The sequence below is a fragment of the Lysinibacillus sp. NPDC093210 genome, from assembly GCF_044753985.1.
GTDB lineage: Bacteria > Bacillota > Bacilli > Bacillales_A > Planococcaceae > Lysinibacillus.
Window position 1 is genome coordinate 56,688 of record NZ_JBIVOE010000008.1, and the last position, 113,046, is coordinate 169,733.

Sequence of the window (113,046 nt, forward strand, 5' to 3'; positions counted from 1 at the left end):
TTCTTCATGCGTTTCTCCTAAGCCAATCATTAATGAAGACTTTGTTGGAATGTCTGGTTGCATCTCTTTTGCCAAACGAAGAAAATCTAATGAACGTTCGTATTTTGCACGTGCACGTACTCTTGGAGTTAAACGACGTACTGTTTCAATATTATGATTTAAAATATCTGGTTTAGAGTCCATTAAAAGTTGAAGATTTTCCTTCAAACCACCAAGGTCAGAAGGTAATACTTCTACAGATGTGAAAGGACTTTTACGGCGAATAGCACGAACTGTTTCGGCTAATACTTCTGCGCCGCCATCTTTTAAATCGTCACGTGCTACCATTGTGATAACAACGTGCTTTAAATTCATAATGGCTACTGAGTCCGCAACACGTTCTGGTTCCGCAAGATCTAACTCGTTTGGTAAACCAGTTTTTACAGCGCAGAAACGACAAGCACGTGTACAAACTGATCCTAAAATCATCATAGTTGCTGTACGGCGTTCACCCCAGCACTCATGAATATTTGGACAGCGCGCTTCTTCACATACTGTATGAAGATTTTTTTCACGCATAAGCTTTTTAAGACCTTTATATTCATCGTTCGTGTTTAGTTTAATTTTAAGCCAATCAGGTTTTCTTACATGTTCTTCTTTTTCATGGCTAGTAGGTTTACAGGATGTCATACAAATTCGCCCCTATCAAAGTTATCTTTTGTTGAATATTATCTACCATCACTGTTGTCAATGTATCATATTACACGAACGGCAACAACTAACATTTACTCTCAACTTAAACTTTTCTATTGGTACGGAACTGGTACTTCTATGGATGGCTGTACTGCATCTCCACCATTTGTATAAATGTTTGGTACTGGTCCTCTCGTTAACCCCATCGCTACCGGAATGTCCTGAGATACCGTCGTTGATTTACTAGCAAATGGAACTATTATTTGTACATTAACTTCTATATGAATACCTACTTCTACATAAGCACTATTAATGCCAAATTCCCTTATATCTGAAGTAACATTACTATGAACATTACCTATTACATGAAAACGGATTGGTATTTTCGGCCCTAAGTTACCTAGTAAAGGAAGATCAGCCGCCTGTGCAAGTGGGACGAAAAAAACAATCCCATCACCTTCTTGAATTTTATTCATATCATATTCGACATTATCTAAATCTGGTAGATGGGCCAATTCTCCATGCTCAGCCTGCTCTAAATACATTTTTACAAGTTCGAGTGTTTCTGCACGTACTCTATTGATAATTTCTGTATTAAATTTTGTTGTTACAGAAGTGCCAGATGGTACATCTTCGATTATATCATTAACGTCTAATACGTTAGAAGTACGTGAGTTAATGGCTTTACTGACAACATACGACGCTATTTTATTCGTCTGAACTTCGGCATATTCCAAATATGTGGGTTTAAGACGTTCATTTAAAAAATACAGAAAAAATACTATACAAATGATACTCGCAACAATTAATAAGGTTAAACGATTGAGCTGTATTCCTCTTTTATGATTCGTTCGCAATTTCATCCTTTTTCGAGGGAAAAACAAAAAAATCTCCTCCTGTTCTACAACTTATGAACAGGAGGAGCAAATTATACGACTCTCGATGGTACTACATAATCGGTTTCAATACTATCAATTGTTACAGTTGGATAGTCCACTAAATTAATTTCGTATGTCGCTGTAAGTAATTCATTTTGTTCTTCAAAAATTCGAATCCACGGCAAGGATGAATCCAAATTATTTTGTTTAGAAACAATTCCTCGACGACCGTCAGATAATTTTAAAATCAGTCCATTCGGATAATGTACAACTGATTTTTTCAATGCATTGACAATACGCGCATCGTAAAGTGTACCTGAGCCAGCTTCTACAATGGCAAGCCCTTGTGAAGGAAGCATTTTTTCACGATATACGCGATTCGTAGTCACCGCATCGAAAACATCAGCTACACCAATAATTTTAGCGAATGGATGAATTTCAAAATCAACTAAACCACGTGGATAGCCACTTCCATCAATGCGTTCATGATGTTGAAAAGCACAATGTGCAACCAGTAAGGAAATGGAATGTAAATTACGTAATAAATCAAATCCAAAACGCGTGTGCATTTTCATCATTTCAAATTCCTCATGCGTTAAGCGACCTGGTTTTTTGAGTATCTCTTTCGGCACCATAAGCTTTCCAACATCATGCAATAAGGCACCAATACCAATTAAACGAAGATCTTCGGCTGAATGTCCCAATTCTTTAGCAATAGCAATCGAATATAGGGTTACATGAAAAGAATGCTGATATAAGTATTCATCGAATAAATAAGCATCTGTTAAAACCGTTAAAATTTCATTATTACCTGTAACAGCTGAGAGTAGTTCATCGACAATCGTGACAATCGCTTTTGATTGCTGATCAAGTATATAAGAGGCATTAATAGTACTTAAACCATTTATTGATTGAAAAGAATCTTTTATGGTCGAAATGGTTTTGTTTCGGACATCAGTAGGAACCGTCTCCTTCACTTCAATGCCTTCAGAAAGTTTGTCGTCTATATATAAATAATGAGTATTCAACTGTTGAAGTCTTTCAATAATACGTTCATTAATAACAACGTCTTTCTTTAAAAGTGGATGACCTGCCTCATTCCAAATGGTTCTTCCTAATACCATACCTTCTTTTAATACATCGATTGAAATTAATCGCATGACTTCTTCCCCAATCCATTCTTAAAGCTTTGTTTATCTATCGCTTAAAGAAACTTTGCCCATAATCTAACATAATGTTTCGTAAAAAATCAGGTAAAATATATTTTTTCTTTGCATATTTAAAGCTTGGATAAAAATAACCGAACGTAAACAAATCTAGTGTCACTAATTTATAAGTGCGATCATTATCTGCAATCTTACCATTTATGAGCAATTGACGATCCTCATTCATAGCAAAGCCATATGTCAGCATCTTACCAAAAATTACGCCCCTAAAACCTAACCCTTTAAGTTCCATATTGGGCCATTCTTCATTTTTTGACTGCTGAAAAATTTCTTTCATTTCCGAAACTGACAATTCAATTGTACATAAATTAATAGGATGTGGAAAAATTTTATGCAAATCAAGCGCTGTTACCGTGCCTTTTGGAAGGCCGTCTAAAAAAATCCCTGCATTAAATAACGCACAGTCCGCACCACTTCTTTCTAAGATTGCTTGCGCAAATAGATGTGATAATTGTGAGTAATGGAACCATTCTTTATTGTACGTCTTTTGGGTTGTAAATACAGGCTTGTCTAATAAGCTTTTACCTTCTTCTTCTAAAGATAGCAGAAACTCTTTTTCATTTTCAACAATTGGCAAGTCCTTATTATGAATTAAAGTCTCCTTTTTTTCAACAATTCCCCTCGTTTTTTTATCGTATTCTAGCACGAGATGTCCCGTATATTGACCAAATTTTCCTCCGCCTGTAAGCAAGACACCGTTGATAAACTTGCCATTTGGCAGGGTATGATGGGTGTGTGAACCGAAAATAACATCGATTCCTGGACATTCCTCCGCTAATAGTTCATCTTCAGTAATTCCTAAATGTGACAGACAAACAACAATATCAACTTCTTTACGAAGTTTGTGAGTTAAACGAATAAGAGTGCTTCGAGCATCATCTATTTGCCAGTTCAATTCCTTATAATAGATTTCGAACATTGCTGTTGCAGCAATAACTGCAATTTTTGTACCGTATTTCGTTGTTAATATAACGTAAGGCTTCAACCACGTTGGATTTTCCCCTTTGGATGCATTAACATTCCCCACTACAACTTCAAATAGCGCGTCATCGTATAAATGAAAGAGCTCTTCATGCGACAATGTAATACCTTCATTATTGCCTATCGTTACAACATCATAACCGGCGTTGTTTAATAATTGGACATTGCCCTTGCCAATTGTGGCATCTGTATAAATATTCGACCTATCTAAATGATCCCCAACATCCACTAAAAAGCTCGTTTCACCTAAAGCCTCATACTGAGCACGTTGCGTAGTCACATAGTTTTGCATGCGTGGCCAATACTTAAAATGACTATGCAAATCATTTGTGTGAAAAATATGAATTTTTTCCAGCATTCAAGCCACCTCTTCTTTACAATAAGCCCTCTATAATGGAACGAATTCCTAATAATAATAAAATAATTCGTAGTGCTAGGACAAGTGTATCGGATTTAATTTTTTTATTTAGTGCTGCTCCTAGTTTAGCCCCGATATAAGCTCCAGGAATAACAGGAATCGTATATAGCCACGGTACATGTCCTAAATAAATATGACTCGCTGAGTTCACAATCGAAGTTAGGAATACCATAAACATCGAAGTTGCCACTGCAACATGTGGCGGAAATAAAAACAAAATAATCATTGCAGGCACAATCATTGAGCCGCCACCAATTCCAAATAATCCTGAGGCAAAGCCAACTGCAAAGCAGAATAATAACGCAAACCAAATAGGATATCCGTAGACAGACGTTTGTCCTGCTTCATCAATAAACTGATGTTGCGTACCATTTTTCACAAACCATTGTACAGGTTTCAATTTATCGCGTACAAGTAAAATTATCGAAATAACAATTAATAATATCCCAAAATATAAGTTAAATGAGGGTAAATCCAATCCTTTATTTACCCATGCACCTAATATCGTCCCTGGAATACTACCTAAAAAGAATATAAACCCACTTTTATAATCCACTGTTTTGGATTTCATATAGCTTAAAGTGGACGCTAGCCCAGTGAAAATCATCATTACTACCGATAGCCCCACTACTTTTTGCGGTGTAATATCTGGGAGCATACCGAGGTTTAACCCAACAAATAAAGTTGCAGGTACTAAAATAATCCCTCCACCGAGCCCTACAAGCGAACCAATGAGCCCCGAGACTAGTGCAATTACTACTAAAAGAATAAACTCCATTATACTTCTCCCTCAAACATATTTAATTGTTTTGGTGCTAAACCAACATCTCGAATAGCTAACATCTCCTGAAGTTCTTTCGCATTTTTTGCAGCATGTTGACCAGAATTATTATTAAATAAAACAAATAGCTCCTGCACATTAGGCTCTATGCTTTGAAGATGCTGTCCGAGTTGTTGTAGTTCTTCTTTATTGTAATCATATAAAAAACGAACTTTTCGCCAGTTTTCCGAATTGCCCGTATTACGCCAACCATGAATATTACGTCCATGAATACGGACGAGTGCATTATTTGCCGTTACTGCAGGATAAAATGGGACAGAACCAATACCTGCTTGCGGTTCATCACAAATTGTATGAATAAATTGATGTTCCTTTAAAAAATCCATTGTTTGCTTAACAACCTTCTCTGCATACCATGTCTGATTTCGAAACTCAATCGCCACATCGAACGCTTTTAATTGTTGCCTAATATACAATAAGTATTGTACATTTTTTGATTGACAATCAAACCATGGCGGAAATTGTGCCAATATTATTGCTAACTTCCCGTGACGTTTAAATTCATTAGCACATTCGATAAAAGCATTGAACATATCGTTTTTGGATTCATAAGGAATTTCCCCCCGCAAATGTCCAGTCATTCCCTGGTAGGCCTTTATTACAAAACGAAATGAATCTGGTGTTAGCTCACACCATTTTCGAACATTATCAACTGACGGAATGGCATAAAAAGATGTATCTAATTCTACCGTTAAAAAATGGCCTGCGTAATCGAATAATTTGTCCTTTGAGGCAGTCACTCCACTATATAACGAAGGATGATCGCCCCAACCTGTTAACCCAACTCGAATCAAGTGACTCCCTCCCTATGTACATAATGATAGCACACACTTTCTAAGTGCAAATACTTACAAAAATAAAAAGCGACTAAAGCTAAAATAGCTCTAGTCGCATGTATTTTTACAAAATTAGTCCATTGAACTTTTCCTCATATAAAGTTGAATAGAAAGAAATACAACATAACAAGCAACTATACTATAACTATTCATACACTTTACCATAAATCATTTGAAATCGCTCGAATACGTTTTTTGAGCAAATCTGCAAAAATTCTATCAGACGACGACGTCTACAGAGAGAAACTTCTTTCAGGAAGAACATTATCATAACATACACTTTTCGAAAGATACCGTAATTGGAAGGAACATAAAACTTTAATATCCCTATTTCTACTATATAATACATTCACAACTAATAGTCTGTCATTCTCCATTTTAGCAAATGTTCGCTTTACATCAGCTTCTAATAATATAATTGTCGGATGTTCATGGTGAAAAGAGCTATTCCTATGAAGTATATAGACTTTGCTTCGATATAAACATACATTGTAAATCTCCACTTCTGTAAGCTTGATTATAGTCGATAAGGTAGAATTGCCTAAAATATTGAAAATATTACTAACTCACATCATCAATATCTTATTTTTTGAAATATTCAAACTTATAAGATATAATATATTCGATTTTTATAAAACATACTAAAAAATAAAGGGAAGGAGAAAGGGAAGTGCAAAAAAAAACCATTTATTTCATAGTAGTTTTGGTTTTGGTTGTTTCATTTGGTTCAATTGTAATTCAGCCACAAGCGGTGACTAAAGATGAGGTAAATGAAGATAATACAAAAGAAATGGTTGGTGATATGAGTGGTAATTTATACGAAATAAATAAAGATAATGTTTCAACTTATGGATGGCCTTGGACTGCAATAACTAAAACTGTAAAAAAAGAGTATACTTCCGCCGCTACAGTCCCGGATTCAATTTATTACGAAGAGTATATTGATGGTAAGTGGTATCATGGCAAACTAAAAAGAACTGGAGATGTAGAAAAGCTTCAATATACTTGGAGAGCAACTTTCACAGGTAAAATTAATTATTAAAAAAGGCGTGTTCCATATATGAATTACTTTTTTAATAAAGGTTTATTGATGGTAGGTGTTGCTTCATTTATTTTACCATTTTCTAGTCTAACTGTTCAGGCAAGAGAAACAACTATAGCCTTGATACAAGAAACACAAACTGATGTATCGCCATTTTGGGTTTATGATCATGTTCAAACAATCACTTTGACTTTTCCCACAGCTTCATTGATTCCTAAGGAAGTACCCTATGAGTATTATCATGAAGTTTATGGGGTAATGAGAGGTCTTTTAAAATATGTAAAACATGAGTATATTAAAGGAGAATATAAAGCAACATTTACTGGCAAGATGTATAGTAATCCTCTATAAGTGATTTTCAGTTAGAAGCATTAATTTTGGGATGAGATAGCCTCTCTCAAATATAAAAAAGAAGTGTGTCTTAGGGAAATACAAACCTACGATAATAAGATTTCGTATTTTATACAGAAGTAGTACAAGATTGAAATTGTTTCTATAATAAGGTTTTGACGAAAATGTATAAAACTACGCATAAACAACGTTCACAGACTATCTTGCACTGTCTAAGTAGAGACAAACTGAAACGATTCGATTGTGGCATTATCAGCGGGCCTACCTTTACGGGACATGCCCATGGTAATGCCCTTTGCTTTCACAGCTTGTTGAAAGTGATAATAGGTGTAAATCGAGCCTTTGCTATGCAACTTACACCCTTCTGTAATTGATTGAGTAAGTTACAGTCATTACTTTTCTACATATAAAGAAAAGATCGAGCGCAGTGCACTCGACCTTTATAAAAAGCATATAGTAGATAATTTGTGGGTGTTTCACACATTTCACCTTAATCAAACCATATAGAAATATTGATGAAGCAAGGTTTATCAGACAATTACCCAATACTGCCTTCCATTTCAAACTTGATGAGACGGTTCATTTCTACTGCGTATTCCATTGGTAATTCTTTCGTAAATGGTTCGATAAAGCCCATTACGATCATTTCCGTTGCTTCTTCTTCAGAAATACCACGAGACATTAAGTAGAATAACTGCTCTTCTGATACTTTAGAAACTTTCGCTTCATGCTCTAAAGAAACATTATCATTTAAAATTTCGTTGTATGGAATTGTATCCGAAGTAGATTGGTTATCCATGATTAACGTATCACATTCAATGTTAGCACGTGCACCACTTGCTTTAGGACCGAAACGTACTTGACCCATATATGTTACTTTACCACCTTGTTTAGCAATCGATTTTGAAACGATTGTAGAAGATGTATTAGGTGCCATATGAATCATTTTTGCTCCAGCATGTTGGTGTTGTCCTTTACCAGCTAATGCAATTGATAATGTCATACCACGAGCGCCTTCACCTTTAAGGATACAAGCTGGGTATTTCATCGTTAATTTAGAACCGATATTACCATCGATCCATTCCATTGTACCGTTTTCTTCAACAACTGTACGTTTTGTTACTAAGTTGTAAACATTGTTCGCCCAGTTTTGAATCGTTGTATAACGGCAGTATGCATCCTTTTGCACAATAATCTCTACAACTGCTGAGTGTAAAGAGTTTGTAGTATAAACAGGAGCTGTACATCCTTCAACATAGTGTACATGTGCACCTTCATCAACAATAATTAGCGTACGTTCAAATTGACCCATATTTTCAGAGTTAATACGGAAGTATGCTTGTAAAGGCGTTTCAACTTTAACACCTGGTGGCACATAGATAAATGAACCACCTGACCAAACTGCTGAATTTAGTGCAGCAAATTTGTTATCAGTGTAAGGGATTACTTTGCCCCAATATTTTTTGAAAATATCTTCGTTTTCACGTAAAGCCGAATCAGTATCTTTAAACACAATACCAAGGTCTTCAAGATCTTGTTTCATGTTGTGGTATACTACCTCAGATTCGTACTGAGCGGATACACCCGCAAGATACTTTTGCTCTGCCTCAGGAATACCTAATTTATCAAATGTTGCTTTAATTTCTTCAGGTACTTCATCCCAAGATTTTTGCGTAGCTTCAGATGGTTTTACGTAGTACGTGATTTCATCAAAATCTAAATCTCCAAGGTCGCCACCCCATTGTGGCATTGGTTTTGTATAGAAAGTTTCAAGCGCTTTTAAGCGGTATTCAAGCATCCACTCAGGCTCTTGCTTCATATTTGAAATTTCACGGACGATTTCTTCAGTTAAACCACGTTTTGAACGGAAAATTGATACGTCCTTGTCATGGAATCCGTATTTGTAATCGCCAATATCCGGCATTTTTTTAGCCATTATTTCTCCTCCGTTCACGAATTATTATTCTTTTACGCCTTTTTCCATTGCTTTCCAAGCCAATGTCGCACATTTAATTCGTGCAGGGAATTGAGAAACACCTTGCAGTGCCTCAACATCCTCAAGGTCGTATTTATCGCTATATTCTTCACCCATCATCATTTTTGAGAAAATTTCAGCAAGCTCTAATGCTTCTTCTACTTTTTTCCCTTTGACAATTTGTGTCATCATTGAAGCAGAAGACATCGAAATAGAACAGCCTTCACCATCAAATTTTGCATCTTCTACAACACCATCATTCACTTTAAGCGTTAAGTGAATGCGGTCGCCACAAGTCGGATTGTTCATATCAATTGTTACAGCATCTGTATCTAAAGATCCTTTATTTCGAGGATTTTTATAATGATCCATGATAACTGAACGGTATAGTTGATCTAAATTATTAAAAGACATCGCCAAAATACTCCTTCGCAGAACGCAACCCGGCAACTAAGCGGTCAATATCTTCCTCCGTGTTATACAGATAAAAGCTTGCACGCGCTGTCGCTACTTGTTGGAGACATTTCATTAGTGGCTGAGCGCAATGATGTCCTGCACGAACAGCGATACCGTTCATGTCTAGAACTGTTGCAACATCATGTGGATGCACATCATCTAAGTTAAACGTAACAAGACCACAACGTTTCATTGGATCGCGCGGACCAAAAATTTTAAGTCCCTCAATTGTTTCAAGTTGATCCATTGCATAGCCTACAAGCTTATGCTCATGCTGTGCAATATTCTCTAACCCTACTTCAGTTAAGAAATCGATAGCAGCACCTAAACCGATTGCACCTGCAATGATAGGCGTACCACCTTCAAATTTCCACGGTAATTCCTTCCACGTTGAATCATGTAGTCCAACAAAATCGATCATTTCGCCACCAAATTCAATTGGCTCCATCTTTTCAAGGTGCTCTTTTTTACCATATAGTACACCTATTCCAGTCGGACCGCACATTTTATGACCTGAAAAACCTAAGAAATCTACATCTAGATCTTGCACATCAATTTTCATATGCGGTGCAGCTTGCGCACCATCTGCTACCATTACAGCACCATTAGCATGTGCAATTTTTGCAATTTCTTTAATCGGATTAATTGTACCGAGAACATTTGATGCCATTGATACTGACACGATTTTCGTTTTCGGTGTTATCGTTGTTCGAACCTTTTCAAGATCAATTGTGCCATCTGCCTCAAGGTCAATGTACTTTAATATTGCGTTTTTTTCTTTTGCAAGCTGTTGCCAAGGAATGATGTTGGAGTGATGCTCCATATGCGTGATGACAATTTCATCACCTTGCTCAACATTTGCACGACCATAACTAGAAGCTACTGTATTTAACGCAGTCGTCGTACCACGAGTAAAAATAATTTCTTCTGTTGATTTCGCATTAATGAAATTGCGCACCTTTTCACGAGCACCCTCGTATTTGTCAGTCGCACGATTTCCCAATGTATGCACACCTCGGTGAACATTCGAGTTATCAAATTCATAATAATGCTTAATTGCTTCAATTACTTGAGTAGGCTTTTGAGATGTTGCCGCGCTATCAAGGTAAACAAGTGGATGACCATTTACTTGTTGATTTAATATTGGGAAATAGCTTTTAATGTCTTTATTGATCATTAGCGAACTTTCCTTTCGATAACCTCCGTCAGTTGCTTTTGAACGCCTTCTATAGGTAATTGCTTAACAACTGGCGCAAGGAATCCATGGATAACAAGGCGCTCTGCTTCTGCTTTCGAGATACCACGACTCATTAAGTAATAAAGTTGTAGTGGATCTACTCGTCCTACAGATGCTGCGTGTCCTGCTGTTACATCATCTTCGTCAATTAAAAGAATTGGGTTAGCATCGCCACGTGCTTTTTCAGAAAGCATTAACACACGTGATTCTTGTTGTGCATCTGCTTTTGTAGCACCGTGTTCAATATAGCCAATACCGTTGAAAATTGACTGTGCTGCATCTTTCATCACACCGTGTTTTAAGATGTGACCATTTGAGTTTTTACCCCAGTGACGAACTTCTGTTGTGAAGTTTAGTTTTTGCTCTCCGCGACCAACAACAACTGTTTTTGTATCAGCATGTGAACCGTCACCGACAAGGTGTGTAATGTTTTCAGAAATTGTATCTGAATCGTTCATTAAACCAAGAGCCCAGTCAACTTTTGCATCACGCGCTAAACGAGCACGACGATTTACATAAGTAGTATAACCTTTAGCAAGTACATCAACCGCACCGTAAATTACTTGTGCATTATCTTGTACAATTACTTCAGAAATAATGTTAGCTTGAGCTTTTGCTTCTTCAACTGTAGAAATATATGTTTCCACATATGTGACAGCTGCATTTGCTTCAGCTACTACTAATACGTGGTTATAAAGTGAAGCTTCTGCATTATCATTTAAGAAAACAACTTGTAACGGTTGCTCAATAACGACATTTTTCGGTACGTAAACAAATACGCCACCATTCACAAGTGCTGCGTGAAGTGCTGTTAATTTATGTTCATCAACTTTTACCGCTTCAGTCATGAAGTACTTTTGAACAAGCTCACCGTGATCACGTACAGCTGTTAACATATCTGTAAAAATAACACCTTTGTCAGCAAGCTCCTGTGATGTTTTAATAAACGCTGGTGTGTTGTTTCGTTGAATATATAAGTTTTCTTGTGACTCAAGATCAATTAAGCCTCGTGCCTCTTCTGGAAGTGCATCAAGTGAAGCAAATTCTTCACTGACAACTGTATGAGTTGGGAAGTTCATAAAGTCCCATTTTGAAATATTTGTTCTATCTGGTTTTGGCATATCTAAACCAGCTGCTTTGTCTAGTGCTGCCGTACGAAGCTCTGCAAACCAAGTTGGTTCACCATTAGCCTCTGAGAACGAGCGCACGTCCTGTAATGTTACAGGCAAGTTAAGTTCCACTGTCATGCTAGTTCGTCCTCCTTCTTATGCTTCTTGTTCTTCTGTTTCTTCTTCGATACCTAGTTCTTTTTTAATCCAGTCATAACCTTCTGCTTCTAATCGGTGTGCTAATTCTTCGCCACCTGATTTTACAACGCGACCTTGCATCATTACGTGAACATGGTCTGGTGTGATGTAGTTAAGTAGACGTTGGTAGTGAGTGATCATTAAGCATCCGAAACCTTCGCCACGCATTGCATTAATACCTTTAGAAACTACTTTAAGTGCATCGATATCAAGACCAGAGTCAATCTCATCTAAAATAGCGAAAGTTGGCTTAATCATCATTAATTGTAGAATTTCGTTACGTTTTTTCTCACCGCCAGAGAAACCTTCGTTTAAATAGCGTTGTGCCATGTCTTCGTTCATTTCAAGGAATTCCATATTTTTATCTAATTCACGAATGAATTTCATTAGTGAAATTTCGTCGCCCTCTTCACGGCGTGCATTAATAGCTGAACGTAAGAAATCAGCGTTTGTTACACCAGCGATTTCTGATGGGTATTGCATAGCTAGGAACAAGCCAGCTTGTGCACGCTCATCAACTTCCATTTCAAGTACGTTTTCACCATCAAGTTCAACTGTACCAGAAGTAACTTCGTATTTTGGGTGTCCCATAATTGCAGAAGCTAGTGTTGATTTACCGGTTCCGTTAGGTCCCATAATTGCATGGATTTCATTTGTATTAATTGTAAGGTTTACGCCTTTTAAAATCTCTTTCCCGTCGATTTCAACGTGAAGATCTTTAATTACTAAAGTTGACATGAAAATACCTCCATAGTGTGTTCTGTGAATGGGCAACCATTCCTTAATTATCATCATTCTAATCTTAACTGAAAATCGTTCTCTATGCAAACCATTTTGACCACTTTCATTTTTCAATGATAAGATCTTGAATTATAAAGACTTTTTAAGCATTTTCAGATTTTTTAGAATCGAAACTGCTAATGAGAATAGACAAAGTCTATTTTCAATGAAATATCCCTAAATGAGAATGGATTTCATCTAGCTACATAGTGGAAACCTCGCATAAAGCGTTAATTGTAGCGGTTTTGTGACAAAAATGCACAAACAACCATATCTATACTATATCCTATTTCATTAGAATGGAATCACTATAAGAAAATAAAATTATAGAGTACTAGTGCTATTAATTACTATTGTTTTAAAAAAACTATCTTATCATCCGTTCAAACATTCATAAACTTTTTTCTGTATGTTAAAAATTTACTTTGCTTTCAGAGAAGTCATCGCAAAATTTTACATGTACATATAAAAGAAGCTAGGACAAAAGTGAAAAAGCGTTAGATTGATTGCAGTCAACCTAACACTTTTTCATAAAAAATGTTTGAAGGCTAAATATTGTTATAGTGCCTGGCACTTTGCATAAAGATATACAGATATTGGTCATCTACATTAAATGGTTTAAAATGCATTTGAGTTGATTGTAATCTTTTATTCATTTTTTAGCACCATGATATTTTTTCAGTCTTTTTATATCTTAAATATTATATAATTAAAATATAATTAATCGGATTTTTCGATTAGATAGAGGTGAATATCCAGTGGAGTTACGTCAATTACGTTATTTTGTGGAGGTTGCAGAGCGTGAGCATATTTCTGAAGCTGCTGAACACCTTCATGTTGCCCAATCAGCAATAAGTCGTCAAATTGCTAATTTAGAAGACGAATTAGGTACACCACTTTTTGAACGTGTCGGCAGAAATGTAAAATTAACACCGATAGGAAAAACTTTTCTTGAACATACAATCACTGCTTTAAAAGCAATTGATTTTGCAGCCAAGCAGGTTGAGGAATATTTAGATCCCGCAAAAGGAACCATTAAAATCGGTTTTCCTACGAGCTTAGCAAGTTATGTACTGCCAACCGTTATTTCTGCTTTTAAGCGTGAATACCCAGATTTGCAATTCCAATTGCGCCAAGGCTCTTATCGCTTTTTAATTGATGCCGTTAAAAATCGTGAGCTTAACTTAGCATTTTTAGGACCGCTGCCACCAAAGGACGAAGCAATTCAATCTAACATCTTATTCACCGAAAATATTGCAGCCCTATTGCCAGCAAACCATCCTTTAGCGAAACGAGAAAGTATTCAGCTAGCAGATTTACGTAATGATCTTTTCGTTCTTTTTCCAGATGGCTATATATTACATAAAGTTGCGATGGATGCATGCCGTGCTGCCGGCTTCTTACCAAATGTAATATCTGAAGGTGAAGACTTAGATGCATTAAAAGGTTTAGTGGCCGCAGGAATTGGTGTCAGCCTACTACCTGAGAGCTCACTATACGATTCTGCAGCCCGATTCACTATCAAAGTGCCAATTGAATCGCCCACAATACCAAGAACAGTTGGTATTATTTCACCTGTAAATCGAGAAATCGCACCATCTGAAAAAATATTTTTAGACTTCGTAACGAATTTCTTTTCCCGTCTTTCGCAGTTTCAATAACACCTAAACTAACAGAAAAAGACTCAGTGAAATTCACTGAGTCTCAAATTGTCGACAACAGGCATCAAGAAATTCAACTTGATGCCTTTTATTCTATTGCTACTGATGCTGAAATTCTACTCTTCTTCTTCCTCAACCAGTAGATTTTTTCTTCTTCTACGTAAAATCAAATATAGTATAAGCCCAATCACTATTATCAATACGGCAAATTCTGCAATAAGCACAAATGAAATAGAATTGTTCTGCTCTGAGGTAGATTTTTCAATGTCTGCCGCACTACTAGCCGCAACTACAAATTTCCCCTCTTTTGTTTCAATAGCAGAGCTTACCTTTTCATTTGTCCCCTTCAATTGGGCTAAAAAGTCCTTTTGATTCGCTGCTTCATCCATCATTTGGATGATTAATAGCGGTTGCTTATCATCCCAAAAGCTTTTGGTAATAAATGTATATTGAGCAATTGTTTCTGGAAGAAATCCTTGCTTTAGTAAATCCTCTACAGATTGAGGGATATTGTTTTTGTTTCCTATGAGCGTTGTGAAATCGGAAGAAGCTCCAGCAAAAATAATCGCACTTCGTTTCAATTCCTCTTCCTTAACGTCTCGTTCTTTCCTCAATATTGTTTGAGCCATTTCACCATTCGTCATTAACGACTTATATAGCAAGAGCATTTGTGTATCGTTTATCACTGTATTATTCGGAACAATAATCAAAGATTGTTCTTGGAAAGCATTTGGAAAATCCCTTAATGTAAATGTTGGTGGTGTTGCTTCTTTTGTAATAGATAATGTACTACTACCATCAATATAAAGCCAATAACGTTCATTCGTCGTTTCACAAGGATCCTCTAATTGAAAACCAGTTACTTCAAATTGGATATCTGTCATCGATTGTTTATTTAACACATTTGTTTGAATGGGCACATTCACTTCATATAAATCAGAAGAAGTTGACTCTAGCTTCTGAAGGTCAACTGCATGCGGTACATCATTAACCCATACAATCAATTCTACTTCACGTTCATTACTTTTACCCTTTTCAGGTAATAGAGCTGATTTCTTTAAGACTAATCGCATGTTTGCTTCTTTATCAGCCTCAACCTGTGGTAAAGACACATAATAGTGTGGAGTCATCGTTTCTTGACTCGATAATATTTGATGGTCAAAACCTAGCTGTGAAAAGAGAAGTGTTGAATTAGAAGAATTGTTCACTGTTGGTAACTCATCCACTGTTAACTCACTTCCGGCAAATTGACTATACAATTTAGTATCCGTCAATAACGAAATTTGCTCTTGAAGTGCATTTGGAGAAGCGGCTGACACAAACAAAATAGGCACACTTTGATTGCTTTCCTCATTTTTTAGACTATGAACACTAAGTGAAAGACCATCTTCATATTGACTATTGGCAGTCCCGAGCATTTTAATCATATAATTTGTACTAAATTCCTCTTTTGCTCCTACCACAATAACCGGTCCAGCAACACGTGCAACAGCAGATTCTCTTTTAACATCAACGTCATTCTCACCTTGCTCTGACAAATAAGCAGCAAGTTGATAACTAGCATTCAATGTTTGTTCTGAAGCTTCATCAGGTACTATAAGTGTTGTTCTATAATCTTCATAGCCTACAAACCCTTCAGGATAGTTGCTCAATGTCCATTGTTGTGTACTTTCATTAAATGATGAAATAGACGATAAAATATCGATACGTAACCAATTTCCCTCATTACCTGGTGCCACACAGACACCTTCTTTCAAAATACCATAGAAACTTGCTGTTATTTTATGCGTTCCTTTCATTAAGGCACTTTCCGGTAAAGTAACAGTCACAGTTTGCTTCAATAAATCTGAAGTTAATGCAGTCGATTTTAATGCAATATCATCCACTTTTATCGTAAAAGAGGACGGAGCTATTAACAGTTCTGACTGCTGTATTTGAAATGAAACAGTTTGTCCCTTTGCCTCTACATCTTGACTGAGCGTGTAATAGAAATCTCTTGAAGAGGAAGGCCCTTGTAATTCAATTGCCTGAGACAACAATGGTTTTTTTGCTAAGCTGTTTGCCTCAATAGCTATTGTCTGTTTTTCTACTGTGATTGGCGCAGCTAGGGCATGCGCAGCTAAGAACGGCAAACTAATTAAGACTGTAAAAATATAAAGTAAGACTCTCATTATTGTTCTCCTTATTTTGTTTTCTTTGCAAAGCGCTCAGTTTTATACCACTGCACTTCTTGGCCAGTAAAAACTCTTTTTATCTCTAAAAATAGAGACCAAATAACTAATACAATCCACATTTGTGAATATGTAAAATACATTAAAATAACATAGAAAAAATTTTTACGATTCATTTCTGTTTTTTCAATGCTTAAGGTAATCATCACTTCACCTAAAAATAACAAGAAAGCCAATACCCATAAAACAATTGCGATATCTCCTACAGTTAGTCCAATATCGTAAAAAAGATTGGTGATAAATAAAATGTTGGACAAAATGACGCCGAAGAAAAATAAAAAGTAAGTAAAAAAGAAATAAAACAAATCAAAAATAATACTTTTTCTTTTCAATGTGAAAAATTGGCTTAAAAACTTTAGCACAACATACTGATTTCCCCTTGCCCAGCGTGTTCGTTGTTTCCACCATACTTTCAACGTCTCTGGTTCTTGTTCCCATGTAATAGCCTTAGGGAAAAAGCGGATATGATAGCCTAAATTATAGACACGAATTGTTAATTCAGTATCCTCCGCTAACGCCTTTACATCCCAACCACCTAATTGTTCTAAAATACTACGACGAATGGCGAAATTTGTACCTGGAATTGTTGCAATGTTAAACCACTTCCAACGACCACCTTGTGCCATCCACTGAAAACAAATTGTTTCAATATTAATAAATCGCGTTAACCATGTTTCAGTCGCATTTACCACTCGAAATTTCCCCACGGTAGCTGCCGCTTTAGGGTCATTTACAAGCCCCATAACTAAATACCAAATTGCCATACGCTCTGGTGTATTGTCTGCATCGTAAACAATAACAACTTCCCCAGTAGAATCGGCTAATGCAGCATTTAATGCAGAAGATTTGCCCTTACCTTTATAAGGCTCTACTGTTTCAATCACTCGTATAAATGGATATTTTTCTGTAAACTTTCTTGCAATCTCTCCTGTCCTATCCGATGAATTATCGTTAATAACGATTACTTCCAACTTATCTTTCGGATAAAACAATCGAGACATTGCCCGTAAAGTTTGTTCAATTACAACTTCTTCATTATGTGCAGGAATAAAGATACTCACTGTTGGAACATCTATCATTTTCTTTGACCATTCATCGATAACCTTTTCATAAGATCGAAAATGCAAATAGCCCCCTTGCATTAAAAACATATGGTATAACAGCATAATCCATATGAGGAACAATGAAATATAAAATAAAATATCAGCCATTACTTTTCCTCTCCTCAAATAGTCGCTTACGTAGCGTTATACGTAGTCGCAAAGTATTCATAAAAAATACAATAACAAATAACGATACTATGATTACTAACAGCCATAAAACTACTTCAAATGGCCGCTCATCAAACATTTTTTTTAAGCGATCCAGTTTGGTAAAAGAAAGCTGTATCTTTTGCTCTCCGTTTGCGGATTGCATTATTGAAACCTTAGAAGTCTGTACAAACTGTTCTGTTTTTCTAAAATCAAGCCATTCTAGCTGTACTTGTTTGTTTAAGAGTTCAACAAGCTCTTGTACATGATGAGCCCCTAAGTAACTAGGAAATTGAATTCCAATAGTTGAACCTGGCGCATTATTGACTTTACGAATCGACTGCTGTGCGGAATACAGCGGATATAAATTCACATCATTTATTGCTGCTATCGTATAGGGATAAATTTTTTGTGAATCTCTTTCGGTTATATAAAAATGATTTTCTTGTTGTCGCAATACTCCACTGAAAAATGCGCTATCATCTAGAATTAACGTAGGATAAATTTTTCGCAATACTAAATAATCTAGACTTTTTTCAATGTTAGCTTGTGAAGAAGATAAAATAAAAGCTACCCCCTCCTGCTGTAATTGTTGTAAATATTTCAGCAATGCCTTATTGTCCTGTAAATAATAAATTGCACCATCTTCCTCATATAGCGGGCTAATCTGTAAGTTTATAGGAACATTAACTTGCTTTAACTGTTCAACTACTTTCTTTAACTTCAAAACATCCGTTTCCACATTAATGTCTGTTAACACAATAAATGCAGGATGTATGGTTGGAATTGATAGTTTCAATAAATCACCAAATATTGAAGGCCAGTCATATACTAAAGGGGGTGATTGAATCACTTTACCTATATATGACCAATTGCTGTTTTTTTCTTTCATAATAAAAGGGAAGTCTTCATTAAATGAAGATGCCATTTGTATAACTTCAGCATCGTTAGGTGGGGTCATGACCGTCCAGGCAATCGAACTCTGCAATTCATGTTCCTCAATTTTTCGAAGCTCCACTTTTTTTCCCTTTTGCCAATGTGCGAATGAGGAAATCTGCTCAATATTCTCCCCTATAGCAACAGCGGGACCTTGGAAATTGTTCATAGCTTGTAATGCTTGGAAAGGTATATGCATCTTATAGGAATTTAAAATGACAATACGTTTATAACCATCCAATGTATCTTCTTTAATATTTTCCACCGGTATGACATCAACATCTGTATAAGCATTTAGCATTTCACGTAGAATTTGCACATCTTCATCTACTTGTTGATTGCTAGTAACATAAATAAGTGCAATGTCTTTATCATCGGCACCTGCTTGATAATGCTGAGGCATACTAACTAAATAAAAAAGAACAATGAAGACGAGCAAGCCAAATCTAAAGCGCACTTGTTTTCATCTCTCTTTCCATTTCTGCTAATAAATCATCAAAACTTTGATCCATCTGTGGCGTGTAAGTAAAATAACTTGTTTTGTAGCTTAATGTCACCCATCGCTTATTTAATAATTGATGGTTTTTTAATGCTTGATCCAACTTTTCGTAAATAATATCAATGTATTGATCGGATGTATCGATTAATAAAATGGCAAGATAATTTTCACGATACCGGAATTTTTTATCTGTTTGTCTAACGGATTGTTGTATTTTTTCCGCAAGTTTCTTCCATAAATATTGTGCTTCTTTGAAACCATATAGCTTTTTAAATTTTTCATAGTTTTCAAGCTTTAGCATAATAAAAACAAAAGAATGTTGATGACGATCCGCTCTTCGCATTTCTTCATTAACAATTACACGCATACGGGATTCATTATCAAAACCTGTTTCTACATCAATTGCTACAAAGTTTTTGACATCCTGCTGTAAGTTTTTCATATATTTTTCTTGTGCTAACAGTAATTCATGAATCTTTCCTGCGCATAATACTAGGAGTAGTAGTACAACACCATATGCCAAAAACTGTTGCATTGAAAATGCATTACTTAACAATGCTACAGAACCAGTCATACCGATATAAAGTAATGTTGAACCACTGATAAAAATAAATAACAGACTACTTATTAACCCAGTAACCGTACCTCTCCAAAGTGTGAAGATTACTATAAGTACTAAAAAGATATATAATAATAAGCTTTCAATATCTTGATGTAGTAAAAAATAAGCAGGTAATTGTAGAAGCAAAATAAGTAAAATTCCATAAAGAAATATAGCTTTATTCCATTTTATTGCTGTTCGCATCGTCGACCTCTCTTTCCGCTAGAAGTGGTAATAAATTATCAAATATATGTGTCGCATTTGTTTGCACGTCTACATACCCCGTATTTGCATTCGCTTTGAGCGACTCCATTTTACGGAAAAATTCTTCAGCCATCCTATCATTATGGATTTCCAACATATAACGAGTAGCCATCGCGTAAACAGCAGGGGATTCAAATGTGACAGCTGGTTCACCTGTACTAGCATCATAGCGACCGTACAATTTATGATCTCTACTATATAAAGACAGCAACCAATTGGTAAATTGCTTCGTTTCCAAACCTAAAGTTGCACTATGGTAAGCAGTATACAATTGATCTATCATATGTAACTCTGTATCATACTCATAGTTTTTTGATACGACATCATAATATTTTGGAAAAAAACCTGCTTGAGCTTTTGGAGCTTTTGATAAAATAGATAATTGATGCTCTAGTTGCGCTTTAGATAAAACATGATATTGTCGCATCTTTAAAAGTGCAGAAGGCATAATGTAACTTAATGTAATAGTGTTAGCCTTTTTATGTGTATGAACATCAACAAAATCTACAAACGTATCTTCTTGCATTCCATACTTTACAATGTTTTTGCCAATAGACTTCCCTAACGTAATATAACGTTCATCATGCCATTTCTCCCCAGCGTCAAATAGTGCTCGCATAATTCTAAAATCATCAATCAGTGCGTTGACAGTAGCTTGTTTTTTACCGTCAATTCGCCAGACAATAAATTTCTTCTCTAAAAAATAATTATTAATCACTTCAAGCTGCTCATCAAAACGAGCTTGATCATCTTTTTCTAGTAAATAGGTCAACCATAAACCGACAGATTCAGATAAAAACACATCTTTTTGTTGCGTTAAATCAGTACGTAATAAGTTATCTTCTGTCATTAGTTCCTCAATAACAAACTTCTCTGTTGATGAAATGGGTTTTTTGGTTATTTTCTCTTTCCCTTGTGAGCAGCTCATTAAAACAAACAACAGGCAAAATATAACTAAAATACCACCCTTAAAAAATTTCGTTATAGGATTTCACCTCCATCAGGACTAAATACCAAATTTTCTCAGTATTATTGGCGAATAATATTATATCAGTAATCATATTAAATGAATCTAAACAAATTCTAAACAATTTAAAAAAAATAAAATAATTTAATTATTGGATTTCAAACCATTATTTATCTTTTCCCATAAAAAAAATAGTACAAACCATTTTCATGGCTTGTACTATAGTGTTAGAAAAATCTATTTTACTGGTACTACTGCGCCTTTCCATTCCTTCAGGATGAAGTCTTGGATTTCTTTAGATTTTAATACTTCTAATAATTTTTTAATTTCCGGCTTATTTTCATCTCCAGCACGTACCGCAATAATATTAACATATGGAGATTCTTTATCTTCTAATGCAATTGCATCTTCAATTGGGTTTAGGCCGTTATCAATTGCATAGTTAGAGTTGATAAGAACCGCATCGCCTTCTTCATTTTCAAACATTTGAACAAGTAATTCTGGTGCAGTATTTGCATCGAATTTAAAGTCTTTCGGATTATCGACGATATCTTTAATTTCTGCTGCTGTTTTGTCGATACCATCTTTTAATTTAATTAAGCCTTTTGCTTCTAACAATGACAACATACGGCCATGGTCTGAAACTGAGTTCGATAATAAGATTGTTGCACCTTTAGGAAGGTCTTCTAGAGTTTTATATTTTTTAGAGTAAATACCGATTGGCTCGATGTGTACGCCTCCAGCATTTACGAAATCATAGCCATTATCTTTAATTTGCAATTCTAAATAAGGGATATGTTGGAAATAATTCGCGTCAATAGTTTTTGAATCTAAATCTTGGTTAGGTAGTACGTAATCTTGGTACGTTTCAATTTCTAAATCAATACCTTCTTTAGCTAAAATCGGTTTTGCTTGTTCCAAAATAACTGCGTGAGGTGTGTTAGAAGCACCTATTTTTAATGTTACTTTTTCTTCAGTTTTTGCACTGTCGTCTGTCTTGTCTCCAGATGTTGAACCTGCTTCGTCTTTGTTACCAGCACCACAAGCTGCTAAAGCTAGTACAAGTACTGATAAAAATAATCCTGCTAATAACTTCTTCATTTGTATACACTCCCTTTATTTGTTCAAACAATATGTTAGCGGTAAAAACCGGGTTAACCTTTTTAACGTTTGTCAGTTTTCGTTGTAATCATATCGCCAATCCATTGAATGATAAATACGACTACTAAGATCAAAATAGTTGCCATTAATGTCACATCTTGGCGATTACGTTGGAAGCCATCTAAAAAGGCTAAGTTTCCTAGGCCGCCAGCACCAATAATTCCAGCCATTGCCGTATACCCAACGAGTGCTACAGCCGTTACGGTAACTCCAGAAATAAGTGCTGGTAATGATTCTGGAATTAGTACTTTCCAAATAATTGTGGACGTTTTAGCACCCATCGAGCGTGCTGCTTCAATAACGCCTTTATCAATTTCTCGTAATGCAATTAATACCATTCGTGCATAGAATGGTGCAGCACCGATAATAAGTGCTGGTAGGGCTGCATTTGCTCCTCGAATTGTCCCAAGTAAAAACTTCGTAAATGGTATTAGTAAAATAATTAACACGATAAATGGAATCGAACGGAATATATTAACGACCGATCCTGTTAAAAAGTTAACGATTTTATTAGCCCATAATTGGTTTGGACTCGTTAAAAAGAGGATTATGCCAATGGCTAAACCAAGTATAAATGTTACGACTGTTGAAAGTGTGGTCATATAAAGTGTTTCATATGTGGCTGTCCACATTTTTTCCCAGTCGACATTCGGAAAGAGACTAGTTAGCATTTGCAATCACCTCCGTTTGTACTTCAACTGTATTTAAATAATTTAGTGCAGCTGCTACATTTGTATCCGTGCCGTCAATTTGCACAATAAGAGTACCGTATGCGCCATTTTTAGTTTGCGAGATATTGCCATGGACAATACTAATTTCCACATCAAACTGTTTTACTAAATGCGATATAACAGGCTGCTCTGTTTTTTCACCAACAAAGACAAGCTTAACAAGGTGGCCCGTTGGATAATTTACTCTAAGCTGTGCAACTGTCTCCTGGGTTTCCTTCGTATCGGTAATTTGAGAAACGAATTTTTTAGTAATCGCCGCTTGTGGTGCTTGGAACACTTGTAATACTTCCCCACGCTCTACAATTTCTCCAGCTTCCATTACCGCTACACGATGACAGATTTTGCGGATTACATGCATTTCATGGGTAATTAATACAATTGTTAAGCCTAATCGTTCGTTAATGTCGACAAGCAAATCAAGAATTGCATCTGTTGTTTCTGGATCGAGTGCCGATGTAGCCTCATCACATAACAACACTTCAGGATTATTGGCAAGCGCTCGTGCTATACCAACACGTTGCTTTTGACCGCCTGATAGCTGTGATGGATACGCCTTGTCACGTCCTTCTAATCCAACAAGCGCAATAAGTTCTTTCACACGTGCGTCTCGCTCACTCTTAGCTATACCTGCAATTTCAAGTGGAAAAGCGATATTTTCAGCAACTGTTCTTGACCAAAGTAAGTTAAAATGTTGGAAAATCATACTTACCTTTTGTCTAGCATCACGCAACTTTTGACCCTTAATAGATGAAAATTCTTGATTGTTCACCTTCACCGTACCTGTTGTCGGCTTTTCTAAACCGTTTAATAAACGAATCATCGTACTTTTACCAGCGCCACTATAGCCGATAATGCCAAAAATCTCACCTTTGTTAATCGTAAGATTGACATCTTTAACAGCAGTTAATTCGCCATTTGCGGTTTTGTATTTCTTCGTAATATTTTGAAGCTGTATCATAGCGAATACTCCTTTTCTCATATAGAAAACCCCTTCACTCATAGACAAGTAGAAGGGGTCACGTACTTTATACGCTAAACCGTTCTCTCATCTTTCAAAGAAAAATCTTTGAGTGATTTGGCACCTTTTCACATATGTGATGGTTGCCGGGCTTCATAGGGCACTTCCCTCCGCCGCTCTTTATAAGAGTTCGATATATTTAATAGTTTTTAATATAGTTGTTACTTTACCATGCTAGCAAAGTTCAGTCAATTGGTTTTTTTAACAATTCGTATAAAAACGGTACGGATTGAAATGCATAAACCTTCTCTATAACTTTTCCACCATCGCTAACGAGTAAACAAGGTACACTTTCGATTTGAAAATCATAAGCTATTTGCTCTAAAAAATTTATATTTGCCTTACCTAATTTTAACTGCGGCAGTAACTGTTCTATGATATCCATCATTTTAGATGCAACTGCACATGTTCCACACATCGGTGTATATAAATAAAAGGCAGTTTTTTCACCTGATTTTACAGCCATTTCCCACTGCTCTTTTGACCATTCTTCCATTTTTCACGCAACCTTACAAAATATATTCATTATGAATGGAAAAATGCGCGCGTAATAAAATCATCGCAAGCACTTTCCTCGGTGTAGTTTCTACTTCTTTATAAGTAGGCATTGTCCGCAAATGCTCCGCCTCAGGATAATGTCTGTCCATTAATGCTCGTAGTTTATCTCCTGATGCATCTGCATCAAAAAATGTATATAGCTCACAGCCCTCATATGGGTCGAGTAATTCTTCTAATTGATGCACACCAATTGTACCATTTGTACAAAGTATTGTAACATCTTCACTCAAAATAGGTTCTATTTGAAGCTTATCCGAACGGCCTTCCACGATTAAACATTTCCCTTCGAACATCACGCCACCCCCATTTAGACAGTTATCTACTACAACAATTCATTGCAATTACCGGATTCAAAACGATGCATAGATCTGCATGTTAACAATCATTTCCACATGTCTCTTCGCAATTTGGACAACATTTTGGTGAGTCACTGTACTATCGTTTACTCTTGCAGAGTTAAGCTTTGTACACATCAAATTAACAACTAATAACTGGTGTTATATAATAAAAAACGCCGGTATGTATGCCGACGTTTTTCTATTATAGGCTTGTTTATTCTGCAATCATTTCTTCGTATTGTTCTGCAGTCATAAGGCTTTCAATCTCTGAAGCATCAGCAGGCTCTACAACGATCATCCATGCTTTTTCATATGGTGATACGTTTACGAATTCAGGGCTATCTTCTAAATCTGCATTTACTTCAACTACAGTACCTGAAATTGGTGCGTATAATTCAGAAACAGTTTTTACTGATTCTACGCTTCCAAATGGATCATCTGTTTTAATTTCGTCGCCAACTTGTGGAAGCTCAACGAAAACGATATCTCCTAATTCAGATTGTGCGAAATGTGAAATACCGATACGTACTTTACCATCTTCTAATTTTACCCATTCGTGTTCTTCAGAGTAACGTAAGTCTTTAGGTGTGCTCATGCCAAAAACCCCTCCATAAATATGTAATATATTCACTTTCAGTGTGCCATACTTCTTTCATAAAAACAAGGATTAAAGCTGTTATTTCCACGTTTGTTCAAAATCTGATTCCTTAAAACCTAACGTTACTTTTTTTCCATCAGTAACAATCGGTCGCTTAATTAGCATACCGTCAGAAGCAAGTAGTGTGAGCTGTTCATCTTCCGGCATTTCCGCCAGTTTATCCTTCAACCCAAGTTCACGATATTTCATGCCAGATGTATTGAAAAACTTCTTCAGTGGCTGCCCGCTAGCTTGCCAATAACTCTTTATTTGCTCTTTCGTAGGTGGTTGTTCAACAATGTGTACCTCTTCGTATGAAACGCCATTGTCGTTTAACCACTTCTGTGCTTTTTTACAAGTTGTACATTTAGGGTAATGGATAAATTGAATCATATTTATAGGCTCCTCTGCTATCATTTCCTGTAGTATACCATCATAACTAGTATGAGCCAAAATGAAACATTTATTGGCTAGTTACGCAAGATAAATTAGTAATGTCGAATGCGCCTATTGCCATAGATTTTCACTATGGACGGACGGTCTGACCAGCATAGAAATTGTTTGTGTGCCTGGCACCTCGTATATGACACTTAGCAAAGATTCCATACAAAGGCACCGACATGATAAAAGACAACAAGAATGATCTTCTCGTTGCCTTTTGTCGATATTCTGATCCTAGCTACCCTATAGCAAGTAGCTAGGTCAAAGATTATATTATACGATGAATTTTTCTGCTTCGATTAGTTTAACTGAAGCTTCACGCTTTTTAGCAATAAGGTTATAGGGATTGTTACGAGTCAGTTTACGTAATGCTGACAATGTCATACGTGCAGCATCTCCATCTGCTGAAGCAAGAATTGTATCCTTTGCCTCTTTCTCAATTTCTGCAAATGCTTCTTGGCAGAAGATTTGTGTGTAAAGTAGTTTTTGATTTGATTTTTCTGCACCTTCACGCGCTATTGCCTTTTCTGTACGTAAAACAGCAGACTCCATAGCGAATAATTGGTTGGCGATATTGGCAATGTTCACTAATACCTCTTGTTCTTGGTCAAGCTTCGCTCCATAACGTTGTGCTGCCATACCAGCTGCTAACACAGCAATTTTCTTCGCATTTTTCACAAGGTATTTTTCTTGTGCTAGTGGCTCTGTGCCTACATCTTCAGGCATTAGCATAAGAAGTTCTTGTTGTAAGTTTTGTGCGACCTGTAATAATGGCAATTCACCTTTTAATGCTTTTTTCATAAAGGTACCTGGTACAATCATGCGGTTAATTTCATTTGTACCTTCGAAAATACGGTTAATTCGGGAATCGCGATAAATACGCTCCACTTCATACTCTGCCATAAAGCCATAGCCACCATGTAATTGTACCGCTTCATCTGCAATATAATTCAATGTTTCCGAACCAAAAACTTTTGCAATCGAACACTCAATCGCATATTCAGCAATTGCATTTGCAATAACTTTACCTTGTTTTTGTTCTTCAGGGCTTAACTGGCTTAAACGATCTTCAAATAAACCGACCGTACGATAATTTAATGACTCAGAAGCATATAATTGAGACGCCATTGTCGATAGTTTTTCTTTCGTTAAGTTGAAATCCGAAAGCTTCGTTTTAAATTGTTGACGTTGGTTTGTATATTGAATAGCTAGCTCTAAAGCACGTTTTGAGCCACCGATTGTTCCTACACCTAATTTATAACGACCGATATTTAAAATGTTAAACGCAATTACGTGTCCACGCCCTACTTCACCTAGTAGATTTTCTACAGGGACTTCTGCATCTTCAAGCACTAATGTACGAGTTGAAGAAGATTTAATACCCATTTTCTTTTCTTCTGGACCTACAGAAACACCATTATAGGCACGTTCCACGATGAATGCTGAGAATTTATCGCCATCGATTTTTGCGTACACAACAAAGACATCAGCAAATCCAGCGTTAGTAATCCATTGTTTTTCACCGTTTAATACATAATGAGTACCAGCAGCATTTAGCTTTGCAGTCGTTTTGGCACCTAAAGCATCCGAACCTGAACCTGGCTCTGTTAATGCGTAAGCTGCAATTAATTCACCAGAAGCAAGCTTCGGTAAATACTTTTGCTTTTGATCTTCGTTCCCGAATAACACGATAGGCAATGAACCAATTCCTACATGTGCACCATGTGTAATCGAGAAGCCTCCAGCTACTGACATTTTTTCAGCGATTAATGCCGAAGATACTTTATCTAAGCCAAGACCTTCGTATTCTTCTGGTACATCTGCAGCTAATAAACCAAGTTCACCAGCACTTTTCAGTAGACGTACTGAATGCTCGAACTCATGATGCTCTAAGTTTTCAACTACAGGTAATACCTCATTAGCAACATACTCTTCAGTTGTTTTAGCAATCATTTTATGCTCATCTGAAAAATCTTCTGGTGTAAATACGCGGTCTAATGCCACGTCCTCAATGATAAATCCGCCGCCTTTAATGATATCTGTTGTTTTTTCTGTCATGTTAAATTCCTCCTTATTTTTAGGTGCCAGGCACTCACACAATTCGCAATTCTCAAATAATTTCACATAACTTATAAAATTTCAAATACTCCAGCAGCGCCCATACCACCGCCGATACACATTGTAACTACACCATATTTTTTGCCTTGACGTTTCAGCTCGTGAATTAGCTTCAATGTTAAAATTGCACCTGTTGCACCAAGTGGATGTCCTAATGCAATTGCACCACCATTTACGTTTACTTTCTCTTGGTCGATGCCTAAATGACGAACAACTTGTAATGATTGTGAAGCAAATGCTTCGTTAATTTCCCACAAATCAATATCTTGAATTGATAAACCTGCAATTTCAAGCGCTTTGGGAACTGCTACGATTGGGCCGATACCCATTACTTCTGGTGGAACTCCGCCAACCGCAAAGCCTAAAAACTTAGCCATCGGTGTCATTCCTTGCTTTTCTGCTTCCTCACGATCCATTACTAGAACTGCAGCTGCGCCATCAGAAGTTTGAGAAGCGTTACCTGCTGTAACACTTCCTTTTACATGGAATGCAGGACGAAGTTTAGCTAAACCTTCAACGGATGTGCCCGGACGAACGCCCTCATCAACACTGAAGGTAAATTTTTTTACCTGTAGTTTATTATTGTTATCCACATAATGTTGTTCCACCTCAATCGGAACAATCTCATCATTGAATTTACCTTCTTTAATTGCTTTTTCTGCAAGCATATGTGATCGTACAGCAAATGCATCTTGATCTTCACGACTAACATTGTACTGACGTGCTACTTCCTCTGCTGTATGCCCCATCCCCATATAGTATTGTGGTGCAGTTTCAGCTAATGTTGGATTTAAGCGTGGTGTATTTCCTACCATTGGCACCATACTCATCGATTCAACACCGCCAGCAAGAATAGCCTTTGAATGTCCAAGCATAATACGTTCAGCTGCATATGCTATTGCCTGTAAACCTGATGAACAAAATCGATTAATTGTCAGTGCAGGTGTAGTATCTGGCAGCCCTGCAAGCGCTCCGATACTACGAGCTACATTCATCCCTTGCTCTGCTTCTGGCATTGCGCAGCCCAAAATTAAGTCATCGACAGGACCTTCATAGCCCGCTCTTTTTAATGTTTCTTTGACAACTGCTGCCCCAAAATCATCCGGTCTTACTGTTGCTAATGAACCTTTTTTCGCTTTTCCAATAGGAGTTCGTGCTCCTGCTACAATAACGGCTTCACGCATCGTCTAAATCCCCCTTTGTTTCATGTGCAAACATTTTAGTCTAGTTAGTTACGAAGTGGTTTTCCTTTTAATAACATGTGTTGCATTCTTTGTTGAGATAGCGGGTCTGCAACTAAGCTTAGGAATGCTTCACGCTCTAAGTTTAATAGGTATTGCTCATCTACTAATGTGCCATATGGAACTTTTCCACCTGCAATTACATACGCTAACTTTTTAGCAATTTTTAAATCATGTTCACTTATGAAACCTGATTCAAACATGCCTTGAGCACCGATTAGTAACGTACCGTAGCCCGATGCACCGACAACAGGAACCTTTGTTGGCACTGGTGGTTGGTAACCTGCATCATAAAGTGCCAAAGCAGCTTGCTTTGCATCATAAATTTGGTGATCTGCATTGACTGAAATACCATCTGCAAAATCTAGGAAGTTATTATCGCGCGCTTCCTCACCTGAAGTTGAAACTTTAGCCATCGCAATTGTTTCGAATACTTTATTAGCAATATTTTGATAGTCTACCTCAACGCCATTTGGTAAACCTTTCAAAAACTTTTGGTAAAGCGCTTTATTACCGCCACCACCTGGAATTAAACCAACACCGACTTCTACTAAGCCCATATAAGTTTCCATCGTCGCTTGGATATGTGCAGCAGGTAAGCATACTTCTGCACCCCCACCTAACGTCATCGAAAACGGTGCTGCCACAACAGGTTTGTTAGAATATTTTATTTTTTGCATAGCATCTTGGAATGCTTTAATGACAAAGTCTAGTTCGAAAATGTTATCATCCTGTGCTTCTACTAAAATCATTCCTAAGTTAGCACCGACACAGAAGTTTTTACCTTGGTTTCCGATTACCAAGCCTTTATAATTTGCTTCCACTTCATCTACTGCGTAGTTAATCATTTGAATAATATCTAAACCGATAGCATTTGATTGGGAATGGAACTCAAGTAGTGCAATTCCGTCACCTAAATCTATTAAGCTAGCACCTGTATTAGACTTAATAACGCCATGTTTCTTTTTATAGCGCTTTAAGTTAATTTCTTTTTCATTCACAGGAACTTTTACGTATTGCGACCCATTATAATACGCTACGTCACCTTCAAGTTCTGAATAGAATGTTGTAAAGCCCTTCTCTAACATGTTTTTGACAAATACAGGGACCTCGCGACCTTCCGCTTCCATTTTGGCAACGGATTCTGCAACACCGATGGCATCCCATATTTCAAATGGACCTTGTTGCCAGCCGAAGCCCCATTTCATTGCATTATCTATTGCCACAATATCATCAGCAATTTCACCGTGTAGCTGTGCAGAGTAAATTAATGTAGGTGCAAAAATCCCCCATAACAGCTCACCTGTACGATCTTTAGCATACGTTAATGCCTTAACTTTATTAGCTAATCCTCGCGTTTGTTTCGCCATTTCAATTGAAGGTGTTTGTAATTTTTTCACAGGGCTATAAGCAAATGTATTTGGATCAATTTCTAAAATTTCCTTCCCTTGCTTCTGGAAGAAACCTTGACCAGACTTAGCACCTAGCCAGCCGTTTGTAACCATTTTTTGCAAAAATTCCGGTACTGCAAATACTTGCTGTTCATCTCCTGACGTTTGGTCATATACGTTTTTTGCCACATGGATAAAAGTATCTAAGCCAACGACATCTAACGTACGGAAAGTAGCAGATTTTGGACGACCGATAAGTGGCCCTGTCACTGAATCTACTTCGCCAACTGAATAGCCGCCTTTCATCATTTCCTGTAAAGTAACGAGCAGACCATATGTGCCTATGCGATTGGCAATGAAGTTCGGTGTATCTTTTGCTAGTACGACCCCTTTGCCAAGAATGTCCTCACCAAATTTTTTCATAAAGTCTACAACTTCCGGTGCAGTTGTCGTTGCAGGAATTACTTCAAGTAATTTTAAATAGCGCGGCGGATTGAAGAAATGAGTCCCTAAAAAATGTTTTTGGAAATCTTCTGAACGCCCTTCCGCCATTGCATTAATACTAATGCCTGATGTATTAGAACTAATGATTGTACCTGCTGCACGTACAGCATCAATTTTTTCATATAAGCTTTGTTTAATCGCTAGATTTTCAACAACAACTTCAATAATCCAATCTACATCTTTTAGTTTGTCTAAATCGTCTTCAAAGTTCCCCACCGTTAGTAGCGATAAATTTTTCTTAGAAGTAAGTGGTGCTGGCTTTTGCTTTACTAACTTTTGAAGAGCACTATTCACAAAGCGATTTCTTACAGCTGGATGCTCTAAAGTTAAACCCTTTGCTTCCTCCTCTTTCGTTAGTTCTTTCGGTGCAATGTCTAATAATAATGTTGGAATACCGATGTTTGCTAAATGTGCTGCAATTCCAGAACCCATTACTCCAGAACCTAGAACAGCCGCTTTTTTAATGTTATAAGTCACAAGCAATTCCCCCTTATTCTCCCATTGAATGAATAGCCATTCATTTTTTGGCCAAAAAAAATCAAAATTTCGCTTTGGCATTTTTTGCTTAGATTTTGACATTCACGTTGACCTTTTACAATGTATGCCAGCTAGTCGCAATCACTTACATTGTCTTGGATTTTTAGCTAAAAGATTTTAACTGATGTCATTTCATAATCTGTGACAAGCGCCAGAGACTTATCTTCAGTCAGTTGATATGCAACTCGAATACATCGCGTGAAAAGTCTTCCACTGAATGAAAATAAAACTACTTTTTCTGTTTTTAGTGTAGATTATTTTGTCTAAATTAGCAATCTTTTTTCTTCATTTATTTTTGCAATATACAACTTTTTTTGTTTTTTACGAGCGAAAATAGGACAATAAGTAGAGTCTGCATATCACAAACAGATAACTTTCAGGATGAAGAGAAAATGTGTAAAATGGTTAGCAAGGAGAGTGAAATACTAATGAAAACAATTACTACTGCAGAACAATTTAATGAGCTTATCTCTGGTGAGCAAAAAGTGCTTGTGAAATTTTATGCTGGATGGTGCCCTGATTGCACACGCATGAATATGTTTATCGATCCAATTATTGAAGAGTACAACCAATTTGATTGGTACGAGCTTAACCGCGACGAGCTTCCTGAAATCGCTGATAAATACGATGTAATGGGTATTCCAAGCTTATTAATTTTCCAAAATGGTGAAAAATTAGCACACTTACATAGTGCTAACGCTAAAACACCTCAACAAGTTACTGAGTTTTTAGCAGCTCAACAATAAAAAAAGTAATGATGCTGGGACATAACTCTTAAATTTACAAAATGGGCAATGGTTTTCGTAAATTGTTGCAATAGGTAGTACTAGTTGATAGTAGCAAAGGCAGTGACTCCAGTGGAAACAGCACAAAATGTAAGATGCAACAAACAACGCGATAGCGAGGTTTGCGGCCTTGCGGTGTGTCCGCGGACAGCGCCTGCTGTTGCGAACACCAACTGTCTCAGCAAAAAAGTGTTAGATTGTTTGCAAACAATCTAACACTTTTTCTCTTTTGTCCTAGCCTATTTATAATATAAAGAAGGATTCCATGTAATTTTATGTGAAAGCGCATAAAACTTACATTTAAACAGTTCTTTTCGAAGGGAGATTTTTATGAAACAGTATTTGCCGATACACGGAATATCACAATACGAAGCATTCATTGCACCTAAATATCGTAATTCTGCCTGTGGGCCAACAACAATCCATGTCATTCTGCACTACTATAATCCGACAGCTCCATCGGTTAACGAACTTTATGAACTACTCGGCGGCACAAAAATTGGCTTGTTTAAATGGCGTTTAATTCATAACCTTCGGAAACTGTTACCGACATGGGAAATACGCAACTGTACGTTAAAAGAGGCGCTGCAGGAGATAGATGCAGGACGTCCCGTTGCAATGCGCTTTGACCGTTATTTTAGCTTGCAATGGTTTAACAAAAAATCTACCTTTGTCTATCATTGGGTACCACTCATTGGCTATGAGGTGCAAGACGGTGAGCTATTGTTAATTTTCCATGATAATGGTGGCAAAAATCGCGCCAGCCAAATCCGTACTGCTCTATTTCAAAATAATGAAAAAGTGTTAAGCTTCGTTAAAATAGCACCTAAATAAGGGAATACAATGAACGTGCCTGCTTTGCAATAAGTGTAAAGCCACGTTCTTCTATCGCTTTAAATGTCTGTTGCTCATAGTTTGGCACTACTAATTGAGCAATATCTGCTTCTATCGGTACATTTGTTTGAATTGTTGCTAGTTCATGTGATAACTTCAGCATGTCAAGATTGTCTTTGATTTTCGTACGTTGACCAGGCTTTAATTCCTCTAAGGAAGAAATAACATTGTCGATAGAGCCGTACATTTGAATAAGGTTCAGCGCCTGTTTTGGACCAATCCCTTTAACGCCTGGATAGCCATCACTTGTATCACCCATAAAAGCCTTTACTTGTGCAAATTGAATCGGTTCTATCCCATATTCTTCTTTAAAACGAGAATGTGTATACAGATCATACTCTGTATAACCTTTTTTCGTAAACGCTATTTGCGTTGTAGGTGTTAATAGTTGCAATAAATCCTTATCCCCACTAATAACCGTAATATCGGCTTCGTCTTGCCATTTGGTAATCATTGAGCCGATTAAATCATCAGCCTCCATACCGACAACGCCGAAATTTTGCCATCCAATATGTTGAGATAAGTTTTTAGCCATATCAAATTGAGGAAGCATTTCCTCTGGCGGTGCTGGGCGATTTGCCTTATAGCCATCATATAATTCATTGCGGAATGTTTGCGAACCCATATCCCAGCAAATAGCTAAATGTGTTGGTTGCATAATTGATTGTGCCGTCAACACATGGCGGACAAATCCTTGCGCACCATTAGAAGGGGTGCCATCCTCTAAACGTATAAAATGCCCCATTGCAGCTGACGCAAAAAAGGAACGAAATAACAATGCCATACCATCTACAATTAGCAATTTTGGTTTTGTAGTCATGATGAAAAATCCTCTCTATTCTCTTATTCTAGCGTTTAGACATTATCTAAAGAATAATAAGCATTTTTCTATTATAGCAAACTATCGCATTAATTTAAGTGCCAGGCACTCAAACAATTTACCATGCCGGTCATGCATTTTTTCTCTTACAAACAGAAAAAACCCGGGCACTCCTGAGGGAACTGCATAAGTTGAAAGTGCCAGGCACTCAAACAATTAAGGTCCGTTCATAGCGGAAATCAACGTCAATATTTTTCTTCATGCAAATAACAGACTATGGAATAGCCCCATAGCCTGCTTTTTCTTTCCTTGATATACGATTGCGGTGATCCAATTGAATGCCAGTTAGCCATTGTAAAAATGCTGTAACGCCCGTTTTTACTGTTTCTATACGAAGTTCATTTTGTTTTGGATCAGCGTAAATAAAATCAATATGACGTACGCCCTCATTTTCACCAATAAGTTTTAAAATATCAAATAATTCATAGGCTGTTAACCCACCAGGTGTGGCCGCTGGTACATCAGGTGCAAATGTAATATCCAGTGCATCTAAATCAACAGACACATAAATTCTGTCTACTTCATGCATAAGCTGACGCAGCATTTCACGGATAGTCAACTGTATACCGTCGCGTCGCATCTGCTTTAACGTAATCATATGCATTCCTTGCTCACGTGCATAATAAATCATTTCGGGCGAATTAAAAAAGCCATGCAAGCCGACATTATAAATATGCTTTCCCTCTACAACGCCTGATGCAATGAGTTGATGAATTGGCGAATTCATCGCTAATCCAATTTCTTCTTGATTTCTTGCATCTAAATGTGTATCAAGCTGAATAATGCCAATGCGATCTTTCGGAAAAGCATTTTTAATCCCTCTTAAAGAACAAGCAGTAATCGCATGATCTCCACCAATAAGGCATGTGAAGCTCTTTTGATAGGCAATACTTAAGCTTTCCGCTGCCGCCTCTATTGCCGATTCCGAAAGCATTCGATTTTTCGAATCTATCGCTACGTCACCAATATCAACAATTGCTAATGAACGTAAATCAACTTGTTCGTCTAAATTATAAGATTGAAAACTGGACCATGCCTTACGAAAAGCATTAGGATACTGAGCTTTTTTTGATGGATCACTTGCATACGATAGTAATGCTCCATACACAATAATATCCACATCGTTTGCATGTGGATTTTGTTTTTGCTTAATCCACTGATGCATACCTGAGCCATTTTCTTGTTTCCATTGCCATTCAGGTTGAATAAACATCTTAACCTACCACCTTCACGCCTTTTTTCCAAACTTTTTTCACATGATTCACACCAAATATATAATGTAGCTTTTGATGATTATGAACATCCCATAGAACTAAATCAGCTTGCTTTCCTACTTCGATGGAGCCAACACGATCTTCAATTTGCAATGCACAAGCAGCATTATACGTAGCAGCACATAAGCTTTCTGCCGGTGTCATTTTCATTGTGATACATGCTAGGTTCATTACAAGAGGAAGCGAAATTGTTGGAGAGGATCCAGGATTACAATCAGTCGAAATGGCTACAGGCACACCTGCATCAATTATGTCTCTAGCACGTGCAGGTTTTTCTCCTAAATACAATGCGGTCGCTGGTAATAAACATGCAATAACACCCGATTTAGCAAGCTCTTCTATACCTTCATCCGAAACTTTTAATAAATGCTCGGCAGAGATGGCTCCAACTTTTGCCGCAATATGTCCACCTTTATTTTCTTCAATTTCATCAGCATGTATTTTAGGGATGAGCCCTTGTGCCTTGCCAGCCAATAATATACGTTCGGATTGCTCCGGTGTAAAGACATCGACCTCACAAAATACATCAATAAATTTTGCCAGGTTTTCTTGAACAACTGCAGGAATCATTTCATCAATTACTAAATCAACAAACTGCTCTGGATTCTCTCGATATTCTTCTGGTACTGCATGTGCTCCCATAAAGGTTGGTACGATGTCCATCGGGTGCTTTTTTTGCAAGCGCTGCATGACACGTAGTTGCTTTAGCTCATTTTCTAAATCTAACCCGTAGCCACTTTTACTTTCTAATGTTGTGACACCATGCTGTAAAAATAAGTCCAAGCGTCTCGTCGTTTGATTGAAAATATGTTCTTCTGTCAATGTGCGCATTTTTCGAGTTGTTGCATGAATGCCTCCACCAGCATTCATAATGTCCATATAGCTCGCACCTTCTAAACGCATCTCAAATTCATGCTCGCGGCTACCACCAAAAACAACATGTGTATGAGGATCAATCAATCCTGGTGTCACAATTTTTCCTGTTGCATCGACAATCTCCGCTTCCTCTGCACGGGGTAAATATTTAAGTATCATGTCTCGCGTCGTACCAAGATCTTGAATAGTACCATCTTCAATCCAGACGCTTCCACCTTCAATAATCCCGAGCTCTCGCATTTCTTCACGTACACGAGGTCCCTTCTTGTCACTTGCAACTGTCACTAATTGAGAAATATTTTGAATCCAAATTGGCCTTTGTTGCTTTTCCATCATCCCTAACTCCCCTTTGTTATGTAGAAAGCTACTTCTTTCCTTCTGCTTGTTCTATATAGGACAAACACCCTTAAACACTAATTTAACATTAAGTAACTTACATCTTCGTCACGCTCAGGTAATTTCCCTCTTATTCTCTTAAAAATTCTACAAAAGCAGAACTACCATTAAGTAGAAGACGAATTCTAACAACCAAAATAAAAAGCAATAACACTCTATTCAGAAATGTTATTGCTTACTTTACATAGCCTAGCTACCTCATGCATGGAATAGCTCTGGAACTTATAATCCTTCTGTAATTCTTGATAATATTGCAAAAGCTCCTCAAGCATTGCCAAATTTTTATCAATATGTTTTCCAAAGTTATGCGGATGCCACCACAAATGATAAAAAGCCCCTTCCTTTGCAGCAGCAAGCATTCCTTCTTTAATTCGTTTTATCTTGAGGTGCTCAAATGCGCGCAACAAGCTACTATATGGTCTTAAAAATGCACTTGCTCGAACATTAATAAATGCATCCCCTTGCATCTCTTCCAGTCGTACCATATGATTGCCAGTTACATTAACATAGCTATCCAGCCATTTCATTACACCAAATGATAGTCGATTTTTTTTAGTGAACTTTTTAGGATTGTATAAATCATGTAGTTCATTTCCTCTATAGCAAACAAATCCTGCTTGCTGACAAATAGTAAAATAATTGTCATTCACTTGATTACGCGGAAAAACAATGGACTTCATCGGTTCAATATACCCATCACATATCATGTTCATTGCTTGTAAATCCGCAAGAAAGTCCGTTTCTGTTTGTCCACTTTCTAAACAATAAAAATGGGAAAATGTATGACTAGCAATTTCCTGATGTGGTGTTTGAATAATTTCTTCAATTAATGATTTGCCAAAGTGTAAAGGATCTTCTTGCTCATTTTCCCCTACTTTCGCAAGCTGGGAATGTGCTGCATACCGCATTTGTTTATATTTCACTGGAATGCCTCTTAAGTAATGAGCCATCTCACCTTTAGATTCTGCAAATAATAAGCCAACAGTAGCCCATGTCGCATGGATTTCATATTGCTTAAACAGCATCAGAATTTTAGGTAATGCCTGACGAACACCATATAAATTTTTATTATATTGTCCATGCCGAAATACATCATGGACACCCCAATTTAACTCAAAGTCCAGTGAAATCACTAAACCACCATGTTTTACATTGATTGCTATTTTCTCCACTTTTGCACGCCCAATAACAACGCACTAATTTTCGATTGTGCGATGTAGCCTGAATATACGTTAACAACTTGTCCACCGAAGCTCAATTTAAATTGACGAATCGTTTCGACATCTGTTAGCTCGCCCATATCGTATAGTACACATCCCTGTTGCTTTAAATACATTAAATTGTGCCATAACAAGAAACGATTCGCATAACGTAGTGGACGCTTTAAATGGGCAGGCAATGAGAAAGCATCACTTGTCGCTACATAATAGGACATCGCTTTTTGTGCATGTACAATATCCAATCGATAGCACAATGTTTGTCCACACATACTACGTACTTCTGACAAAAACAAAGCGTTTTTTTGATTTAAAAGCATAATGGATTCCATCTGCGACTTAGTAATTTGTTCAATTTTTTTCCTTTTTGCAAAATCATTATAAAACTGTTGAAAAGCTCGTAAGTTCTCTTCAGAAGGCTCTTTATATAAGAATACTTGATAGGGCTCTTCCTGTGCGCGACGTAGCAGTTTTCGATTGTTTTTCGAAAGTGCTGTATACATCGAGCAATCATGATTAGTTAATGGAATATGAACCGCTTCACGTTTAACAAGCTTACGGCTCGGAACAAGTGAATGTGTGTGACAAACTAACTTCATTGACTTTCTAGTATTTGCTAGCTTTTCTGCAAAGTAAATATGCTGCATCGCGATATTCCATCGCTTACTTCTAATGGATAGAATGAACATCGCCCCCACTCTCTGTGTAATTTTCTACATGATTGCGCTCATAACGAGCACATTTAAAATGCTTCATTCGAGAAATACGTTTATAGCCTAATTGCTGCAATCGTTTTCGCTTACGCCATTGCCAAAAGCTTGCCGTCACCCAAAGTGTTTCGTTTGGCTTTATTTTTTGAATAAATGCTGTAACAACACCTATCTCTTTATAGAGATCATAGCTCAAAAAGTAGGTTTGTTTAGGCAACGATTCAACGATTTGCAATGCATCCACACGTAAGTTTTTCGTATGTAATGCAAATGCTGGCTTCGTCGTCTGTGCAAAGGAATCTTTATAAATCGTATACCCCTTATAAAATAATGAAATAATCTCTTCCTGATCGAGTGACATTGCCTCTTGAATCGGCATTACCTCAAACAACTCCCCTACTGGTTGTTGGGGAACGACTCGATCAGATGGGGATAACTCATACAAGTCCACTTGCTTAAAACGAACAAACTTTTCAACGAATTGTTGTCCATATTCTAGCCAATCTTTCACTTTTCCATACTTTACTAAATAGCGCATTTCACCAAGAGTATGACGTTTCCATCCAACGAAAAGCTGACTACTTTTCAGCATTTCCTTTAAACGTTCCTTCAGTACAATCCAACCAAGCAATACCTTTGCGCGTTTTGTCTTACTACTTGCAACGATATGTCTCGTAAAGTCGATGCCAGAGCGCCAATCAAATTTATAAGCCTCATAACCAATACTCATATCGAACATACGATAATTTTCAGAAAAAGTGCGCTTTATCGTAGTTTGATTAAGTAAACGGCCAAGACCAAAAATATTAAAGTTCGGCTCATGTCCGAGTGCGTAAGTGACATAGCGTCCTCGACAGCAAATACCATAGTTAAAGGCAAGCCATTGATCTTCAAAAACAAGTGTATCTACTTCTACTTTCATCGCTTCCCCTTTAAGGTGGAAAATGCGTTCAAAAAATTCCTTTTTCTTTCCTTTTGTAAAACCACTCGTATCCTTCTTTTTTGCCCAACGTCGATCAAATAATCTAAACATTTGCCAAATATCTTCTTGTTCTGGTGTTTTTGTACGTAAAGATCCTAAATTACGTAGCTTTTTTTCCCTTCGATCTATACCATGCATTTTTCTACGGTTATTGAAATGACTATTGAAGTCGACGTCTTGAAAGGCAAGATATGGTGTTACTACTCGAAAAATATGTGGCGCTAATTGCCTTTCAACGAAATACTGCTCAATTGCTTTCGAGGACTCTTTACTTTCAAGTAATCCATGAAATGAAAATAGTACATGACGATGCTTTTTCATAAGCTCATCAAATACAAATGTTATAGCAGGTAATTGCCATTTTTTTCTTGCGATAATGCCCGAATAATTCGCGATATTTTCACCTGTAAAGGCATATAGACGAACACCCCAAAGCATTCGTACCGTAAATGGCAGAAATGCAATAATATCCTCATCCTTTTGCACAGCATATAGCTCAATACGCTCTTTTCTTCCAATAGTAATCCACCAGTTATAAAACCATGCATATTCAATAAACGGATTATCATTGTGTTCATTCGCTAATATCTCATCCCAAATCCCCTTATAATACACAAGTTCATCTTCTGTTCTAATGCGAATTAATTGCAATTTAATCACCCTTTTTAGCAAACTTTGAAATTGCCTGTTCATAGATTGATAATGTTTTTTGATACATAGGAATAAACGTAAAATCACGTAAAAAACGTCGTTCACTTATATCGCCCATTTTTTCGCATAGCGTTTCATCCATTAAAAGCTGTCTAAGCCTTTTTTTCAGTAGGCTTGAATCGTCACGAGCGATTAAAAATCCATTTTCTTTATCAGTCACTAACTCATTGACTCCTCCAACATTCGTGGCAATGATAGGAAGTCCTGCCCTCATCGCTTCAATAATTGAAATGGGTAAACCCTCCCAGTCTGATAGCAAAGCAAAGATACGACTCTGGGCAAGCCATTTTGTGACATCTAATTGATTGCCTAAAAACGTAACTCGCTCTGAAAAACCTTTGTCTTTAACATAACTTTCTAATTGGGGACGCAAAGAACCATCACCAATAAATTGAAGGTGCCAAGGTATATCCGATAACTCCATCAAAGCCTCCAACAGTAAATCTTGCCTTTTTGGCACCTCAAAGCGAGCAACCATAACAATTTGCGGATGCTCATTTTTTGCTCTATTTGGTGCTATTTTCTTTTCTAATTGTTCAATGCCATTATGAACCGTCTGCAATTTATGAGCAGGTGCAATGCCTTTTGTTAATGCCAACTTACGATCATAATCAGAAACCGTGATGATTTTAGTTGTTAGTGGCTGGACCGTTTTTTCAAGTTGGCGATACATTAGTTGCTTTTTTTGTGGCACCCCTTCTGTAAAACTCCAGCTATGTGCGGTAAAAATCGTCGGGATGCGCAAAAGGCCACCGATAATACGTCCAATTGCCCCTGCCTTAGAAGAGTGTGTAGCAATGACATCAGGCTGTATTTTTTTAAAAGCAGCTCGTAATTGCCAAAGTGCTTGGATATCTTTTGTTAAATGTATTGCCCGCTGCATGGCAGGGATACTGATTACATCAATTTGCTCATCTTGTAAACGCCATAATGAAGCATCATAATAACCTGTCACAATCGTAACTTTATGGGCATCTTGCTTTAACTTTATAGCAAGTGCCTCCACATGTTTTTGAGCGCCTCCTACTTTATCCATACGTGTTATTAGTTGTACAATCTTCAGCATCCTTCACCTCTTGCTCTTTTAGTAAGCACCTGTTCTAGCTAGAACGACGAAAAAGGTTTTCATAACAATTTTTAAATCCATCCAAAACGTTATATTTTCTACATAATGAATGTCATAGGAGATTTTTTGACCATGCGAAATATTAGATCGTCCGTTAATTTGTGCAAGCCCTGTTAAACCTGGTTTTACTTCCAAACGGCGTGCCTGTAATGCACTGTAACTATTTGTAATTGTCGGTACTTCAGGCCTTGGTCCAACAATACTCATTTCTCCCTTTAATACGTTTAAAAGCTGCGGAATTTCATCGATGCTTAACTTACGTAGTATTGCTCCTATCTTTGTAATGCGCGTATCTTGGTCAGTTTTGAAATAGTAATCATCTGGAATGCCTTCTGTACATATTGCAGGCATGTTGACAGGTGTTGCCTGAATAGCCATTGTTCTTAATTTCCAAATGATAAAACGTTGATGTTCGTAACCAGTTCGAATTTGTTTGAAAAAGATGGGGCGTCCTGTAGTAATAAATAATAGGAGGAGTACACCTAACATAAGAGGAATTGTAATAAGTATTAAAATAAATGCCCCAACTATATCAAAAATCCGTTTACCATACTGACCGTAAAATGTGATTGTCTCAGCTGTCTGTACGTGCAATACATCATCCTTTACATTTTTTTAGTGCTTAACTTTATATATTCATTTCGCCCATTTATAGAACTATTTCAGACAAAGCAAATACTCTGTAAATATGACAAAAGGAATTACACCAGAAAAACTTTTGGCATAATTCCTTTACTAATCAAGCGATTAAGTTAATTACTGACAATCAGACGCCTGCTCAATTTGAAGGTGACATTCGATTTGAACATTTCCCTTTAATGCTTTACTAATCATACACGTTTGTTCTGCTTTTTGAGCTAGCCGATTAATGAGATTCTCTTCATGTTCGGGTAGAGGCGGTACTTTTACATTTGGTTTATGGACAATTCTTTCATATGTAAAAACACCCTCCGTTACATCTACAATCCCTTCTGACTCCATCGACAATGCCTCTACTGGTATTTTGGCGTTTTCCAGTAAAGCTGCAAATGTAATTAAATAACAAGTTGCTGAAGCACCTAATAACATTTCATCTGGATTTGTTCCGATTCCTGGTCCATTCATTTCCCGAGGAATAGATACGATTGTATTCAAATTAGTTGACGTTAAGTTCCCTGTACCATTTCTTCCTTGCGACCATGATAAATTCATACCAAACTTGTGCTGCATTTAAAATGCTCCTCTTAATTTTATTTTCCATTACTTGGAATTAATATTTTAAATTATAATAAACGGTCGAAAATGCCCATCCAGCCATATGAATTAGTAATAGGATGCCTAAAGCTTGAGCAGTAGATAACTGAACACCAGCTATTAACAACAGAAATAGAACATAAATGGAGATAACCGTTATTTTCCACCCATTCGCTAGTGAGCTTACTGTAATTTTTTCATATCTTTCATCGAGCCCATTTTTACGTGCTGCCATCCTACGTCCCCACCAAAGTCCAAAAAGACCTCCTGAAATGCCAAGCACTATACCAAGAAATCCTAACATTTGTTCCAAACTCATATTCAATCACTACCTTTCTCAAAAATAAATACTTCTTCAATACTTAGTTGAAATGATTTTGCGATTTTATACGCAAGCTCTAAAGATGGATTATAACGACCATTCTCTATAGAAATAATTGTTTGCCTTGAAACTCCTAGTTTTTCGGATAGCTGTTCTTGTGTCCAACCAAATGATGCTCTTAGTTCTTTAATACGTTGTTCCATTTGTCACCACCCCATGTAAAGCAACCTTTACGTAAAGTGTACTTTACTATTCATTATTTGTAAAGTATACTTTACATTTTTCTTGAATTTTCAGAAAATAATATGATAACTTCCTCGCTTTGTATAACAACAACCATCGAAAAACAGTGAGACTTATTTTATGGTAAAATAGAAAAAACAATTATTTAGGAGATTTAGTAATGACTTTAACTAAACAACAAGCACTACAAGCACTTAATAAAAACAAATTTATCGGTTTTACGATTTCAACAGGAAATATTATTATGAAAAAGATTAATAAAACCGACTATAATATTTTCGTATATGAAGAAGGCAATGATAAACCAATGCATTATGTAGGTTCCATTATGAACGTAATGGTGACAATGAGTGATAAAGCTTCAAATAAGGATTTTATTATTGTCGAGCAACTTCCTGAAGAAAATAAAACTGAAACTCCTGTTAATGGGGCTAATGAACAAAAGTCTGTTAAAAAAGATGTTATAAAAACGACTAGTTTGGATGAACAAAGCCGTGCAATCGCAGGCTATGAAGAACTCTATGAAATAACTGAAAGCGGACGCATTATTACTGTGCGCGAAAATCGTGCATTAGCTCGTTGCAATGATGAATATGGTTTTCATATTGTCCGTTTAACAAAAGATGGCACAGCATCAAACCATAATGTATTCGAACTATGGAAGCAGGCATTCCCAGAGCTTGAACAAACAAACTTTAAAGGTGCCTTAAAAGCGAAATATGGCACTGGCTGTAAGCTAATTGACAAGCCAGGCATTCACTTTTAACAAGAGCATATACAGCTCTGATACAAGCAAGTAAAAAATCCTCAGCGCCTATAAAAAGACGCTAAGGATTTTTTGTTATATTAGGAAAGAAAGTAGTGCTAGGTGCCAGCTATGTTCTGATTGCTGTCCTTGTTTTGAAAAAAATTTCTCCCATTTCTTTTCTTGACGATGTACTTTTTTCCACTTTAACAGTTGATTTACCCATACACGTTCTACCCTTCGAAAACCTAATGCATTCAACGTCCTACGTTTTCGCCACTCAAACCAATTAGCCGAGGTACAAATTGCACGCCCTTCTCGTTGCACTTCATTTACAATAATTTGGAGTTTAGGTAGTGCATAATTTTTAATATATGTAGTATTTGGTGGCAATTCCTGCATAAACCCATTCATTTCCTCGTGGATTAATTTATCATGTCGCAAAAATGAAATTTCCCGATTCTGTCCATAGAGCTTATAGCCTTTAAAATAATGAGCAAGGAGCTCCGTTCGCTGATCGTGGTCGAGCACCGATTGTATAGATATTTCCTGAAAGTTAGGTTTATTGTCGCACATTTTTTCATCTAAATAATAAATATTAAATACATGTCCATTAAAAACCTTACATTTTAGCATCGAATACCACTCATTTATATTGGCTTTTGTGAACAAGTATCGTAATTCTCCTAATGTATTACGTTTCCACTCTACAATCCTGCGATTTGTTTTCACCATGGCTAACATCGATTCTTGCAGCACCATTACATTACGAAGCGCTCGCTCTCTCATCCCTGTAGTACTCATAATAAATTTTCTTGTAAAATCTAAATGTGTATACCAGTCAAACTTATAAGGCTCATACCCAATACCAAAATCATATTGATGATAGTTCATACTATGTGCTTTTAGCATATTTTCCTTTTCAATTAAACGTCCAGGTCCAAACATATTAAAATCAGGTTCATGCCCCATAGCATGACAAAAATTTCTCCCTCGACAACAAATATCTAAAGTAAAGCCAATCCAAGTATTCTCAAATTGCAAACTGTGAACTTTTAAACATAATGCTCCATTTTGCTGCTTTGCAAGTTGTTCAAAAAATGCCTTTGTTCGTTCGTCCGTAAACCCACTCGTATCCATTTTCTTTTGCCATCTTCTTTCAAACAATCGAAACATGTTATCTAAACTTCCCACATGTGCTTTTTGATAAGTTATATTTCCAAGTTCCTTCAATCGCTTTTCTCGACGATTAATACTCTTAAATCTTCGCTTATGCTTCGCTAAAAAATCGGGTAATTCAATCGACTTAAAATCTATATAAGGTGTGACAACACGAAAAATCGAAGAGGGCAATTGATGTGCTAGCGTATATTTTTCTAATATTTGAGATGTATCTTTACTTTCGAGTATGCCATGTAATACGAAGAGAACTCGCGAAAATTTATTTGTAAGTTCCTTTAATAAATAATGCACAGCTTGCTCTTTCCATCTTTTTTCGGCAATTACCTCCATATAAGAAGCAAGTCCTTGTCCTAAAAAGCTAAATTGGTGAATACCTCCAAATCTACTCGTATGAACTAACGGGAAAAACGCTATTGCTTCCCCATTATGCTCAACAATGTAAATTTCCACATTCACATCGTGCCCAACTATCATCCACCACGTCGAAATCCATTCATATTCTATAAATGGATTATCGTTTTTTTCACGTTCAAGTATTTCAGACCAAGTATCCTTATATGTCTCTAGCTCGTTAATCGTTGTCACGAGTCTATACTCTAGCACGTGTGTAGTCACTCCTTTTTCACTTTCAATAACAAAGCATTGCCTTCCTTATAAAACCCAGTTATTGTTGTTAGCCTTTCATTGTGCAGTCCTATTTCTTCACCCAGTAGCCACTATATTCAAAAACGAACAAAATTAGAACAATTGCACTTACCAATAGCCTGATTCCATTAATAAAAAGACATTCTACATGTACATTTCTCAAGTTTTTAATCAAACAAAAAACCTGCTTATCAAAAGAATAAGAAGGTTTTTTGTATAGTATAAATTAAGCTTCAATAAGAGCTGCTACTTCTTGTTTACTACTTTTCGCCATATGCGCCGTTGCGATATAGCTCATCGTCATTCCTGGTCCAAGTGTAGCACCCGGTCCTGGATATGTTTCCCCCATTATCGAAGCGGAGCAATTACCAGATGCATACAATCCTTCAATTGGTGTTCCGTCCTTCTTTACAACCCTAGCATGTTCATCTATAACGAGCCCCCCTTTCGTGCCAATATCACCTGGGTATAACCGTAATGCATAATAAGGGGCATCCTTCAATTCAGCTAAATTCGGGTTTTTTAAAGTAGGATCACCATAATAGTTATCGTAAGCACTTTCCCCTCGATTGAAATCACCATCGTGTCCATTACGTGCAAATGTATTAAAACGCGCGATCGTTTCAACTAAATTTTCTGATGGAACACCCATTTGACCTGCCAATTCCTCTATTGTTTTCCCACTTTTCACAATATCATTGTCAAACCAGCTTTTTGGGAAAGCTTGTCCAGGGAACAAACCTGTAAATATATATCGACTCTTCGCAGTCGCATCAATAAGAATCCAAGAAGGTATTCCAGTATTCGTTTTTTTATGATGTGCAAACATATTATCTACAAACTCATGATAAGGGGCAGCTTCATTTAAAAAACGATTGCCTAAATTGTCTACCACCATCATATTTGGTACGCCACGGTCTGCCACTAAGAAAAAAGGATGTCCTTCTGGATCTAATACTGAAGGCGCCCCCCATACTTTATCCATTAAATCTAACGTTCCCCCAATTTGAACGCTTGGTTCAATACAATCACCTGTTTGTCCTTCTGGAGTCGATGTCCATTTAGCATTGGTTGGGGAAGGCAAATATTTCTCTCGGTACGCTTGATTGTGTGAAAAGCCCCCAGATGAAAGCACTACACCTTGTTTGGCTTCAATTCGCATTTCTTGTCCATCCCGTTCTACGATCAATCCAATCACGCGATTATTTTTTACAATAAAATCTTTAAATGCCGTCGATACCCATAACTCCCCATTCGCTTCGGCAAGTGACATACGTAAGCGTGCAATTAAAGATTGTCCTAATGCTACGGGCTCACTACCTGTTATTTTAGACTTCACTAAGCGCATCCCTAATTTTAGTGCTGTTGTTTTTCCTTTCATTGTACGTCTTATCATATTTACCTTATGGAATTCGTAGCTATTCATCGTGAAGCCTTTAGTCGACATAGTAGACCGGCGCATCGTATTAGCTAAAGTTCCCATTTTCTGCAAATCAAAAATAAGTGGCTCAATAGAGCGCCCTTGTGATAGGCCACCTGGTTTTTCAGGATAATAATCCGAATAGCCTGTAGCATATTGGAAACGCATGTGATTAGTATGATGATTTAAAAACATTAACATTTCAGGTCCTTGCGTTATATAAGCCTCTTTTAATGCGGCTGGCACACGATCACCAATAGTTGAATCTAAGTACAAACGTGCTAGTTCATGCGTGTCAGGAACACCTGCACCTTTAATGACATGATTATTTGGAATCCATAGTGCTCCACCCGATAGGGCAGATGCTCCACCGTAACGATCAGTTTTTTCAATGACTAATGATTTCATCCCTTGCAACTTTGCTGTTAGTCCTGCTGTCAAACCTGCAGCGCCTGATCCTACTACTACTACATCATAACTCGCATCCCATTTCATACTTACATTCCTCACCTTCATTAGTAGTTGACTAAATCAATGAATCTAGTATTGCTATTCAAAAGTATAGAATTAAAGTAATATTCAGTCAATTGAATGTACCCTCTTTTTTCCAAATAATACTTTACGTATAAAGTGACGCTTCATTATCTTCGCTTACCGATAAAAATCCATATAACAAGCACTGCATTATACAGTAAAGGCATATAAAATAAGGTTCCAGCATCTACCCCATTTTTCACAGAAATACCGATAAATGCCCAAATAATAACTATTGGAAACAAAAAATCTACTTCAACATAGCGAATATATATAGCAAGACATGTGGCAACGAAGAGCAACAAATTTGCCCACCATACATCAGATATACCAAAGCCATCCCACTGATAGTACGTCAGAACATAACTAATATTCGCCATTAAGGCAACACTAATCCAGCCCAAGTAAATCGAAAAAGGTAATCTCCCTGCAAAACGGGTATCCCCTTTCGGATAACTTCTATAAATAAAAATTAAACTGACTAGAAGACCAATCATCATGACGATCGATAACGAAAAGTATTCATAATGCCAACATAAAAGCCAAGCAATATTATACAGACAAGTTGACGTAACAAGACTTATTATGGCAGTCTCTTGAACGGCTTTCTTACGGAATAAATGAATAACAAGCCATATTCCTAAAACTATATATATAACAAGCCATATAGAAAAAACATAGCCAGCTGGCATAAACAGCACCTGTAGTTGGTTAGATACTTCTCCTGTTGTTTTGCCATTAATACCTATTGTACTTGCTATTACATTAACAGTAATCATTAATAAAAAGCTCAAAAGTGCAGCCCATTTCATAGCAATCCCCCTTATAATCATAATTAAGCTACTATATAATTTATCAATTAATAAATATAACTACCCTATTTAAAAAAAATGAAATCTTTTTAGGAAAGCTTAGTATTCTGCTTCATTTCTTTTGTACGTGCTGTTTCATTTTGTGTGTATAGTTTTCATTGTTTAAACGCAAACATGGTCATTTAATTTAACTGTGCTCCATCATATAACCCTTTACGTTGCATATATTTTGTAAAACGGACTTCAGTTTATTATAGGGCGGAGGAATTTCGCAGTTGAGTGCAATGATACTTGGTGGATTTCTTTTTTTCAGCGTTAGTATAGGTGGAACAATCGCTTGGGTTTTCTCTAAGCTGTTTCAACATACAACCCAAGGTTTATCATTATTATGTGGTGGTTTTTTAGTAGGATTGCTCGTACTAGACATCATTCCATCATCTTTTAAAATGTACAAGTCTTTTGGCATTATATTAGGCATACTTATTGGCTATTTAATATTTCAATTACTTAGTAGTTTATTTCATCCTACAAATCATCAAAACCCCTCCGTTTCTTTGCTTGCAATAGCGATGGTCATCCATACAATTCCTATTAGTCTTACTATCGGAAACTTACTTGGTAATTCCGCCCTTAGTATTACAATGACAGCATCAATCATTCTTCATCATCTTCCGGAGGGGTTTGCACTTACAACAGCATTTCTTTCACAAAGCGGAAGACTATGGAAACTATTTATTTATTTCATCGGATTTTCGATGTTCTTTGTATTTTTCATTTTTATAGGTCAATATTGGAATTTAACAATTAAAGCACAAGGATTGTTAATGGGCCTATCAATAGGGTTAATCGGCACAGCTAGTATTTCAGAATTTATTTTGCACCATGTACGAACAGTAACCTTAAAATCCTTTATGACATATATTTTATTGGGCTATTTTTTAAGCTATATGTTTCATACATTTGTAGGATAAGCACATATATATGTTGTTATAATTTCCAGAATTGTTTGGGTGACTGGCACTTAGAAAATATGCAAAAATCCACTTCGCCTAACAAAGCACTGCGAAGTGGATTTTTGCATTTTAAAATTTAGCTTAGTCTACGGGATGTATTACTCTTCACTCACTGTCATCAACGTAAGTGATAAAATTTTAGAAAACTGCGCACGCGTCAGATTGCCTTTTGGATTAAACTTGCCACTTGTACCTTCAATAATTCCTAATTGCTGTAATAAACCAATAGATTCTACAGCTTCCTTACGCATTTGATTCTTATCCGTAAACGTATTATTTTTGTTAGCCTTTGCGATATCGAATTCCATTGCTTCTAAGTAACTCGCCGTAACATGAGCCATCTCTTCACGTGTAGCAGGTTTGTTTGGCTCAAAATAATTACCATCGAAAATTTCAAGTAACCCGTACTCTTGTAAAATCGCTACTTCCTTAGCTCCCCAGAAACCTTGCATATCTTTGTAAGAAGCAGGTCCTTCATAATCTTCATTTACATCTAATCCTGAAGCACGGAAAATCATTGCTGCTAATTGACCACGTGTTACTTGGCCATTCGGATTGAATGTTGTATCAGTAGTACCAGTTACGATTCCAGCCTGATAAAGCAATTGGATATAGCTTTCAGCCCAATGGCCAATCGCATCGGTAAAATACCCTCCTGGTTTTAAATCAAGGTCAGCACGGTTAAATACTGTAATCAAATCATTCATATCTGCCGTACTTGCTGCTTCCCATTTCCCTGCTGTATAAACTTCAGCCGTGAAGCCATTGCCAGATTGAGTTATGCGCATTTGAATTGCATCACCAAACATCTTTTTAAACTCTTCTAAGTTTTCTTGTAATGCCTTCTCCCCTTCTGGGAATAAGTTTGTCCCATCTGAGTAGGATGCCATTATTGCTTTCAGGGACATTTTTATAGTAATGCTATTTTTAGTTGTAACTAAAGTTAAATCATCATTTTCAAAACCTAGCTTAGAAAGTAAAAACATTTTGTAAACATCTTGATAGGACATCGATTGTACTTGATTTGTCGATGCAACGACTTGTTTAGGATGGATAATGTTTGCAACATCGACTTTTTCTTGTGCATATGCTTGTAAGCCAAAACCTCCTGTAAAACATGCAATACTTAAGGCTCCAGCTAAGATTGTTTTCTTCATTCCTCTTACCCCTTTCAATTCATAATTTCAGTGTACTAAAACACCTATTAACAAATCTATAAATATATGTAAATTATTGAAAATTATAAAATAGCCCTATTTTTGAAAATCAATTTACTCCGACTAAATCTTTATACCTCTAAGTCTAAATACTTGAAGATATTAGTTAAAAAATATAAAAATACCCACTAAATCCAAGTAATCAATAATAATACATTTGCACTAAACCGTATATTTTCCTAAAGTCTTCTTTTAAAAATTATAGTGCTAACGTTTATTTTCATCCTCTATAAGCAAATACTTGAGGCATAAAAATTTCAGTAGAAATCGGAAAAAATTTTATATCATTATAATAATTGAGTTTTTAATTTGATTTTCGTTCAACGAAAGAAGTAGTATGGAATTGTAATAAGAAAGTTATTCTACAACGTAAATATTATACTAACGTAACAATATCAGAGGAGGAATTCAGATGAACTATCAAAACATTACTGTAGCAGGAAGTGGCGTATTAGGTAGTCAGATTGCTTATCAGTCTGCTTTTAAAGGATTTAACGTTACTGTGTACGATATTAATGACGATGCTTTAAAAAATGCGCAGGATCGCATTACAAAGTTAAAACCATTATACCAACATGATTTGGGTGCGACACAGGAAGAAGTAGATGCTGCTTATGCACGTCTTTCATTTAAAAGCGACTTAGCAGAGGCTGTAGCAAATGCAGATCTTGTTATCGAAGCTATTCCTGAGGTTGTAAAAATCAAAACAGAATTTTATACAAACCTAGGCAAAGTTGCCCCAGCAAAAACAATTTTCGCAACAAACTCATCTACTTTATTACCAAGCCAATTTGCTGAAGCCACAGGTCGCCCTGAGAAATTTTTAGCATTACATTTTGCTAATACAATTTGGGTAAACAATACAGCTGAAATTATGAAACATCCAGGTACAGATATGAAAGTGTTTGATGAAGTTGTTGAATTTGCTCGTGCTATCGGAATGGTGCCACTTACATTATATAAAGAACAACCTGGCTATATTTTAAACTCTCTACTAGTGCCATTGTTAGATGCAGCTGAAATGCTATTAGTAAAAGAAGTATCTGATCCTGAAACAATCGACAAAACTTGGATGATTGGGACAGGTGCTCCTCTTGGACCATTCGCTATTTTAGACGTTGTAGGTATCAATACAGCTCATAACATTGTAGAGGCAAAAGCTGCTGCAACTGGTGATGAAAACATGAAAAAACTATCCAACTTGTTAAAAACAGAGTATATCGACAAAGGCAAATTAGGACGAGCAACAGGAGAAGGCTTCTACAAATATCCAAACCCAAGCTTCTCAAAACCTGATTTCCTTAAAGGATAAGTGCCTGCCACTCAAACAATTTACTACGCTAGTCATACGTTTGATGACTAGCATAATAAAAATCCACTGCGTCCCCAGAAACGCAGTGGATTTTTACGATTTCAGGAACTAAGTGTCAGGCACCCAAACAATTTTCAATTCAAATTAAACTGCCAGAAGGATAGCTTAGTAAAAATCTACGGAGACTCCTGCGGGAACGCACGTAACGTAAGACACAACAAGCCGCGCCACAGCGAGGGTTGCGGCTTACGTCGTGCCCGCGGAAAGTGCAGTAGATTTTTACGATTTCAGGAGCTAAGTGTCAGGCACCCAAACAATTTTCAATTCAAATAACACTGCCAGAAGGATAGCTGAGTAAAAATCTACGGAGACTCCTGCGGGAACGCACGTAACGTAAGACGCAACAAGCCGCGCCACAGCGAGGGTTGCGGCTTACGTCGTGCCCGCGGAAAGCGCAGTAGATTTTTACGATTTCAGGAGCTAAGTGTCAGGCACCCAAACAATTCTATCTTCTACTCATTTAATACTTCTCCTTGTGAATTCACTACTTTAACCTTATATTCATTTTTCGGAGTTACTTCATTTCTCTCTTGTGAACGTAAAATTTCATATATGATTTCTTCCATTTCTAATGCTACCTTTTGTGCATTTTTCTCCGAACCAATAATAGAAGTTTGAACAGTGATAAATGTGTCACGATCCGTCGTTATATTTTTAAATACATCAAATTCTTTAAGACCTTCTACAATAGCTTTTAAAAAATAGGATAAATCTTTATCTATTAGCTTTTGTCCATCATTTTCTGTTGTAAATTCCCACCTTTCAAAAATAACTGTATAGTCCTTAAATGGGGAAGTTTCCATAATACTTTTGGCAATCGGCTCCATATCTTTTTTTACAAAATTAAAATAATCTTCATCCGCTACAACTTGTAACACCAATTCTTTCTTTGACGTCGTTTTCACATCAACTCCAACATATATTTCATGCAGTTTTTCTTTCAATTTAGCAATACTTGACTCTTCTTTAGTAACGAAAGATTGCTGCGCATCTTTATTTTCAGAACGATCATCCTCAAAAAGTCTAGCGACTAGGCTAAATATAACTATTGCCAAAGTAAGTGTTCCTACAAGAATCAATTTCCTTTTGAACATGTTATCCCTCCTACTTAAGAAGGTATGTCATCAAAGACATAAAAAATGCCCTAACCGAAAGTCTCTTTTATTACCACTAGCGTAAGTTCCGCAAAAAATTCTTTTAATAAGCACTTGAGAAACATTTTTAATCATATTACCTTTACTTAGGAAGGGGGATAAAATGATGAAAATAACTATTGAAGAATTAGCAGAATCAAGAATTGCCTTTTTTAGAAACGTCGGTGAATATGGTGAAAAGCAAAACAAAAAGCTAATGGAATCCTTTAAGCAATGGGCACAGGTAAATGGGGTATTTGATGATTCACCAATTTTAGCTATACCACAAGATAATCCTGAAGTTACACCTAAAGAAGAATGTCGTTATGATGTTTGCGTCATTATTCAAAACGATTATCATGTGGCAAAGCCTGCTCAGGTCGGTACATTCACTGGAGGGAAATATGCAGTTTTCCTGCTAGACCATACGAAAGAGGCAGTCAGCGAATTTTGGGGCAATATTTTTTCTGAAATCGCAAAACATAATCTATCCATTAGACAACAACCAATCATTGAAAGATATACCTCGCAAATGATTGAAAATCATCTATGTGAAATATTAGTTCCTATTCAGTAACGAAACTTGGTATTTCCATCTTCCATTTAACATAACAAGATGTTGTAATGAAGGCGATGACTACTGCGGGAAAGCACGTAGCGTAAAACGAAGCAAACCGCACGGTAGCTGGCGGAGCCTGTTCAAAAAGCAATGCATACAGCAAAAAAAGTGTTAGATTGACAACAGTCAATCTAACACTTTTCAGACTATGATTGAATCACAAATTTTGTACAATTTTACCATCATTCATTTTAATGACCTGATTTGTATATGACAGCATTTCTTCGTCATGTGTAACCATTAAAGTTGTAATGTTTAATGTTTTTGTCAGATCTCTAATTAACTCCATGACGTCCTTAGATCTTTTGGAATCTAAACTTGCTGTAGGTTCATCTGCAAAAAGAACTTTCGGTTTATGAATAATTGCTCGCGCAATGGCAACTCGTTGCTTCTCTCCACCTGATAATGACGAAGGATATGCATTTTTCCTATGATCCATCCCGACTAATTTTAGAAGTCGCTCAACCTCTCTTTGCTGCTCGTGTTTCTTCATTGCTGATTCAGACACTTCGAGCATAAGTAAAAGCTGCTCTTCTACTGTTAAAAAAGGAACTAAGTGTGCAAATTGAAAAACAAAGCCGAATTTACTTGCACGTACTTGTCGCACTTGCTCTTTAGTCAAAGCTGTCATGTTTTTCCCTTCAAAAATAATTTGGCCATCAGATGTAGGTTGCAACCCTGCAGCAATCGTTAGAAGTGTACTTTTACCAGAGCCAGAAGCACCTACTAACGCCGTTACCTCTCCTTCTTTAAGCGTCAGATTAATACCTTTTAATATTTCTTCTTGCACTTCACCATTCGTAAACGTTTTTCTAACATTCTCCATTGTAAATAGCGTCATATTATACCTCTCCTTGCTGTATCGCTTGTAATGGTTGAATTTTTTTAATTTGGATACCTGAAATCGTTGCACCAATAAATCCAATAATGATGAATACAATCGACAATTGTGTTGTCGTTGCCAAACTTAAACTAAATGGCATTCCTTGTGGTGCAAATTGATTGAAAATTTGACTTAGCGCAATAGATAGCGCAAGTGAAATAATAGTAATAACGACCATTTGCGTCCAAATCATTTTAAATAGCTTACTCGTTTTTAAACCGATTGCTTTTAAAATACCGTACAAACCAATCTTTTGAACATTCATCATGTAGAAAAAGATTGCAAACAGCATGCCACTAATCACAACTAAAAACCAAACAATCATATTAAGAGACATTTGTTCTGCGCTATAACTAGGAATTGTATTTAAAAAATCATTTTTTGAAAATGCTTGTAATCCCGTATAGGCTTGTGCAGCATCCCCATCTGGAGCGAAAACTAATTGCATTTCTTCGACACGATAAATTTCTTTGTAATCCTCCATGCTAATATAAGCTACAGGAGCATGACTATATTTCTTTTGCTCAACAAAGCCCTTTACAATAAACTTGCCACTAAATTGATTATTTGTTACTGTATCGCCTACCTGTATACCTTTATCCTTTAATGAGCTATCTAAAATAATTTCCTCATGTTTCACATTTTCAAAAAGTGGTGAATCGGTAGCAGTTACAAAGGCTACGCTTTGCTGCTTACCTGCCTTATCATTTATAAAGCCCATTTGAATTGAGAAGGCTACAGCATCCTTTTGTTTGTTTAACATTTCATTTTGGGTACTGCTATCTATTTTTGACAGATTGTACGTTTCATCTGCATCCTCATTCATATAAAACTGTCCTGCCGGTAAATCTTTTATTAGTGCTGCATTGTCTTGCGATAGTCCGTTTGCTAAACCTGAAATAATAAAGGTTAATAAACTCACCAGAAAAACAATGGAACCTAAAATCAAAAATCGCACTTTATTTTTCTTCATTTCTTTTATAGCTAGGTTCATCTTAAAACCCCTCCTATTTCTTTTCACATTCTTAGAATATAGAGCCTAAATGAACAGAGCATGAACTGAAAATGAACGGAAGATGAACAAAGCATTACAATTGAATCCATGCTGAAGTTATTAATTATTTTTATAAAGGTTTTGCAAGCGTGCGAATGATTGCCTGCACTAGTTTAATTGTCACTTCACCCTACCTGCTTTCAACAAAAAACCTTCTACTCATAAACGGAAGTAGAAGGTTTAAAACATAGTATTGCAATTCGAGCACAATAGGTTAACAGCTTTTATGGACATTCATCAATAGCTATAACAATTTGAATTAAAGCTAATAGTTGTTTCGCAAAAGTTTTAAAATCGTCAAGATTTTGCTTAAACCCTTTCCACCTGTTGTAAATATTTTTTATAATCCCTACCATGTCAAAAGTAGTTTACAACTAAACTACCTTCCTCTTACTAAAGTAATTTACACATAACATATTGCCTATCAATAAACTACTTTATTATACTATTTAATGATAAACCTTCACCATATTACCCTAATGGAGGGTGGTAAAATATAGGACAAATTGTTCTTTGGTAATTATTTTCGCTATGCTATTCTTTATAGTAGAAAAATTGAATAGGCAAACCTAAAGAAATTTAGGGACGCAAAGCTATAGGGACTAAGGTTTAAAACTATGTCAGCCAGTTGCCGAAGAGTACATACTACTTTTTGTTTAGTAAGGTCATAAAAAAACAAATTGCTGAAAAAATATTTTTTTAATATAACTTCTAAAAGGTGAAATTTTATCTTTTAGTTTTTTCAGTGTCCACATAAAAATGGGTATATTTGTATGTTTTTTATATTATCCTTATTTTAAAAAAACTACTCTTTATGAGTAGTTTTTTTATGTACTCCGTTGGAAGAAATTCAAAACTTCATAAGGAGGAAGAATATATGAAAGTTGTAAAGATTGTAACAGTATCTGCTCTAGCTTTAAATTTAGTCGGCGGTCCATTGAATGTTTTGGCAAGTGAAAATCCGAATGGGAACATTGTCAAAACTTCAGCTGAAGCGAGTACTAAACATACGATAGCTTCGGTGAAAAAGTTTGATTTGTATGGAAAAGATATTTTAAAGGCATACGATGACGTATTTAAGATGGCTAATACTAACATTAAATCGATTACTAACAACGGTGGAAAGTATGCAAGTTCTACTATTGATAAAGCAATTGATGGCGACATGAATACCCATTGGGAAACAGGGACACCCAATAGTGCATCGTTCACAAATGAAGTCGTAATACAGTTCAATGACGTAGCTACGTTAAATAGAATTGTTTACGCTGCACGTCAATCAACTACAAAAGGTAAAGGTTTTGCACAGCAGTTTGAAATTTATAGCTCAACAACAGATTCAGGCAATGATTTTACACTTGTTTCATCAGGAGAATATAAAGGTTCTACTGGTGATATTGTCGAAATCCAGTTTGACCCTACAGAATTTAAACGTGTAAAATTTGTTTTCACTAAAGCAAATCAAGATTGGGCAAGTGCATCAGAGTTTCAGTTTTATAAAGAAGATGCACTCTCTGACAAAATGGCAACCCTATTTACTGATGACACAATGAGCGCTGTTAATGACAAGTTCCATTCGATGGATGTACTCAATCAATTAGATGCTGAAGCACAAGGACACCCCTTCTATGCTCAATTTAAAGAAGATATCGACAATGCAAAAGTGCTCCTAAGCAACGAAGCAATTGAAGCAACGACAGCAGAAACTTCGTCATTTAGTCATTACGCAAAAGAAGCATATTCTCAGTTATTTAGAATGGACTACAAAAACATTAAGACTATTCGCAATAACGGCGGGCACTGGGCTAGCGCAGTTATCGAAAATGCTATCGATGGTGATGTCAATACATATTGGGAAACAAATAGTAGCAACACAGCTACATTCTCAAATGAAGTAGAAGTCGAATTTATCGAGCCTATCACATTAAATCGTGTTATTTACGGGGCAAGACCATCTGACCTTAAAGGCTTTGCTGAGGAATTTGAAATTTATGCTTCACAAACATCGAAAGGCGATACGTATGAGCTTGTTGCAACAGGTAAACACAATATAGTTGCTGGATTAGTCGAAGCGAAGTTTGAACCAACTACATTTAAACGAGTAAAATTTAAATTTAAAAAGTCTGATCGAAATTGGGCAACTTTATCAGAATTAGCATTTTATAAAGAAGATACAATCAACGATAAAATGGCAAAGTTATTTACTGATGGAACGATGGATACAGTTTCACCAGAATTTAATAGCCTTGAACAAATTAACGCATTAGAAGAAGAAGCAAAAACACATCCACTGTACGATACTTATAAAGAAAACATTGAGTTAGCAAAAAAAATCATTAAAGGTGAAGTCGTTACAGAAGGAAGAATCATCGTAGCTGAACAACACGGGAACATGGTAAAGCATGCCAATGAGAATTTAAAATTCGGGTTCGGCAATAATTTACAACCAACTGGTCTTGCTGCACAACCTGGTGATGAAATCATCGTTTACGTCGACGCAGCAGCAAATGGTCCTCTACCACACTTATCATTCACGCAACAAGAAGGTGCTTGGAACAGTTGGAGAAGAGACGTCAGCTTAAAAGTTGGTAAAAACGTCATTACCGTTCCTGCAATTTCTAAAACTTCAGCTTATAACAAGGCTGTAACACCGGGCGGCACAATCTATATTGATAATCCATATACAGCACAAGAGCAAGGAAAAGCACCTACATTACGTTTTGAAGGTGTTGATAGAATTCCTTTTGCTACGAAATCTACTAATGTGGAGGAGTTCAAACAATTTTTAATCGACTATAAGAAAAAAATCGATGAAGACATGGCGAAACATCCAAAAGTCGAAGAACGCGAAGTACTTGATATCGTTGAAGTTGTAAGTGATCATTTATTCTGGACAGGAACTGCAACAGGTGCTTATAAAACGTATATAGAAAATGGCTATAGCCCACTACAAACTATTGAATCGTACAATCGTCTAATGGACGAATTATTTAAATATAACGGCTTAGATGGTCATAATGAAAAAAATGACCCGAAATTAATTCGAGAAAATGTACGACTTGCACAGCCCTATGCATACATGTATGCAGCTGGCGATCATATCGGCACATTAGATGATGTTGTGTCTGATATTCTAGTTCCTATCGAAGAAAAGGGCGGTTCATGGGGCGTAATCCACGAAATCGGTCATCGCATGGATATTGGCGTAAGAACTTACGGTGAAGTTACAAACAATATGCTTCCGCAGCATATGTCAGCATTTTACGGCAAAATTGATGGACGTATTCCTTATGAAGCGAACGTCTATAAAAACGTCCTAAAAGAAAACACGAAAGATTATAACGACCAAGGTCTGTTTGAAAAACTAGCTGTATATTGGCAACTTGAAATGTATAGTCCTGGATATTGGGGTAAATTAAACTCTTTATATCGCGAACGTAATGTGACACTAACAGATGGTGATCGATCTAAACAACAATATTTAGTCGAATTCTCTTCTGAAGCACTTGGATTAGATTTAAGTGAGCATTTTGCTCGCCATGGTTTTGTTGTAACTGACGAAACGAAAGCAAAAACAAGTAAATATCCAAAACCAGATAAAAAAATATGGTATTTAAATAATAGTGCAGTCGACTATAAAGGTAATGGTTTAAAAGGTAAAGAAGTAAACGTAACATTCGCCTCAAACCAAGCTGCCAAAACAAACACATTATATTTATCAATCGATAAAGCGTACCAAGATGATTTCTTAGGCTATGAAATTTTTAGAGATGATGAATTAATCGGCTTTACAAGTACTGGTCAATTTATCGATAAAAATGTAGATACAACAAAAAATTATACGTACAAAGTCGTTGGTTATGACAAAAAATTAAATACGTTAAAACCAGTAGAAGTAAAAGCATTTACGCCTTCCCTATCTGCTGAAGACAATGTAACGATTAAACTACATCAAGCTTTTGATCCTATGGATTATGTAAAAGCAATTGCCTATAGCGGCCAAGATATTACAAAATCAGTTAACATTAAATCAAATACTGTAGACGTTACGAAAAAAGGCAGCTATGAAGTTGTTTATGAAGTAAATGATGAAGGCATCAAAGAATCAAAAACAATGAACGTCAACGTCATTAGCGACATGCAATTTATTTCTGATATGACAGCGAAATCTGCAAAAGTAGGTTGGGGCTCATTACAAAAAGATAAGTCAATTGCTGGTGGTACCATTACATTACTAAGACAAGGTATGGATGCAACATATGCCAAGGGGCTTGGTGCACACGCGAACTCTGAATTAGTGTATGACATTGAAGGAAAAGGCTTTGATTTCTTCGAAAGTTATATCGGCATCGATCAAGCAGCAAAAGGCCAAAAATCTTCTGCTACTTTTGAAGTATGGGTCGATGGTGAAAAGAAATTTGCAAGTGATGTATTTAGAGCCAATACAGATCATGGCTATGTAAAAGTTCCTGTGACAGGTGCAAAAGAAGTGAAGTTAATTACAACGGATGCCAATGATAGCGGTAATTCCTCTGACCATACTATTTGGGCTGATGCGAAATTTGGCAAAGACTCAAGTCTACCTACTTTAACACTATCTGAAGACTTGACATTAGTGAAGTTAAATAGCGAATTTGATCTTCTAAAAGATGTAACAGCATCTGATATTGAAGACGGCGATTTAAGTAAACAAATCAAAGTAACTACAAATGGCTTCAATACAAATAAAACAGGTACTTACCAAATCGAATATACAGTAACTGATAGTGATAACAATGTTGCAACAGCAACAAGGAATGTTTATGTCTATAGCGATGAGAAATTCGCCTCAGACATTGGCTGGAAATCTGCTCAAACAGCGTATAGTACTGTTAACAAAGACAAATCGTCTTCAGGTGGTTCAATAAAAGTACTAAAAAATGGAGAAGTTAAGGAATTTGCCAAAGGGATAGGCACACACGCAAACTCTGAAATCGTCTATGATTTAACAGATAAAAACTACGATTACTTTGAAACACTCGTTGGTATTGATCGCAATATCGCTGAAAATGGAAATTCTAGCGTGACATTTAAAGTATTAGCTGACGGTCAAGAAGTATATAACAGTGGTGTCATGAAATATCAAACAGAAGCAAAACTTGTGAGAGTACCGCTTCAAGGTGTGCAAGAGTTAAAACTGATTGCAAATGATTCAGGCAACGGTAATGCATCAGATCATGCGAACTTTGCTGATGCTAAGTTCTATTTATCTAACGGTATGCCAGAACTAACAATTCCTAAATCAGTTGCAACAAAAGTAGGAACGCCTATTAGCATCGAAGAAAGCTATTTAGCAAAGGATGCTGAAGATGGTGATTTAACATCACAAGTACAAGTAACTGGCTTAGAGCAAGTGAACTTTAATCGAGCTGGTCAATATGAAATTACGTACACAGTAGTCGATAGTGATGGCAATGAAGTAACAAAAAAACGTACTATTTCAGTGGTGAATATGGAAGATTACCATTATCTAACTGATTTTGAATGGCAATCTACACAAAACAGCTATACTGCACCAGTAAAAGATATCTCCATTAGTCACAAGGCAATACGCTTAACAGGAGACGATGGTCGTGAGGTAACATACGAACGAGGCATCGGTGCACATTCAAACTCAACAATCATTTATGATTTAACAGATAAAGACGCAGATTTCTTCACTGCATTCGTTGGTGTAGACCGTCAAATGTACGGTACGGTTGGCTCAGTAACATTCCAAGTGTTTGTTGATGGAGAAAAGCAATTCGATAGTGGCTTAATGCAATCTCGTGATCCTCAAAAGTACATTGAAGTGAGTATTACTGGCGCAAAAGAGCTTAAACTTGTCGTAACAGACGGTGGCAACGGAAACGGCTCTGACCATGCATCATGGGGAGATACGAAATTACATTTTGCAAATGCGGATCGCGTATTCACTGAAGATTTAACACTAGCACTTGAAGATGCTAAAACAGTTAATGTAGAAAACTACACAGCTGACACAATCCAAGCTTTACAAGCGAGCATGGCAAAAGCAGAAGAACTTCTTGCTAATACACAAGCTTCGCAAGCCCAAATCGATCAAGCTTTAGAGGAGCTATTACAAGCAAAAGCTGCTTTAGTAGCAATTGACTTCGATCAAATTATACCAATTGCAGATAACCAGCTTAAAGTAGCTATCCAGCAAACGCTAGGTCTGTCAGGTGAAATCACTTTAGGTGATATGATTACACTGACAAGTCTACATGCACCAAATGCACGTATTACAAGTCTAGAAGGCTTACAATATGCTAAAAATTTAACATCAATTGATATTTCGGCTAATAGTATTACTGACTTCTCGCCATTGAAAAATCTAGGTAAATTAGAAAACATCACTGCGCACCCACAAATCGTTGAAGTATCTAGCTTAACAGGCCCTGAACTAACAATGGAAAATCTAGTCAAAGGATTAGATGGTAACTATCTTAACCCTTACCAAATAGCGCTAAGAAATACGAAAACAATGAAAGAGATTTCAGTAGATGTGGACCAACTTGCACCGAACGCAGACCACTTTACAATCGATCTTTCTCAAGAAGAACAAGGCATGTACATGTTAGTCATTGCGTATAAGCTAAACGAAGACACACTTATCCAATTAACTTATTTTGTGAAAAACTAGTCATGTGGCTGTCATAAAAACTCCTCCTCTTTTAAATACAACACCCACGGATTTTCCGTGGGTGTTTTTGATTGTATATAAATGTGTTCTTTTTATTTTATGAGATTTATTCCTATTGAACAAAAAAACCCCAAATAGTCACACTAGTAAAGTGTCCCTACTCGAGGTTGGTTCATATTCTTGATTAACAATTGTTTACTCAATGAACGCTAATATGAGCTTCCAAATCTAACTCGCTCATTTTAAAATACGTCGTGAATCGTTTGGACAAAGCTTGTGTGATGGCTTCACCTTGTTCTTCATCTAATGGTTTTGCATAAACCATGACAATGCCAATATTTTCGTTGCCCTCCTGCAATGGATTGAGCACTACATCTTCTTTCAAAATTAAGGCATTGCTCATCGCAACAAAATTTAACACCGTATTTTGCAACATTTTTCTTTCTCTTGGATTTAACCCCACAGTATCAATTATTTCAACCGTAACATAATTCATACTCTGCACCTCCATAAAATGTTGTGAAAGTTTTTTTATATATTTTACTATTTTTATTTCCTACTGAAAATTATTTAATAAGATGTGATTGTAGATTGTAATAATCATGTGGTTAGTGGCTAAAGTGGAATGTTAGATTTAACAAATCGGTAGTAGCGAGGGTACAGCTTACGTTGTGTTGAGCGGAAAGAGTCCGCACGTAATGTAAATCAACTGCATTAGCTAAAAAAGACGAACAGCACCTAAAGTTGTTCGTCTTTTTGTATTCTTTAAATTTTAAAGTGACCAACAATTGTATGTAAGTCCATTGCTTGATTGCTCAAATTTTCCGACTGCGCTTATTTCTTGTAAAGATGAAAGTTGTTGCTGAGAAGCTGCTTGGGAACCTTCCAAAGCTATGTATTTATTGACATCACCCGTAGCATAGAGCTGACTCCTTTTTCAATAAAATGGATATAATTAGTCATTTTAGACTATATTTATATTTTTATCTATATAGTATTTACTACCATTAATAAATTATTTAAAATAAAAGTATCCCGATTAATTCAAAAAACAGTAAGTATTTTAATAATTATTACTACTGTCGCATGATACAATAATCATAAAATTATTGATTAGCTTATAAAAAATGGATATATAACAAAATAGGAGGAGATATTCAATTGAGTACTGATTTTTTAGAAGATAAATTGCGTGAAACATTTTCACATTTGCAATCTATAGAAGGAGTAAAATCGGTTGATAGCATTCTAGAGCGTTTAAACGACGATAAAATTTTCCCCGAAATTACTACATTAATATATAATTCAAAATTCGAATTAGTTTATTTATACGAGGAGCAAAAAGTAGTATTGAAAACCATTAAAGAAGGAATAACGCTCGATACAAAGTTTATGAACGAAATACATTTGATTCATCAATATAAAGACATGATTGAGTGTATTCTAACAGGAATCATCGCAACCGATAAAATTAAAAACTACTCACTTAACCTGCTTTCACTAAAATATAGTGAATTAATCCAAAGTATTTAATGGACAACAAAGAACCGATGAACGGGAAATCGCTCATCGGTTTTTTGTGTAGTCTTTAGGTTAGGGAATGTATTATTTTATATAATCACCCTGAATTGGTTCTTTTGCGGAGGGCGGCGACTCCTGCGGGAACAGCACAATACGTAAGACGCAACAGGCGGCGCGACTGCGACGGTTGCGGCTTACGATGTGCCCGCGGAAAGCGTCCGCCCGTAGCGGAAATCATCCGTAGGAGTTATCATTTTGACGTGTCCATTCATATTGAATATCAGGTAAATTCTCTTCATTTTCATGACCTCTACCGATCACCTCAAATCCATGCTTTTCATAGAAACGTTGTGCCTTTTCATTTACTTCAAATGTATATAATGTTAATCTCCCACTTGATAGAACTTTCGCTTTATTTAATAATGTTTGACCTATACCGCACCCCTGGTAGTCGTTATGAATATATAATTGGCTTATTTCACTATCATTATAGGCAATCATGCCAACAACTGTTTCCTCTATAAGCGCTAAATCTATTTGAAATTGTTCAGGTAATATATGATTTAAAAAATAAACATGATTTTCAACGCTATGCATTTCTTTCTGACCAATTGCCTGTTCCTTGCTATCTCGCCACATGGCAACTGTTTGCTCAGAAAATTCAGGGCTATATGGCATGATGCTGATTTTATGTTGCATTAAAGTCCTCCCTCTTTATGAGTAATGTCTAACAGTGGCAATAAAAAACCCTTGAAATACAAGGGTCGATGGTAGTCTTACTAGGTCTATTTGGCGACTTTTAACATCTAACATATTTGCGTTTAAAGCCAATTCTTCCTTTATCCATTTCCTTTTGAATACTTTCATAGGCATGAAGAAAGCTACTTTTTTTATTGTCCTTTTTAAGTTCTACTGGACCAACCGTTTTGGCTGTTGCGAGCGCCATGTCGTGCAGTGGTATATACGAAACACCCACCGTGTTTAGGAAGTTATTCATGGCAGATTTCGTTCGTTCTGGCGAATCATGAATAGTGTCTTTCACAATTTCTAACATACTGGCAATCTTGTCTTCTGAAAATTCTACATCTTTTCGATTTCCTAAAAGCCAGCAGTAGCAACTCCAGCCCGCAGACATTCTCAGCTCTTCCCCACTAGCAATCCATTTATCAGCAACTTGTTGTGCAATATCCGCTTCCGCTAAAGTAACAGCTACAACATAATCAGACAACATATAAAAATATGCCGTATCCATCCAACGATCAAAATCAGATTCCGTCATTGCTTTTGGATCGGCAATAATGCCAGCAAAATACATTGCATCATAGTTCCCTGAAGCATAAAGCTCTTCCGCTAAAGGTTGATTAATCTTTATTTTCTTCGCTATAGGCTTCATTGCACCTGTTGCCACTCCAAAAAGCGGCTCATGTGCACCATTGGACATGTAAATTTTTTTAGTCCGTTCCTTCCCTAGCGCTTCAAGCTCCTGCATTACTATTTCAAAATTCATTATTTGCACTCCCTTCGTTTTAGCATTTTAATATTTTTGCAATCTCGAATATATCACCATTATCCTATATCAAAGTATCATTTGTCAGCTGAAGGTTTTTTTAATGTTTGCATGTTAATAAGTGGGTTTTCCCACCTTTTATTTCCTAATACCCACCAAAAATTCTCCTATAATCATTTTTTTTGCTTTTTTATCAACTTTCTATTAATATCACTTAGTTACCATTATTCAGTAAAGCTTAATTAAAATTAAATACGTACGGTTTCTTTTTATTAAATTGGGCAATATACACATTATAACTACAATCAAAATAAAAGAAGTTTCTATGCGAAAGGTAATTTTATTAAAAGCTAACACATCATGATTTAATTCATCAGGAGGTTACATATGCAATACATTATTTCAATTTTAGGTATTCTCATTGTGTTATTTTTGGCTTGGTTGGCTAGTTCCAATCGAAAAGAGATAAAATTCAAACCAATTATCACAATGATTGTCATTCAAATTCTATTGTCTTTGTTATTATTAAATACAGAATTTGGATTAATCATTATCAAGGGCATAGCTACTGTTTTTAACAAGTTGCTCGAATATGCAGGTGAAGGTGTTTCCTTTGTCTTTGGCGGCTTGGCGAACGAAGGAGAAGCTCCATTCTTTTTAACAGTGTTGCTACCAATTATATTTATTTCTGCATTAATTGGGATCCTTCAGCATTTAAAAATCCTACCATTCATTATGAAAGGAATTGGATGGGTCTTAAGTAAAGTAAACGGAATGGGGAAACTTGAATCTTATAATGCTGTTGCTTCATTGATGGTCGGTCAATCAGAGGTTTTCATTACATTAAAAAAACAGCTCGGCCTACTTTCAAAACAACGTTTATATACTCTATGTGCGTCGGCAATGTCGACTGTATCTATGTCCATCGTTGGTGCTTATATGACGATGCTCGAACCAAAATATATTGTTACGGCATTAGTTTTAAACTTATTTGGTGGTTTTATTATCGCTACAATTATGAATCCGTACCAAATTGACCCTAACGAGGATATATTAGAAATCGAGCATGAAAAGCAATCCTTCTTTGAAATGCTCGGCGAGTATATTCTTGATGGTTTTAAAGTTGCCATTATCGTCGGTGCCATGTTAATTGGGTTCATCGCATTGATGGCTGGATTCAATAGTGTGTTTGAGCTATTATTCGGCATTTCGTTCCAAAGTATTCTAGGTTATATCTTTGCACCAGTTGCCTTCATCATGGGGATTCCGTTCTCTGAAGCAGTTAGTGCTGGATCAATTATGGCGACCAAACTAGTAACGAATGAATTTGTGGCGATGTTGGATTTATCCGGAGGCGATCATCACTTTAGTGAACGTACAATGGGTATTCTTTCTGTCTTCCTCGTTTCCTTTGCCAACTTCTCATCAATTGGTATCATTGTCGGGGCTGTAAAAAGTCTAAATGAAAAGCAAGGGAATGTAGTCGCACGCTTTGGATTAAAATTATTATTTGGTGCTACACTTGTAAGCGTACTATCAGGTATCATTGTTAGCTTGATTTTATAAAAAAAAGGAAGTGGCATGCTCCACCTCCTCAGCACGTCGACAAAGGGCATTAAGAAGTCATTCTTAATGCCCTTTGTCTTTTTATCAACGGTGCCAGGCACTCAAACAATTTTGTGGAGGACGGCGACTCCTGCGGGAACGCACAGCACGTAAGACGCAATAAACCGCGCGTTAGCGAGGATTGCGGCTTACGGTATGTCCGCGGAAAGCGCCGCCCGTAACGGAAATCAACAGCAGTATTTTTATTTTAATTTAATAACCATTTACAAAGTTCGAGATTGTTTCGATTTCGTCTTCTGTCAGTTCTCTTTGAACGTGTTTTTCATATTCCTTAATAATGCTTTGCTCGTCTCCGCCGAAACGATTCGTATAGTTGGCAATTGTTCGAAGTTTTGCTACTTCTTGATTAAAGGCTTCTTTTGAAATCGGCTGTTGATGTGAAGGGATATATGTATCCGCATCAAATTGCTCTAATTCATCCAACAAGCGCAGCGTTTCCTTAATTGTATAGTTTTCTTTTTCAGCGTAAAGATTAGGATAAATACAGTCAGCAAGGAAAAGAATCTTTTCTTCTTTAATATAGACAACTACTGAATCAGAAGCATGGTCCCCTCCAACATGTTGAATGATACAAGTTACCCCACCTAAGTCCATTTCCACTCGTCTTTCAAACGTCACATCTGGTAAAACAATCTTAATATCTCGGTGATCTTTGAATTCTTCTTTAATGGCTCTTGCGCAAAATTCAATTTCAATTCCCTCTTTTACTCGCTCATCGATTGCTTCATCAGACCATGAGAACGGAATCAATTTCTCCATTTCTTCTTTTGTTGCGCTAGAAGCGATGGAAACAATATTACGTAGTGCTGACAGGCCAAAAATATGATCCCAATGCCAATGTGTTAGAACTACTATTTCAGCATTAGGAACCCCCATTTTTAAAAGTTCTTCCTGAAAATATTGTACATGATCTTCCGAGTTACCTGCATCGATCATTAATGTCTTGTTATCGCCAACTACCATTCCTAGAATGGGACGATCAGTTTCTGATATTGGCGTGATATACCAAAAACGTTCACCTATTTTGTTAATTGAGTGCATAATAAATTATCTCCTTCCATTTATCATAGTTTAATTCAAAAAGTAATAATTTACTCTTTAGAAGTTTTTTTTGTGAATAAGAAACAATTGCATGGCAATTTATTCTACTTGAGTGGATAATATTAGGTGCTTAAAAGATATAAAAGGTTTGGAATTAGAAAGTAAAGGGAAAATAGTGCATAAATTTCAACTACTACAATTTAGTTAGCTATTAAACAACAGAACTTCATTTACAATAATTTAAGTTTTAATATGAGATGTCGATGTGAGAGTCTCTGCACTGGTCATCAATTAAAAAGATGGAGTGAAATTTTATTTTCATTCCATCTTTTATTATTTTATAAATGAGGAGTTAAGGTAGCCGAGGCTATAAATTGCATTATATACCTCATTATTTATATAATTACCATATTTAATATTTATATTAACCACTATTTACCAATAAATGTAGGTTTAATTGCAAATACAATGATTTTTTGAAGGGGTGATTGTATGTTGAAAAATATGAATAATTATACTTCAAAAGGAGAATGTACTTCCGTTATACTGGCTTCACTCATGGGATTCTCTCAAGTCGTTTTTATTGAAAATGCCATTTCCGGCTTTATTATTTTATTAGCTATTACTATTTATTCTTATAAATTGGGCATCATTTCACTTTTATCTTCTATTGTCGGCACACTAATCGGAAAAATAGGAGGTGCGCAAGAAAATAGTGTTAGGTCAGGTCTATTTGGATATAATTCTGTCTTAACAGGTTTGGCCATTTCATTATTTTTAACTGGAACTTCTAGGTGGGGCATCGCTCTATTAGGAGCAATGATTGCAGCGATTTTTACAGCAACAATGATGCATTTTTTGAAAAATATAGACTTGCCAATCCTTACTTTTCCTTTTATCATCCTAACATGGTTTATCCTTTTAGCTTCTTACAAACTAAACGTATTCCACTTAAGTGAATCTTTAGTACCCCAAAGTTTATCGTACTGGCAACTAAATATTGCAGGTGAGTTAAATTGGACTGTAGGTTTTTTGAATAATATTGAGCAGATCTTTTTTTTGAATCATCCTTTATCAGGTGTACTTCTTTATAGCGCTATATTTTGGGCTAGTTGGAAACTTGGTTTAAATGCTGTGATAGGGAGTGTCGTCGCTTTACTCATATCGTATGGACTTGGAGGAGAACACTCTTTAATAATAGGAGGTCTTTACGGCTACAATGCCATATTAACATGTATGGCAGTCTCTACTGTATTTAGTACCAAATCTAATCGTTTTAGAATGATTTCAGGCATTCTAGCGACATGTTTAACTATCCCACTTACTGCTAGTTTTAGTACTTGGCTTTTACCATATGGCCTCCCTGTTCTAACGATGCCATTTGTCCTTAGTACGTGGCTTTTCTTAGGTGCTAGAAAGGTAATTCCTAATTTGTAAATAGAGGTATTCTTCAGGTGGAGAGTTTAAATTGTTTCAGGATTTCCTAAGTACGTGTTAACTACCAATAAAAAACATCTTACATAAATATTGGTCGTTTTGCGTACTTTGTATTCTATTTCCTTTTGACTCATCCTCTCCGTCACAACCCCAATAAATTCATTCACAACTCACCAGTAATAATAGCTATAAAAAAATTATATACTAGAAAACAAACCAACTACCATCTGTGAAAATGCGAAAAAATTCTCTTTAAGTTAAAATAATTCTCTTTTAAACTATTTTTGCGTTGACAATCGTAATTTAAATTTATATACTATTCCAAATTAAACCACCAAAAGGTAAATTAATCTAACTTAACTGGTACGTACATCACAATAAGTTTACAGCACTTAAATGTAAATCGATCATTCCTACTCTCGTTAAACTCCTTGGTTTGCCGGTTGTAGCATTCATAATTATAAGGTTTATTACTGTCAATCATGTAATAACTCAAACTTTATTAATTCAAGCTACGATGCCTGCTCTGACATTGTCATCTATTTTATTTAGTAAATATAATGCGAACGATAAATTAGGTGCAATTGTAACAGTAATTTCAACAATTTTTTCTTTATTGTCAATACCATTGATTCTTTTAATTTTTGTTAAATTAAATTACTTTTAGGAGGAATTATATGATGAAGGTTGATTTACTAATAAGAAATGCAAATATTATCACTTTAGATGCTCAAAGTACACGTGCTAATGTTTTAGCTTCTTATAGAGGAAGAATTGTAGGAATTTGGTCTAAAGCTGATTTTAATAAAGCAGAGGATTCTTTAGCTCTCGAAATACATTCTAAAGAACTCGATTTAAATGGTGCAACGGTAATTCCTGGTTTCATCGATACTCATAACCATCTATTTGTATATGCGTTAAATAAGGCGCAAGTTGATTGTTCATCTCCGCGAAATAAAAGTATTTCAGATATCATCTACAATTTAGAAGCGTTTCATCAGAAACAAAATGACAGTAGTTGGATTTTAGGCTTTGGCTATGATGATACAATGCTCACCGAGAACCGACACCCTACTAAAGAAGACTTAGATAAAGTAAGTACAGATCGTCCTATAATTATCCGCCATGTTTCAAATCATATTGCAGTTGTAAACTCCAAAGTACTGGAACTAGCGAAAATAGATGCTTCTGTGAAAGACCCAGAAGGAGGGCATTTTGGACGAGATGCATCGAATAATTTAAATGGGGTTTTATACGAACATGCAGCAATGAGCTTTGTTTACGATTATATCCCTGCCCCTTTAAAAGAAGAATTTATAGAATTAATTCGCGTCGCTGCTCAAGATTATGTTGCGCAAGGGATTACTACTAATACTGATGCAGCCGTAGGGCATTCAGAATACGATATTCATATGGATGTTATAAGACATACAATACATCCCATGAGAATTCGATTAATGTTTATGTATAATGTGTTATTGGAAGGTGGCTTTTTTGAAAATTATAATGCAAATCAACTAAATCAGAAAATATTAGAAAACTCTAATGGCATGGCTAAATTAGATAGTGTGAAGCTATTTCAAGACGGCTCGATTCAGGGGCTTACCGGAGCATTACGTCAACCATATTATAATGATCCAAATTTATATGGGGACCTTATTTTTCCACAACAAACTTTGAACGATTACGTATTAAATTTCCATAATCGTGGCTTTAGAATTGCCACACACGGGAATGGAGATCGTGCAATAGGTTCTATCCTTGAAGCCTATCAACAAGCACTTGAAACTTCTCCAAGGAGTGACCACCGTCATCGAATTGAACATGTTCAAACTGCTACACCAGAAGATTTGAAGTTGATGAAAGCCTACAATATTGCTGCTTCATTCTTCATTAATCATGTTTATTATTGGGGCGATCGCCATAAAAACATCTTTTTAGGGCCTGAAAGAGCAGAAAGGATGAATCCTTTGAAAGAAGCAGATGACTTAGGTTTGTTGTATACATTACATTCAGATTGTCCAGTTACTCCGATTTCCCCACTCTTCTCAATTTGGGCAGCGGTTAATCGTGTAACGAGTGGAGGACATGTACTAGGAGAAGGACAAAAAATTGAAGTTGAAACCGCATTAAAATCAATGACAATTTATGGAGCTCAATTGAACTTCGACGAACAAGATTTAGGTAGTATTGAAATAGGAAAATTCGCTGATTTTGCAATTTTAGATAAGGATCCAACAGCAGTTGATCCTATGACCATTAAAGATATCAATATTTTATCTACGATAATTAATGGCGAAATTGTATTTGAAAATAAAGAGTTAGCTTTATCAAAGTTAAAATAATTACTATTTCCCCAATAGTAACTATTTATATATGTTAGACAAACTACTGACAATCCCCATCTGTCAGTAGTTTTCCGAATATTACAAAAATAAAAACTCTATCCTGTTCCTGAAAATAAACTTTAGTAAAGCGTTGATTTCCGTTCAACTCAATTTAGAGTCCTAATATCCTCTCTTTCTGATTCACCTTTGAATGGAATTACCTATAAAAAATTTATATACTAAAAAATAATTCTCTTTTAAATCATTTTTTTCTACTTAAACACTATTATTATGTTGACAACTATATTTTAAATTTATATACTATTCCAAAATAAACCATGGAATTGTAGATGGATTTAACCCAACTGGTCCGTACGTCATGACAAGTTAAATTTATTTACTATTTAGAAAGGAGTTATTCTATGTCCGCAAAAACATTTTTTAATGTCTTTATTGGTCTTGTTTTACCTGTTGTTAGTGTAATTGCTGGGTTAATTTATTTTCGTTACTCCGAACATTTTATTTTAGGTTTCCCAATTCTTTATTTTTGGATGTTCTTATGGTTCATACTGACATCTCTTTGTATTTCTTGTTCTTGGTTTTTCTTCGATAAAAAAAATTATGATTAATTAATTGACAAGGTGGGATGGATAATGGCAGTTACAATTTTCATAGGTGTTCTTATTTTTTCTCTAATTCTAGCAGTGCTCTCAAAAGGAAAATCAAAAAAAGACAATGTAGCAGATTATTTAGTTGGTGGCAGGTCTTTTAACGGATTTATCTTATTCTTTCTTGCTATCGGTGAAGTTTATAGTATTGGAACAATTATTGGGTTTCCTGGAGGTATATACGCAAAAGGAGCAAGCTATGGAATATGGTTTCTAGGATACATACTTCTAGCATATCCAGTTGGTTACTTCCTTTCGCCTCTTATTTGGCGGGCTGGTAAACACTACAATGCGATGACCGCTCCTGATTTGTTCAAGAGCCACTTTTCTAGCAGACCTTTAGAGTTACTAGTGGCATGTACTTGTTTACTTTTCCTCATTCCTTGGGGACAGTTACAGTTTGAAGGGCTAATAGTAGCTTTAAATGCTTTAGGCTTCGATTTCCCACCTATTATTGCTGTATTCATTGCTGGTACAATTGCATATGTTTACGTGGCTATTTCTGGCGTTAAAGCACCTGCTGTTATATCGATTTTAAAGGATATCCTTTTATTCGCAGCGATCATTATCGTAGGTTGGGCAGCCTTTTCAAAACTCGATGGTGTAAGTAATCTATTTACTACTGCAAAGGAACACGGTGCCTCAGTGTCATTTGGTTCGACAGAACAAGTCACGTTTTCAATAACGACAATTATTTTCCAAGCAGTAGCTTTCTATTGTTTCCCATTTATTATAAATGTATTGTTCACAAGTAAATCAGAAGGGACAATTAAGCGCGCCCAAAGATTTATGCCACTGTATATGCTTATGTATCCATTCTTAATTGCTTCAGCATATTTTGCTTTAGTTGCTTTACCGAATATTGATAACCCTAACCATGCGTTTATTGCCACTTCAATTGAATTATTACCTACATGGGTAGTTGGATTAGTCGCTGCTGGTGCCGCACTATCAGGGCTCTTAGTTCTAGCCGTTATATCTTTAGTAGTCGGTGGTATTTTTACTCGTAACATTGTGACAAGTATTCCGGAAAATAAACAACGCAAATGGTCACAAGTCGTTGTTATTGTTTATTTATTAATTTCAATGTTGTTAACTGTCTCACTTCCAAGTCTAATGCTAAATCTAATCAACACAGCTTATTTTGGCTTTGGTCAAATATTGCCTGGTATTCTTTCAATTATTTTTTGGAAAAGAGCTACAGCTATAGGAGTGGGTGCGGGTATTCTAACTGGTACGGCAATCGCCTTATCCTTCCAATTTGCAGGTATCAGTATTTTTGCAATCAATACAGGACTTATTGCATTATGTTTTAACTTCCCTGTCTTGATTATTGTGAGTCTACTGACATCTAAAAATAAACAGTTGCTCACACCGATAGTATCTGTGCGCATGGAGAAATAGTTTAATAATGATTGTTTTAGGAAGTGCATGAAATGGAGTATTCTATTGTTTTTGAATCAATTCTATTAATAGGATTTATGATTTTAATCGGTGTATTACTTGCTCGCATTACACCTATTAATGATAGTACTCGTAAAACCTATACGCTTATTATCGTGAATGTAGCGATGCCCTGTATTATTTTGTCGAGCATATTTAAGGTAGATATTAGTCCTACTATTCTTAAAAATATCGGAATGGTATTTGGACTATCAATTATTATTTGTATAATCGGCATTTTACTAGGATGGCTATTGATCACTATTTTTGATAAGGAAAGTTCGATTAAACCTGAAGTTGCCCTTCTCTCTGGACTTGGCAATACAGGTTTTATCGGGATACCATTATGTGCTGCGATTTTAGGTCCTAAAGGTGCTTTATATGCTGCCATTTTTGATGCAGGTGTGGACTTGGTCATATGGACTGTTGGCGTTATGCTACTACAAAAATCGATGAAATTTTCATTTAGCACGTTGAAATCGATGATCAATATACCAACTATTGCAATTGTATGTGGCTTATTCTTTGCTTTTGTTAATTATCGTCCACCTGTCATTTTTATTACGTTAACAAATCAGTTAGCTGCACTTGCATCACCACTTGCCATGTTTTATATCGGAATACTAATCATGTCTGTAAATAAAGCTCAATTTACAGTACTTAAAAGTAAATCGATCATTCCTACACTTGTTAAACTCCTTGGTTTGCCGGTTGTAGTGTTCATCATTATAAGTTTTATTACTGTCGATCAAGTCATCGCACAAACGTTATTAATTCAAGCTACAATGCCTGCTCTGACATTGTCATCTATTTTATTTAGTAAATATAATGCGAATGATAAATTAGGCGCTATTGTTACAGTTATTTCAACAATATTTTCATTATTATCGATACCGTTACTTCTATTAATATTGGTTAAATTAAATTACTTTTAGGAGGTCAATAAAATGTTAAAAGTTGATTTACTTATAAAAAATGCAAACATTATTACTTTAGATGCTCATAGTACACGTGCTAATGTAGTAGCTTCATTTGAGGGAAGAATCGTAGGGATATGGTCTAAAGATGAATTTAATCAAATTAAAGATTCTTTAATTTTTAAACAAGGCATGAATGAAGTAGATTTAAATGGCGCAACGGTAATCCCTGGTTTCATCGATACACATAACCATCTATTAATATATGCGCTAAACAAGTCTCAAGTAGATTGTTCCCCTGCAAATAATAAAAGTATTACCGATATCATTTATAAGTTAACCAAGTTCCATAATGAACGAGCTGACAGCAGTTGGATTTTAGGCTTTGGCTATGATGATACAATGCTATTAGAAAATAGACACCCTACAAAAGAAGACTTAGACAAAGTAAGTACCGAACGCCCTATATTTATCCGCCATATTTCAAATCATCTTGCAGTTGCAAACTCAAAAGCACTAGAAATCGCAGAGTTAAATGCTTCTATTCAAGACCCAGATGGAGGTCATTTTGGTCGCGATGAATTCAATAATTTAAATGGTGTTTTATATGAGCCAGCTGCCATGGACTTAGTTTTCAATAGTATACCTACTCCATCGAACGAAGAAGTAATTGAGTTAATTCGAATAGCTTCTCAGGATTATTTAGCACAAGGAATCACAACGAATACGGATGCAGGGGTTGGATTAACATTAGGTCCAATAGAATACGATATCCATATTGAAGCCTTGAAAGAAAAAGCACACCCAATGAGAATGCGATTAATGATTATGAATGATTTGTTATTGGAAGGTGGCATTTTTGAAAAGTATAATGCTAATCGACTTAATCAGAAAATTTTAGAGGATTCTAACGGAATGGCCAAATTAGATAGCGCAAAACTATTCCAAGATGGCTCGATTCAGGGGCTTACAGGCGCATTACGTCAACCCTATTATAATGATCCAAATTTATATGGGGACCTTATTTTTCCACAACAAACTTTGAACGATTACGTATTAAATTTCCATAATCGGGGCTTTAGAATAGCAACACATGGAAATGGAGATCGTTCCATAGGCTCTATCCTTGAAGCTTATCAATATGCACTTGATACTTCTCCATGCAGTGATCATCGTCATCGAATTGAGCATGTGCAAACTGCTACACCTGAAGATTTGAAATTAATGAAAGACTACAATATTGCTGCTTCATTCTTCATTAATCATGTTTATTACTGGGGCGATCGCCATAAAAACATCTTTTTAGGGCCTGAAAGAGCAGAGAGAATGAACCCACTCAAAGAAGCTGATGATTTAGGCTTGTTGTATACATTGCATTCTGATTGTCCTATTACGCCTATTTCCCCACTCTTTTCAATATGGGCTGCGGTTAATCGCTTAACGAGAGACGGGCATGTACTAGGTGAAGGACAAAAAATAGATGTTGAAAGTGCATTAAAATCTATGACGATTTACGGTGCCCAATTGAATTTCGACGAACAGGATTTAGGTAGTATTGAAATAGGGAAATTAGCTGATTTTGCAATTTTAGATAGGGACCCTACAGCTGTTGATCCAATGACGATTAAAGACATCAACATTTTAGGTACGATTATTAATGGTGAATTTGTATTTGAAAGTAAAGAATTAGCTTTTTCAAAGTGAAAATAATTACTATTCCCCAATAGTAACTATTTATATATTATTAAAAAACTACTGACTCCCCATTTGTCAGTAGTTTTTTAAATTTCCAAACAAAAGTATCTATTATGGCCCTGTAAACTTACCTTATTAAAACGTTGTTTTCCGCTCAAGAGGCTCCTTTACCGCATGCAAGAGTATCGCGCCTTCCACTACAATCAACGAGTAACGCCTACTTATTAAAAAAATTCTGACTCATTTTTAAAAATTAAGTTCAAGTTCATTATCCATTTTACTGCTTTTTTAAACGTTGAGATTTGAAATGAAAAGCATACATACCTGGATTATAATCAGCAATACAATATTCAATGAGATCTCCATTAATATCATAAACAAAGCGATTTAGATGGAGTGAATTACTGTTTTCTTTAATATTAAGCAATTTACAATCCTCTTTGGAAATAGGCTTACTCGTAATAACCTCATCCGCATCATGCAATTGTATATTCATTTCATCCTCTAACAAGTCATACAACGTACCACTCTTAATATCAAGCTTCGAAAGCTTTTCACCAATTTCTATTGGATAGTATTGTGTCTCAATGGCTATTGGCATATCATCTGCATAGCGTACGCGTTTAATCAAATATGCTTCAGCTAAATTAATCGCTTCCTTTACTTCATCAGAAACCGTAATAATCCCATGTTTAATTAACTTCGTCCCTGGCTTCATCCCCATATTCTCAATACTTTTAGTCGTACTAATTAGATTACCCAACCAGTAATGAACGGGCTTTCTAGTAATATATGTACCTTTACCATGTCTTTTCTCCACAATACCATCTATTACTAATTGTGAAATGGCTTCTCTTACTGTACTTCTACTAACACTGTATTCTTCCATTAATTCTCGTTCACTCGGTATTTTACTTGTATAAATACCTTGATTAATTTTCTTTTCGATCATTTTTCTTAACTGTATATGGAGAGGTATTGGATTGTTTGAGTGAATCATTATTACACTCCTTTCGATAGTAAGTTTGTATAGGGTTAATTGGATTGATAGACATATTATTATGAATCCTAAAAGTAACTGCATACCCATAATTATCATTACTTCTATTATATATAGACCTATAAGACCTCGTCCACATCAGTGCGTTTTATCTTAATATATTACTAATATTGCCGTATAAACTCGTCACTCAACATAGGAGGACACCGTAGTTATATATATTTTATATAATTCACTTAGTAAAAATATATTATCCATGTTAAAATCTGGTCTTTATAATGAAGGTATCACTACTAAAGGAGGCACTTGAATGGAGTTTAATAAACTTGGAAATAGTGGATTATCTGTGAGCAAGATTGCATACGGCAACTGGATAAATCATGGGGGCAAAGTAGACGAAGACACTGCAAATGAGTGTGTTAAAGCTGCACTAGATGTTGGTATAACAACATTCGATACTGCGGATGTATATTCAGATACGAAAGCTGAAGAAATACTCGGTCGTTCTTTAAAAGGTATTCGACGCGAGAGCATTGAACTTTGCACAAAGGTGTGCCATCCAACTGGGAATGGACCAAATGATAGAGGTTTATCGCGAAAACACATTTTTGAAAATTGTAATGCCTCTTTACGTAGGTTGCAGACTGATTATATTGATGTCTATTATGCACACCGATTTGACCCAACTACTCCCCTTGAAGAGACAATGTTAGCCTTCGCAGATCTTGTCAGACAAGGTAAAGTTCTATATATCGGGGTAAGTGAGTGGACATCAGAACAAATTACCCGTGGTGCAGCACTTGCACGGGAATTGAATATCCCTCTTATCGCAAGCCAACCCCAATATTCAATGCTGTGGAGAGTTATCGAAACTGACGTAATCCCAACCTGTCAACGTGAAGGTCTAGGACAAGTAGTATGGTCGCCTTTAGCACAAGGAGTTCTCACAGGAAAATATTTACCTCAACAACCCGTACCGACACAATCCCGTGCTAACTCGTCAGCAGGTAAACCATTTTTCAATAAACTTGCACAACGTTGGATGAACGACAATGTTCTTACTGCTATCCAACATCTTAAACCTATCGCACAACAGATTGATCTTTCCCTTGCTCAGCTCTCAGTAGCTTGGGTGCTGCAAAATCAGAATGTTTCCTCAGCAATTATCGGGGCATCGAGTCCAGAACAGGTAAGAGAGAATACCGTAGCTGCTAGTGTCAAACTAGAGCCTGAAATAATGCAGCAAATTGATAAAGTACTGGAAGGTCTCATTGAGTACGATCCAAGTAAAACAGGTTGAGTTTATGCATGAGAAAGCTTGAGCTAAATAACAATCCTTCCTCCCCATCCCATGTGGATGGGCTTTTATTTTTGGTGGTCAAGATGTAAAAGTGAATATACTTCTCTAATAACTGTTAAGAAATGTTCTGCTACTGCAGATGTTTCATCTTTTCTCCAGCCAACATAAAGGTTTACTTTTGGTGTAGTTTGTTGGATTTTTTTATAGATAACACCAGGACGTTTATAACTTTCTACCGACGAAGGAACAACAGAAACGCCCATTCCTGTTGCAACTAAATTAACAATCGTATGCATTTGAATAGCTTCTTGAACAACATTTAAATTTACGCCATGCTCCCAAAAGTAGCTAATAATTAAATCATAAAAATTGGAACCCATTTGCCGCGGAAACAAAATAAATGGTTCACCAATTAACAATTCGACTGGAATTTCGGACAATTTGGCGAATGGATGATCTTGGTGTAAAACTACTCTTAAAGATTCTTCAGAACAAACTTCAGAAGATAGTATTTCGTTGTTCTGTTTAGACCGAATAAATCCTATATGAATTTGTTTTTCATAGAGTGCCTTTATTTGCTGCTCCGTTGTCATTTCACGCAATATAAGATTGATTTTAGGAAAGCGTTCTCGAAATATATTAAGAACTTCTATAACAATTTCTGTAGAATCGACAAAACCAATTATTAAGTTCCCTATTTTACCTTCAGCAGCAAGTTGTGTTTCCTCTATTGTTCTTTCTAACTGCAACAGCGTTTGTTGAGAACCTGCTAAAAATATCTTTCCAGCATCCGTCAGTTCAACCATTCTTTTCGTCCGATGAAAAAGTTGCACGCCCAATTCTTCTTCCAATTTACGAATTTCTTGGCTTAAAGGGGGTTGTGCCATTCTGAGACGTTCTGCTGCACGACTAAAGTTCAATTCTTCTGCAACCATTATAAAATAGCGAATTTTCCTAATATCTATTTTCATGCACCCCTTCTGAAAATCCAATAGCAACTATTTACATCATTTTAGCATAATCTCCCATTTTAATAATTAAGAAAAGAACTACCTTCGTTTTTTGCCTAAAATAAAAATAAGTATATCCTTGCGATGCCGGCAAAAATACACTTATTTTTTCATGAAAAGTAAAATGCGCATACGCTTAACAAAGTGTAAATGGCTTTTCAACTGTCAAACTACTTCTATAAAAGTTGTAACTTTGACCTTTGCGCTCTCGTACTAAATAATTGCGTTCCATTAAATAATGTACAAAGGTAATTACTTGAATAAAAGCAGCTCCTCTAAGCTCTACTGGCTTATGTGCGTACACCTGATTCGTTATTTCCTGTGCGGTCGCCCCTTCTTCTGGTATTGCATGTAAAATTTGCTGACATTTGTCTGTATAATGTGCCATTAACCGTGATACGCGCTCATTAAAGTCTTCAATCTGTGTCCCATGAGCAGGCAATGCATCATAAATTTTCAATTGACCTAAGCTTTCAAATGTCGCCAAATATAAGGCAAGAGGATTTTGCATGTGGGTAGAAGGCATGACAATCGGATTAATAATTTCCAATAAATGATCACCTAAAAATAACACGCCTGTCTCTTTTTCATAAAAGCAATAATGATCTGACGAGTGTCCGGGTGTCCAAATTGGCTGCAAATTAAATGTTTCACTCTCAATCATTTGATGCTCTGAAAAAATAACATCTACATGTACTTGAAATGGTTCGTAACGATTAAATACCGCGGAAGCCGCTTTATCTTGCACCATTCCATAATCAGCCAGAAAAGATAAACTCCCATCCTCGGTAATTCCTTTTTCAAAACGTTCCCGTCTGCTTGTTAATTCCTCGTAACTTCGTTGAGACATCCAAATAGTTGCCTCATACTCATCTTGGAGCCATTTTGCCAAGCCAAAATGATCAATATGCAAATGTGTGATGAGCACACGATTAACTCGGCGTTGACCAATGACCCGCTGCCATATTTCTTTCGACTCAGCATTATCATCACCTGTATCAATAATTGTAATACCAGAAGGCTCTTCAATTACATAGCAGTTAACACTACGTAAATCATAAGGAATCGGCAATGTAACAACTTGCCAATTTAAAAGTTTTTGATTTTGCATTTTTACACCTCTACTTAATTATTCTATTATTCTGTCTTTTTATGTTAAGATAATAGCACTTCTTATGGAAAGGAGCCAACTTATGGTACAACAAATCGATCTAATTATTTATAATGCCGTTATTTTAACACAATCAACGTCTGTACCAATCGCTACAAGTATGGCTATTCTTAACGGAAAAATCATTGCTTTATTTGAGCATAATGATTCTTCACCCTATCAAGCTAAAATAAGTATTGATGCACAGCAAAAGGTAATTTTGCCTGGTTTCATCGATGCACATTGTCACTTACAAGCGATGGTTAGCGAGCAGTTTAGTATACATATACCAACATCATACCAAACGAAAGAGGTATTTTTGGCATATCTTCGTGAGCAAATTTCACGTATTCCTAACGGTAATTGGGTTCGTATTAATGGCTATCATCCTTTTCATTTCCCTCATATAGAACCTTTATCTATGGCAATGCTGGATGAGCTTTCTACCAAACACCCAATCCGTGTACGCTATGTAACGCGGCATACATCCGTGTTAAACAGTAAAGGCTGGGACTATTTTAAACAAGCTTTAGAAAATCATTCTAATAACGGCATCCATATTGAGCTTGATTCACTTGGACAACCTACAGGTATCATTCATGGAGCAGACGCTTTACTAAATGAATCCGTTTTACCGAGATTACCTGAAGAACAGTGGTTAGCGGGCATAGAAGCTTTACAATCAAAGCTTCTATCTTTAGGCATTACTACTGTTTGTGATGCATCTCCAACTACATCAGCATCTCAGCTTGCAATATGGAAAAAAGCTGCTCAACACTTTTGGAAAATTCCAGTTCATTGGATGACCGGTAGTCCCCACTTTGATGACCTAGCAAAGCATCTACAACCTATACCTATATTTAAACGGAATGCCTTAAAAATTGTGTTGGAGACAATGCCAGAAATTTATCCTACAAAGGATGCCGTTGTACAAATGATGAAACAAGCATTTCTCGCAAATAGCACAGTTGCAATTCATGTTGTAAATCCCGAGATGGTTTGGCATGCCATTGATGCATTACAAATAGCACATCAGCAACTCCCTGAAGTAAAAGGAGTTTGTCGCTTTGAACACTTGAGTTTATGTCCCGAAGCTTTTTTCGATATGCTCCATGAACTCCAAATACAAGTTGTCACAAATCCTCCGTTTATCGATATTCATGGAGATCGGTACTTACAGCACGTAGACGATAATGAGCACAGTTGGCTCTATCCAGTGAATTCTTTACTACAACATGGCATAACAGTCGCAGCTGGTTCAGATGCACCCGTTGCTCCTATCTCCCCTTGGCTTGGTATGCATGCTGCATGTACAAGGCAAAGTAAAGATGGCTTACAAGTAAATATACGAGAGGCTGTTTCAAGACAAGATGCGCTTAACCTTTATACGACTCATGCCGCTTTAGTTATCGGTGAACAACACCAAATAGGGCATCTTGCACCAGGCTTTGACGCTAATTTTATTATTGTTGAACAACATCCTGTAAACTGCACCCTTTGTCAGCTCCAAAACATGCAAGTATTAGAGACATGGATTGCTGGTGAGCGACTTTATCATTCTTCATAACAAATATTGTATTTCAAGCAACATATATATATAATAAGTACTTAATTGCTATAATCGCAATTTTCTAAAAACGGAAAGGTGTGAAAACTATGGATAATACTAAAACTGTCCACCGATTAAGCACTGTGGATAATGCCATTTCATTACTCACATTATTTTTAAAATACCAATCAATCGGGCTAGTTGACATTGAGCGCGAGCTACAAATAAGTAAAACAGCGGCTTTTCGTTTAGCAGCCACTTTATCTGACCGCGGTATGCTATTAAAAAATTCCGAAAATAAAACGTATCAGCCAGGGCCAATTATTTTCCAAATCGTCAATCGTTTTCATTCGCCAGATATTGTCTCTATTGCCCAGCCATACATGGTGGAACTTGCAGCTACAACAAAGGAGTCTGTTTACTTATCTATACGCTCAGGTAATAAACACCTCTTTTTATCCGGTGTTGAAAGTGAACATGCCTTAAAAGTAACTACTCCACTAGGAGAAGAATATGAATTATATTATGGTGCGATTGGTAAATTACATATGGCCTACATGTCGGCAAAAGATTTACAAACGTATTTTAATCGTACAACCTATATCCAACATACTGAAACAACGCTAGATATTGAACTTTTTAAGCAACAGCTCTCCACCATTAAGCAAGACGGCTATGCCTGGAGCCTAGGTGAACGTGCAGATGGTATGATTGGTGTCGCTGCGCCAATTTGGGGGAATAGTGAAGAGCCTGTAGCCGCGCTAACGATTCTTCTCCCTCTTTCCCGTTTTAATGAGGACATTAAAGAACAAATGGAAAAAATCGTGCAAGAATATACAGCAAAAATTACACAAGACTTTCTTGAAAAGCAACACTAGCCATTTGACATGATTTGTTGCTTATAACTTTCCTTTACAAGGGTTTGTTCAAATGCAAGCCCTTGCTCTAACGATCGATCCATACCACTAGAAATTAACCGTTTAATTTGCTGTGCTGTCTTAGGATACGTCGTTATACGCTTCATAAAACTTAATACTTCATCAAATAAATGCTCTTCTTCAAAAATGTCAGTGACAATTTGACGAGCCTTCGCTTCCTCAGCTGACAAATAATAACCTTTCATCGCAAAATCTATCGCCCAACCATGACGCATTAATCGGGGCAGGCTTTGTGTCCCTCCAGCTGCCGGCAACATCCCAAGTGCGCATTCAGGTAATGATATTTTTGTTTTAGGTGCTGCAAAACGAAAGTCGCAAATCATCGCCATCTCAATTCCAGAGCCAACCGCAAAGCCATGTAAAATAGCGGCAATCGGCTTCGAACATCGACGGAATTCATCCCAAATATCATGCTGAATCCGAATTTTTCGTTTTTCAATGACGGAAGGGATTGTACCAAATTCTTTTAAATCTGCACCAGCACAAAATCCTTTGCCATTTCCTCGTAAAATAACGCCATCGATTGTAGGATCAGCCTGTACAGCTAAAATATGTTCAAACAGTGCATCACGCATCGCCACACTAACAGCATTTAATTTTTCAGGGTGATTCAAAGTAATAATGGCTATATTTTCATCTCTCTCTAGTAAAACGATTGATTCCATGTAATCTCCTCCTACTCACCAATAAAATGTGGCTTGCGTTTCTCTAAAAATGCCTGTACACCTTCCATACGATCACGTGAAGTTTGTAACAATAAATAGACATCTAACTCTAAACGTAAGCCTTGCTCAAATGGTAACTCGCTACCACGATATAAGCATTCCTTTGTATATTGTAAAGATAAAGTAGAGAGCTCGCTTAGACGCAATCCTTCTGCACAAGCCGCTTCCCATAACTCCTCCCGTGTTACTTGTGTTGTAGCTAAGCCTAGCGCCATCGCTTCCTCCGCAATTACAGTAGACTGACCAAGCAAGACATTCATTGCAGCACCTTTACCAATTAACCTTGGCAATCGCTGTGTAATGCCCCCTGCTGGCACTAATCCGTAAGCTAATTCAGGTACCGCAAATTGTGCATCCTGCGCAATTATTCGAATATCTGCAATACAAGCAAAGCTAAATGCTAATGACGTACATTGCCCATGAATCGCCATAATAATTGGATATGGTAGCTTTGCCCATAGTTCAAGTGCTTCTGTTGCAAGGCATACTGTCTGATATTGTTGTGGAACATCTTCCTCTAAAATCGCAGGCAGACTACTGCCAATTGAAAACTCATCTGCACTCGAACCGACAACAACTACCTTAATATCCGTTGCATCACGCAAATAAACAGCCACATCTCGTAACTCTTGAATAAAGGGGGCATGCCATTCATTTTGTGTTGCACGATCTACTAGCTGTATGTAGGCAACGCCTTGCTGTTGCGCTATATTGATAAATTGATAAGTCATAGTGAATCCCTCTTTTCTTTAGAATAATATGTCTTGTAATAAGCTGTATGCTCACCAAAATAAGGGGCTCTTCCTTTCTCTTCTTGCCACGAATTTGGTGTTTCTTCTATTATAATGTCATCACATTTATGCATTGTTTTGACACATGATGCATCAGATGTAGGCGTATAAGGATCCCAAGCTATCATCGTTGCTACTTCATATTGCGAAACGTCAATCATATAGGCTGCATGCGTTGTTGTTTGTTCATACAAGGCAAGTGCAATCGAAAAGGCGCCCATAACACCTGCTAGCATGTCACTTATAGAAAATGGAGGTAGCGTAGGGGTTCCTGTATGATCTAATGTTTGTGCTACTATTCCACTCATTGACTCTAGTGTGGACCCATAGCCTACATAATCTCGATAAGGTCCTGTTTGACCAAATGCGGATAACGATGCATGAATAATTGACGCATTGTATAGCTGTAGTACATCATCTGTCAAACCAAAATTCCCCATTACGCGGGGGCTAAAATTATTAACGACAATGTGGCTGTCTTCAATAAGACTTAACAGAATCTTTTTATCTTCCTGCACATTCAAATCTAGAACGACTGATTTTTTATCGCGATTTAGCTCTTCAAAAAATGGCGTTGACCCCGACTTTCCACGAATGCCATCTGGCCGATGTGGTGCTTCGATTTTAATTACTGTAGCTCCTAAATCTGCGAATAATCGCGTACAGTACGGACCAGCCCACATTGCTGTCAAATCAACAATTTGCAACTCCTTAAAACTGGTAAAAGAAAAGGGCTGGTTTGCTGCCAGCCCTTTTGACATAATCCATGGGGAACGGATAATGCATTGTTGTTCCATAAAACCTCGACTTTTATGTTGAGGACATTGTATTACTTCCTGGTGCGATTGGACACTAGCAAATGGCAATCTAAACGTTTGCCCAAGTGTCATTAGCTCTTGCCGTAATTGACTTGAACTCCACTTACTTAGTGATGCCTCGATATTACTTTTTTGCAACCTTCTTTGAAATTGCGTCGAACAAGTTGGCAAATCTAATTGTGCCCAACGTGTTAAAAATGCCCACTGTTCATCACTTGGAGCACCAATGAACAGATGACCATCCACAGCAGGGGTTAGCATCATCGGTACAATCTCTTGTTCATCTTTCGTAAACAGTCGACCATGTAGGGCACTCGCTAAAATTGAGGCTACATGCACTACTACTGTGGATTCGCGCCGCCCTTCAAGTAACTGACAAACTGTAAGAAAAGCAATATGAGCTGCCACTAATAATGAGGCGGGGAAACCTCCAATGGCAATAGAAGGGGATGTTTCTTGCTCACTTTCTTTAAGCCAGCCTGCTTTTACTTGGAGTTCACGCTCATCACCTGTTTGAAAAGAATAAAAGTTAATGAATACTGTGACTGCTTTTGGAAAACACGCTGATCTCCACATACTGTCGTCCGTTAGTACAATATCCCATTCACTAGCTGTTTGTACCGATGATGTAAGCACCTTCTGTGAATCACAAAAGAAGGGTTGCTTCAAACTCACTTTTTCTACGTATGCTCCTTGCTGCCGTAATAGTTCAGCAGCAAAACTCGTAGCAAGTGTTGTCGAAATTTCTAGTATTCTACAGCCCTTAAGTGTTTGCTGCTTCATAAAACGACCTCCTATCTTAGTCCGCTGTTGGTAATGCGACCGGTTTTTTCACCTGCATATTTTTATTACAGCATTGTACAGAACCTTCACCTGATTTGATGCACATTACTTCACTTCCGCATTCCAAACATTCAAATCGTTTTCCTAATTGATTCGCCATCGTACATCACTCCTTACTTTTTCTCACTAATCTTCTGCCCACAGCAAGTTAGCTGTCCTTCGCCGATTTTCATAATAATGAATTCACTTTGACATTTTGGGCATGTGAATTTCGTACCGATTTTAATGGTCATTTACTCTCCCTCGCTTTAGCTAAGCATTTTATTGCCGATAATATTTTTTTCTAGCAAGCTATTATAATCTTCATCCGAAAGTTGTAATAACTCCTTAAACACATATTCATTATCCTGACCAAGTAATGGTGCGGGTGCTTTTTGTAAAACACGTTCATTGTTCCATTTAATTGGCCATGAAGGATATAAATGTGTCCCTACATACTCCCTTGTTACCTCTTGATACATATTTTTCAAAAATGGATCATGCTCCATTTCATGCACTTCCAACACAGGACCTGCCGGCACACCCACTTTTTGTAGCCGTGACGCAATTGCGTGATGTGTCTCCTGCTGTGTCCACTTCGAAATAATAGCATCTAACTCATCATGGGCAGCAAAGCGCCCTGCCGCCGTCTTCAAACGCTCATCGTTTAGGAGCGATTGTGCATTCATTTCTTGGCATAAGCTGTGCCATTCTTCATCCGAAGTAATCGAAATCGCAACCCAACTATCTTTACCTTGTGTACGGTATACACCTTGAGGGGCAATTCCTGGCTGACGATTACCTACACGGCTCCAATTTTTACCATTCAATATAAAGTCCGCAATAGGGGCGCCCATATAATTCACGCAGCCTTCATTTTGCGCAAGCTCAATTTCCTGTCCTTCACCAGTACGATCTCGATGCTCTAGTGCAATTAGCAAGGCTGCTGCCGCATGAAAACCTGCTAATACATCAGCAACGCCAAGTACAGTCATCGGTTTACCATCCTGATAGCCATTCAATTGTGCAATACCTGATAGCATTTCAAATGTATACGCAAATCCAGGTTGGTCACGATATGGCCCTGTTTTCCCGTAGGCTGGCATCGATAGCATAATAACATCTTTCTTATACTGAGATAGCACGTCATAAGTTAATTGAAAGTTTTCCATCACACGTGGTGTAAAGTTTTCAATAACAATATCGCATTTTTCCATAATTTTTTTAAAATACGCTTTTCCCTCTTCATCATTTAAATTAAGCGTCGCACCTAATTTATTATGATTTGCAGCGTTAAATTGTGGTCCAAACTCCCACCAATCTTCCTTCGGGGATGTTAACATAAAGCGGAAGCCATCTGGTGATTGAATGGATTCCAACTTAATAATTTCCGCACCAAGTGCACCTAGATAAGATGTACACATTGGGCCTGACCACCACATCGACAAATCTAAAATTCGTACTCCCTTTAATGGTTGATGCATATGATTCACCCTTTCTAGATTTGTGTACTTTTATCATAGAATGCTTTTAATGTTTTTTCGTTATGCTCACCTAGCAAAGGTGCGCTTGTACGAATCGACCAAGGTGTTTTCGACATTCGGAACGGTGCGCCTGGTTGCTTCATAATGCCAAGTTCTGAATGATTGACCTCGACGAAAAATTCACGTTCTACATACTGATCTAAAGAAAGTAAGTCTTCAAAAGTTGGAACAAGCGTTACAGGTACACGCCATTCATTGCCTAAAGCAAGCACTTCTTCAGTCGTATGCTCCATTAAAAACGCATCAAGGCGCTCTTGAAAAATGTCCTTATGAATTAATCGTTGCGGTAACGTTGTAAAACGCTCATCTTCTACCCAATCATACGCCTCAATCATAAAGCAGAATCCTTGCCAATGTTGCCCTGTTAGAACACTTATGCCGACATGCCCATCCTTACATTGTTCAATACCTGGCAGCATGACATAACGTCCCTCATACTTAAAAACACTTGTCGGATAAGAGTTTTGAACAGTTGGATAGGAACGCTGTAATAAGCCCATTTCCGCAATGGATATATCTAAATGCGCACCTATTCCCGATACACGTGCCGCTCGACATGCCGCTAGCGCCGATGATGCTGCAAACGTACCTGTAATGTACTCTAAAATACGTAATTGTCCTGCTGCACGTACTGGCTCTCGATGTGGCTCACCAACTGAGGATAAGAAACCGCTCATTGCCTGCGTAATAATCTCCGTTGCCTTATAATGTGCAAATTCTCCCTGTTGCCCAAAGTTTGAAATCGATACCATGACAAGCTTAGGGTTGATGGCCTTTAACGTTTCATAATCTAAGCCTAGCCGCTTCATCACACCTGGTGCAAAGTTTTCAACAAGTAAATCCATACCCTTTACTAACTGCTTGATAATACGAATACTTTGCTCGGATTTTAAATCGAGTGTAATACTTTGTTTATTATTATTTAAATAAGCAAATAAACCACTCGCATTTAAATTTTCTTCATTATTTTTAAAAGGGCCAGCTGCTCTTGATGGATCACCCGTTTCAGGACGTTCAACTTTAATAACTTCCGCTCCATAATCCGCCAATATTTTTGTACAATAGGGTCCCGCAATATGCCAGGATAAATCAAGTACTTTTAGATGTGTTAACGCTGAATTCGTCATCTACTCCCCCCTTACATACTAGATACTTTTGAAGGTTCTTCTGGCTTTATGGACAACCATTCACCTAGATTACGCAGATGAACTTCTGACGTACCAAATTCTAGTTGTTGCCCTTTGAAGCGACGGTAACAAAACTGTAGTGGATAGTCATAATCAATTCCCATCCCACCGTGTAGTTGATGTGCACCAGTCACTACTTTTTGTCCTTCTTGACTTAGCCAAGCTTTTGCAATGGCTACTTCTGTTGTCGCATCTTTGCCTTCTATTAATCTTGAAAAGGCATGAAAGGCTGCTAGACGACCTCCCTCAACAATTGTTAACATATCCGACATTCGATGTTGAACCGCTTGGAACGAACCGATTGGCACATTAAATTGATGACGCTCCTTAACATAATCGGATGTAATATCAACTGCTCGACTAAGTACGCCAGTCATTTCAATAGATTTTAATGCTGTCGCAAACGTTAGCATGTCACTAGCTACTTGGAATCCTTCTCCAACATTACCTACGATTTGCTCAGCACTTACTTCTACTTGATTGAACTGCACTTCACATAAACCGTCTGCACTAATCGTTGGAATGTCTTTCACTTCAATTCCTTTTGTAGCCATATCAATAAGGAAAACTGTCAACCCTTCCTCTGTACCAACAGCACCCTGATCTGTACGTGCTACGACAAATAACTTTTCAACTGACTGTGCAAAAGGAACAAATAACTTCGTACCATTTAGCACATATTTATCTCCAGCAAAAACCGCTTCTAGCGACAGATGCTCCAATTTGTTATGGGCATGTGGCTCTGCAATGGCATAGCTTACTTTCTGTTCTCCATTTGCAAATGCCGGTAGCCAACTTTCTTTTTGTGTCTCCGTACCATGTGTGAGCACTGGCATTACACCACTCACGATTGTTGATAAGAAAGGTCCTTGGAATAAGCCCCAACCCGCTTCCTCCATGACAATCGCTAAATCTAAAAAGTCTCCACCAAAACCACCATATTGCTCTGGTACAACAAGACCGACAAAGCCTAGCTCCACCAGTTCGTTATAAAGCTTTTCTGAATAATGATGTGGATTTTTTTCAAAGGCGCGTAATTCCTCCAGCCCACACTTCTCTTTAAAAAACTTCCGAGCTGTTTGCTTAAACTCCTTTTGAATATCATTTAAATGAAAATCCATTACGAACCCTCCTCATATTTTTTAAATTTAATAAGCGATACGTCTTCGTATACCTGATCGTCTACGACTACTTCTACAGCCATACCGATTGCCATTTCATCTGGAGCAGCATCCAGCATATTGCCGACAATTCTTGCCCCATTTTCTAATTCAACTAACACAACTTCATACGGTGTTTGAAACCCTGGGTGTACCGAACGGTGATACACAACATAAGAATAGATTTTTCCTTTTGTAGGTGCCTCTACCCATTCCAATTCGAAACTGTGACAGTTATAACAAACAGGACGCGGGGGATGTAACACCGTACCGCACTTGCAACATTGTTGAAAATGCAATTTCTTTGTTTCCTGAAGCTTTTGCCAAAACATTTCCGTATCTTCATTCATATTTGGCTTTGGTGTCCCAATACCCGTATATTGCACCATATTGTTTTACCCCTTCCTTAAAATGAGCCCACTAGTTGGTACACCTAAACCACCTGTAACAAGCACATTTTCCACGTTATCAATTTGTGTTGTGGATGTTCCACGAATTTGCCTCACACCTTCTGTAATTAAATTCATTCCATGTAAATAACCTTCCGACATTAAGCCACCCGCTGTGTTAATCGGTAACTCGCCGTGACGATTAATTCTAGTGCCACCTTCACAATACGCAACCCCCTCACCTCGACTTACAAAGCCAAGTGCTTCTAGTTGCATCGGAATTAATGGACTGAATGCATCATAAAACTGAGCCACATCAATATCCTGAGGTGTAATGCCAGCTTGTTGGAATAATTTTTTACCGTACGCTTCTACTTCATGTAAAAACGTAATTTCATCGCGGTAATAACTCGTCATTACTTCTCCGTTTGTAGACATCCCTTGGCTAGCTCCAGCTATAATTACTGGCTTTTGTTTTAATGCTTTAGCACGCTCTGGCGTTGTTACAATGACTGCTATTGCACCGTCCGTACTTAGACAACAATCATGTCGACGCAATGGCTCGACATTGATAGGTGATGCCAAGTATTCCTCCATCGTCATTTTGCGATTATAAAAGATTGCATTCGGATTGCGATTTGCATTTTCGCGATTTACTAAAGGTGCCCACGCTAGCTGTCCATCCTTTATGCCATATTCATGAATATAACGGTTGGCAAACATCGCTACCCATGACACAGGTGTTAATAAGCCATACGGATGATACATGCCCATGTGCAAATCTCCACTTACACGTGTTGGCTCGAAATCGCCATAACGCATCGGACCAGATGCATCACGAATAGAACGCACACAAACTACGTAGTTCGCCATACCAGATGCGACAGCAGCTGCTGCACTTGCCACTGTTCCACAACTCGCACCACCACCATACGGAATTTGGTTGAAGTAACTTAAGTTTGGAATCCCAAGTGCCCGTACAATATCAATTTGCGTAGCACTATCCATCGTATAATTGACCATGCCATCGATTTCGTTAATAGCTAAACCTGCATCTTCTGCAGCAGCTAGAATCGCTTCAAGTGCCATTCGTAATTCTGTTCTTCCGCAATTTTGACTAAATTCGGTTTGTCCAATTCCTACAATTGCTGCTTTCCCTTGAATCGTTTCCACACCTTTACCCCCTTGGTAATGCTAAGACGCCTTCTCCTAATGCGTGATAGCCTAGATTGTTTTTACCGACAAACTCAATCTCTACTAGACATTCATCGTTATCCTTATATTTCTTTTTCACATGCCCACTAAAGACGAGCGTGTCATTTGGATAGTTGGGTACTGCTAATTTCAACGCAATTTTTTTCAAGGTACTTTCTGGTCCTGCCCAATCAGTTAAGTATTTACCGACAAGTCCGTTCGTCGTTAAAATATTCATAAACACATCATCTGCGCCAGCTGCCTTTGCTGCCAAATGATCGTGATGGACGTTTTCATAATCATGCGTTGCTGCAATCGCACCGCCCACAACGAGTGCTGCTGTTACCTCCCTAGAAGTAGTAGGCAGTTCCGTTCCGACTTCAATAGAATTCCAAGTTATGCTTGCATATGTCGTCGCTTCCATTCCCAATCCTCCTATTCTTGCACTTGCGCTTGATACGATAAGATTGTAAATGACTGCTTACAAACAACCTCATTGCGCTGGTTTAAAAATGTATATAAAAATGTCGAGAAGTAACCTGGACCACGTGCCGTTTGCTTCAAAGGTGAAATCTCTTTCACGGACAACGTATAACTAATGTCATCCCCTATTTTCATTGGCTCAAAATATTCTTGTACTTGTGCAGTAGCAACAATCGAAGAATAGCCATGCTCCTTTAGCAAATCTACTAAATGTTCCATCGAATTTTTTTCGCGCTCAACTTTTGGCCAAAGTGGATTCATCGTATAAACTTGCACCTGTGTCGGTGGTGCGATAATTTCTCCGTAACGTGATGCCTTTGCATAAGCGTCATCACGATACAGTGGATTGGCATCTTCCATCACTTCGCAATAATGGCGAATCATCGGACGGCATACTTCATCAGTGCCTTTTGTCACCTCTGATTCAATGCCGACTAGCGATTGTAGCATTTCTGTTGTTAATGACATGTCTTCGTTCCCTCCTTTGTATTAAGCACGGCGTAACCCTAAACCAAAGCGTGCCACTAAATCTCGTTGTACATCATTGGCACCGCCACCAAATAAAAACACGAGGCGTTTCTTTGCATAATTTTCTGCATCGCCGTTCGCTATTGCCCATTCAGAGCCGTCTCGCACTTGCCCAAACAGCCCCATAATATGCATACAAGAATCAAAGACACGCTGATTGATTTCAGCTGCAAACACTTTATTCATCGAAGGTCTAAATGGTGCTACTTGTTCATTGTCATGTCCCCATGCAGCACGGTAATTGAGTAAACGCAATACTTCTAAATTCATCTTCATTTGTGCAAAATGCTCTTTTACCCATGGACGATCAATGACACGTTCACCATCAATCATTGCTTCTTGAGCAAATGCTAATGTTTCTTCCACCATACGCTCCATGCGCGCATATGTAGAAAGCATTAAACGTTCAAGGGAAAGTTGTGAAGTAATGTATTGCCAGCCTTTATTTTCTTCACCAACAAGCGCCGAAGCAGGTACGCGCACATTTTCATAGTAGGTAACATTCGTTTCTTCACCCATTAATGCCATGGGCGTTACAGAAAATCCTGGGTCTGTCGTTGGCACTAAAAAAATTGAAATGCCCTTATGCTTTGACACTGTTGTATCTGTTCGCGCTGCAAGCCAAATATAATCAGCAATATGTGCGTTTGTCGTGAAAATCTTTTGACCGTTGATGACATAATCATCACCATCGCGAACGGCTGTTGTTTCTAATGCAGCTAGGTCAGTACCTGCTTGCGGTTCTGAATAGCCAATCGCTATCTCCACTTCACCTTTTAATATTTTTGGTAGAAAATAATTTTTTTGTTCCTCAGTCCCTAATTTCATTAACGTTGGACCGACTGTTTCTAGCGTAATGAAAGGAATATTGATACCTGTGCGATCTATTTCCTCGATGAAAATATATTGCTCAAGCGGTGTAAGGCCTTGCCCACCATACTCCTTTGGCCACCCAACACCGAGCCAGCCATCATCACCAAGCTTTTTAATGTACGCCTTCCAGATTGGCCCCCCTTCTGGTGTTACTTTCAACTCCTCAATTAACTCCTCTGTTATTTGCTCCGCTAAGTACTCCCGAATGGTCTTCCGTAACAACTCTTGTTTTGCTGTTAATTCAAATTTCATCGACTCCATCACCTTTCTGTTTTTATTCCACTAAGTTAGTAGTATATTGATCACGTAAATCACGCTTTAATATCTTTCCTGATGATGTACGTGGTAATTCCGTTGCAAATTCTATTATTCTAGGACATTTAAAACTAGCGAGTCGCTCTCGACAATATGCCGTAATATCCGCAATAGCAGGGGGTGCAAGTTCATTATTTGGAATAACGACAGCTAAAATCTCTTCGCCCCATTCCACACTAGGTACACCAATCACTGCTGCATCAGAAATTTCCGGATGAGCCATAAGCACATTTTCAATTTCCTGCGGTGCAATATTTTCGCCACCACGGATAATCATGTCTGAGTTGCGACCTTTTAAAAATAAATAGCCATCCTCATCTAAGTAACCCATATCTTTTGTGTTGATCCAGCCTTTTATCATCGTTTCTTTCGATTCTTCTGGACGATTCCAGTAACCTTTCATCGCCTTTGCGGTTTTAATGTAAACGTTACCAATTTCATTAGGAGATAACTCATTATGACTGTCATCAAGTATTTTAATGTCTACATTTGGCAATGGCTTTCCTACCGAATGTAAGCGTTCAATCTTGCGTTCAATTTCTTCCGGTGTGCCGACAAGCTTATGGTCATCAGGTCCTAATACAGCAACCGTAGATGTCGTTTCTGTCATCCCAAATGCATTAGCAAAATCAACTGATAAAGGGAACATCTCAATTGCCTGACGAATAATTGGAAATGGCATTGGTGCCGCACCGTAGGATAGGCTTTGTAAACTTGAAAAATCGGTTTGTCCGAAGCGTGGATGATCAATAATACGCTTTAGCATCGTCGGCACTAAAAATGCGTGTGTCACTTGCTCTTGCTCTAACGTATCTAGCCACGTATCTGCTTCAAACTGGCGAATCAATACAATACGGCGACCACCATAAATACAGTTACAAATACTTGTTGCCCCAGCTACATGGTAATTTGGAACACATGTTAACGATGCGCCATTTGGTAAGCCAGTTGCCGCTTCGGTATGCCCCATCACATAATTCGTTAGCTGTGTATAAGTAAGCATGACCCCTTTTGGCAAACTCGTTGTCCCACTCGTATAGAGTAAAATCGCAATATCGTCTTCATATATGTCGGCAAAGTCAATCATCGGCTCAGTATTCGCAATGTACTCTTCATATAATTCGTAACCATATGCGTCATCGCCTATCACAATCGTCTTGTCAATTTTGCACAACGGATTATTTAAAAATTGTTTTATGGATTGTACATAGCGACCCTCAATAAGTAAAACTTTAATCTCGCTATCTCGTAACATATACTCCAACTCTTCCGGCTTAGCACGATAGTTAATCGGTACAATTGTTGCACCTAGTTGAAATGCTGCAAAAAAACTTTCTACCACTTCCGGGCTATTTGTTGAAATAACCCCTACTCGATCCCCATGTTTAACACCATCAGCTGCCAATCGACTAGCCAATGCACCTACACGATGGGCAAGTTGCTCATAACTTAAACGCCTATTAAAAAAAGTTAAAATTTCTTGCTCTGGTGCAATACTTGAGGCAATTGACAATAGCAAATATGCGTTCATTTCACCGCTCCCCCTTTATTGAATATTCAGAATATTATAGTCATTTCGATTATGATAATATATAATTTCGAATATAGCAATAATTCTTCAAAATTTTTTATTTAGAACGGAAAATTAAAAATTGTGGGGTGTTTTTATGAAAGTAAAAAAAGACCGTCGTGCACAGCATTCACGTAACTTAATCAAGCAAACGTATATTTCTTTAGTTCAAGAAAGAGGCTCTACCGTTGTTTCGATTACGGATATCGTCGCTCGTTGTAATATTAATCGCTCTACTTTTTACATGCACTTTCAAACAAAGGAACACTTACAAAATCAAATTGTCTTGGATTTTATTGAAGATATTTGCGGGATTATGGTTCAAAATGCAGAGCCTTCTCCAACTTTCTTTTTTCAATACGGTGTACAACATGCCATTTTTAGCTATGTAGAACAGCACTATGTCGCCTTCCACACATTTTTAACTTTTAGCGATTCTTTTATGAAAAGACTTTCTTCTGAAATCTATAACCAATTTTTAACTTTAGTAACAGACAAGATGCCAGCACCTCAAATTGCTGCCACGTATTATGCCTCCGTCATTACAGGCATGATTTATCATTGGAGTGTTGAAACATATTATCAATATTCCGCACAATTTATAGCGGAAGAAACGACAAAACTTTTCGAGTCAAACATGCTTTGTCAGCATTTAAATAGTTAAAAGTAGAATACTGTCGAAATGTTAGTAAAAATCCATCAAAGCACATGATATTGTTGTTTATACGACATTTTCATAAAATTTGTGGATTGAAATGCGAAAATTATATCTCTTATAATGAGGCTTAATAAATTCTTGCAGAAGGAGATGCATTGGATTGTAAACGCTTTATTATCATTAAGGGGGATGATTAGAAATGGCAAGTACGGAAAACAAACGACAAGATGCGAAGGTTACACGAGCGCAATGGATTCAATTTTTAGCATTAGTTTTCGGGGCATTTGTAGCAATTGAGGCAATGGCATTTCAGGCACCGGCCATTCCGGTAATTTCGCAGCATTTTAAACTACCAACCTATTTAGCTGGCTTAATTTTACTAACTTTTTACGTTGCTTCTGCTACTCTATATCCGATTGTAGGACGGTTAGCAGATCAGTATGGTCGAAAAAAGATGTTGCTCATCGGCATGGTGATTTTCACTATTTCTGAAGTTGCCGCTGCAATAGCGCCAGATTTCACAGTCTTTCTAGTTGCACGAGTATTCCAAGGGATAGCGGTTGGCTTTATTTTACCAATCGCCATTGCTTATATCGGGGTCATTTTCCCACCCGAAAAACGAGGAATGGCATCGGGCATTTTTTCATCCGTACAAGCTATCGCTGCCATGTCAGGCGCGGCAATTGCAGGCTATTTGATATTACAATATGGCTGGCCCATTATTTATTGGATTAGTGCGGCATTAGCGTTTCTTGGCTTGATTGTTGTCTTAATTTTCGTAGAGGAATCGAAGGGAGAAAAGCAATCATCCTTTGATTTCATCGGTCTCATCCTTATCTTTGTGACATCGATAACATTATTGTCTGTATCCACAATCGGCAAAATGTTTGGCTTCTTTTCACCGTATACAATCATTACGTTAGCTGTAGGCTTAGTGGCAATTGTGCTATTGTGGATTTGTGAAAATCGCATGAACAATCCACTAATAGAGCTATCCCTATTGAAAATTAAACTATTTAGTATGGCAGTCGGCATTAACTTGCTTATTGTCGCAACCTTTATGCTATTCATCTATTGCATGAATTTCTTTATCTCCTCACGTCCAGGCGGGGATGCCTCTCAAACAGGATTATTTTACATGTTCCTATACGGGGCATCGTCGATAGGGGGCTTAGTCGTAGGTCGCTTATCAGATAAAATCAATGGCCGTTCCATTTTAATTGCCATTTTCTTTATCCCAACGATTATAATGTTCATCTTTACAATGCTCGACGCCTCAACGCCTTTCAACATTATTGCGGCATTAGCCGTTTGTCTTGGTTTCGTATCTGGAGCCAATACACCAATCTTAATGAAATTTGCCCTAAACGAAGTACCAAAAGAAAAACTAGCGGCAGGCGCAGGCCTATTCTCATTCATCCGTGATTTCGGCACACCATTAGGCTCTGTCTCAGGAATCGTGCTATTCTCCATTTTTAAAGACGCAGCATTTAAAGAAACGTTACTAGCTTCTGCAAGTGAAGCAGGCATTGCAAGCGAGCATTCAGAAGCGCTACTAGCAGCTGGTCAAACAGGTACTGTGGAAAATGGTGCATTAGCTGAACATCTAACATCTTTAGGGGTATCATTCGAGTCCATCTTTACAACAGCAACTGCAGCAGGCCTTACATCCGCTGTCCATACCATCGCCTACATTGCGATGGCACTGTTTGCTACGATTCTGTTGTTATGCTTTCTGATTCCGAAGGCGAAGAAGGCACCTGCACCTGCGGTTATTGCGCAGGAAATGGTCGTTGTGGAGGAGACGGTTTCTTAATAGACTGGGACAAAAGAAAAAGTGTTAGCTTGATGGCGATCAAGCTAACACTTTTATATGTGTGGGTTTACGGGCGATTAAGGGGCTTTTAGTGGCGATTTCTTTAGGTTTACAATAAGGAGCAACCATCGCGGACGCGCGGTTTGTTGCGAAAAAAATGTCCAACAAAGTCTTTAGTGGACTTTGTTGGACATTCTTTTATTTAATTGATTTAGAAATCAAACTTCTTAAATTACTCTAGAATTTCACACATCTTCTCAATAATCCCTCTTATCTTTTCCATTTCCTTATGATCAGGTAACGTTGAATGACTTACAAAATAAATTACTAAACCGTCTACTTGTGACCACCAAAGTCTAACAAAAGCATTAAGCAGATTTCTATCTATTGATGGGATATGTTCAATAATGACGTTTTCAATTATATGAAAGCTGGTACTTGATTTTTTCTTCATTATTTCTTTTAATTGAGGTATTTTAGAAGACTCAAACCAAAATTCAAATTGTATACGTGCAAACTGTAAATTTTCTAAAGTCCAAGTATCAACAATTCCATCCCAAACAGTGATTAATTTTTCAGTTAAAGTAAATTCTTTAGGAAATTCAAAATTTAAAACTTTCCTTTGATCGGTCATTTCTTCCCAATACTCCGCTAGTTGCAAGAAGATTTCCTCTTTGCTTTTAAAATACGTATATATTAATCCTTTACTTATTTCTGCTCTATTAATAATGTCATCTACAGATGTTGCAGAATATCCTTTTTCAGAAAATTCGTTAAGTGCAGCAGCTAAAATCTTCTTTTTTCTTTCTATCTTTTTATCCTCTGATATTTTAGGCATACGAAACTCCCTTAAGTAATACGTTATAAATAAAAACTGACTATTCCGTTTCTATAAAAATATTAACATTGTTCAGAAAAGTTAGTCAACGTTTTTTCCGTTTTTTTCTTTTTTATTTCTTTTTTACCTTTTACAAACATAACAAGTAGTATGAGAGAAATAGTAAAAATACTACATCCTCCTAATAAAAATGCGGTTTGCAAGCTATATTTGTCTATTAATATTCCAGAGATAAGAAAAGACAGAGGTTGTAAACCAACTGACCCCATTAATTGTATACTCATTACTTTACCTAGAATCTCCTGTGGACTATGGAGTTGAAGTAAGGTAATAAAAATAACATTAATACTTCCTATTGCTATACCAGACAAAGCTAGCAAAACACAAATTATTATATATTGTTCTGGTCTTACAATAAATGTCCACAATAAACTGAAAACGATACCCAATATGGATAATGAAAATAACAAATTCATCCGTTTACTAAAAATACCAATTAATGCTGATCCCACAATAGAACCCAACCCTAAAACCGACAGTAAATACCCCAACTCCCTAGTTCCTAAATTTAATTCTTTATCAATCAATACAGGCAGCCCTATTTGTTGCGGACCTGCAACACCTAAATTTAATACTGCGGTGAACAATAATAATATTATCAAAATAGGTGTACTAAAAATAACCTTGTAACCTTTAATACCTTTATCTAGCTGTGCCTTTTTTTCTACTTGTTCAACGTTTTCATCATCATGGTCTAACAGTGTAAATTTGCAAAAGTAGATTAATATTACGGATAAAAACATCATGACACTAATTATTATGTAGTAGTATTTTAGTTGTATAAAACCTAACAATATACCGGCGATTGCTGGCCCAATAAAAATTGTTAATTGGTTAATTAGTTGAATAGCAGCATTAGCTTTTGGTAAATTGTTTTGAGTGATAACTTTAGGAATTATGGAGAATGTTGAAGGTAAAATCACTGCACTGATTCCTCCAAATACACCTGCATAGATCATTAATACTTTTAATGATAAAAGATCCATCTGTTCGATAATTCCCATAGACCCCAACAATAATGTCAGTCCTATAAATCCAAATAACATGATAGTCCTCTCATTATATTTATCTGTTAAAATTCCCGCTAAAGGAAGAATTACTAATCTAGGTATCACCATAACCATTAATACACTAGCTAACATAACTGTTGAATTCGTTATTTCAAGCAACTTGTTTATTTGACCAAGCATATAGAACTGGTTCGTTAAATAAAGAAAAAGTGCTGCAATACCAAAGAAAACAAATGATTTATTAATGCTGAAAAATGCCTTTGACTTTTTTACCTTTTCCAAGAATACTCGTAACATTTCATATCCACTCCTTATTAAAACTGACTGTTTAGTTTTTTAAAATCTAAAAAAATAAATGCATTTTTAAAAAGCATTTCTTGATATCAATGATACTATAATCTTTTTCTTTTTTCTAATTATTTTTAATTGACTGTCTATTATAACATTTTCATACCCTATATATTTAAGAAAAACCCCCTTTTTCAGATTGTTGTTTAGAATGATATGATTTTATGACATTCATTATTCTTAAAATAGCTTTTTAAGTGAAAATCTAATTATGCCCCACTCTTTAATTATGGATTGAAAAGCTGTTATTAAGAAATAGGATAAAAAATGAGGTTGGGACAAAAGAGAAAAAGCGTTAGATTGACTGCGATCAATCTAACACTTTTTTGCTCTCAACGTTGATGTTCGCTGCGGCCGTGCTATCTGCGGGTTTACGGGCTTTATTGTCGATTTCTCTAGGTTTATAGTAAGCCTTAGTGCGTTCTGAGCAGGAGTCATCACCTTCGCAAAATTACATTCGAAACTAATTTATTATCCCTGAACTAATTTCGTTCGAATTTTATTGGATATGAATTCTATCATTAAAATAAGTATAACTAAGCCTATTAAAATCGAACCAACCTCCGACCAGCGATAGGCATTCATCGCAAATATTAATGGTGCACCAATACCTCCTGCCCCCACTAAACCAAGTACGGTTGCATCTCTTAAATTCATATCAAAACGATAAATCACAATCGATAAAAACGATGCCAAAAGCTGAGGCAATATACCAAATCGGATTTTTTCTAACGTTGTGCAACCGATTGATTCCATCGATTCCAGAATGGATATATCTAGATTTTCAATAACGTCTACATATAATTTTGATAGCATTCCAATACTTACAACAGACATCGTAAGGACACCTGCAAACGGGCCAGGTCCCGTTACACGAATAAACATTAACCCATACACAATTGCTGGAATTGTCCGAATCATTATTAATAGCAATCGAACAATAAATGCAATCGGTTTTGACACAATATTAGAAGCAGATAAAAAAGCAATTGGAATGGCTAATACAGACCCAACGATTGTTCCTAAAAATGCAATCGCCATCGTTTCAATTAATAAATATGGAACACCACTTGTCGTATAATTTACTAATAAAGATAAATCAGGTTGCGCAAGACCTAGTAAAATATTTTTAGCAATTGTATATCCATTCGTTGCCAGCTGCTCAACTTTAATTGCTGATAAAGACCATCCAAATAGAAGACACAAAATGAAGATAGTTACTAATTGTGAGACACGACGATTCGGTTCGAGCTCATATTGTTTTTGAATGACATCCATACATAATCTCCTACATTAATTTCTTTCGATAATGTTCACTAATTGTTTCAATAAAAAAGACCGTCACAACTAATAAAAGTAAAATCATGCCGACGTTCGCATAATTTCTCCACCCTAAACTTTCATTTAACAAGAGCCCAATTCCACCGGCACCAACATAGCCTAAAATGGAGGCATAACGTACATTTCCTTCGAAGCAAAATAACGAGACAGATAAATAATTTGGAAGAATCTGAGGTAAAATGGCATAACGAAATGACTGAATGGTTGTTAAGCCCATTGAATGCATTGCCTCATAAGCCTCCATATTCGCATTTTCAATTTGCTCGTAACCTAATTTCCCTACATAGGCAATTGTAAATAAAAAAATCGCCACGGTACCTGCGACTGTCCCTAATCCAAAAACAAAGGTAGCAATTAATGCAGCGATTAAAGTTGGGAGCGTACGTAGTAAACTGAGCAGCAACTTCATTGTTACTGAAAGCCATTTCCACTTCGTAATATTACTTGCAGCAAGGACTGCTAAAGGTAATGCACAAAGAGCTCCAAGTAAAGAACCTAAAAGCGACATTTTAATCGTATCTAGCAGTGGCTGCCAAATGTGGGGAAAATACGTCCAAGTCGGAGGAACCATTTGTTGTAAAATCACAAAAAATTGTCCGATTCGTTTCATAATCGTTGCAACATTAAAGCCTGTGATGACGGCAGAGAAATATGTAAGCAGCAGAATCGCTACTACAACGAAAGGGGTAAGCGTTCGCTTTTCGGTTACGACCTTTCCATTGGGCAGTGTTATTTGTTTAATTGGTAACAACTTTCCAAACATCTACTACGCTACTCCCTTCTTCTACCTGGCCATTATAAATTTGCAGAAGCACTGCATCTGTAACATCCTTTGCCGCTCCATCATATACAATTTCTCCTGCCCGAATACCAATAACGCGCGTGGCATATTCGAGTGCTAATTCCACGTGATGAATATTCATAATAACCGTCATGTTGAGCTCTTTATTAATCCTGCGGAAATCTTCCATTACTTGATGAGCTGTTACTGGGTCTAATGAGGCGACTGGTTCATCGGCTAATATGATTTGCGGATTTTGCGCTAATGTACGTGCCAGTGCCACCCGTTGCTGTTGACCTCCTGACAGTTGGTCTACTCGTACATAGGCTTTATCTAATATGCCTACGCGATCTAATGCCATTAAAGCATCCTTCTTTTGTTGTTCAGTGAAAAGCCCTAGCAACTTTCTCCAAAATGGCATTTCTGGGACGAAAGATACGAGCACATTGTTTATAACAGAAATACGTGTGACTAGATTAAAAGATTGAAAAATCATGCCAATGTTACGTCGAAATTGACGTACGCCTTTCCCCTTCAACGCACGAATGTCCACCTCATTAACCAATAATGTGCCTTCTGTAATTTCATGCATTCGATTGATACAGCGTAATAACGTTGACTTCCCTGCCCCTGAAAGCCCAATAATGGCAACATATTCGCCTTGTTGAATTTGCAAGTTTACATTTTTCAATGCTGAAAAACCATTGGGATATTGTTTTTGTACTTGTTTAAATTCAATCATTTCTTTACTCCATTCTTTGAAAAAATGAGAACATTGCTAGAACGTTCTCATTTTCTCTTGTTATTCGATTGATCATCTGACCATTACTTTGAACCTAACTTTTGAACAATTTCCTGCGCTTTACGCTCATTATCATAGTCTGAATCCTTTGCTGCCTGATATCCTTCATGACTATACACTGCGATAACCTCTTTGCCTTCTTTCGTTTTTCCGATATTAATGAACGCTTGTTGTAATACTTTTTTTAGCTCATCATCCATTATTTCTGAGTTTTTACTTACACTAATTGTGTCATTATAAATCGCAGGCATTACACCGATTAAATCTGTTTCTGCCCAAATATCTGCTTTACGATTATATTCACTTGTCCAAGCGTCTGCGTAATCACGACGAGCATCTGCAAACGTAACAAGTAAATCCGTTTGCTCTGCGGCTAAGCGAGCAAATGCTGTACCATAAGAATCTGCTTGTACAACTTTCGATAAGTCTGTAATCGTTTTATTGAAATTTTCTTGTAGCCAAAGTGCTGGATAAATATAACCTGCCGGTGAAGAAGAAGACATGACATTCCAGTTTGCACCATCTAAATCTTCAAATGTTAATGCTTCACCCTTATTTACTTTCGCAGCAAGTTCTTGCCCTTTCTTCGATGGACCTGCAATTAAAATACCTCGATATGAAATGGCTTGCTCTGTCGTTGCTTCTGTTGGTTCATTTTTATTCCATTCCACAGGGTTATCTGAATCATTATTTAACCCTGCACGTGTTGCTGTTAAAATGACTTCTGCACCATCGTCATAAAGGACATATGTACCTCCTGGAATAAACCCAATATCCGTTGTTCCAGCAGATAATGCTTCTCCCACGGCTTCATAATTTGTCCCTACCGTAATATCGATATTTTTAACGTCATAACCTAAACTTGCTAGCTCTGTTTTTAACAAGTCTTTTAAAGGATCTGTTGCTGTAATAATTTCTTGTGGATCACGAGATGGAACAAATCCAATTGATAATTTTTCTAGCGTTTTGTTACCTGAAGCTGTTTCTGTATCATCTGTTGCATCTGTTGCCCCGTCCGATTCTTGATTTTTGGTTGATGTTTCTCCACACGCTACAAGAAACATAGCAAGCAGAAATGTTGTTGCAAACATACAAAACTTTTTCAAAAGTGTCTCCCCCTCAAAATTATTAAATGCTCAGCTAAAATATAGCAAAGCATTGTTAACCACATATGAAATGTTTGTATTATTCTTTGAGATTTGTAATATATATGTAAATTTCTTTTTTTACTTCATTTTTATCAATTTAAACATCGTATACTATAGCCAATCAAAATTAATTGGAGGTTCTATGGAAACAAAAAAACTGCAATTACTCGTAACAAGTGACATCCATGGCTATCTTTTGCCTACTACCTATCGCCGTACAGTCGAACCTTTAGGATTAGTAAAATTAGCAAGCATTATAGAAGAATTACGAGAACAAAGACCGAGTCTAATAATTGATAATGGTGATTTAATACAAGGTAGTCCACTAGCTTCCTATTACCACGCCAATCACACAGATAGCCCAAATCCAATTATAGAGGTAGCCAATTTCTTAAAATATGATGTAGCGATATTCGGAAATCATGAATTTAATTATGGGCTCCCGTTCTTAAAAAAAGCTGTTACACAATCACAATTTCCATGGCTAAGTGGGAATATTTTTTATGAAGATGGCGCGGCATTTACAAAGCCTTATATTGTAAAAGAATTAGATGGAGTTCGTATTGGTATCATTGGTGTTACAACACATTTTATACCCATTTGGGAAGAGGCATCTCATATTGAGGGCTTAGATTTCCATGATGCATTTGAGAGCGCCAAAATATGGATCTCACATATACGTCAAAATGAACATGTAGATTTGGTGGTGCTATGTTATCACGGTGGTTTTTCACATGATTTATCATCTGGTGAGTTAATAGAACCTTTCACTGGGGAAAATCAAGGTTATCTTATGTGCAAAGAACTTGATTGCGATATTCTTATCACCGGCCATCAACATCGAGAGATTGCTACAAAAGCCTTTGCTAAAACAGTCGTACAACCTGGGACGAAAGGAAATTGCCTTGCTGTCATTACAATTGATTTGGATATACAAGATGGACAAATTATCAACAAGCATCATGAAGCAACGTTACACTACGTGGATGAAACAACACATAACCATCCAAATATAGCATCACTGTTAGACAACATTCATCAACAAACAGAAAACTGGTTGGATCAACCGATAGGGCGCATTGAAGGAAACATGTTATTTACTGATGCCTTTCAAGTACGAATCGATAAACATCCTTATATCGAGTTTATTCAAAATGTACAAATGGCGTCGACCAACACCTCCATTTCATGCACAGCACTATTTCATGATGGATCTGGAGGATTTCCTAACAATGTCACTATGAGACATATTGTAACGAACTATATCTTTCCGAATACATTAAAAGTGTTACGCGTAAAAGGTGAGCAAATTATCCAAGCTCTTGAACAAAATGCGACCTATTTTTCACTAAAAGACGGGGAATTAACAATATCAAAAAGCTTTCTTCATCCGAAAGCACAACCTTATAATTATGATATGTGGGAAGGAATAGACTACACCCTCGATATTCGTCGTCCCTTTGGCGAAAGGGTAACAGAAGTAACTTATCAAGGTAAGCCACTAAATCTCAACACATTCTACGATGTTGTGATGAATAACTATCGTGCTACCGGTGCAGGGAACTTCCCATACTTTGTAGATTGTCCTATTATAAATGATGTTCAAATCGATATGACCGAGTTAATTGCCCGTTATTTTGAAAAGAATCCAATTGTTCAAGCGAAGTGTCGCCGAAATTGGACTATATTATATTGAACTTGGAGTAAGATTTTTCTCTTGATTCGTTATGTAAAATAAAGCATAAACTTTCCGTGAGGGAAATTTATGCTTTAATATTTTTTACTATGTTTACCTTTATGAAGACTGGGAGTCGAACCATCCCTCTTGAATTTCAATTGAAAATGCTTTTTTGTCTATACCTATTGGAGTGAGTCAGTTCCTGCGATCAATCTAACACTTTTCTGCTCTCAACAACGATGTTTCGCTACGGCAGTGCTTTCCACGGGCACACACGTAAGCCGCACCCTCGCTAACGCGCAGATTGCTCACGTCTTACGATGTGTGCGTTCACGCAGGAGTCATCGCCTTCGCTACCCTCAACTATTGTTCTCTTCTAATGTATTATGATTGCTAAGAACATTCTAAATCAGCCAGCTGCTTCAAGTTCCTCAAGAAGTGCAAAAACAAGAGAATATAATTGTGCTAACACTTCGTCAAGTGACTGCTGCTCACTAAATCCATCCAGTGCATCTAACGCAAGATTTACTTCCCAAAGACCGTCTTCCCCAGAAAATGCCGCACTATACGTCATCTTCTCATTTTGCAAATGCGCTTTAAAATACGAATGCAAAAACTCACTGTACTTCTTTTGCAATCGCAGTCCAAACAAAGCACTATACACACCAAACGCCCCATCAAATTCAAGCGCAAACGAATCCACGCGAATCACATCAAAACGTTCAGACGTCACATACATAAATTCATTTGCATGCTCTTTTAAATATTGCACAGGCTTTGTCAAAAACGATGCTGTTTCTTCTGCTACTAACTCTTCAGTTTCCTTATTGCAACGTTCAATCACGTCAAATTGCAAGGAAATCGTTTCTACCGTTGCACTCTCATTTAACAATGCATGCTTTTGAGCATACGACTTTTCTACGTCGATTAATTTAATATTGGCTTGCTCGTTTATTAATGTTTCTATTTGGGTTTTTAACACCTATTATCCAGCTCCATTCGATTGCGTTAAATATTAGTATAGCTTAGGATGGATGGTAATTTGAAGAAATGTATTACTATCTTTGTATTAAAGTGTTTTTTTAAACTGCTATTTATAAAAAATCCCTCCATAGTAACAGTAATATCTTTCTTTTTACCGTCTACTATAGGGGGATATATATCAGTTATTTATCAAGATACCAGTTTTCACCATTTTCAAAGAAAATTTTATCTTGTGCTTCTCTACCTACTGTTTCTTTAATTAATTGAATATCATTATAGGAAAATCGCTCTTTTGCTCGAGTTGAAGGTAAATCACTGCCGAACATAAGGCTGCTCGGATTTTCGCTAAATAATATTGTTATTAATTCACGTATTTCATCACGCTCATATCCCACTCGACCAAAGCCTGTTAAGCGAATTGGAATATTAGCATTAACAATTTTTTTCAACTTATCAACTGAACACTTATGCATCCCAAGATGATCAATTGATACTTTTGATAATGTAAACATTAATTCTTCAATTTCTTTATCAATTGTTTGCAAATTTACATAGAGTTCAGTTTTCCAATTACATAAATTATAAACTCTCTCTGATAGCTCACGAATTTCTTTTGGTAAAGCAGATAGCCCTCTGTAGAGATTAAATCTTATTCCTTTTATTCCGATATCATTTAATTTTAAAATGTCTTCATCTGTTGTATCAAATGGAAGCTGAGTAATACCCACAAAATTATTACCTAATTCTGAAATTGCCTCTTCAAAATAATGCTGATGATACCCTTGAAATGAGCCTGAAACAACGGCGCCACCAGTTAACTCAATCGACATTTCCTTAAGTTCCTGTAAATAATCATCAACTGTATAAAAGTCAGGGACAAACCCTTGATTTTCTACAAGAGGATACTTCGGATCAATAATATGAAAATGAGTGTCAAATATTTTTTGCATAACTACCCCCCTACAGAATAAACATTAAAATCAAAGTTGCGACAACTGCAAACCCTAACCCTAATGGTGTTGCTTTATAAAGCAAATCATTATAAAACTTCTTAGACTCCTCTTCGCTTAAACCACTGTTACCAAGGATTAAACTCCCACCCGTAGAAAATGGCGCTAACGCTGACGATTGGGCACCGATTATAATAGCTACTGCAATTAACGAAGCGCTGTAACCTGTTGAATCTATTATACCAGCAATCATAGGGAACATAAGCGGTGCAACAACACCTAACGTACTACTAAAGATTGACATAACCCCCGCAATGAGTGCCACTGCAATAGGAACAATAAAAGTCGGCATATTATTAATCATAGAAGCTAACAAATCGATTGTTCCTGCTTCTACTGCAACATCAATTAACATTCCAACCCCTGAAACAAGCCATAACGTACTCCAAGGTATTCTTGCCATTACTTCTTTAGGTTTGTCCCCAGCTAATTTTAATATATAGGCAGCGATGGCAAATACAATTGCTAAAAAAGTAATGTCCGTACGTGCGTTAATAAACTGAATAATTTCATTCTCAGGCATGAAATTAGAGAGCATCGGTACTCCTAGTACAATGACCATAAGAAGAATAATTAAAGCAATATTTACTTTTTGTTTTTTTGAAAAAACTTCTGGTTTTTCGATATTCAACACAGTGTTTTGACTATTTTTTCTATCAAAAAACATCAGAATCAGCATGATAAATATTGGATAAATAAATGATACAACAAAAATATCTCTTGTCAGAATATCAGCCTGTTCAGCCACACCTGTTTTGCTTAACAAAGAGTTAAAGAGAACCCCATGCGCACTATACATGAAATTGGCACCAGAAAGGGAACCTAATGAAACGGCGAATGATGCATTTAATTTATTCATCCCTGAAGATTTACATAATGCCATTGCAATCGCACCCATAACTGCTACAGAAGTAAAGAAACCTGCGCCCATTCCTGAAACTAATGCTGTAATGAAATACAAAATTAAAGGCAACCATTTTGTTTGCTTTTGAAATCTATAAAGTAATAATTGAGCTATTTTCTCTAAAGTACCATTGACCACAGCAAAATTAAAAAAGAGCGCCAATGTGAAAATAACTAAAAATAATTTTGTTGGGAATGTTGCCAATAAATCATTAATAGACATCCCCAACACAAAACAACCAATTAAATAAGCGAATGCTAAAGCTACTAAACCAGTATTTATATCAAGTTTTTCACCCATATAGATAGCAATAATTATTGCCAAGATGATTAAAATGGAATAAAACATAATTTCCTCCTTGTCGTCACATGCACATAAAGCGCTTTCAAAATTGATAGACACTCTATTTTAATTTTTTCTTAGTCTAAACTTAATAATGATTTGTATTTATACATGTCTCCACGATAGGAAGAAGCACCTGTTAAAACACAGCCATTTTTTACTTTTAAGTCAACACTTCTATATAAAATTGGGGCACCTTCAGAAATGCCTAGAATTTCGGAAATTTCTTGATTAGCAAGGACTGCTTCTATTTCAATTTCCCCTTCAGTAAGCGCCATCTTAAATTTATTTAAAAATAAATGTGAAAAAGAATAATTCACATATTCCTCATCAGTAATTTGTTCACCGTACTTTTTTAAAAGATAGCGGTTATCAATAACAATTGGGATACCTTCAGAAAGACGTAAGCGTTTCACTTGATAAACTTCCTCTCCAGGCTGTACCCCCAATTTTTCTTCTAATCCTACTGGGCAAGGAACAGATCCTCGATATAGCAACTCCACAGTAAAGTTTTCTAGGTACCACCCTCGAAAAAAAGTATCTAATTTAGCAATATCGGTCTTCAATTTTTCTTTTCGAACAATAAAGGTCCCTTTTCCTTGGATACGTTTTAAAAGACCTTCCTCTACAAGCACTTGAACTGCCTGACGAATCGTCATTCTAGAAACATCAAACATCTTTATTAGTTCATCATCGCTTGCAAACTTTTCATTTCCCTCTTTATACATTTCATCTACTTTTATTCTTAACCTATCTGCAATCTGAACATACTTTGGTATCAGAGAATTATAATTACTCATGCTCACCCTCCTATGAATTAAATTATATTACACCCCATATCATCTATACATCTAGATGACTTGTTTTACATTTTACAGAACCAAAAGTTAAGAATCAACATAATTTTTTGAATTTTTTATTTGTATTTGAGGGGGTTTTTGGAAATAAATACAAAATAGTGGTAATACACCTAAGGAGATAACACTCTAAATAGAAGAATCAAACAAAATCCAAATTGTATCCGTGCAATTTGTTCAGATTTCACTTTTGATTTATACGCTTTATATTTGTTGAATTAACTTAAGCCATCTATATTTAGATGGCTCAAGTTCTGTACTATATTTTAATGCATTATTATTTTGCTAAATTTAACGCTCTATACAAGATTGCAACGAATTGAGCTCTTGTAATAGAATCTTGAGGATTAAATTTCCCATTATCCCCTTGCACGATACCTAATTTTTCTAAACCAGCAACGTATCGATAACTCCAATGATTTTTAGATAAGTCTTCAAAATTACTTTCATCACCTAGTGCAAAATCAAAAGAAATTACAATAATTTTTGCCAATTGTGCGCGAGTTAAAAATTCATCAGGTTTAAATTGACCATTTGTTCCATCGACAATACCTGCTTGTTGAAGTAATAGAATTTCCTTATAGTAAGGATGAGTTGGTAATACATCACTAAATGAAGCATTTTCACGTATTGGTTTTAAATCCAAGGCACGGTTAATCATAATAGCAATATGTTTTCTTAAAATCGGCTCATTTGGACGGAATGTTCCATCTGGATAACCGTTAATAATACCTAAAGCGGCTATTTCTTCAATCATTTCTTTCGACCAATGTGTTGAAACATCTGAAAAATAATTATAGGTAGTCGGCTTTTCTTCTTCTTTGGACTCAACAATTTCTTTACTATTTTCAATCCATTTTGCATACAAGGTCGTTGATACAGTTATCACATCTTTTTCAAAATCCCATTTTACTTTAAATTCAGGGTCTTTATACCACCCTTCAAATAGATAACCTTCTCTCTTGGGATTTTCAGGTTTTATTATATTTTTATTTTTTTCTAAGCTTTGAATACCAATGGCACTTCCACCATTTGTATTAAAAATAATCTTATATTTAATTGGCTCTAATTTAATAGGTGTTGTTGACGTAGCATCGGTATTATTATATATAGGAACATTGTTAATCTCATTCACCGTAACCATAATACTTTCTTCATCTGTTAGCCTTCCGTCACTTACACGCACAATAAACGTATAGCTACCTGGCCCCTGTGCTTCCGTGGGTGTCCAAGTAAATACACCTGTCGTCGCATTGATGCTCGCCCCTTTTGGTGCACCTACTAAACTGTAAGTTAATGTATCGCCATCTGCATCCGTTGCCGATGCTTTGAATGTCAATTGACTCTCCTCATTGACTGTTTTATTACCAATTGCTTGTAACACTGGGGGGCTATTTACTTTACTCACAGTAACCGTAATGCTTTCTTCATCTGTTAATAATCCGTCACTTACACGGACGATAAATGTATAGCTGCCTGGCCCCTGTGCTTTCGTTGGCGTCCAGGTAAATACACCTGTCGTGGCATTTATGCTTGCTCCTGTTGGTGCATTGACTAAGCTATAAGTTAATGTGTTTCCATCTGCATCCGTTGCTGAAGCAGTAAATTTCAGCTGACTATTTTCATTCACTGCTTTATTACCAATTGCTTGTAACACTGGGGCGCTATTTACTTCATTCACCGTAACCGTAATGCTTTCTGAATCTGTTAATAATCCGTCACTTACACGGACGATAAATGTATAGCTGCCTGGCCCCTGTGCTTTCGTTGGCGTCCAGGTAAATACGCCTGTCGTGGCATTAATGCTCGCTCCTGTTGGTGCGCCAACTAAACTGTATGTTAATAGCGCTGAATCCGAATCTGTTGCTGTTGCCATGAATGTCAACAGGCTACCCTC

At 36.8% G+C, this 113,046-nt stretch carries 100 protein-coding genes, 1 pseudogene and 2 riboswitches (1 of these 103 cut by a window edge); of the genes and pseudogenes, 25 read left to right on the forward strand and 76 right to left on the reverse strand.

All coding sequences use genetic code 11. The annotated features are described in order from the left end of the window. The 6 genes from lipA to ACIP9C_RS17690 form a co-directional block, all read right to left on the reverse strand. Positions 1–669: the 5' portion of a lipoyl synthase gene (gene lipA / locus ACIP9C_RS17665; protein ID WP_401012676.1), read on the reverse strand. Its footprint begins 255 nt before the window's first position; 669 of the gene's 924 nt are visible here — the first part of the coding sequence; the start codon lies at positions 667–669; the stop codon falls past the left edge of the window. Positions 670–785: 116 nt separating this feature from the next. After that, a complete protein-coding gene (gene yunB, locus ACIP9C_RS17670; RefSeq protein WP_401012678.1) occupies positions 786–1,556 on the reverse strand; it encodes a sporulation protein YunB in 771 nt (256 codons plus the stop codon). Positions 1,557–1,600: 44 nt separating this feature from the next. Continuing rightward, complete coding sequence (locus ACIP9C_RS17675; protein ID WP_401012680.1) at positions 1,601–2,710, reverse strand: HD-GYP domain-containing protein; 1,110 nt, start codon at positions 2,708–2,710, stop codon at positions 1,601–1,603. 37 nt (positions 2,711–2,747) lie between these two features. Further along, positions 2,748–4,115: a bifunctional metallophosphatase/5'-nucleotidase gene (locus ACIP9C_RS17680; protein ID WP_401012682.1), complete on the reverse strand. Its 1,368-nt coding sequence runs from the start codon at positions 4,113–4,115 to the stop codon at positions 2,748–2,750. Between the two features lie 16 nt (positions 4,116–4,131). After that, entirely contained in the window at positions 4,132–4,953 is an 822-nt protein-coding gene (locus ACIP9C_RS17685; RefSeq protein ID WP_401012684.1) for a sulfite exporter TauE/SafE family protein, read from the reverse strand. Then, positions 4,953–5,810 carry a DUF72 domain-containing protein gene (locus ACIP9C_RS17690; protein ID WP_401012686.1) on the reverse strand — a complete coding sequence of 286 codons (858 nt, stop codon included), beginning with the start codon at positions 5,808–5,810 and terminating at the stop codon, positions 4,953–4,955. Before ACIP9C_RS17690 ends, ACIP9C_RS17685 begins: the two co-directional genes overlap by 1 nt. 712 nt (positions 5,811–6,522) lie before the next feature. Between ACIP9C_RS17690 and ACIP9C_RS17695 the strand changes: the two genes are divergently transcribed. After that, positions 6,523–6,894 (forward strand): hypothetical protein, encoded by a 372-nt coding sequence (locus tag ACIP9C_RS17695; RefSeq protein ID WP_401012688.1) that lies wholly within the window; start codon positions 6,523–6,525, stop codon positions 6,892–6,894. An 18-nt stretch (positions 6,895–6,912) separates the two neighbouring features. Further along, entirely contained in the window at positions 6,913–7,245 is a 333-nt protein-coding gene (locus ACIP9C_RS17700) for a hypothetical protein (protein WP_401012690.1), read from the forward strand. 230 nt (positions 7,246–7,475) lie between these two features. Here ACIP9C_RS17700 and ACIP9C_RS17705 read toward each other — a convergent pair. From ACIP9C_RS17705 to sufC, 6 genes and pseudogenes are all read right to left on the reverse strand, one after another. After that, a pseudogene (locus tag ACIP9C_RS17705) lies at positions 7,476–7,610 on the reverse strand (IS3 family transposase); the annotation flags it as partial. 173 nt (positions 7,611–7,783) lie between these two features. After that, the gene (gene sufB, locus ACIP9C_RS17710; protein WP_401012692.1) at positions 7,784–9,181 is read right to left on the reverse strand and encodes a Fe-S cluster assembly protein SufB; all 1,398 of its coding nucleotides are present in this window, start codon (positions 9,179–9,181) and stop codon (positions 7,784–7,786) included. Between the two features lie 24 nt (positions 9,182–9,205). Continuing rightward, positions 9,206–9,634, reverse strand: coding sequence for a Fe-S cluster assembly sulfur transfer protein SufU (sufU, locus tag ACIP9C_RS17715; protein WP_340822698.1), 429 nt, complete (start codon positions 9,632–9,634; stop codon positions 9,206–9,208). Beyond that, on the reverse strand, positions 9,624–10,853 hold the full coding sequence (locus ACIP9C_RS17720) for a cysteine desulfurase (RefSeq protein WP_401012694.1): 1,230 nt from the start codon (positions 10,851–10,853) through the stop codon (positions 9,624–9,626). Before ACIP9C_RS17720 ends, sufU begins: the two co-directional genes overlap by 11 nt. Further along, on the reverse strand, positions 10,853–12,160 hold the full coding sequence (sufD, locus tag ACIP9C_RS17725; RefSeq protein ID WP_401012696.1) for a Fe-S cluster assembly protein SufD: 1,308 nt from the start codon (positions 12,158–12,160) through the stop codon (positions 10,853–10,855). Before sufD ends, ACIP9C_RS17720 begins: the two co-directional genes overlap by 1 nt. A gap of 18 nt (positions 12,161–12,178) precedes the next feature. Next, positions 12,179–12,958, reverse strand: a complete 780-nt coding sequence (gene sufC / locus ACIP9C_RS17730; protein ID WP_401012697.1) for a Fe-S cluster assembly ATPase SufC — start codon at positions 12,956–12,958, stop codon at positions 12,179–12,181. Positions 12,959–13,758: 800 nt separating this feature from the next. Here sufC and gltC point away from each other — a divergent pair. After that, complete coding sequence (gene gltC / locus ACIP9C_RS17735; protein WP_401012699.1) at positions 13,759–14,661, forward strand: glutamate biosynthesis transcriptional regulator GltC; 903 nt, start codon at positions 13,759–13,761, stop codon at positions 14,659–14,661. 116 nt (positions 14,662–14,777) lie between these two features. Here gltC and ACIP9C_RS17740 read toward each other — a convergent pair whose 3' ends face one another. The 15 genes from ACIP9C_RS17740 to ACIP9C_RS17810 form a co-directional block, all read right to left on the reverse strand. Further along, complete coding sequence (locus ACIP9C_RS17740; RefSeq protein WP_401012701.1) at positions 14,778–16,832, reverse strand: cellulose biosynthesis cyclic di-GMP-binding regulatory protein BcsB; 2,055 nt, start codon at positions 16,830–16,832, stop codon at positions 14,778–14,780. Positions 16,833–16,843: 11 nt separating this feature from the next. Further along, complete coding sequence (locus ACIP9C_RS17745; RefSeq protein ID WP_401012703.1) at positions 16,844–18,103, reverse strand: glycosyltransferase family 2 protein; 1,260 nt, start codon at positions 18,101–18,103, stop codon at positions 16,844–16,846. Continuing rightward, positions 18,096–19,535: a hypothetical protein gene (locus ACIP9C_RS17750; RefSeq protein ID WP_401012705.1), complete on the reverse strand. Its 1,440-nt coding sequence runs from the start codon at positions 19,533–19,535 to the stop codon at positions 18,096–18,098. The genes ACIP9C_RS17745 and ACIP9C_RS17750 overlap by 8 nt, the downstream gene beginning before the upstream one ends. Further along, positions 19,525–20,382 carry a diguanylate cyclase domain-containing protein gene (locus tag ACIP9C_RS17755; protein ID WP_401012707.1) on the reverse strand — a complete coding sequence of 286 codons (858 nt, stop codon included), beginning with the start codon at positions 20,380–20,382 and terminating at the stop codon, positions 19,525–19,527. The genes ACIP9C_RS17750 and ACIP9C_RS17755 overlap by 11 nt, the downstream gene beginning before the upstream one ends. Continuing rightward, the gene (locus ACIP9C_RS17760) at positions 20,357–21,292 is read right to left on the reverse strand and encodes a glycosyl hydrolase family 8 (protein ID WP_401012709.1); all 936 of its coding nucleotides are present in this window, start codon (positions 21,290–21,292) and stop codon (positions 20,357–20,359) included. Before ACIP9C_RS17760 ends, ACIP9C_RS17755 begins: the two co-directional genes overlap by 26 nt. 354 nt (positions 21,293–21,646) lie before the next feature. Next, positions 21,647–22,510, reverse strand: coding sequence for a MetQ/NlpA family ABC transporter substrate-binding protein (locus ACIP9C_RS17765; protein ID WP_401012711.1), 864 nt, complete (start codon positions 22,508–22,510; stop codon positions 21,647–21,649). 62 nt (positions 22,511–22,572) lie between these two features. Then, positions 22,573–23,241, reverse strand: coding sequence for a methionine ABC transporter permease (locus ACIP9C_RS17770; protein ID WP_401012713.1), 669 nt, complete (start codon positions 23,239–23,241; stop codon positions 22,573–22,575). Next, a complete protein-coding gene (locus tag ACIP9C_RS17775) occupies positions 23,231–24,259 on the reverse strand; it encodes a methionine ABC transporter ATP-binding protein (RefSeq protein WP_340826432.1) in 1,029 nt (342 codons plus the stop codon). Before ACIP9C_RS17775 ends, ACIP9C_RS17770 begins: the two co-directional genes overlap by 11 nt. An 84-nt stretch (positions 24,260–24,343) precedes the next feature. Beyond that, a riboswitch (SAM riboswitch) is annotated at positions 24,344–24,448 on the reverse strand. Positions 24,449–24,503: 55 nt separating this feature from the next. Then, a complete protein-coding gene (locus ACIP9C_RS17780; RefSeq protein WP_401012715.1) occupies positions 24,504–24,815 on the reverse strand; it encodes a thioredoxin family protein in 312 nt (103 codons plus the stop codon). Between the two features lie 13 nt (positions 24,816–24,828). Further along, positions 24,829–25,170 carry a toprim domain-containing protein gene (locus tag ACIP9C_RS17785; RefSeq protein ID WP_401012717.1) on the reverse strand — a complete coding sequence of 114 codons (342 nt, stop codon included), beginning with the start codon at positions 25,168–25,170 and terminating at the stop codon, positions 24,829–24,831. 259 nt (positions 25,171–25,429) lie between these two features. Continuing rightward, on the reverse strand, positions 25,430–25,810 hold the full coding sequence (gcvH, locus tag ACIP9C_RS17790; protein WP_401012719.1) for a glycine cleavage system protein GcvH: 381 nt from the start codon (positions 25,808–25,810) through the stop codon (positions 25,430–25,432). 81 nt (positions 25,811–25,891) lie between these two features. Then, on the reverse strand, positions 25,892–26,245 hold the full coding sequence (locus ACIP9C_RS17795) for an arsenate reductase family protein (protein WP_401012721.1): 354 nt from the start codon (positions 26,243–26,245) through the stop codon (positions 25,892–25,894). A 321-nt stretch (positions 26,246–26,566) separates the two neighbouring features. After that, the gene (locus ACIP9C_RS17800) at positions 26,567–28,351 is read right to left on the reverse strand and encodes an acyl-CoA dehydrogenase family protein (protein WP_401012722.1); all 1,785 of its coding nucleotides are present in this window, start codon (positions 28,349–28,351) and stop codon (positions 26,567–26,569) included. A gap of 71 nt (positions 28,352–28,422) precedes the next feature. After that, the gene (locus ACIP9C_RS17805) at positions 28,423–29,595 is read right to left on the reverse strand and encodes an acetyl-CoA C-acetyltransferase (RefSeq protein ID WP_340822676.1); all 1,173 of its coding nucleotides are present in this window, start codon (positions 29,593–29,595) and stop codon (positions 28,423–28,425) included. Between the two features lie 44 nt (positions 29,596–29,639). Further along, a complete protein-coding gene (locus tag ACIP9C_RS17810; RefSeq protein ID WP_401012724.1) occupies positions 29,640–32,024 on the reverse strand; it encodes a 3-hydroxyacyl-CoA dehydrogenase/enoyl-CoA hydratase family protein in 2,385 nt (794 codons plus the stop codon). 461 nt (positions 32,025–32,485) lie between these two features. Between ACIP9C_RS17810 and ACIP9C_RS17815 the strand changes: the two genes are divergently transcribed. Next, positions 32,486–32,830, forward strand: coding sequence for a thioredoxin family protein (locus ACIP9C_RS17815; RefSeq protein ID WP_401012940.1), 345 nt, complete (start codon positions 32,486–32,488; stop codon positions 32,828–32,830). A 369-nt stretch (positions 32,831–33,199) separates the two neighbouring features. Further along, positions 33,200–33,703 carry a C39 family peptidase gene (locus tag ACIP9C_RS17820; protein ID WP_401012726.1) on the forward strand — a complete coding sequence of 168 codons (504 nt, stop codon included), beginning with the start codon at positions 33,200–33,202 and terminating at the stop codon, positions 33,701–33,703. Here ACIP9C_RS17820 and ACIP9C_RS17825 read toward each other — a convergent pair. The 11 genes from ACIP9C_RS17825 to ACIP9C_RS17875 form a co-directional block, all read right to left on the reverse strand. Continuing rightward, positions 33,696–34,583, reverse strand: a complete 888-nt coding sequence (locus ACIP9C_RS17825; protein WP_401012728.1) for a 5'-3' exonuclease — start codon at positions 34,581–34,583, stop codon at positions 33,696–33,698. The two genes, ACIP9C_RS17820 and ACIP9C_RS17825, sit on opposite strands and share 8 nt — an antisense overlap. A 274-nt stretch (positions 34,584–34,857) precedes the next feature. Then, a complete protein-coding gene (locus tag ACIP9C_RS17830; RefSeq protein ID WP_401012730.1) occupies positions 34,858–35,856 on the reverse strand; it encodes an agmatinase family protein in 999 nt (332 codons plus the stop codon). Between the two features lies 1 nt (position 35,857). After that, complete coding sequence (hutI, locus tag ACIP9C_RS17835; protein WP_401012732.1) at positions 35,858–37,129, reverse strand: imidazolonepropionase; 1,272 nt, start codon at positions 37,127–37,129, stop codon at positions 35,858–35,860. 215 nt (positions 37,130–37,344) lie between these two features. After that, positions 37,345–38,361 carry a polysaccharide deacetylase family protein gene (locus tag ACIP9C_RS17840; RefSeq protein ID WP_401012734.1) on the reverse strand — a complete coding sequence of 339 codons (1,017 nt, stop codon included), beginning with the start codon at positions 38,359–38,361 and terminating at the stop codon, positions 37,345–37,347. After that, positions 38,349–39,095: a hypothetical protein gene (locus ACIP9C_RS17845; RefSeq protein WP_401012736.1), complete on the reverse strand. Its 747-nt coding sequence runs from the start codon at positions 39,093–39,095 to the stop codon at positions 38,349–38,351. The genes ACIP9C_RS17840 and ACIP9C_RS17845 overlap by 13 nt, the downstream gene beginning before the upstream one ends. Further along, the gene (locus ACIP9C_RS17850) at positions 39,076–40,749 is read right to left on the reverse strand and encodes a GNAT family N-acetyltransferase (RefSeq protein WP_401012738.1); all 1,674 of its coding nucleotides are present in this window, start codon (positions 40,747–40,749) and stop codon (positions 39,076–39,078) included. The genes ACIP9C_RS17845 and ACIP9C_RS17850 overlap by 20 nt, the downstream gene beginning before the upstream one ends. A gap of 1 nt (position 40,750) precedes the next feature. Further along, positions 40,751–41,875, reverse strand: coding sequence for a glycosyltransferase family 4 protein (locus ACIP9C_RS17855; protein WP_401012740.1), 1,125 nt, complete (start codon positions 41,873–41,875; stop codon positions 40,751–40,753). A gap of 18 nt (positions 41,876–41,893) precedes the next feature. After that, entirely contained in the window at positions 41,894–42,529 is a 636-nt protein-coding gene (locus ACIP9C_RS17860) for a sugar transferase (protein WP_401012742.1), read from the reverse strand. A 162-nt stretch (positions 42,530–42,691) separates the two neighbouring features. Then, positions 42,692–43,144, reverse strand: a complete 453-nt coding sequence (locus ACIP9C_RS17865) for an SACOL1771 family peroxiredoxin (RefSeq protein ID WP_401012744.1) — start codon at positions 43,142–43,144, stop codon at positions 42,692–42,694. A 40-nt stretch (positions 43,145–43,184) separates the two neighbouring features. Continuing rightward, positions 43,185–43,487: a hypothetical protein gene (locus ACIP9C_RS17870; protein ID WP_401012746.1), complete on the reverse strand. Its 303-nt coding sequence runs from the start codon at positions 43,485–43,487 to the stop codon at positions 43,185–43,187. Positions 43,488–43,489: 2 nt separating this feature from the next. Continuing rightward, complete coding sequence (locus ACIP9C_RS17875; protein WP_340822660.1) at positions 43,490–43,693, reverse strand: helix-turn-helix transcriptional regulator; 204 nt, start codon at positions 43,691–43,693, stop codon at positions 43,490–43,492. Positions 43,694–43,893: 200 nt separating this feature from the next. Between ACIP9C_RS17875 and ACIP9C_RS17880 the strand changes: the two genes are divergently transcribed. Continuing rightward, on the forward strand, positions 43,894–44,499 hold the full coding sequence (locus ACIP9C_RS17880; RefSeq protein ID WP_401012747.1) for an NUMOD4 domain-containing protein: 606 nt from the start codon (positions 43,894–43,896) through the stop codon (positions 44,497–44,499). A gap of 75 nt (positions 44,500–44,574) precedes the next feature. On the opposite strand, the gene ACIP9C_RS17885 is transcribed toward ACIP9C_RS17880, so the two are convergent. The 3 genes from ACIP9C_RS17885 to ACIP9C_RS17895 all read right to left on the reverse strand — a co-directional run bounded on the left by ACIP9C_RS17885 (position 44,575) and on the right by ACIP9C_RS17895 (position 49,071). Then, entirely contained in the window at positions 44,575–46,263 is a 1,689-nt protein-coding gene (locus tag ACIP9C_RS17885) for a GNAT family N-acetyltransferase (RefSeq protein ID WP_401012748.1), read from the reverse strand. A gap of 268 nt (positions 46,264–46,531) precedes the next feature. Continuing rightward, positions 46,532–48,220, reverse strand: coding sequence for an FAD-dependent oxidoreductase (locus ACIP9C_RS17890; protein WP_401012750.1), 1,689 nt, complete (start codon positions 48,218–48,220; stop codon positions 46,532–46,534). 146 nt (positions 48,221–48,366) lie between these two features. Continuing rightward, positions 48,367–49,071 carry a tryptophan-rich sensory protein gene (locus tag ACIP9C_RS17895; protein WP_401012752.1) on the reverse strand — a complete coding sequence of 235 codons (705 nt, stop codon included), beginning with the start codon at positions 49,069–49,071 and terminating at the stop codon, positions 48,367–48,369. Between the two features lie 284 nt (positions 49,072–49,355). Here ACIP9C_RS17895 and ACIP9C_RS17900 point away from each other — a divergent pair, with 284 nt between their 5' ends. Then, positions 49,356–50,042: a ZIP family metal transporter gene (locus tag ACIP9C_RS17900; protein ID WP_401012941.1), complete on the forward strand. Its 687-nt coding sequence runs from the start codon at positions 49,356–49,358 to the stop codon at positions 50,040–50,042. A gap of 140 nt (positions 50,043–50,182) precedes the next feature. Here ACIP9C_RS17900 and ACIP9C_RS17905 read toward each other — a convergent pair whose 3' ends face one another. Continuing rightward, a complete protein-coding gene (locus ACIP9C_RS17905; RefSeq protein ID WP_401012754.1) occupies positions 50,183–51,241 on the reverse strand; it encodes an S-layer homology domain-containing protein in 1,059 nt (352 codons plus the stop codon). Between the two features lie 472 nt (positions 51,242–51,713). Between ACIP9C_RS17905 and ACIP9C_RS17910 the strand changes: the two genes are divergently transcribed. Continuing rightward, a complete protein-coding gene (locus tag ACIP9C_RS17910) occupies positions 51,714–52,613 on the forward strand; it encodes a 3-hydroxyacyl-CoA dehydrogenase (RefSeq protein ID WP_401012755.1) in 900 nt (299 codons plus the stop codon). Positions 52,614–53,125: 512 nt separating this feature from the next. On the opposite strand, the gene ACIP9C_RS17915 is transcribed toward ACIP9C_RS17910, so the two are convergent. Beyond that, the gene (locus ACIP9C_RS17915; RefSeq protein WP_401012757.1) at positions 53,126–53,767 is read right to left on the reverse strand and encodes a hypothetical protein; all 642 of its coding nucleotides are present in this window, start codon (positions 53,765–53,767) and stop codon (positions 53,126–53,128) included. Between the two features lie 166 nt (positions 53,768–53,933). Between ACIP9C_RS17915 and ACIP9C_RS17920 the strand changes: the two genes are divergently transcribed. Continuing rightward, complete coding sequence (locus ACIP9C_RS17920; RefSeq protein WP_401012943.1) at positions 53,934–54,383, forward strand: AraC family transcriptional regulator; 450 nt, start codon at positions 53,934–53,936, stop codon at positions 54,381–54,383. A 199-nt stretch (positions 54,384–54,582) separates the two neighbouring features. Here ACIP9C_RS17920 and ACIP9C_RS17925 read toward each other — a convergent pair whose 3' ends face one another. Further along, positions 54,583–55,266, reverse strand: coding sequence for an ABC transporter ATP-binding protein (locus ACIP9C_RS17925; protein WP_401012759.1), 684 nt, complete (start codon positions 55,264–55,266; stop codon positions 54,583–54,585). 1 nt (position 55,267) lies between these two features. Continuing rightward, positions 55,268–56,302 (reverse strand): ABC transporter permease, encoded by a 1,035-nt coding sequence (locus ACIP9C_RS17930; protein WP_401012761.1) that lies wholly within the window; start codon positions 56,300–56,302, stop codon positions 55,268–55,270. Between the two features lie 612 nt (positions 56,303–56,914). Further along, positions 56,915–56,998, forward strand: a riboswitch (cyclic di-GMP riboswitch). A 241-nt stretch (positions 56,999–57,239) separates the two neighbouring features. On the opposite strand from ACIP9C_RS17930, the gene ACIP9C_RS17935 reads away from it, so the two are divergent. After that, positions 57,240–63,044, forward strand: a complete 5,805-nt coding sequence (locus tag ACIP9C_RS17935; RefSeq protein ID WP_401012763.1) for an NPCBM/NEW2 domain-containing protein — start codon at positions 57,240–57,242, stop codon at positions 63,042–63,044. 199 nt (positions 63,045–63,243) lie between these two features. On the opposite strand, the gene ACIP9C_RS17940 is transcribed toward ACIP9C_RS17935, so the two are convergent. Next, positions 63,244–63,540 carry a hypothetical protein gene (locus ACIP9C_RS17940; RefSeq protein WP_401012765.1) on the reverse strand — a complete coding sequence of 99 codons (297 nt, stop codon included), beginning with the start codon at positions 63,538–63,540 and terminating at the stop codon, positions 63,244–63,246. Positions 63,541–64,205: 665 nt separating this feature from the next. Between ACIP9C_RS17940 and ACIP9C_RS17945 the strand changes: the two genes are divergently transcribed. Beyond that, the gene (locus ACIP9C_RS17945; RefSeq protein ID WP_401012767.1) at positions 64,206–64,577 is read left to right on the forward strand and encodes a hypothetical protein; all 372 of its coding nucleotides are present in this window, start codon (positions 64,206–64,208) and stop codon (positions 64,575–64,577) included. Between the two features lie 222 nt (positions 64,578–64,799). Here the strand turns inward: ACIP9C_RS17945 and ACIP9C_RS17950 are convergent, their stop codons facing one another. Then, complete coding sequence (locus ACIP9C_RS17950) at positions 64,800–65,264, reverse strand: GNAT family N-acetyltransferase (protein WP_401012769.1); 465 nt, start codon at positions 65,262–65,264, stop codon at positions 64,800–64,802. 100 nt (positions 65,265–65,364) lie between these two features. After that, positions 65,365–66,072 carry a DNA alkylation repair protein gene (locus ACIP9C_RS17955; protein WP_401012771.1) on the reverse strand — a complete coding sequence of 236 codons (708 nt, stop codon included), beginning with the start codon at positions 66,070–66,072 and terminating at the stop codon, positions 65,365–65,367. Between the two features lie 387 nt (positions 66,073–66,459). Between ACIP9C_RS17955 and ACIP9C_RS17960 the strand changes: the two genes are divergently transcribed. Then, the gene (locus ACIP9C_RS17960) at positions 66,460–67,638 is read left to right on the forward strand and encodes a NupC/NupG family nucleoside CNT transporter (RefSeq protein WP_401012773.1); all 1,179 of its coding nucleotides are present in this window, start codon (positions 66,460–66,462) and stop codon (positions 67,636–67,638) included. 252 nt (positions 67,639–67,890) lie between these two features. Here ACIP9C_RS17960 and ACIP9C_RS17965 read toward each other — a convergent pair whose 3' ends face one another. Beyond that, on the reverse strand, positions 67,891–68,739 hold the full coding sequence (locus tag ACIP9C_RS17965) for an MBL fold metallo-hydrolase (RefSeq protein WP_401012775.1): 849 nt from the start codon (positions 68,737–68,739) through the stop codon (positions 67,891–67,893). Positions 68,740–69,231: 492 nt separating this feature from the next. On the opposite strand from ACIP9C_RS17965, the gene ACIP9C_RS17970 reads away from it, so the two are divergent. The 7 genes from ACIP9C_RS17970 to ACIP9C_RS18000 all read left to right on the forward strand — a co-directional run bounded on the left by ACIP9C_RS17970 (position 69,232) and on the right by ACIP9C_RS18000 (position 77,235). Continuing rightward, on the forward strand, positions 69,232–70,176 hold the full coding sequence (locus ACIP9C_RS17970) for an urea transporter (RefSeq protein ID WP_401012777.1): 945 nt from the start codon (positions 69,232–69,234) through the stop codon (positions 70,174–70,176). A 406-nt stretch (positions 70,177–70,582) separates the two neighbouring features. Next, on the forward strand, positions 70,583–70,843 hold the full coding sequence (locus tag ACIP9C_RS17975; RefSeq protein ID WP_401012945.1) for an AEC family transporter: 261 nt from the start codon (positions 70,583–70,585) through the stop codon (positions 70,841–70,843). Positions 70,844–70,853: 10 nt separating this feature from the next. Then, positions 70,854–72,521 (forward strand): amidohydrolase, encoded by a 1,668-nt coding sequence (locus ACIP9C_RS17980; protein WP_401012779.1) that lies wholly within the window; start codon positions 70,854–70,856, stop codon positions 72,519–72,521. Positions 72,522–72,925: 404 nt separating this feature from the next. After that, positions 72,926–73,132: a DUF3311 domain-containing protein gene (locus ACIP9C_RS17985; protein WP_401012781.1), complete on the forward strand. Its 207-nt coding sequence runs from the start codon at positions 72,926–72,928 to the stop codon at positions 73,130–73,132. Between the two features lie 24 nt (positions 73,133–73,156). Beyond that, positions 73,157–74,575: a sodium:solute symporter family protein gene (locus tag ACIP9C_RS17990; protein ID WP_401012783.1), complete on the forward strand. Its 1,419-nt coding sequence runs from the start codon at positions 73,157–73,159 to the stop codon at positions 74,573–74,575. 32 nt (positions 74,576–74,607) lie between these two features. Further along, complete coding sequence (locus ACIP9C_RS17995; protein WP_401012784.1) at positions 74,608–75,549, forward strand: AEC family transporter; 942 nt, start codon at positions 74,608–74,610, stop codon at positions 75,547–75,549. Between the two features lie 12 nt (positions 75,550–75,561). Continuing rightward, positions 75,562–77,235 carry an amidohydrolase gene (locus ACIP9C_RS18000; protein WP_401012786.1) on the forward strand — a complete coding sequence of 558 codons (1,674 nt, stop codon included), beginning with the start codon at positions 75,562–75,564 and terminating at the stop codon, positions 77,233–77,235. A 268-nt stretch (positions 77,236–77,503) separates the two neighbouring features. Here the strand turns inward: ACIP9C_RS18000 and ACIP9C_RS18005 are convergent, their stop codons facing one another. Beyond that, entirely contained in the window at positions 77,504–78,226 is a 723-nt protein-coding gene (locus ACIP9C_RS18005; protein WP_401012788.1) for a GntR family transcriptional regulator, read from the reverse strand. Between the two features lie 310 nt (positions 78,227–78,536). On the opposite strand from ACIP9C_RS18005, the gene ACIP9C_RS18010 reads away from it, so the two are divergent. After that, entirely contained in the window at positions 78,537–79,526 is a 990-nt protein-coding gene (locus ACIP9C_RS18010; RefSeq protein ID WP_401012790.1) for an aldo/keto reductase family protein, read from the forward strand. 65 nt (positions 79,527–79,591) lie between these two features. Here ACIP9C_RS18010 and ACIP9C_RS18015 read toward each other — a convergent pair whose 3' ends face one another. Next, complete coding sequence (locus ACIP9C_RS18015; RefSeq protein WP_401012947.1) at positions 79,592–80,491, reverse strand: LysR substrate-binding domain-containing protein; 900 nt, start codon at positions 80,489–80,491, stop codon at positions 79,592–79,594. A 181-nt stretch (positions 80,492–80,672) separates the two neighbouring features. Continuing rightward, a complete protein-coding gene (locus tag ACIP9C_RS18020) occupies positions 80,673–81,647 on the reverse strand; it encodes an MBL fold metallo-hydrolase (protein ID WP_401012792.1) in 975 nt (324 codons plus the stop codon). An 82-nt stretch (positions 81,648–81,729) separates the two neighbouring features. On the opposite strand from ACIP9C_RS18020, the gene ACIP9C_RS18025 reads away from it, so the two are divergent. Both ACIP9C_RS18025 and ACIP9C_RS18030 read left to right on the forward strand, forming a co-directional pair. After that, a complete protein-coding gene (locus ACIP9C_RS18025) occupies positions 81,730–83,253 on the forward strand; it encodes an amidohydrolase (RefSeq protein ID WP_401012794.1) in 1,524 nt (507 codons plus the stop codon). Positions 83,254–83,342: 89 nt separating this feature from the next. Continuing rightward, positions 83,343–84,113: an IclR family transcriptional regulator gene (locus tag ACIP9C_RS18030; RefSeq protein WP_401012797.1), complete on the forward strand. Its 771-nt coding sequence runs from the start codon at positions 83,343–83,345 to the stop codon at positions 84,111–84,113. Here the strand turns inward: ACIP9C_RS18030 and ACIP9C_RS18035 are convergent. The 13 genes from ACIP9C_RS18035 to ACIP9C_RS18095 form a co-directional block, all read right to left on the reverse strand. Then, a complete protein-coding gene (locus tag ACIP9C_RS18035; protein WP_401012799.1) occupies positions 84,110–84,838 on the reverse strand; it encodes an enoyl-CoA hydratase/isomerase family protein in 729 nt (242 codons plus the stop codon). The genes ACIP9C_RS18030 and ACIP9C_RS18035 overlap by 4 nt on opposite strands. An 11-nt stretch (positions 84,839–84,849) precedes the next feature. Then, positions 84,850–85,629, reverse strand: coding sequence for an enoyl-CoA hydratase/isomerase family protein (locus ACIP9C_RS18040; RefSeq protein WP_401012801.1), 780 nt, complete (start codon positions 85,627–85,629; stop codon positions 84,850–84,852). After that, positions 85,626–87,290, reverse strand: coding sequence for a CoA transferase (locus ACIP9C_RS18045; protein WP_401012803.1), 1,665 nt, complete (start codon positions 87,288–87,290; stop codon positions 85,626–85,628). The genes ACIP9C_RS18040 and ACIP9C_RS18045 overlap by 4 nt, the downstream gene beginning before the upstream one ends. Before the next feature lie 16 nt (positions 87,291–87,306). After that, on the reverse strand, positions 87,307–87,450 hold the full coding sequence (locus tag ACIP9C_RS18050; protein WP_340822610.1) for a hypothetical protein: 144 nt from the start codon (positions 87,448–87,450) through the stop codon (positions 87,307–87,309). Between the two features lie 148 nt (positions 87,451–87,598). Further along, positions 87,599–88,813, reverse strand: a complete 1,215-nt coding sequence (locus tag ACIP9C_RS18055) for a CaiB/BaiF CoA transferase family protein (protein WP_401012805.1) — start codon at positions 88,811–88,813, stop codon at positions 87,599–87,601. Positions 88,814–88,827: 14 nt separating this feature from the next. Then, on the reverse strand, positions 88,828–90,000 hold the full coding sequence (locus tag ACIP9C_RS18060) for a CaiB/BaiF CoA transferase family protein (protein WP_401012807.1): 1,173 nt from the start codon (positions 89,998–90,000) through the stop codon (positions 88,828–88,830). Between the two features lie 11 nt (positions 90,001–90,011). After that, complete coding sequence (locus tag ACIP9C_RS18065; RefSeq protein WP_401012809.1) at positions 90,012–91,181, reverse strand: acyl-CoA dehydrogenase family protein; 1,170 nt, start codon at positions 91,179–91,181, stop codon at positions 90,012–90,014. Beyond that, positions 91,181–91,609, reverse strand: coding sequence for a Zn-ribbon domain-containing OB-fold protein (locus ACIP9C_RS18070; protein ID WP_401012811.1), 429 nt, complete (start codon positions 91,607–91,609; stop codon positions 91,181–91,183). The genes ACIP9C_RS18065 and ACIP9C_RS18070 overlap by 1 nt, the downstream gene beginning before the upstream one ends. Positions 91,610–91,615: 6 nt before the next feature. Beyond that, positions 91,616–92,782: a thiolase C-terminal domain-containing protein gene (locus ACIP9C_RS18075; protein WP_401012812.1), complete on the reverse strand. Its 1,167-nt coding sequence runs from the start codon at positions 92,780–92,782 to the stop codon at positions 91,616–91,618. A gap of 4 nt (positions 92,783–92,786) precedes the next feature. Next, positions 92,787–93,227, reverse strand: coding sequence for a hotdog family protein (locus ACIP9C_RS18080; RefSeq protein WP_401012814.1), 441 nt, complete (start codon positions 93,225–93,227; stop codon positions 92,787–92,789). An 11-nt stretch (positions 93,228–93,238) separates the two neighbouring features. Beyond that, positions 93,239–93,754, reverse strand: a complete 516-nt coding sequence (locus ACIP9C_RS18085) for an FAS1-like dehydratase domain-containing protein (RefSeq protein ID WP_401012816.1) — start codon at positions 93,752–93,754, stop codon at positions 93,239–93,241. A gap of 21 nt (positions 93,755–93,775) precedes the next feature. Then, the gene (locus ACIP9C_RS18090; RefSeq protein ID WP_401012818.1) at positions 93,776–94,939 is read right to left on the reverse strand and encodes an acyl-CoA dehydrogenase family protein; all 1,164 of its coding nucleotides are present in this window, start codon (positions 94,937–94,939) and stop codon (positions 93,776–93,778) included. A 22-nt stretch (positions 94,940–94,961) separates the two neighbouring features. After that, positions 94,962–96,533 (reverse strand): class I adenylate-forming enzyme family protein, encoded by a 1,572-nt coding sequence (locus ACIP9C_RS18095; protein WP_401012820.1) that lies wholly within the window; start codon positions 96,531–96,533, stop codon positions 94,962–94,964. Between the two features lie 136 nt (positions 96,534–96,669). Between ACIP9C_RS18095 and ACIP9C_RS18100 the strand changes: the two genes are divergently transcribed. Together ACIP9C_RS18100 and ACIP9C_RS18105 are read left to right on the forward strand one after the other, a co-directional pair. Beyond that, entirely contained in the window at positions 96,670–97,236 is a 567-nt protein-coding gene (locus ACIP9C_RS18100) for a TetR/AcrR family transcriptional regulator (protein ID WP_401012822.1), read from the forward strand. A 193-nt stretch (positions 97,237–97,429) separates the two neighbouring features. Then, positions 97,430–99,046 (forward strand): MFS transporter, encoded by a 1,617-nt coding sequence (locus ACIP9C_RS18105; protein WP_401012824.1) that lies wholly within the window; start codon positions 97,430–97,432, stop codon positions 99,044–99,046. A 232-nt stretch (positions 99,047–99,278) separates the two neighbouring features. Here the strand turns inward: ACIP9C_RS18105 and ACIP9C_RS18110 are convergent, their stop codons facing one another. The 6 genes from ACIP9C_RS18110 to ACIP9C_RS18135 form a co-directional block, all read right to left on the reverse strand. Further along, positions 99,279–99,884, reverse strand: coding sequence for a TetR/AcrR family transcriptional regulator (locus ACIP9C_RS18110; protein ID WP_401012825.1), 606 nt, complete (start codon positions 99,882–99,884; stop codon positions 99,279–99,281). 62 nt (positions 99,885–99,946) lie between these two features. Further along, a complete protein-coding gene (locus ACIP9C_RS18115) occupies positions 99,947–101,251 on the reverse strand; it encodes an MFS transporter (protein WP_401012827.1) in 1,305 nt (434 codons plus the stop codon). A gap of 522 nt (positions 101,252–101,773) precedes the next feature. After that, positions 101,774–102,580 carry a phosphonate ABC transporter, permease protein PhnE gene (gene phnE / locus ACIP9C_RS18120; RefSeq protein ID WP_401012828.1) on the reverse strand — a complete coding sequence of 269 codons (807 nt, stop codon included), beginning with the start codon at positions 102,578–102,580 and terminating at the stop codon, positions 101,774–101,776. A 10-nt stretch (positions 102,581–102,590) separates the two neighbouring features. Beyond that, positions 102,591–103,406, reverse strand: coding sequence for a phosphonate ABC transporter, permease protein PhnE (gene phnE, locus ACIP9C_RS18125; RefSeq protein ID WP_401012830.1), 816 nt, complete (start codon positions 103,404–103,406; stop codon positions 102,591–102,593). Then, positions 103,381–104,166: a phosphonate ABC transporter ATP-binding protein gene (gene phnC, locus ACIP9C_RS18130; RefSeq protein WP_401012832.1), complete on the reverse strand. Its 786-nt coding sequence runs from the start codon at positions 104,164–104,166 to the stop codon at positions 103,381–103,383. Before phnC ends, phnE (ACIP9C_RS18125) begins: the two co-directional genes overlap by 26 nt. An 83-nt stretch (positions 104,167–104,249) precedes the next feature. Further along, a complete protein-coding gene (locus ACIP9C_RS18135; protein ID WP_401012834.1) occupies positions 104,250–105,332 on the reverse strand; it encodes a phosphate/phosphite/phosphonate ABC transporter substrate-binding protein in 1,083 nt (360 codons plus the stop codon). A gap of 184 nt (positions 105,333–105,516) precedes the next feature. On the opposite strand from ACIP9C_RS18135, the gene ACIP9C_RS18140 reads away from it, so the two are divergent. Next, the gene (locus ACIP9C_RS18140; protein WP_401012836.1) at positions 105,517–107,070 is read left to right on the forward strand and encodes a bifunctional metallophosphatase/5'-nucleotidase; all 1,554 of its coding nucleotides are present in this window, start codon (positions 105,517–105,519) and stop codon (positions 107,068–107,070) included. A 391-nt stretch (positions 107,071–107,461) separates the two neighbouring features. Here the strand turns inward: ACIP9C_RS18140 and ACIP9C_RS18145 are convergent, their stop codons facing one another. The 5 genes from ACIP9C_RS18145 to ACIP9C_RS18165 all read right to left on the reverse strand — a co-directional run. Then, positions 107,462–108,034, reverse strand: a complete 573-nt coding sequence (locus ACIP9C_RS18145; protein WP_401012838.1) for a hypothetical protein — start codon at positions 108,032–108,034, stop codon at positions 107,462–107,464. A 184-nt stretch (positions 108,035–108,218) separates the two neighbouring features. Continuing rightward, positions 108,219–108,986 carry an amidohydrolase family protein gene (locus ACIP9C_RS18150; protein WP_401012840.1) on the reverse strand — a complete coding sequence of 256 codons (768 nt, stop codon included), beginning with the start codon at positions 108,984–108,986 and terminating at the stop codon, positions 108,219–108,221. Between the two features lie 10 nt (positions 108,987–108,996). Next, positions 108,997–110,298 carry an SLC13 family permease gene (locus ACIP9C_RS18155; RefSeq protein ID WP_401012842.1) on the reverse strand — a complete coding sequence of 434 codons (1,302 nt, stop codon included), beginning with the start codon at positions 110,296–110,298 and terminating at the stop codon, positions 108,997–108,999. A gap of 71 nt (positions 110,299–110,369) precedes the next feature. Then, positions 110,370–111,092 carry a GntR family transcriptional regulator gene (locus ACIP9C_RS18160; protein ID WP_401012844.1) on the reverse strand — a complete coding sequence of 241 codons (723 nt, stop codon included), beginning with the start codon at positions 111,090–111,092 and terminating at the stop codon, positions 110,370–110,372. A gap of 334 nt (positions 111,093–111,426) precedes the next feature. After that, the coding region (locus tag ACIP9C_RS18165) for an S-layer homology domain-containing protein (RefSeq protein ID WP_401012846.1) at positions 111,427–113,046 on the reverse strand (1,620 nt) is incomplete at its 5' end.

Excerpts from the sequence above, each read along its gene's own strand:
- ACIP9C_RS17805 (WP_340822676.1), bottom strand. The coding sequence starts at position 29,595 with ATGCGTGAAGCCGTTATTGTAGCAGGAGCACGAACTCCTATTGGAAAA.
- ACIP9C_RS17780 (WP_401012715.1), bottom strand. The coding sequence starts at position 24,815 with ATGGAAGAATGGTCAAAAGAGCAGTGGGAAATGGCTGTAAAATCAGGT.
- ACIP9C_RS17845 (WP_401012736.1), bottom strand. The coding sequence starts at position 39,095 with ATGTTCATTCTATCCATTAGAAGTAAGCGATGGAATATCGCGATGCAG.
- ACIP9C_RS18100 (WP_401012822.1), top strand. The coding sequence starts at position 96,670 with ATGAAAGTAAAAAAAGACCGTCGTGCACAGCATTCACGTAACTTAATC.
- ACIP9C_RS17880 (WP_401012747.1), top strand. The coding sequence starts at position 43,894 with ATGACTTTAACTAAACAACAAGCACTACAAGCACTTAATAAAAACAAA.
- hutI (WP_401012732.1), bottom strand. The coding sequence starts at position 37,129 with ATGATGGAAAAGCAACAAAGGCCAATTTGGATTCAAAATATTTCTCAA.
- ACIP9C_RS17865 (WP_401012744.1), bottom strand. The coding sequence starts at position 43,144 with ATGCAGCACAAGTTTGGTATGAATTTATCATGGTCGCAAGGAAGAAAT.
- ACIP9C_RS18090 (WP_401012818.1), bottom strand. The coding sequence starts at position 94,939 with ATGAAATTTGAATTAACAGCAAAACAAGAGTTGTTACGGAAGACCATT.
- sufC (WP_401012697.1), bottom strand. The coding sequence starts at position 12,958 with ATGTCAACTTTAGTAATTAAAGATCTTCACGTTGAAATCGACGGGAAA.
- ACIP9C_RS17855 (WP_401012740.1), bottom strand. The coding sequence starts at position 41,875 with ATGCTGAAGATTGTACAACTAATAACACGTATGGATAAAGTAGGAGGC.
- sufB (WP_401012692.1), bottom strand. The coding sequence starts at position 9,181 with ATGGCTAAAAAAATGCCGGATATTGGCGATTACAAATACGGATTCCAT.
- ACIP9C_RS17990 (WP_401012783.1), top strand. The coding sequence starts at position 73,157 with ATGGCAGTTACAATTTTCATAGGTGTTCTTATTTTTTCTCTAATTCTA.
- ACIP9C_RS17795 (WP_401012721.1), bottom strand. The coding sequence starts at position 26,245 with ATGATTCAATTTATCCATTACCCTAAATGTACAACTTGTAAAAAAGCA.
- ACIP9C_RS17985 (WP_401012781.1), top strand. The coding sequence starts at position 72,926 with ATGTCCGCAAAAACATTTTTTAATGTCTTTATTGGTCTTGTTTTACCT.
- ACIP9C_RS17680 (WP_401012682.1), bottom strand. The coding sequence starts at position 4,115 with ATGCTGGAAAAAATTCATATTTTTCACACAAATGATTTGCATAGTCAT.
- ACIP9C_RS18070 (WP_401012811.1), bottom strand. The coding sequence starts at position 91,609 with ATGGTGCAATATACGGGTATTGGGACACCAAAGCCAAATATGAATGAA.
- sufD (WP_401012696.1), bottom strand. The coding sequence starts at position 12,160 with ATGACAGTGGAACTTAACTTGCCTGTAACATTACAGGACGTGCGCTCG.
- ACIP9C_RS17905 (WP_401012754.1), bottom strand. The coding sequence starts at position 51,241 with ATGAAGAAAACAATCTTAGCTGGAGCCTTAAGTATTGCATGTTTTACA.
- ACIP9C_RS17920 (WP_401012943.1), top strand. The coding sequence starts at position 53,934 with ATGAAAATAACTATTGAAGAATTAGCAGAATCAAGAATTGCCTTTTTT.
- ACIP9C_RS18065 (WP_401012809.1), bottom strand. The coding sequence starts at position 91,181 with ATGGATTTTCATTTAAATGATATTCAAAAGGAGTTTAAGCAAACAGCT.
- ACIP9C_RS18140 (WP_401012836.1), top strand. The coding sequence starts at position 105,517 with ATGGAAACAAAAAAACTGCAATTACTCGTAACAAGTGACATCCATGGC.
- phnE (WP_401012830.1), bottom strand. The coding sequence starts at position 103,406 with ATGTTTGGAAAGTTGTTACCAATTAAACAAATAACACTGCCCAATGGA.
- ACIP9C_RS18080 (WP_401012814.1), bottom strand. The coding sequence starts at position 93,227 with ATGGAAGCGACGACATATGCAAGCATAACTTGGAATTCTATTGAAGTC.
- ACIP9C_RS17900 (WP_401012941.1), top strand. The coding sequence starts at position 49,356 with ATGATACTTGGTGGATTTCTTTTTTTCAGCGTTAGTATAGGTGGAACA.
- ACIP9C_RS17950 (WP_401012769.1), bottom strand. The coding sequence starts at position 65,264 with ATGCAACATAAAATCAGCATCATGCCATATAGCCCTGAATTTTCTGAG.
- ACIP9C_RS17940 (WP_401012765.1), bottom strand. The coding sequence starts at position 63,540 with ATGAATTATGTTACGGTTGAAATAATTGATACTGTGGGGTTAAATCCA.
- ACIP9C_RS17755 (WP_401012707.1), bottom strand. The coding sequence starts at position 20,382 with ATGCGAACAGCAATAAAATGGAATAAAGCTATATTTCTTTATGGAATT.
- ACIP9C_RS17910 (WP_401012755.1), top strand. The coding sequence starts at position 51,714 with ATGAACTATCAAAACATTACTGTAGCAGGAAGTGGCGTATTAGGTAGT.
- ACIP9C_RS17675 (WP_401012680.1), bottom strand. The coding sequence starts at position 2,710 with ATGCGATTAATTTCAATCGATGTATTAAAAGAAGGTATGGTATTAGGA.
- ACIP9C_RS17830 (WP_401012730.1), bottom strand. The coding sequence starts at position 35,856 with ATGTTTATTCAACCTGAATGGCAATGGAAACAAGAAAATGGCTCAGGT.
- ACIP9C_RS18045 (WP_401012803.1), bottom strand. The coding sequence starts at position 87,290 with ATGAAGCAGCAAACACTTAAGGGCTGTAGAATACTAGAAATTTCGACA.
- ACIP9C_RS17785 (WP_401012717.1), bottom strand. The coding sequence starts at position 25,170 with ATGTTCGAAGGGAAATGTTTAATCGTGGAAGGCCGTTCGGATAAGCTT.
- ACIP9C_RS17700 (WP_401012690.1), top strand. The coding sequence starts at position 6,913 with ATGAATTACTTTTTTAATAAAGGTTTATTGATGGTAGGTGTTGCTTCA.
- ACIP9C_RS18060 (WP_401012807.1), bottom strand. The coding sequence starts at position 90,000 with ATGACGAATTCAGCGTTAACACATCTAAAAGTACTTGATTTATCCTGG.
- ACIP9C_RS18055 (WP_401012805.1), bottom strand. The coding sequence starts at position 88,813 with ATGCATCAACCATTAAAGGGAGTACGAATTTTAGATTTGTCGATGTGG.
- phnE (WP_401012828.1), bottom strand. The coding sequence starts at position 102,580 with ATGGATGTCATTCAAAAACAATATGAGCTCGAACCGAATCGTCGTGTC.
- ACIP9C_RS17960 (WP_401012773.1), top strand. The coding sequence starts at position 66,460 with ATGCAATACATTATTTCAATTTTAGGTATTCTCATTGTGTTATTTTTG.
- ACIP9C_RS18160 (WP_401012844.1), bottom strand. The coding sequence starts at position 111,092 with ATGAGTAATTATAATTCTCTGATACCAAAGTATGTTCAGATTGCAGAT.
- ACIP9C_RS17925 (WP_401012759.1), bottom strand. The coding sequence starts at position 55,266 with ATGACGCTATTTACAATGGAGAATGTTAGAAAAACGTTTACGAATGGT.
- ACIP9C_RS17930 (WP_401012761.1), bottom strand. The coding sequence starts at position 56,302 with ATGAACCTAGCTATAAAAGAAATGAAGAAAAATAAAGTGCGATTTTTG.
- sufU (WP_340822698.1), bottom strand. The coding sequence starts at position 9,634 with ATGTCTTTTAATAATTTAGATCAACTATACCGTTCAGTTATCATGGAT.
- ACIP9C_RS17825 (WP_401012728.1), bottom strand. The coding sequence starts at position 34,583 with ATGACTACAAAACCAAAATTGCTAATTGTAGATGGTATGGCATTGTTA.
- ACIP9C_RS18030 (WP_401012797.1), top strand. The coding sequence starts at position 83,343 with ATGGATAATACTAAAACTGTCCACCGATTAAGCACTGTGGATAATGCC.
- ACIP9C_RS17770 (WP_401012713.1), bottom strand. The coding sequence starts at position 23,241 with ATGCTAACTAGTCTCTTTCCGAATGTCGACTGGGAAAAAATGTGGACA.
- ACIP9C_RS18000 (WP_401012786.1), top strand. The coding sequence starts at position 75,562 with ATGTTAAAAGTTGATTTACTTATAAAAAATGCAAACATTATTACTTTA.
- ACIP9C_RS17740 (WP_401012701.1), bottom strand. The coding sequence starts at position 16,832 with ATGAGAGTCTTACTTTATATTTTTACAGTCTTAATTAGTTTGCCGTTC.
- ACIP9C_RS18115 (WP_401012827.1), bottom strand. The coding sequence starts at position 101,251 with ATGTTACGAGTATTCTTGGAAAAGGTAAAAAAGTCAAAGGCATTTTTC.
- ACIP9C_RS17685 (WP_401012684.1), bottom strand. The coding sequence starts at position 4,953 with ATGGAGTTTATTCTTTTAGTAGTAATTGCACTAGTCTCGGGGCTCATT.
- ACIP9C_RS17995 (WP_401012784.1), top strand. The coding sequence starts at position 74,608 with ATGGAGTATTCTATTGTTTTTGAATCAATTCTATTAATAGGATTTATG.
- ACIP9C_RS17970 (WP_401012777.1), top strand. The coding sequence starts at position 69,232 with ATGTTGAAAAATATGAATAATTATACTTCAAAAGGAGAATGTACTTCC.
- ACIP9C_RS17815 (WP_401012940.1), top strand. The coding sequence starts at position 32,486 with ATGGTTAGCAAGGAGAGTGAAATACTAATGAAAACAATTACTACTGCA.
- ACIP9C_RS17915 (WP_401012757.1), bottom strand. The coding sequence starts at position 53,767 with ATGTTCAAAAGGAAATTGATTCTTGTAGGAACACTTACTTTGGCAATA.
- ACIP9C_RS18050 (WP_340822610.1), bottom strand. The coding sequence starts at position 87,450 with ATGGCGAATCAATTAGGAAAACGATTTGAATGTTTGGAATGCGGAAGT.
- ACIP9C_RS18110 (WP_401012825.1), bottom strand. The coding sequence starts at position 99,884 with ATGCCTAAAATATCAGAGGATAAAAAGATAGAAAGAAAAAAGAAGATT.
- ACIP9C_RS17955 (WP_401012771.1), bottom strand. The coding sequence starts at position 66,072 with ATGAATTTTGAAATAGTAATGCAGGAGCTTGAAGCGCTAGGGAAGGAA.
- ACIP9C_RS18150 (WP_401012840.1), bottom strand. The coding sequence starts at position 108,986 with ATGCAAAAAATATTTGACACTCATTTTCATATTATTGATCCGAAGTAT.
- ACIP9C_RS17965 (WP_401012775.1), bottom strand. The coding sequence starts at position 68,739 with ATGCACTCAATTAACAAAATAGGTGAACGTTTTTGGTATATCACGCCA.
- ACIP9C_RS18010 (WP_401012790.1), top strand. The coding sequence starts at position 78,537 with ATGGAGTTTAATAAACTTGGAAATAGTGGATTATCTGTGAGCAAGATT.
- phnC (WP_401012832.1), bottom strand. The coding sequence starts at position 104,166 with ATGATTGAATTTAAACAAGTACAAAAACAATATCCCAATGGTTTTTCA.
- ACIP9C_RS17765 (WP_401012711.1), bottom strand. The coding sequence starts at position 22,510 with ATGAAGAAGTTATTAGCAGGATTATTTTTATCAGTACTTGTACTAGCT.
- ACIP9C_RS18155 (WP_401012842.1), bottom strand. The coding sequence starts at position 110,298 with ATGTTTTATTCCATTTTAATCATCTTGGCAATAATTATTGCTATCTAT.
- ACIP9C_RS17760 (WP_401012709.1), bottom strand. The coding sequence starts at position 21,292 with ATGACAGAAGATAACTTATTACGTACTGATTTAACGCAACAAAAAGAT.
- ACIP9C_RS17745 (WP_401012703.1), bottom strand. The coding sequence starts at position 18,103 with ATGGCTGATATTTTATTTTATATTTCATTGTTCCTCATATGGATTATG.
- ACIP9C_RS18035 (WP_401012799.1), bottom strand. The coding sequence starts at position 84,838 with ATGGAATCAATCGTTTTACTAGAGAGAGATGAAAATATAGCCATTATT.
- ACIP9C_RS18005 (WP_401012788.1), bottom strand. The coding sequence starts at position 78,226 with ATGATTCACTCAAACAATCCAATACCTCTCCATATACAGTTAAGAAAA.
- ACIP9C_RS17720 (WP_401012694.1), bottom strand. The coding sequence starts at position 10,853 with ATGATCAATAAAGACATTAAAAGCTATTTCCCAATATTAAATCAACAA.
- ACIP9C_RS18025 (WP_401012794.1), top strand. The coding sequence starts at position 81,730 with ATGGTACAACAAATCGATCTAATTATTTATAATGCCGTTATTTTAACA.
- ACIP9C_RS17980 (WP_401012779.1), top strand. The coding sequence starts at position 70,854 with ATGATGAAGGTTGATTTACTAATAAGAAATGCAAATATTATCACTTTA.
- ACIP9C_RS17800 (WP_401012722.1), bottom strand. The coding sequence starts at position 28,351 with ATGACAGAAAAAACAACAGATATCATTAAAGGCGGCGGATTTATCATT.
- gcvH (WP_401012719.1), bottom strand. The coding sequence starts at position 25,810 with ATGAGCACACCTAAAGACTTACGTTACTCTGAAGAACACGAATGGGTA.
- ACIP9C_RS17875 (WP_340822660.1), bottom strand. The coding sequence starts at position 43,693 with ATGGAACAACGTATTAAAGAACTAAGAGCATCATTTGGTTGGACACAA.
- ACIP9C_RS17895 (WP_401012752.1), bottom strand. The coding sequence starts at position 49,071 with ATGAAATGGGCTGCACTTTTGAGCTTTTTATTAATGATTACTGTTAAT.
- ACIP9C_RS18040 (WP_401012801.1), bottom strand. The coding sequence starts at position 85,629 with ATGACTTATCAATTTATCAATATAGCGCAACAGCAAGGCGTTGCCTAC.
- ACIP9C_RS18085 (WP_401012816.1), bottom strand. The coding sequence starts at position 93,754 with ATGTCATTAACAACAGAAATGCTACAATCGCTAGTCGGCATTGAATCA.
- ACIP9C_RS18020 (WP_401012792.1), bottom strand. The coding sequence starts at position 81,647 with ATGCAAAATCAAAAACTTTTAAATTGGCAAGTTGTTACATTGCCGATT.
- ACIP9C_RS17890 (WP_401012750.1), bottom strand. The coding sequence starts at position 48,220 with ATGAAATGGGATGCGAGTTATGATGTAGTAGTAGTAGGATCAGGCGCT.
- ACIP9C_RS18095 (WP_401012820.1), bottom strand. The coding sequence starts at position 96,533 with ATGAACGCATATTTGCTATTGTCAATTGCCTCAAGTATTGCACCAGAG.
- ACIP9C_RS18105 (WP_401012824.1), top strand. The coding sequence starts at position 97,430 with ATGGCAAGTACGGAAAACAAACGACAAGATGCGAAGGTTACACGAGCG.
- ACIP9C_RS17775 (WP_340826432.1), bottom strand. The coding sequence starts at position 24,259 with ATGATACAGCTTCAAAATATTACGAAGAAATACAAAACCGCAAATGGC.
- ACIP9C_RS17935 (WP_401012763.1), top strand. The coding sequence starts at position 57,240 with ATGAAAGTTGTAAAGATTGTAACAGTATCTGCTCTAGCTTTAAATTTA.
- ACIP9C_RS17870 (WP_401012746.1), bottom strand. The coding sequence starts at position 43,487 with ATGAGTTTGGAACAAATGTTAGGATTTCTTGGTATAGTGCTTGGCATT.
- ACIP9C_RS17820 (WP_401012726.1), top strand. The coding sequence starts at position 33,200 with ATGAAACAGTATTTGCCGATACACGGAATATCACAATACGAAGCATTC.